Source organism: Pseudomonas sp. GW821-FHT07G10 (assembly GCF_059418545.1).
Genome location: NZ_JBWKQB010000001.1, coordinates 568,295 through 680,695 on the forward strand (window position 1 = coordinate 568,295; position 112,401 = coordinate 680,695).

General features: G+C 58.2%; 104 protein-coding genes, 4 tRNA genes and 6 pseudogenes (2 of these 114 only partly in view). 57 read left to right on the plus strand and 57 right to left on the minus strand.

Going from position 1 to position 112,401, the window contains the following annotated elements; all coding sequences use genetic code 11:
* Nucleotides 1–217: the end of a cytochrome d ubiquinol oxidase subunit II gene (gene cydB / locus AC07O1_RS02585; RefSeq protein WP_494993576.1), read on the plus strand. The gene continues 791 nt to the left of window position 1, outside the view; the window shows 217 of its 1,008 coding nt (coding positions 792–1,008); its start codon lies off the left edge, out of view; its stop codon occupies nt 215–217.
* Between the two features lie 71 nt (nt 218–288).
* Complete coding sequence (locus AC07O1_RS02590) at nt 289–456, plus strand: DUF2474 domain-containing protein (RefSeq protein WP_494993577.1); 168 nt, start codon at nt 289–291, stop codon at nt 454–456.
* Nucleotides 457–546: 90 nt separating this feature from the next.
* Here the strand turns inward: AC07O1_RS02590 and AC07O1_RS02595 are convergent, their stop codons facing one another.
* Entirely contained in the window at nt 547–1,671 is a 1,125-nt protein-coding gene (locus AC07O1_RS02595; protein WP_495087830.1) for a methyltransferase, read from the minus strand.
* A gap of 217 nt (nt 1,672–1,888) precedes the next feature.
* A complete protein-coding gene (locus tag AC07O1_RS02600) occupies nt 1,889–2,599 on the minus strand; it encodes an autoinducer binding domain-containing protein (protein WP_494993579.1) in 711 nt (236 codons plus the stop codon).
* Between the two features lie 403 nt (nt 2,600–3,002).
* Between AC07O1_RS02600 and AC07O1_RS02605 the strand changes: the two genes are divergently transcribed.
* Nucleotides 3,003–3,779, plus strand: coding sequence for a ferredoxin--NADP reductase (locus tag AC07O1_RS02605; protein ID WP_495087831.1), 777 nt, complete (start codon nt 3,003–3,005; stop codon nt 3,777–3,779).
* Nucleotides 3,780–3,825: 46 nt separating this feature from the next.
* Here the strand turns inward: AC07O1_RS02605 and mscL are convergent, their stop codons facing one another.
* A complete protein-coding gene (gene mscL, locus AC07O1_RS02610) occupies nt 3,826–4,239 on the minus strand; it encodes a large-conductance mechanosensitive channel protein MscL (RefSeq protein ID WP_495087832.1) in 414 nt (137 codons plus the stop codon).
* A gap of 889 nt (nt 4,240–5,128) precedes the next feature.
* Between mscL and radA the strand changes: the two genes are divergently transcribed.
* Nucleotides 5,129–6,496, plus strand: a complete 1,368-nt coding sequence (radA, locus tag AC07O1_RS02615; RefSeq protein WP_495087833.1) for a DNA repair protein RadA — start codon at nt 5,129–5,131, stop codon at nt 6,494–6,496.
* 77 nt (nt 6,497–6,573) lie between these two features.
* Here the strand turns inward: radA and AC07O1_RS02620 are convergent, their stop codons facing one another.
* A complete protein-coding gene (locus AC07O1_RS02620; RefSeq protein WP_494993583.1) occupies nt 6,574–6,942 on the minus strand; it encodes a PilZ domain-containing protein in 369 nt (122 codons plus the stop codon).
* A 190-nt stretch (nt 6,943–7,132) separates the two neighbouring features.
* On the opposite strand from AC07O1_RS02620, the gene AC07O1_RS02625 reads away from it, so the two are divergent.
* The 3 genes from AC07O1_RS02625 to yjiA all read left to right on the plus strand — a co-directional run bounded on the left by AC07O1_RS02625 (nt 7,133) and on the right by yjiA (nt 10,507).
* Nucleotides 7,133–9,199: a carbon starvation CstA family protein gene (locus AC07O1_RS02625; RefSeq protein WP_494993584.1), complete on the plus strand. Its 2,067-nt coding sequence runs from the start codon at nt 7,133–7,135 to the stop codon at nt 9,197–9,199.
* A gap of 15 nt (nt 9,200–9,214) precedes the next feature.
* On the plus strand, nt 9,215–9,412 hold the full coding sequence (locus AC07O1_RS02630) for a YbdD/YjiX family protein (protein WP_010448516.1): 198 nt from the start codon (nt 9,215–9,217) through the stop codon (nt 9,410–9,412).
* Nucleotides 9,413–9,535: 123 nt separating this feature from the next.
* Nucleotides 9,536–10,507, plus strand: a complete 972-nt coding sequence (yjiA, locus tag AC07O1_RS02635) for a GTPase (protein WP_495087834.1) — start codon at nt 9,536–9,538, stop codon at nt 10,505–10,507.
* 149 nt (nt 10,508–10,656) lie between these two features.
* Here yjiA and AC07O1_RS02640 read toward each other — a convergent pair whose 3' ends face one another.
* From AC07O1_RS02640 to AC07O1_RS02660, 5 genes are all read right to left on the minus strand, one after another.
* A complete protein-coding gene (locus AC07O1_RS02640) occupies nt 10,657–11,367 on the minus strand; it encodes a GntR family transcriptional regulator (protein ID WP_494993586.1) in 711 nt (236 codons plus the stop codon).
* A 48-nt stretch (nt 11,368–11,415) separates the two neighbouring features.
* Nucleotides 11,416–12,117, minus strand: coding sequence for a FadR/GntR family transcriptional regulator (locus tag AC07O1_RS02645; protein ID WP_495087835.1), 702 nt, complete (start codon nt 12,115–12,117; stop codon nt 11,416–11,418).
* Nucleotides 12,118–12,184: 67 nt separating this feature from the next.
* Nucleotides 12,185–13,498, minus strand: coding sequence for a C4-dicarboxylate transporter DctA (locus AC07O1_RS02650; RefSeq protein WP_495087836.1), 1,314 nt, complete (start codon nt 13,496–13,498; stop codon nt 12,185–12,187).
* Nucleotides 13,499–13,757: 259 nt separating this feature from the next.
* Nucleotides 13,758–15,011 (minus strand): serine hydroxymethyltransferase, encoded by a 1,254-nt coding sequence (gene glyA, locus AC07O1_RS02655; protein WP_494993589.1) that lies wholly within the window; start codon nt 15,009–15,011, stop codon nt 13,758–13,760.
* Nucleotides 15,012–15,249: 238 nt separating this feature from the next.
* Nucleotides 15,250–19,101, minus strand: a complete 3,852-nt coding sequence (locus AC07O1_RS02660) for a sensor domain-containing protein (protein WP_495087837.1) — start codon at nt 19,099–19,101, stop codon at nt 15,250–15,252.
* 284 nt (nt 19,102–19,385) lie between these two features.
* On the opposite strand from AC07O1_RS02660, the gene ettA reads away from it, so the two are divergent.
* Nucleotides 19,386–21,050 carry an energy-dependent translational throttle protein EttA gene (gene ettA / locus AC07O1_RS02665; protein WP_494993591.1) on the plus strand — a complete coding sequence of 555 codons (1,665 nt, stop codon included), beginning with the start codon at nt 19,386–19,388 and terminating at the stop codon, nt 21,048–21,050.
* A gap of 275 nt (nt 21,051–21,325) precedes the next feature.
* Here the strand turns inward: ettA and AC07O1_RS02670 are convergent, their stop codons facing one another.
* The 3 genes from AC07O1_RS02670 to AC07O1_RS02680 form a co-directional block, all read right to left on the minus strand.
* Nucleotides 21,326–21,820, minus strand: coding sequence for a GreA/GreB family elongation factor (locus AC07O1_RS02670; protein WP_495087838.1), 495 nt, complete (start codon nt 21,818–21,820; stop codon nt 21,326–21,328).
* A 223-nt stretch (nt 21,821–22,043) separates the two neighbouring features.
* Nucleotides 22,044–23,897, minus strand: coding sequence for an Lnb N-terminal periplasmic domain-containing protein (locus tag AC07O1_RS02675; protein ID WP_495087839.1), 1,854 nt, complete (start codon nt 23,895–23,897; stop codon nt 22,044–22,046).
* Nucleotides 23,898–23,989: 92 nt separating this feature from the next.
* Nucleotides 23,990–24,478 (minus strand): DUF3015 domain-containing protein, encoded by a 489-nt coding sequence (locus AC07O1_RS02680; RefSeq protein WP_494993594.1) that lies wholly within the window; start codon nt 24,476–24,478, stop codon nt 23,990–23,992.
* 263 nt (nt 24,479–24,741) lie between these two features.
* Between AC07O1_RS02680 and AC07O1_RS02685 the strand changes: the two genes are divergently transcribed.
* Nucleotides 24,742–27,192: a Lon protease family protein gene (locus AC07O1_RS02685; RefSeq protein ID WP_495011313.1), complete on the plus strand. Its 2,451-nt coding sequence runs from the start codon at nt 24,742–24,744 to the stop codon at nt 27,190–27,192.
* Between the two features lie 206 nt (nt 27,193–27,398).
* Nucleotides 27,399–27,722: a PA4575 family protein gene (locus AC07O1_RS02690; RefSeq protein WP_494993596.1), complete on the plus strand. Its 324-nt coding sequence runs from the start codon at nt 27,399–27,401 to the stop codon at nt 27,720–27,722.
* Nucleotides 27,723–27,745: 23 nt separating this feature from the next.
* Here AC07O1_RS02690 and AC07O1_RS02695 read toward each other — a convergent pair whose 3' ends face one another.
* Nucleotides 27,746–29,578: a hypothetical protein gene (locus AC07O1_RS02695; RefSeq protein WP_495087840.1), complete on the minus strand. Its 1,833-nt coding sequence runs from the start codon at nt 29,576–29,578 to the stop codon at nt 27,746–27,748.
* Between the two features lie 161 nt (nt 29,579–29,739).
* Between AC07O1_RS02695 and AC07O1_RS02700 the strand changes: the two genes are divergently transcribed.
* From AC07O1_RS02700 to bamJ, 3 genes are all read left to right on the plus strand, one after another.
* Nucleotides 29,740–30,228, plus strand: a complete 489-nt coding sequence (locus AC07O1_RS02700) for a TIGR00645 family protein (protein ID WP_494993598.1) — start codon at nt 29,740–29,742, stop codon at nt 30,226–30,228.
* A 137-nt stretch (nt 30,229–30,365) separates the two neighbouring features.
* Nucleotides 30,366–30,668 (plus strand): DUF6482 family protein, encoded by a 303-nt coding sequence (locus tag AC07O1_RS02705; protein ID WP_495087841.1) that lies wholly within the window; start codon nt 30,366–30,368, stop codon nt 30,666–30,668.
* Between the two features lie 131 nt (nt 30,669–30,799).
* Nucleotides 30,800–31,417 (plus strand): BamJ family beta-barrel-assembly machinery protein, encoded by a 618-nt coding sequence (gene bamJ / locus AC07O1_RS02710; RefSeq protein ID WP_494993600.1) that lies wholly within the window; start codon nt 30,800–30,802, stop codon nt 31,415–31,417.
* A gap of 110 nt (nt 31,418–31,527) precedes the next feature.
* On the opposite strand, the gene AC07O1_RS02715 is transcribed toward bamJ, so the two are convergent.
* The 3 genes from AC07O1_RS02715 to AC07O1_RS02725 form a co-directional block, all read right to left on the minus strand.
* Nucleotides 31,528–31,785, minus strand: a complete 258-nt coding sequence (locus AC07O1_RS02715) for a PA4570 family protein (RefSeq protein ID WP_494993601.1) — start codon at nt 31,783–31,785, stop codon at nt 31,528–31,530.
* 200 nt (nt 31,786–31,985) lie between these two features.
* Nucleotides 31,986–32,327, minus strand: a complete 342-nt coding sequence (locus AC07O1_RS02720) for a zinc ribbon domain-containing protein YjdM (protein WP_494993602.1) — start codon at nt 32,325–32,327, stop codon at nt 31,986–31,988.
* A 136-nt stretch (nt 32,328–32,463) separates the two neighbouring features.
* Nucleotides 32,464–33,432 (minus strand): polyprenyl synthetase family protein, encoded by a 969-nt coding sequence (locus tag AC07O1_RS02725; RefSeq protein ID WP_494993603.1) that lies wholly within the window; start codon nt 33,430–33,432, stop codon nt 32,464–32,466.
* Between the two features lie 241 nt (nt 33,433–33,673).
* On the opposite strand from AC07O1_RS02725, the gene rplU reads away from it, so the two are divergent.
* The 5 genes from rplU to AC07O1_RS02750 all read left to right on the plus strand — a co-directional run bounded on the left by rplU (nt 33,674) and on the right by AC07O1_RS02750 (nt 37,517).
* Nucleotides 33,674–33,988: a 50S ribosomal protein L21 gene (gene rplU, locus AC07O1_RS02730; protein ID WP_003443915.1), complete on the plus strand. Its 315-nt coding sequence runs from the start codon at nt 33,674–33,676 to the stop codon at nt 33,986–33,988.
* Between the two features lie 35 nt (nt 33,989–34,023).
* Nucleotides 34,024–34,299, plus strand: coding sequence for a 50S ribosomal protein L27 (rpmA, locus tag AC07O1_RS02735; RefSeq protein ID WP_150641122.1), 276 nt, complete (start codon nt 34,024–34,026; stop codon nt 34,297–34,299).
* Between the two features lie 195 nt (nt 34,300–34,494).
* Complete coding sequence (gene cgtA, locus AC07O1_RS02740) at nt 34,495–35,718, plus strand: Obg family GTPase CgtA (protein ID WP_494993604.1); 1,224 nt, start codon at nt 34,495–34,497, stop codon at nt 35,716–35,718.
* A 207-nt stretch (nt 35,719–35,925) separates the two neighbouring features.
* Entirely contained in the window at nt 35,926–37,044 is a 1,119-nt protein-coding gene (proB, locus tag AC07O1_RS02745) for a glutamate 5-kinase (protein WP_494993632.1), read from the plus strand.
* An 11-nt stretch (nt 37,045–37,055) separates the two neighbouring features.
* Nucleotides 37,056–37,517: a CreA family protein gene (locus tag AC07O1_RS02750; protein ID WP_494993605.1), complete on the plus strand. Its 462-nt coding sequence runs from the start codon at nt 37,056–37,058 to the stop codon at nt 37,515–37,517.
* A 172-nt stretch (nt 37,518–37,689) separates the two neighbouring features.
* On the opposite strand, the gene rpsT is transcribed toward AC07O1_RS02750, so the two are convergent.
* A complete protein-coding gene (gene rpsT, locus AC07O1_RS02755; protein ID WP_003215870.1) occupies nt 37,690–37,968 on the minus strand; it encodes a 30S ribosomal protein S20 in 279 nt (92 codons plus the stop codon).
* A 252-nt stretch (nt 37,969–38,220) separates the two neighbouring features.
* On the opposite strand from rpsT, the gene murJ reads away from it, so the two are divergent.
* From murJ to ispH, 6 genes are all read left to right on the plus strand, one after another.
* Nucleotides 38,221–39,759, plus strand: a complete 1,539-nt coding sequence (gene murJ, locus AC07O1_RS02760; protein ID WP_495087842.1) for a murein biosynthesis integral membrane protein MurJ — start codon at nt 38,221–38,223, stop codon at nt 39,757–39,759.
* A 129-nt stretch (nt 39,760–39,888) separates the two neighbouring features.
* The gene (ribF, locus tag AC07O1_RS02765; protein ID WP_495011315.1) at nt 39,889–40,827 is read left to right on the plus strand and encodes a bifunctional riboflavin kinase/FAD synthetase; all 939 of its coding nucleotides are present in this window, start codon (nt 39,889–39,891) and stop codon (nt 40,825–40,827) included.
* Between the two features lie 13 nt (nt 40,828–40,840).
* A complete protein-coding gene (gene ileS / locus AC07O1_RS02770; RefSeq protein ID WP_494993608.1) occupies nt 40,841–43,672 on the plus strand; it encodes an isoleucine--tRNA ligase in 2,832 nt (943 codons plus the stop codon).
* A complete protein-coding gene (lspA, locus tag AC07O1_RS02775) occupies nt 43,665–44,177 on the plus strand; it encodes a signal peptidase II (protein ID WP_494993609.1) in 513 nt (170 codons plus the stop codon). Before ileS ends, lspA begins: the two co-directional genes overlap by 8 nt.
* Nucleotides 44,178–44,184: 7 nt before the next feature.
* The gene (fkpB, locus tag AC07O1_RS02780; protein ID WP_495087889.1) at nt 44,185–44,622 is read left to right on the plus strand and encodes an FKBP-type peptidyl-prolyl cis-trans isomerase; all 438 of its coding nucleotides are present in this window, start codon (nt 44,185–44,187) and stop codon (nt 44,620–44,622) included.
* Nucleotides 44,623–44,692: 70 nt separating this feature from the next.
* Nucleotides 44,693–45,640, plus strand: a complete 948-nt coding sequence (gene ispH, locus AC07O1_RS02785) for a 4-hydroxy-3-methylbut-2-enyl diphosphate reductase (protein ID WP_494993610.1) — start codon at nt 44,693–44,695, stop codon at nt 45,638–45,640.
* Here ispH and AC07O1_RS02790 read toward each other — a convergent pair.
* A complete protein-coding gene (locus AC07O1_RS02790) occupies nt 45,617–46,168 on the minus strand; it encodes a GspH/FimT family pseudopilin (RefSeq protein WP_495087843.1) in 552 nt (183 codons plus the stop codon). The genes ispH and AC07O1_RS02790 overlap by 24 nt on opposite strands.
* Nucleotides 46,169–46,277: 109 nt before the next feature.
* On the opposite strand from AC07O1_RS02790, the pseudogene AC07O1_RS02795 reads away from it, so the two are divergent.
* The 7 genes and pseudogenes from AC07O1_RS02795 to thiO form a co-directional block, all read left to right on the plus strand.
* A pseudogene (locus AC07O1_RS02795) lies at nt 46,278–46,541 on the plus strand (hypothetical protein); the annotation flags it as partial.
* Nucleotides 46,495–46,962 carry a type IV pilus modification protein PilV gene (pilV, locus tag AC07O1_RS02800; protein WP_495087844.1) on the plus strand — a complete coding sequence of 156 codons (468 nt, stop codon included), beginning with the start codon at nt 46,495–46,497 and terminating at the stop codon, nt 46,960–46,962. The pseudogene AC07O1_RS02795 and the gene pilV, both read left to right, overlap by 47 nt.
* Nucleotides 46,959–47,666 (plus strand): PilW family protein, encoded by a 708-nt coding sequence (locus AC07O1_RS02805; protein WP_495087845.1) that lies wholly within the window; start codon nt 46,959–46,961, stop codon nt 47,664–47,666. Before pilV ends, AC07O1_RS02805 begins: the two co-directional genes overlap by 4 nt.
* Before the next feature lie 12 nt (nt 47,667–47,678).
* A complete protein-coding gene (locus tag AC07O1_RS02810) occupies nt 47,679–48,155 on the plus strand; it encodes a pilus assembly PilX family protein (RefSeq protein WP_495087846.1) in 477 nt (158 codons plus the stop codon).
* 124 nt (nt 48,156–48,279) lie between these two features.
* Nucleotides 48,280–48,618, plus strand: a pseudogene (locus tag AC07O1_RS02815) (pilus assembly protein); the annotation flags it as partial.
* Nucleotides 48,619–48,631: 13 nt separating this feature from the next.
* Nucleotides 48,632–49,033, plus strand: a complete 402-nt coding sequence (locus tag AC07O1_RS02820) for a type IV pilin protein (RefSeq protein WP_495022798.1) — start codon at nt 48,632–48,634, stop codon at nt 49,031–49,033.
* A 55-nt stretch (nt 49,034–49,088) separates the two neighbouring features.
* Nucleotides 49,089–50,189: a glycine oxidase ThiO gene (thiO, locus tag AC07O1_RS02825; protein WP_495087847.1), complete on the plus strand. Its 1,101-nt coding sequence runs from the start codon at nt 49,089–49,091 to the stop codon at nt 50,187–50,189.
* A 92-nt stretch (nt 50,190–50,281) separates the two neighbouring features.
* Here thiO and AC07O1_RS02830 read toward each other — a convergent pair whose 3' ends face one another.
* The 4 genes and pseudogenes from AC07O1_RS02830 to AC07O1_RS02845 all read right to left on the minus strand — a co-directional run bounded on the left by AC07O1_RS02830 (nt 50,282) and on the right by AC07O1_RS02845 (nt 53,445).
* Complete coding sequence (locus AC07O1_RS02830; RefSeq protein WP_494993617.1) at nt 50,282–51,622, minus strand: sigma-54-dependent transcriptional regulator; 1,341 nt, start codon at nt 51,620–51,622, stop codon at nt 50,282–50,284.
* Between the two features lie 2 nt (nt 51,623–51,624).
* Nucleotides 51,625–52,020: pseudogene (locus tag AC07O1_RS02835) on the minus strand (ATP-binding protein); the annotation flags it as partial.
* Between the two features lie 56 nt (nt 52,021–52,076).
* Entirely contained in the window at nt 52,077–52,310 is a 234-nt protein-coding gene (locus AC07O1_RS02840) for a PP0621 family protein (RefSeq protein WP_495087848.1), read from the minus strand.
* A gap of 112 nt (nt 52,311–52,422) precedes the next feature.
* Entirely contained in the window at nt 52,423–53,445 is a 1,023-nt protein-coding gene (locus AC07O1_RS02845; RefSeq protein ID WP_495011321.1) for an outer membrane protein assembly factor BamD, read from the minus strand.
* 150 nt (nt 53,446–53,595) lie between these two features.
* On the opposite strand from AC07O1_RS02845, the gene rluD reads away from it, so the two are divergent.
* The 9 genes and pseudogenes from rluD (at nt 53,596) to AC07O1_RS02890 (ending at nt 60,477) form a co-directional block, all read left to right on the plus strand.
* Entirely contained in the window at nt 53,596–54,558 is a 963-nt protein-coding gene (gene rluD / locus AC07O1_RS02850; protein ID WP_489070717.1) for a 23S rRNA pseudouridine(1911/1915/1917) synthase RluD, read from the plus strand.
* Nucleotides 54,555–55,280: a peptidoglycan editing factor PgeF gene (gene pgeF / locus AC07O1_RS02855; protein ID WP_495022796.1), complete on the plus strand. Its 726-nt coding sequence runs from the start codon at nt 54,555–54,557 to the stop codon at nt 55,278–55,280. Before rluD ends, pgeF begins: the two co-directional genes overlap by 4 nt.
* Nucleotides 55,281–55,412: 132 nt before the next feature.
* Nucleotides 55,413–57,977 carry an ATP-dependent chaperone ClpB gene (clpB, locus tag AC07O1_RS02860; protein ID WP_495087849.1) on the plus strand — a complete coding sequence of 855 codons (2,565 nt, stop codon included), beginning with the start codon at nt 55,413–55,415 and terminating at the stop codon, nt 57,975–57,977.
* Nucleotides 57,978–58,276: 299 nt separating this feature from the next.
* A tRNA-Asn gene (locus AC07O1_RS02865) sits at nt 58,277–58,352 on the plus strand.
* 9 nt (nt 58,353–58,361) lie between these two features.
* A tRNA-Pro gene (locus AC07O1_RS02870) sits at nt 58,362–58,438 on the plus strand.
* A 5-nt stretch (nt 58,439–58,443) separates the two neighbouring features.
* Nucleotides 58,444–58,519, plus strand: a tRNA-Lys gene (locus AC07O1_RS02875).
* 94 nt (nt 58,520–58,613) lie between these two features.
* Nucleotides 58,614–58,690: transfer RNA gene (locus AC07O1_RS02880), tRNA-Pro, on the plus strand.
* A 161-nt stretch (nt 58,691–58,851) separates the two neighbouring features.
* Nucleotides 58,852–59,622: pseudogene (locus AC07O1_RS02885) on the plus strand (MCP four helix bundle domain-containing protein); the annotation flags it as partial.
* A complete protein-coding gene (locus AC07O1_RS02890) occupies nt 59,614–60,477 on the plus strand; it encodes a methyl-accepting chemotaxis protein (RefSeq protein WP_495087890.1) in 864 nt (287 codons plus the stop codon). The pseudogene AC07O1_RS02885 and the gene AC07O1_RS02890, both read left to right, overlap by 9 nt.
* 120 nt (nt 60,478–60,597) lie before the next feature.
* Here AC07O1_RS02890 and AC07O1_RS02895 read toward each other — a convergent pair whose 3' ends face one another.
* From AC07O1_RS02895 to AC07O1_RS02910, 4 genes and pseudogenes are all read right to left on the minus strand, one after another.
* A complete protein-coding gene (locus tag AC07O1_RS02895; protein WP_494995643.1) occupies nt 60,598–61,896 on the minus strand; it encodes an NAD(P)/FAD-dependent oxidoreductase in 1,299 nt (432 codons plus the stop codon).
* A 60-nt stretch (nt 61,897–61,956) separates the two neighbouring features.
* On the minus strand, nt 61,957–62,130 hold the full coding sequence (locus AC07O1_RS02900) for a DUF3094 family protein (RefSeq protein ID WP_494995644.1): 174 nt from the start codon (nt 62,128–62,130) through the stop codon (nt 61,957–61,959).
* A 66-nt stretch (nt 62,131–62,196) separates the two neighbouring features.
* Nucleotides 62,197–62,319, minus strand: a pseudogene (locus tag AC07O1_RS02905) (MOSC domain-containing protein); the annotation flags it as partial.
* Between the two features lie 20 nt (nt 62,320–62,339).
* Nucleotides 62,340–62,966 (minus strand): DUF1780 domain-containing protein, encoded by a 627-nt coding sequence (locus AC07O1_RS02910; RefSeq protein ID WP_494995645.1) that lies wholly within the window; start codon nt 62,964–62,966, stop codon nt 62,340–62,342.
* Between the two features lie 228 nt (nt 62,967–63,194).
* Between AC07O1_RS02910 and AC07O1_RS02915 the strand changes: the two genes are divergently transcribed.
* Nucleotides 63,195–63,875 carry a class I SAM-dependent methyltransferase gene (locus AC07O1_RS02915; RefSeq protein ID WP_495087850.1) on the plus strand — a complete coding sequence of 227 codons (681 nt, stop codon included), beginning with the start codon at nt 63,195–63,197 and terminating at the stop codon, nt 63,873–63,875.
* Between the two features lie 184 nt (nt 63,876–64,059).
* On the opposite strand, the gene AC07O1_RS02920 is transcribed toward AC07O1_RS02915, so the two are convergent.
* Nucleotides 64,060–65,427 carry a sensor histidine kinase gene (locus tag AC07O1_RS02920; protein WP_495011324.1) on the minus strand — a complete coding sequence of 456 codons (1,368 nt, stop codon included), beginning with the start codon at nt 65,425–65,427 and terminating at the stop codon, nt 64,060–64,062.
* Nucleotides 65,405–66,097: a response regulator transcription factor gene (locus tag AC07O1_RS02925; RefSeq protein ID WP_494995693.1), complete on the minus strand. Its 693-nt coding sequence runs from the start codon at nt 66,095–66,097 to the stop codon at nt 65,405–65,407. Before AC07O1_RS02925 ends, AC07O1_RS02920 begins: the two co-directional genes overlap by 23 nt.
* Nucleotides 66,098–66,245: 148 nt before the next feature.
* Between AC07O1_RS02925 and AC07O1_RS02930 the strand changes: the two genes are divergently transcribed.
* Nucleotides 66,246–66,953, plus strand: coding sequence for a response regulator transcription factor (locus AC07O1_RS02930; protein WP_494995648.1), 708 nt, complete (start codon nt 66,246–66,248; stop codon nt 66,951–66,953).
* A 54-nt stretch (nt 66,954–67,007) separates the two neighbouring features.
* Here the strand turns inward: AC07O1_RS02930 and dmeF are convergent, their stop codons facing one another.
* Both dmeF and AC07O1_RS02940 read right to left on the minus strand, forming a co-directional pair.
* Nucleotides 67,008–67,928, minus strand: a complete 921-nt coding sequence (dmeF, locus tag AC07O1_RS02935; protein WP_494995649.1) for a CDF family Co(II)/Ni(II) efflux transporter DmeF — start codon at nt 67,926–67,928, stop codon at nt 67,008–67,010.
* Between the two features lie 11 nt (nt 67,929–67,939).
* The gene (locus AC07O1_RS02940; RefSeq protein WP_494995650.1) at nt 67,940–68,215 is read right to left on the minus strand and encodes a metal/formaldehyde-sensitive transcriptional repressor; all 276 of its coding nucleotides are present in this window, start codon (nt 68,213–68,215) and stop codon (nt 67,940–67,942) included.
* A 258-nt stretch (nt 68,216–68,473) separates the two neighbouring features.
* On the opposite strand from AC07O1_RS02940, the gene AC07O1_RS02945 reads away from it, so the two are divergent.
* Nucleotides 68,474–69,676 (plus strand): MFS transporter, encoded by a 1,203-nt coding sequence (locus tag AC07O1_RS02945; protein ID WP_495087851.1) that lies wholly within the window; start codon nt 68,474–68,476, stop codon nt 69,674–69,676.
* Between the two features lie 247 nt (nt 69,677–69,923).
* Here AC07O1_RS02945 and AC07O1_RS02950 read toward each other — a convergent pair whose 3' ends face one another.
* Nucleotides 69,924–70,127, minus strand: a complete 204-nt coding sequence (locus AC07O1_RS02950) for a co-regulatory protein PtrA N-terminal domain-containing protein (RefSeq protein WP_494995652.1) — start codon at nt 70,125–70,127, stop codon at nt 69,924–69,926.
* Nucleotides 70,128–70,484: 357 nt separating this feature from the next.
* On the opposite strand from AC07O1_RS02950, the gene AC07O1_RS02955 reads away from it, so the two are divergent.
* A complete protein-coding gene (locus AC07O1_RS02955) occupies nt 70,485–71,174 on the plus strand; it encodes an energy-coupling factor ABC transporter permease (protein ID WP_495087852.1) in 690 nt (229 codons plus the stop codon).
* Between the two features lie 72 nt (nt 71,175–71,246).
* Nucleotides 71,247–71,462: a hypothetical protein gene (locus tag AC07O1_RS02960; RefSeq protein WP_494995654.1), complete on the plus strand. Its 216-nt coding sequence runs from the start codon at nt 71,247–71,249 to the stop codon at nt 71,460–71,462.
* A gap of 8 nt (nt 71,463–71,470) precedes the next feature.
* On the opposite strand, the gene yacG is transcribed toward AC07O1_RS02960, so the two are convergent.
* The 4 genes from yacG to AC07O1_RS02980 are packed head-to-tail and all read right to left on the minus strand — an operon-like array spanning nt 71,471 to nt 74,383.
* The gene (gene yacG, locus AC07O1_RS02965; RefSeq protein ID WP_495087853.1) at nt 71,471–71,674 is read right to left on the minus strand and encodes a DNA gyrase inhibitor YacG; all 204 of its coding nucleotides are present in this window, start codon (nt 71,672–71,674) and stop codon (nt 71,471–71,473) included.
* A complete protein-coding gene (gene coaE, locus AC07O1_RS02970) occupies nt 71,671–72,294 on the minus strand; it encodes a dephospho-CoA kinase (protein ID WP_494995656.1) in 624 nt (207 codons plus the stop codon). Before coaE ends, yacG begins: the two co-directional genes overlap by 4 nt.
* Nucleotides 72,291–73,163: a prepilin peptidase gene (locus tag AC07O1_RS02975; protein ID WP_495087854.1), complete on the minus strand. Its 873-nt coding sequence runs from the start codon at nt 73,161–73,163 to the stop codon at nt 72,291–72,293. Before AC07O1_RS02975 ends, coaE begins: the two co-directional genes overlap by 4 nt.
* A 2-nt stretch (nt 73,164–73,165) precedes the next feature.
* Nucleotides 73,166–74,383, minus strand: coding sequence for a type II secretion system F family protein (locus tag AC07O1_RS02980; protein ID WP_495087855.1), 1,218 nt, complete (start codon nt 74,381–74,383; stop codon nt 73,166–73,168).
* A 277-nt stretch (nt 74,384–74,660) separates the two neighbouring features.
* On the opposite strand from AC07O1_RS02980, the gene AC07O1_RS02985 reads away from it, so the two are divergent.
* Together AC07O1_RS02985 and AC07O1_RS02990 are read left to right on the plus strand one after the other, a co-directional pair.
* A complete protein-coding gene (locus AC07O1_RS02985; protein ID WP_495011327.1) occupies nt 74,661–75,077 on the plus strand; it encodes a pilin in 417 nt (138 codons plus the stop codon).
* 371 nt (nt 75,078–75,448) lie between these two features.
* Entirely contained in the window at nt 75,449–75,805 is a 357-nt protein-coding gene (locus tag AC07O1_RS02990; protein WP_495087856.1) for a BON domain-containing protein, read from the plus strand.
* 222 nt (nt 75,806–76,027) lie between these two features.
* On the opposite strand, the gene AC07O1_RS02995 is transcribed toward AC07O1_RS02990, so the two are convergent.
* The 17 genes from AC07O1_RS02995 to dksA form a co-directional block, all read right to left on the minus strand.
* Nucleotides 76,028–78,964: a DUF748 domain-containing protein gene (locus AC07O1_RS02995; protein ID WP_495087857.1), complete on the minus strand. Its 2,937-nt coding sequence runs from the start codon at nt 78,962–78,964 to the stop codon at nt 76,028–76,030.
* Nucleotides 78,965–79,070: 106 nt separating this feature from the next.
* On the minus strand, nt 79,071–80,084 hold the full coding sequence (locus AC07O1_RS03000; RefSeq protein WP_494995662.1) for a class I SAM-dependent rRNA methyltransferase: 1,014 nt from the start codon (nt 80,082–80,084) through the stop codon (nt 79,071–79,073).
* 98 nt (nt 80,085–80,182) lie between these two features.
* Nucleotides 80,183–81,361, minus strand: coding sequence for an acetyl-CoA C-acetyltransferase (locus AC07O1_RS03005; RefSeq protein ID WP_495087858.1), 1,179 nt, complete (start codon nt 81,359–81,361; stop codon nt 80,183–80,185).
* 169 nt (nt 81,362–81,530) lie between these two features.
* A complete protein-coding gene (locus AC07O1_RS03010) occupies nt 81,531–82,397 on the minus strand; it encodes an oxygenase MpaB family protein (RefSeq protein ID WP_495087859.1) in 867 nt (288 codons plus the stop codon).
* Nucleotides 82,398–82,449: 52 nt separating this feature from the next.
* Complete coding sequence (gene acs / locus AC07O1_RS03015) at nt 82,450–84,387, minus strand: acetate--CoA ligase (protein WP_495087860.1); 1,938 nt, start codon at nt 84,385–84,387, stop codon at nt 82,450–82,452.
* Between the two features lie 188 nt (nt 84,388–84,575).
* Nucleotides 84,576–86,240, minus strand: a complete 1,665-nt coding sequence (gene pgi / locus AC07O1_RS03020) for a glucose-6-phosphate isomerase (RefSeq protein WP_494995666.1) — start codon at nt 86,238–86,240, stop codon at nt 84,576–84,578.
* Nucleotides 86,241–86,485: 245 nt separating this feature from the next.
* The gene (panD, locus tag AC07O1_RS03025) at nt 86,486–86,866 is read right to left on the minus strand and encodes an aspartate 1-decarboxylase (RefSeq protein ID WP_003228271.1); all 381 of its coding nucleotides are present in this window, start codon (nt 86,864–86,866) and stop codon (nt 86,486–86,488) included.
* 84 nt (nt 86,867–86,950) lie between these two features.
* Complete coding sequence (gene panC, locus AC07O1_RS03030; RefSeq protein WP_495011331.1) at nt 86,951–87,805, minus strand: pantoate--beta-alanine ligase; 855 nt, start codon at nt 87,803–87,805, stop codon at nt 86,951–86,953.
* The gene (gene panB / locus AC07O1_RS03035; RefSeq protein WP_495087861.1) at nt 87,802–88,602 is read right to left on the minus strand and encodes a 3-methyl-2-oxobutanoate hydroxymethyltransferase; all 801 of its coding nucleotides are present in this window, start codon (nt 88,600–88,602) and stop codon (nt 87,802–87,804) included. The genes panC and panB overlap by 4 nt, the downstream gene beginning before the upstream one ends.
* Before the next feature lie 253 nt (nt 88,603–88,855).
* Nucleotides 88,856–89,341 (minus strand): 2-amino-4-hydroxy-6-hydroxymethyldihydropteridine diphosphokinase, encoded by a 486-nt coding sequence (gene folK / locus AC07O1_RS03040; protein WP_495087862.1) that lies wholly within the window; start codon nt 89,339–89,341, stop codon nt 88,856–88,858.
* A gap of 4 nt (nt 89,342–89,345) precedes the next feature.
* Nucleotides 89,346–90,755, minus strand: a complete 1,410-nt coding sequence (locus AC07O1_RS03045; RefSeq protein WP_494995670.1) for a polynucleotide adenylyltransferase PcnB — start codon at nt 90,753–90,755, stop codon at nt 89,346–89,348.
* Between the two features lie 155 nt (nt 90,756–90,910).
* Entirely contained in the window at nt 90,911–91,300 is a 390-nt protein-coding gene (locus AC07O1_RS03050; protein WP_494995671.1) for a hypothetical protein, read from the minus strand.
* A 185-nt stretch (nt 91,301–91,485) separates the two neighbouring features.
* The gene (locus AC07O1_RS03055) at nt 91,486–92,922 is read right to left on the minus strand and encodes a sigma-54-dependent transcriptional regulator (protein ID WP_494995672.1); all 1,437 of its coding nucleotides are present in this window, start codon (nt 92,920–92,922) and stop codon (nt 91,486–91,488) included.
* A 22-nt stretch (nt 92,923–92,944) separates the two neighbouring features.
* A complete protein-coding gene (locus AC07O1_RS03060) occupies nt 92,945–95,899 on the minus strand; it encodes a sensor histidine kinase (protein WP_495087863.1) in 2,955 nt (984 codons plus the stop codon).
* A complete protein-coding gene (locus AC07O1_RS03065; RefSeq protein ID WP_003176118.1) occupies nt 95,883–96,059 on the minus strand; it encodes a hypothetical protein in 177 nt (58 codons plus the stop codon). Before AC07O1_RS03065 ends, AC07O1_RS03060 begins: the two co-directional genes overlap by 17 nt.
* A gap of 77 nt (nt 96,060–96,136) precedes the next feature.
* Nucleotides 96,137–97,033, minus strand: a complete 897-nt coding sequence (gene gluQRS / locus AC07O1_RS03070; RefSeq protein ID WP_495087864.1) for a tRNA glutamyl-Q(34) synthetase GluQRS — start codon at nt 97,031–97,033, stop codon at nt 96,137–96,139.
* A 185-nt stretch (nt 97,034–97,218) separates the two neighbouring features.
* Nucleotides 97,219–97,662 (minus strand): RNA polymerase-binding protein DksA, encoded by a 444-nt coding sequence (dksA, locus tag AC07O1_RS03075; protein WP_495087865.1) that lies wholly within the window; start codon nt 97,660–97,662, stop codon nt 97,219–97,221.
* A gap of 332 nt (nt 97,663–97,994) precedes the next feature.
* Here dksA and AC07O1_RS03080 point away from each other — a divergent pair, with 332 nt between their 5' ends.
* Both AC07O1_RS03080 and sfsA read left to right on the plus strand, forming a co-directional pair.
* Nucleotides 97,995–99,167: a pyridoxal phosphate-dependent aminotransferase gene (locus tag AC07O1_RS03080; protein WP_495087866.1), complete on the plus strand. Its 1,173-nt coding sequence runs from the start codon at nt 97,995–97,997 to the stop codon at nt 99,165–99,167.
* Nucleotides 99,167–99,880, plus strand: a complete 714-nt coding sequence (sfsA, locus tag AC07O1_RS03085; protein ID WP_495011333.1) for a DNA/RNA nuclease SfsA — start codon at nt 99,167–99,169, stop codon at nt 99,878–99,880. The genes AC07O1_RS03080 and sfsA overlap by 1 nt, the downstream gene beginning before the upstream one ends.
* On the opposite strand, the gene AC07O1_RS03090 is transcribed toward sfsA, so the two are convergent.
* Entirely contained in the window at nt 99,877–100,194 is a 318-nt protein-coding gene (locus tag AC07O1_RS03090; RefSeq protein WP_495087867.1) for a Rieske (2Fe-2S) protein, read from the minus strand. The genes sfsA and AC07O1_RS03090 overlap by 4 nt on opposite strands.
* Before the next feature lie 209 nt (nt 100,195–100,403).
* Between AC07O1_RS03090 and AC07O1_RS03095 the strand changes: the two genes are divergently transcribed.
* From AC07O1_RS03095 to AC07O1_RS03110, 4 genes are read left to right on the plus strand one after another with little or no spacing between them, the layout of a single operon-like run.
* Nucleotides 100,404–101,291, plus strand: a complete 888-nt coding sequence (locus tag AC07O1_RS03095) for a heme/hemin ABC transporter substrate-binding protein (protein ID WP_495087868.1) — start codon at nt 100,404–100,406, stop codon at nt 101,289–101,291.
* Nucleotides 101,288–102,325 (plus strand): FecCD family ABC transporter permease, encoded by a 1,038-nt coding sequence (locus tag AC07O1_RS03100; RefSeq protein ID WP_495087869.1) that lies wholly within the window; start codon nt 101,288–101,290, stop codon nt 102,323–102,325. Before AC07O1_RS03095 ends, AC07O1_RS03100 begins: the two co-directional genes overlap by 4 nt.
* Nucleotides 102,325–103,092 carry a heme ABC transporter ATP-binding protein gene (locus tag AC07O1_RS03105; protein ID WP_495087870.1) on the plus strand — a complete coding sequence of 256 codons (768 nt, stop codon included), beginning with the start codon at nt 102,325–102,327 and terminating at the stop codon, nt 103,090–103,092. Before AC07O1_RS03100 ends, AC07O1_RS03105 begins: the two co-directional genes overlap by 1 nt.
* 21 nt (nt 103,093–103,113) lie before the next feature.
* Nucleotides 103,114–103,992 (plus strand): ChaN family lipoprotein, encoded by an 879-nt coding sequence (locus tag AC07O1_RS03110; RefSeq protein ID WP_495087871.1) that lies wholly within the window; start codon nt 103,114–103,116, stop codon nt 103,990–103,992.
* A 565-nt stretch (nt 103,993–104,557) separates the two neighbouring features.
* Here AC07O1_RS03110 and AC07O1_RS03115 read toward each other — a convergent pair.
* The 3 genes from AC07O1_RS03115 to AC07O1_RS03125 form a co-directional block, all read right to left on the minus strand.
* Nucleotides 104,558–104,830 carry a TfoX/Sxy family protein gene (locus tag AC07O1_RS03115; protein ID WP_007902045.1) on the minus strand — a complete coding sequence of 91 codons (273 nt, stop codon included), beginning with the start codon at nt 104,828–104,830 and terminating at the stop codon, nt 104,558–104,560.
* Nucleotides 104,831–105,075: 245 nt separating this feature from the next.
* Nucleotides 105,076–105,420, minus strand: coding sequence for a pentapeptide repeat-containing protein (locus tag AC07O1_RS03120; RefSeq protein ID WP_495087872.1), 345 nt, complete (start codon nt 105,418–105,420; stop codon nt 105,076–105,078).
* Nucleotides 105,421–105,511: 91 nt separating this feature from the next.
* Entirely contained in the window at nt 105,512–107,068 is a 1,557-nt protein-coding gene (locus AC07O1_RS03125) for a bifunctional aminoglycoside phosphotransferase/ATP-binding protein (RefSeq protein ID WP_495087873.1), read from the minus strand.
* A 117-nt stretch (nt 107,069–107,185) separates the two neighbouring features.
* Between AC07O1_RS03125 and mrcB the strand changes: the two genes are divergently transcribed.
* The 3 genes from mrcB to AC07O1_RS03140 are packed head-to-tail and all read left to right on the plus strand — an operon-like array spanning nt 107,186 to nt 110,593.
* A complete protein-coding gene (gene mrcB / locus AC07O1_RS03130; RefSeq protein WP_495087874.1) occupies nt 107,186–109,510 on the plus strand; it encodes a penicillin-binding protein 1B in 2,325 nt (774 codons plus the stop codon).
* A 16-nt stretch (nt 109,511–109,526) separates the two neighbouring features.
* Entirely contained in the window at nt 109,527–110,258 is a 732-nt protein-coding gene (locus tag AC07O1_RS03135; protein WP_495087875.1) for a tetratricopeptide repeat protein, read from the plus strand.
* Nucleotides 110,258–110,593 (plus strand): YqcC family protein, encoded by a 336-nt coding sequence (locus AC07O1_RS03140; protein WP_494995687.1) that lies wholly within the window; start codon nt 110,258–110,260, stop codon nt 110,591–110,593. Before AC07O1_RS03135 ends, AC07O1_RS03140 begins: the two co-directional genes overlap by 1 nt.
* Before the next feature lie 21 nt (nt 110,594–110,614).
* Here AC07O1_RS03140 and AC07O1_RS03145 read toward each other — a convergent pair.
* Nucleotides 110,615–110,719 (minus strand): annotated as a pseudogene (locus AC07O1_RS03145) (DUF4124 domain-containing protein); the annotation flags it as partial.
* Between the two features lie 381 nt (nt 110,720–111,100).
* Between AC07O1_RS03145 and AC07O1_RS03150 the strand changes: the two are divergent.
* Nucleotides 111,101–112,401: the 5' portion of an acetolactate synthase 3 large subunit gene (locus tag AC07O1_RS03150; protein WP_494995688.1), read on the plus strand. The gene runs 424 nt beyond the window's last position; 1,301 of the gene's 1,725 nt are visible here — the first part of the coding sequence; its start codon is at nt 111,101–111,103; the stop codon falls past the right edge of the window.

Here is a 112,401-nt window from a genome sequence, read left to right on the forward strand (position 1 = left end):
GGTGCTGATCTTTCTCGGCTACAGCGGTCTGGGCATCAGCCTGTGGCCGAACATCGTGCCGCCGTCGATATCGATCTGGGACGCCGCGGCGCCGCCGCAAAGCCAGGGATTCATGCTGGTCGGCACGTTATTCATCATCCCGTTCATCCTGGGTTACACCTTCTGGAGCTATTACGTGTTCCGCGGCAAGGTCACCCATGAAGACGGTTATCACTAGGTGTAGGAGCGAGCTTGCTCGCGATGGCGTGTTCTTGGGCACCATCAAACCCCCAGAGAGGATTTCAGGTAATGACCGGCAAACACTCCTTGCAGGAAATCGAACAGGCGGAAAAGAAACCGCTCTGGCACAGGCTTGGCTGGCTGGCGGTGATCTGGACCGGCAGCGTGCTGACCCTGGCGATCGTCGCCAGCCTGATGCGCATGTTCATGAACGCCGCCGGCCTGACCACACACTGAAATTCGCGACACCCATTCCCATCCCGTTGCCTTGCGGCACGGATTTATAACCCTCCTGACGGAGGGTTTTTTTTGCGTGGGATTCGAGCGTTATTTACGCGCTTTGAGAATCACGAACTTGGGCGTGGCCGCTACTTGTTCGACGCCACGGAACAATCGGGCGAGTTTGCTGTGATAGCCCAGATGACGATTGCCGACGATATACAACGCGCCGCCGACCACCAGCGCCTCACGAGCTTGTTGGAACATCCGCCAGGCAAGGAAATCACCGACCACCTGTTGCTGGTGAAACGGCGGGTTGCATAACACGACGTCAAGCGATTGCGGCTCTTGCCCGGCCAGGCCGTCGCCAGCGCGGACAATCACTGCGCGCTCACCGAGTGCCGCGCGCCAGTTTTCGGCCGCCGATTGCACCGCCATGAATGATTCATCCACCAGCGTGTACTGAGCCTGAGGGTTTTGCAGCGCGCTGGTGATGGCCAGCACCCCGTTACCGCATCCCAGGTCGGCGACCCGCGCACTGCCAAGGTTTTTCGGCAAGTGTGGGAGAAACGCCCGCGTGCCGATATCCAGACCTTCGCGGCAGAACACATTGGCATGGTTCAACAATTCGATCGCAGGCTCCTCGAGGGTGTAGCGAGTCGGGTAAGGCGATACGGCTGGTTTTTTGCTCTCGGGTGTGGCGATCAGCAGGCGGGCTTTTTTCACCGCCAGCGAAGCTTGTACCGGGCCAATATAGCGTTCCAGAAGATCGCCGGCGGCGCGTGGCAGGTGTTTGACCATGGCGGCCGCAATCACCTGCGCACCGGGGGCCAGTTGGTCTTGCAGGCGAATCAGCTGTTCTTCCAGCAAGGCCAGGGTTTTCGGCACCCGGATCAACACCCGGTCGAACGGTCCGGTCAGGTTTTCGCTGGCGGGCACGATCGGCACGGCATCGAAGGCCTGGCCGTTACGCACCAGGTTCTTCTCCAGTGCCAGGGTGGCGAGAAACGAGTCGCTGCTGCTAGTGACCTGTACTTGCCCGACCAGGCTGGCTGCCAGAGCGCCAAAGCTGTCGTTGAGCACCAATACCCGGATATCCGCTGCCGGCCGTTGCTCGGCCAGATGGTTGAGCAGGAATTCATCAGCCGCGTCGAAGGCCTGTAACGGCTCGTTCTGTTGTTCAGGCTGGCGGATCAGGTCGAGCTGGGCGAAGGGGCTGTCGAGCAGGGGCATGGTGCGGGGACTCTGGGTAATCAACGGGTGTCCCGCAGGGCCTGGGCGGCTTCGATGCTTGCAGGATCGTCTGAGTGGACTGCGTCGCGGTGCTGGGCAACTCGCGTCATCACTCAGATGCGGCCGCAAATGGTACGTTTTTTTCTAATGAATTACTCGCAGGTTTTATCGGCGCGAACAGTGGATAGTTCGGTCTTTGTCTACCGTACGGCAAGGCTCAGAGCCATCCTTTCAGGCTGGCCTGCACCACTGCCGAGATTTTATTGTTGACGCCCATCTTCTTTATTGCGCTGCTCACATGGAAATTCACGGTCCGCTCCGAGAGATTGAGGATGGTTGCGATGTCGGAGGCGGTCTTGCCGTCCGCAGACCATTTCAGGACTTCGGTTTCCCGGGTCGATAAACTGGTCCCGTCACGAAAGTCAGCGTCGGATAGCATCTTCTGCGCGACGATTGAGTGCAGCGTGTGGCTTAGCCAGATAAGTTGGCCTGCCTTCCCGTAGAGCTCCCTGGCAGTGATCGGTTGGTGGCTTCGTGAGAGGCTCAGTACGCTGAAGAATCCACGAAGATCATGCACCGATTGCGACCAGCCATGACGCATCCCATGGGCTTGCGTATCTTCCCAAAAGGCAGGGGTGCCAGAGAACGCGTTGTCATCCCAGAGGATAGGCAAAACCGACTGACTGCAATATTTTACGATCGGATCTATTGCGACATAGTTATGCGCTTCGTATTTTTTGTTCCATTCGTCCGGGTAGTTGTTGATCTTTACAGTGTGTGTCTGAGTACTTTGCGAGTGAGGGCTCACCGCAAATGCGCAGTACTCAAATCCCATCTCGTAAATAAGGCTAAGAGCGACTTCGAATGTGGACTGAATGTCGCTGCCTTGAGTTAATCGCTGTATCTGGGCGTCGGTCCAAATAGTCATTGATTATTCCCCCTGTCGGGCTGTGTAGGGTGTTGCATTGGATCCAAGGAAAACTCGAAAATCGAGTGTAGGATATTTCTTTCGGAAATGGTGAGGACTTTGTTCGAAATTGAACGATTTTATTCTTAGCAAGCTCACAATGTGACATGGCATAAAAATACCCTGCTTCCTCTAATGGTCGGGAAGAGTGAGGGGGGGTTAATAGTGTTGCGATTGTTTAAACCAAACCTGGTTAGTGCAATATATAGTCAGAATCTATCACTACGCTGTCAGTCTAATTCGTTTAAAGATTATGTTGAACGTGTGCCACCCTCATACACACAGCCCGATAACATTACAAATCGCCGGTGTTCCTGGGCTCGGCTTTGCGGGAAACTGGGGTACCTGTTCAATGGAGCGCCCCATGACCGTCAGCGCCGAAAAATTTACCCGCCAAACGTTGCTCGACGTACAACCGCTGACTCCTGGTCTGTTTACGTTGCGCACCACCCGGGATCCGGGCTTCCGTTTCCAGGCCGGGCAATTCGCTCGCCTGGGGGTTACCAAAGCGGATGGCAGTACGGTGTGGCGGGCCTATTCCATGGTGTCTTCACCTCATGACGAGTTTCTTGAATTTTTTTCCATTGTCGTTCCGGGTGGTGAGTTCACCAGTGAGCTGAGTCGTTTGGGGGAGGGCGATACATTATTGGTCGAGCGCCAAGCGTTCGGTTTTCTGACCCTTGACCGCTTTGCCAGTGGCCGTGATCTTTGGTTGTTATCCACAGGTACGGGCGTTGCGCCGTTTTTGTCGATCCTGCAGGACTTTGATGTGTGGGAAAAATTCGAGCGAATCATCCTGGTTTATAGCGTGCGCGAAGCACGAGAGCTGGCCTACCAGGACCTGATAGCCGGACTGGCACAGCGTGAGTACCTGGCTGAGTACGGCCATAAATTGCAGTTCATCGCGACGGTCACCCGCGAGCAGTCTCCGGGAGCCTTGAACGGGCGGATCACCCGGTTGATCGAGAGTGGCGAACTGGAGCGAGCCGCAGGCGTGGAGCTTACGGCCGAGCATTCGCGGGTGATGCTCTGTGGTAACCCGCAGATGATCGATGACACGCGTAGCATGCTTAAAAAGCGTGATATGCAACTGAGCCTGAGTCGCAGGCCCGGACAGGTTGCTGTAGAGAGTTACTGGTAAAAAAACGGCGCCTTGATGGCGCCGTTCTTTATCGCGACAGGAGCGTTCAGGGTCTGTTGTTCTGCGCTTTGAGCAGGTCGCGAATTTCGCCAAGCAGCTCTTCTTCCTTGGTCGGAACCGGCGGCAGGGTTGGCGCAACTGCCTCTTCGCGTTTCAGGCGATTGATTGCCTTCACACCCATGAAAATCGCGAACGCGATAATCAGGAAGTCGATGATGCTCTGGATGAATTTGCCATAGGCCATGACCACTGCCGGAGTGCCGCCCTGAGCCGCTTTGAGCGTGACCGCCAGGTCAGCGAAATCCACCCCACCGATCAGCAGGCCAATGGGCGGCATCACCACGTCACCTACAAATGACGAAACGATTTTGCCGAAAGCCGCGCCGATGATGATACCGACGGCCATGTCGACCACATTACCTTTGACCGCGAAGGCCTTGAACTCACTTAGCACGCCCATAGGTTATTTCCCTGTTACAGATGAGGTTGGTGAGCGCAGTGTAATTCAGCAAAACGCATCTTGCTCGACGCAACTGCTTATAGCGCTCGCAGGCATCGACCTGCCCGGCAGCAAATGGTTTACAACGTGCCCTCAATCGCGCGCGAAGTCCGTGGGGATTCCATTATCGTGATCGTGGCCGAAAAGCTGAAGGGCTGCCCAAGGCCAAAGTCCTCACCTCGAACCAGCCCGGCCGATGCTCACGCATTGCTGCGGGAGGGGGCGCAAGCTTGTCGCAACGCTCTGGATCGCGGGTGGTAATATCGATGACTTATGTCTGGTTGGTTTGTTTTTATGCTCCAAAACAGTAGGCATAAACAGACGGTGTTGTAGTTCAATGGCGGTACGTCAGCAGTTGTCGGAGGAAAGCAGTAGCGCAAGTGCACCTCTAAAAATTGACCGACGCCAAGAATCAAGCTTATGGCAAAAAAGGCTCGTCGCAAAAGAGTTGCTCTAAAGTGCTCATCAAGTTTTCCGGGTAAGTTTGAAGTGGCAGGGCTAAGGTGATGGGCGTTGCGTTAAAGGTGCTTTTCAGTGTGTTGCTTGTACATTGCGCTTTTTAAGTAGCAAGGTTTGTACAAGCTTTAGTTTGGTTTGATGGGCCGGATCGAAGTCTGGACTGATGCGTCAAAACGAAAGTTGTACAACTAGTGCTCAATCGTAATTTGGCTGACCCATTACAGGAAATAGAACACGTTACTAAAACGTCTGGCGAAATGGGTTGATTGAACCTGCCTTGAAGCGACTCAACGTTGGTGTAAACGCAACGGCAAGATTGAAATCCATACGGCGTGCGCCGCGCTGATTGCTGCCAGCTGAGCTATCATCGCGGTTTTTCGTTGGAGTTCTGATGGCCAAGGCAAAGCGCATGTACGGCTGCACGGAGTGCGGCGCAACCTTCCCCAAGTGGGCCGGCCAATGCGGCGAATGCGGCGCCTGGAATACGCTGGTCGAAACCGTGCTGGAAAGCGGTGCGGCCGCGGCTCCCGGCGGACGTACTGGCTGGACCGGGCAGCAGGCTCAGATCAAGACGCTGGCCGAAGTCAGCGTTGAAGAAGTTCCGCGTTTTTCCACGGCATCCGGCGAGCTGGACCGGGTGCTCGGCGGCGGTCTGGTAGACGGTTCGGTGGTGTTGATTGGTGGTGATCCGGGCATCGGCAAGTCGACCATCCTGTTACAAACCTTATGCAGTCTTGCCGCGCGCATGCCGGCGTTGTACGTCACAGGCGAAGAGTCCCAGCAGCAAGTCGCGATGCGCGCCCGTCGCCTGGGACTGCCTCAGGACAAGCTGCGGGTGATGACCGAAACCTGCATCGAAACCATCATTGCTACGGCTCGGGTAGAAAAGCCGAAAGTCATGGTGATCGACTCCATTCAGACCATCTTCACCGAGCAACTGCAATCGGCGCCGGGTGGCGTGTCCCAGGTGCGCGAAAGTGCGGCGTTGCTGGTGCGTTACGCGAAACAGAGCGGTACCGCGATTTTCCTGGTCGGCCACGTCACTAAAGAGGGGGCACTGGCCGGGCCGCGGGTGCTGGAGCACATGGTTGATACCGTGCTGTATTTCGAAGGTGAGTCGGATGGCCGTCTGCGTCTGTTGCGGGCGGTGAAAAACCGCTTCGGCGCAGTCAATGAATTAGGTGTGTTCGGCATGACCGACAAAGGTCTGAAAGAAGTCTCTAACCCGTCGGCGATTTTCCTTACTCGCGCTCAGGAAGAAGTGCCGGGCAGTGTGGTGATGGCCACCTGGGAAGGCACCCGGCCGATGCTGGTGGAAGTCCAGGCACTGGTGGACGACACTCACCTGGCCAACCCGCGTCGGGTAACCCTGGGCCTGGATCAGAATCGACTGGCCATGCTGTTGGCGGTCCTGCATCGACATGGCGGCATTCCGACCCATGATCAGGATGTATTCCTCAACGTGGTCGGCGGGGTCAAGGTATTGGAAACCGCTTCCGACCTGGCGTTGATGGCGGCGGTGATGTCCAGTTTGCGCAACCGGCCTTTGCCCCATGATCTGCTGGTGTTTGGCGAAGTGGGATTGTCCGGTGAAGTGCGACCGGTACCCAGCGGTCAGGAGCGCCTGAAAGAGGCCGCCAAACACGGCTTCAAGCGGGCCATCGTACCCAAGGGCAACGCACCGAAAGAGGCGCCGCCAGGGTTGCAGATTATTGCCGTGACACGCCTTGAGCAGGCATTGGACGCGTTGTTCGAATAAAGACGACTCGGGATACGATCTTTAATGTATCCCGCCTCCAGGCGACTTGCGGCCGGCTCCTGGTTGATCCGTCATGATCAAATCTTGATCAGCGCTCCCAGCTCCCGTTCAAGTACGGCCTGATCGCCCAGATTGAGCTCGATCAAGCGCCGCAGGCGGCTGACAGATTCCAGGTTGATGTACCGGCAGACGAAGCCAAGCTGGCCGTGATCTTCATGGGTAAGCTGTACGTCCATGGCGATCTCGACCTCCTTGCTCAAGTGAATGTCGACGGAAAAAATCTGTTCCTTGTTCCCCTGCCAAGGCTCGGGACGTTCGATCAGCAAGCCCTTGAGTGACAGATCAATCAACTGCACTGGCCAACGATTCCCGCCCTGGCTGAGTTCAGTCGTGGCGTCGAAGGCTATACGTTTGAAGCGGCGGCGATCTGCAGGGTGGTCGCTCATGGCGCAGTCCTCTTGATGTTTGCTGACTATAGACCCGCATCTGTAGAAGCCGCCACCGTCTGTGCTCACTCAGGAGGGGGAAGGGAGCCTTGAAACAAGGCTCCAGACCAATGTCGGGTATGGTCTTTAATGCAAACAGGTCTAAACTCGAGGTGGGTTTCTCTCAAGTCCATCTGGCTGGAAGAAAAAGATGAAAAACAATAATAGCCTGCTACGCCACTTACCCTGGCTGCTGCTGGCAATCGTAGGTGCGTGTGCCTTAGGGGTAGTGGCCTTGCGCCGCGGCGAGGCGATCAACGCCTTGTGGATTGTGGTTGCGGCAGTGGCCATTTATCTGGTTGCTTATCGTTACTACAGTCTGTTTATCGCTAACAATGTGATGCAGCTCGATCCACTGCGGGCCACTCCCGCAGTGCTCAACAACGACGGTCTGGACTATGTGCCGACCAACAAACATGTTCTTTTCGGTCACCACTTCGCAGCCATTGCCGGTGCGGGGCCGTTGGTCGGCCCGGTTCTGGCAGCGCAGATGGGCTACCTGCCCGGCACGCTCTGGCTGATTGCCGGTGTGGTGCTGGCTGGCGCCGTGCAGGACTTCATGGTCCTGTTCATGTCGACCCGCCGCAACGGCCGTTCTTTGGGCGATATGGTCCGTGAAGAAATGGGCCGCATTCCTGGCACCATCGCGCTGTTTGGCTGCTTCCTGATCATGATCATCATCCTCGCGGTGCTGGCGCTGATCGTGGTCAAGGCCTTGGCCGAAAGCCCGTGGGGTATTTTCACGGTGATGGCGACCATCCCGATCGCGATGTTCATGGGCATCTACATGCGCTACATCCGCCCGGGTCGCATCGGTGAAATCTCGCTTGTCGGGGTGTTGCTGTTGCTGGGCTCGATCTGGCTGGGCGGGCAGATTGCCGCCGATCCCGTGTGGGCCAAAGCGTTCAGCTTTACCGGCATCCAGATCACCTGGATGCTGATTGGCTACGGTTTCGTCGCGGCGGTACTGCCGGTCTGGCTGATTCTGGCGCCGCGCGACTACCTCTCAACCTTCCTCAAGATCGGCACCATCATCGCCCTGGCGATCGGCATTCTGATCACCATGCCCGAGCTGAAAATGCCGGCACTGACCCAGTTCACCGACGGTACCGGGCCGGTATGGAAGGGCGGGCTGTTCCCGTTCCTGTTTATCACCATTGCTTGCGGTGCGGTGTCTGGTTTCCACGCGCTGATTGCCTCCGGGACCACGCCGAAACTGCTGGATAACGAAAGCAACGCCCGTTACATCGGTTACGGCGGCATGCTGATGGAATCCTTCGTGGCCATCATGGCCATGGTGGCTGCTTCGGTGATCGAGCCGGGCGTGTACTTCGCGATGAACAGCCCGGCGGCCATTGTCGGCGCTGATGCTGTCTCGGTTGCTCAAGCGGTCAGCAGTTGGGGTTTTGCAATTACCCCGGAAGCGCTGCAAGCGGTGGCCAGGGACATCGGTGAAACCACGGTTCTGGCCCGCGCTGGCGGCGCTCCAACCCTGGCGGTCGGTATCGCACAGATCCTGCACCACGTACTGCCGGGTGAAAACACCATGGCGTTCTGGTACCACTTCGCGATCCTGTTCGAAGCGCTATTCATCCTGACCGCCGTCGACGCCGGTACCCGTGCCGGTCGTTTCATGCTGCAGGACTTGCTCGGCTCTTTCGTTCCGGCTCTTCGGCGCACTGAATCCTGGACCGCCAACCTGATCGCGACCGCCGGGTGCGTGGCGATGTGGGGTTATCTGCTGTACCAAGGCGTGATCGATCCACTGGGCGGCATCAACACCTTGTGGCCGCTGTTCGGTATCTCCAACCAGATGCTGGCCGGTATCGCGCTGATGCTAGCGACTGTCGTACTGATCAAGATGAAACGCCAGCGCTACATCTGGGTGACCTTGCTGCCGGCCGTCTGGCTGCTGATCTGCACCACCACCGCAGGCTTCATCAAGCTGTTCGACGCCAACCCGGCGATCGGTTTCCTGTCCCTGGCCAGGAAATACAGCGATGCGCTGGCCAGCGGTCAGATCCTCGCCCCGGCCAAGGACATCACCCAGATGCAGCATGTGATCTACAACGCGTACACCAATGCGACACTGACGGCGCTGTTCCTGTTTGTGGTATTCAGCATCCTGTTCTATGCCCTCAAGGTCGGTGTTTCGTCCTGGGGCAGCAAAGAGCGCACGGACAAAGAAACGCCATTCCAGGCCCAGCCGGAAGCGTAATAGAGGGTTGCAGCCATGTTCAATGACCTGAGTCGCCTCGGTAAGTACCTCGGTCAGGCCGCGCGCCTGATGGTCGGCATGCCCGACTACGACACCTACGTCGAGCATATGCAAACCAAACACCCGGACAAGCCGGTGATGAGCTACGAGGCGTTCTTTCGCGAACGCCAGGAGGCTCGCTACGGAGGCAAGGGCGGTCCGAAATGCTGTTGAAATACGGCGTTTAAGCAACACACCACTGTAGGAGCACGGCTTGCCGGCGATTGCGATCCTCTGGACGTCATCGCCGGCAAGCCGTGCTCCTACAGTTTTTTCTGCATATGGGAGATCTTCGTTTTGCTACCCACCATCCCCGTCACGGTCCTTAGCGGCTTTCTCGGCGCCGGCAAAACCACGCTGTTGCGCCATTTGCTCAAGGCCGAACACGGCTTGAAAATCGCTGTGATTGAAAACGAATTCAGCGACGCCAACATAGACGCCGAGCTGCTGGGCGATGAGCCAGTGCAAGTCATGACCCTGTCCAACGGTTGCGTCTGCTGCACCATTCACACCGATCTGACCAAGGCGCTGTACTTGTTATTGGAGCGTCTGGACAGCGGAGAAATCGCCTTCGACCGGCTGGTGATCGAATGCACTGGTCTGGCGGATCCGGCGCCGGTGGCGCAAACCTTCTTCATTGATGAGGAACTGCGCGAACGCTATATCCTCGACGGCATCATCACACTGGTTGATGCGGCGCACGCTGAACATCACCTGACCCAGACGATTGCCCAGGCACAGATCGGTTTTGCCGATCGCTTGCTGGTGAGCAAAACCGATCTGGTGGACGAGGCGACGTTTGAGGCACTGAGCGAACGTCTGACCCGGATCAATCGTCGCGCGCCGATCCGCGTGGTCGAACACGGCAAGATCGATCTGGCCGAGTTGCTCGATGTGCGTGGCTTCAATCTCAACGCCGACCTCGGCGGCGGTGTAAGCCTGCGCCCGGTGAGCAAGGCGCCTTCCATCGACCGCATCTCCAGCCTGGTGCTACGCACCGACAAGCCGCTGGATATCGACAAACTCAGCGAGTTCATGAACGAGCTGCTGGAAGACCATGGTAAGCAACTGTTGCGTTACAAAGGCGTGTTGAACATTGCCGGCGAACCGCGGCGCATGGTGTTTCAGGGCGTGCTGAAGTTGTATGGCTTCGATTGGGACGCCGAGTGGGCCGAGGATGAAGCGCGCGAGAGCGTGATCGTGTTTATCGCCGATGAATTGCCGGAAGAGAAAATCCGCGCAGGGTTTGCGCGAGTGGCGGCTGAGTAAGGTCGAATATTTCCAGCGTGTTTGAGACCGCTATCGCGAGCAGGCTCGCTCCCACACTAGATCACCTGTGAACACAATATTTGTGAACACCACCAATCCAATGTGGGAGCGGGCTTGCTCGCGAAGGCGATCTAACCGGCAACACGATTTCAACTAGACGCTAGCCCTGAGTTCAGCAGTTTCTCCTCAAGATGATCCAGATGCAGGGTCATCAACCCCTCGGCAGCCTTGGCATCCCCGCGCTCCACTGCCTCGACAATCGCCGCATGCTCCTGCCACGCACAATGACTGCACGACTGTTCTTCGTAGCAGGCGATAGCCAGTGAAGTCAGCGGCACCAGGCTTCCGAGAAATTGGGCCAGCGGTGCATTGCCGGCGACTTGCGCGAGTTGCAGATGGAACTCACCCGACAGGCGAATCGCCGACCCGCGTTGGTTTTGTTCGATGCAGCGGCGTTCGCGGTCGATCAATTCGCGTAACTGCGGTAGGTGCCGGGAAGTTGGTTGTTGGCAGGCCAGTCGCACCAGGGTGGTTTCTGTCAGCCTTCGGGCGTGGAGTATCTGGCGAGTTTGTTCGGCATCGGGGGCCGCGACTTGCGGGCGATGATTGGGCCGCAGAATGATCACCTGCTGATGAGACAATCGCGCCAGTACCTGGCGGATGATACTGCGGCTGACACCGAATGCCTGGCCAAGGCTTTCTTCGGTGAATCGGCTGGCCGGGGCAATGCGTTGTTCGAGAATGGCGTCGAAAATCTGCGGATAGATGTCGTCGACGCAACGCTTTTTTTCGCTCTGGCGGCGCAGGGGCAGGGCGGCAGAAATCGAGAAAACGGGATTCTTCAAGGCGTAGGAACTCATGGCCTGTCTCCAGTCCGGTTGCCGATAGGGTTTTTTCTACTACAGCTATTAGCCCAGATTGTCGTCCGGGATGTTCAGTTCAATGCCCATGCGTTTCCCTTCCTGAAGGATGTGCCGGCGCATTTCGGCGCTGGCCAGGGCGCTGTTTTTGCTGCGGATCGCACGCACCACGGTTTCGTTTTCTTCCAGGCGCTCGGCCAAATGCTCCGGCGAATTGCGCAGCATCTCGGCGCTCTGTTTGAGCGCGTTGCTGGTTTGCTGCACGACGTTCTGGAAGATCGGGTTCGATGTCAGGGTGAACAGCTCTTCGTGGAAGTCGATGTAGGCGTTCATCCCGGCTTCGCTGTCATTGGCTTCGAGGGCTTCGCGCATGTCCATCAGCGTCAGGCGCAGTTGGCCGATTTCCTTGCTGCTGATGGACTGGGCAACCAAGCCAACGATGAAGGGTTCAAGGGTGTAGCGCAGTTGCAGAACATCCTCGAGGCTGGCACCGGCCACACCGCTATGGGTGGCTTGAGCGTCATTGCGCGTGGCCTCAAGCACGACGACGCCTTTGCCGGGCATGGAGCGCACCAGCCCGAGGGTTTCCAGAACGATCACCGCTTCGCGCAGGCTTGGTCGGCTGATACCCAGTTGTTCGGCCAGTTCGCGTTGCCCCGGCAACATCTCACCGCAGCTCCACTGCCCACGCGCCAACGCGGCGCGAAGCTTTTCAACCACTGAATTTACAACTGTCGACGAGGTGATCACTGTTCGCTCCATGAGAGACGGTAAAGCGTTGATTGTTGTGCCTGCCAGTGACAGGCACAAGGTTCGGTCAAAATTCTTGCTGATGAGCTGGGGGCGTGGTTCTACGTGGCTGGAAGGTGTAACCCTGCTCACCTGCCAGTACCTTGTTGGCGCGCTGGATATCGATATCTTTTTCCCAGCGAGCGATGGCCACCGTGGCGACGCAGTTACCGATCAGGTTGGTCAGTGCCCGACCGATGCCCATGAACCAGTCCACCGCCAAGACCAGCACCAAGCCCACCACCGGAATCGCCGGGATCGCGGTCAGGGTCGCCGCCAGAATCACCAGTGCCGAGCCGGGAATGCCGTGGGCACCTTTTGAAGTGATCAGCGAGACCAGCAGGATCGTCAGCAAATCGGTCATGGCTAGCGGCGTACCGGTGGCATTGGCGATGAACACGATGGCCAGGGTCAGGTAGATCGAAAAACCATCGAGGTTGAACGAGTATCCAGTGGGAATCACCAGACCCACCGTCGAACTGCCGATGCCCAGATGCTCAAGTTTGCGCATGATTTGCGGCAGCACGGCGTCGGAGGAGGCGGTACCCAGAACGATCAGCAACTCTTCGCGCAGGTACTTGAGAAACGGCAGCATCCGTAGGCCGGAAAGACGCATCACCAGACCCAGGATCAATGACACGAACACAGTACACGTCAGGTAGAACAGACCGATCAGACTGCCCAGGTGTTGCAGTGAGTCCACGCCATATTTGCTGGTGGTGAAGGCAATCGCACCAAACACACCAATCGGTGCCAGACGTACGATCATGCCCATGATGCGGAAGATCACATGGCTAAGCTCGTTGATCAGTCGCGAGATTCCCGAAGCCGCCTCACCCACCAGGTTCAGCGCGCTGCCGAACAACACCGAAAACAGCAGCACTTGCAGGATGTTGTTGTCGGCGAATGCACCAATCACCGAGGTCGGAATCAGATCCATCAGGAACTGGGTGGTGCTGTGCATGTGCTGGCCACGCTGGGCGATGTCACCCATGTCGGCAGCGGAAAGCTGATCCAGATGAATGTTCGCACCGCTGCCGATGCCGGTGCTGAAAGCGAACACCAGACCGATCACCAAGGCGATGGTGGTCAACACTTCGAAGTAAATCACCGACTTGAGGCCGATGCGCCCGACCTTTTTCAGGTCGCCGGCGCCGGAAATGCCGCTGACTACCACGCAGAAAACGATCAGGCCGATGAGCATTTTGATCAGTTTGATAAAGCCGTCGCCGAGAGGTTTTAACTGGGCGGAGTATTCGGGAAGGGTCAGTCCGCAGACGATGCCAAGCACCAGGCCAAGGACAACTTGAAGGAAGATTGAACGCGAGCACCATCTGAGCATGGGAGGAATCCTGGTGAGTGTCCTGGTTGCTGTGCGCAAGGTGCATCAGATTCAGGACTTAATTATTGTGGTCTTACCGGTATGTCCAGTGCAGGCGCAGTTTAGGCGCTGTTTTTAGGTGATCGCAAGCAGAAAATGATGAATTGGCTTTACCGGTCTTACCAGTTGGGTGGCGATGCCCGGGCTTGAGCTGTTTTACAGGCGAAAAAAAACCGGCCATCACTGACCGGTTTCTTTGTGTTGCGGTTAAGCGGGCTGATTAAGCGCCGTATACCGGCAGCTTTTTGCAGATGGCCTTGACCTTCTCGCGAACGGCGTCGATGACGGCGTCGTTGTTCAGGTCTGCCAGGATGTCGCAGATCCAGCCGGCCAGCTCTTTGCACTCAGCCTCTTTGAAGCCACGAGTAGTGACTGCAGGTGTACCGAAACGCAGGCCGGAGGTGACGAACGGGGAACGTGGATCGTTCGGGACCGAGTTCTTGTTCACGGTGATGAAAGCCTTGCCCAGAGCGGCGTCGGCATCTTTACCGGAGATTTCCTGTTTGATCAGGGACAGCAGGAACAGATGGTTTTCAGTACCGCCAGACACCACGTCGAAACCGCGCTCGATGAACACACCGGCCATGGCCTGGGCGTTCTTGACCACTTGTTGCTGATAGATCTTGAACTCAGGCTGCAGCGCTTCTTTGAAGCAGATCGCCTTGGCGGCGATCACGTGTTCCAGCGGGCCACCCTGGGCGCCCGGGAATACGGCGGAGTTCAGCTTCTTCTCGATGTCGGCGTTGGCGCGAGCCAGGATCAGGCCGCCACGTGGACCGCGCAGGGTCTTGTGAGTGGTGGTGGTCACGACGTCAGCAAATGGAACCGGGTTCGGGTAGACGCCAGCAGCGACCAGACCGGCTACGTGAGCCATGTCGACGAACAGGTAGGCGCCGACCTTGTCAGCGATTTCACGGAAGCGCGGGAAGTCCAGAATCTGCGAGTAGGCAGAGAAACCGGCCACGATCATTTTTGGCTTGTGTTCTACCGCCAGGCGCTCGACTTCGTCGTAGTCGATCAGGCCGTTGCTGTCGATGCCGTACTGCACGGCGTTGTACAGCTTGCCGGAGGAGGAGACGCTGGCACCGTGGGTCAGGTGACCGCCGTGGGCCAGGCTCATGCCCAGGATGGTGTCACCGGCTTGCAGCAGGGCCAGGTAAACCGCGCTGTTGGCTTGGGAGCCGGCGTGCGGTTGAACGTTGGCGTAATCGGCGCCGAACAGTTCTTTGGCGCGGTCGATGGCCAGTTGCTCAACCACGTCAACGTACTCGCAACCGCCGTAGTAGCGCTTGCCTGGGTAGCCTTCGGCGTATTTGTTGGTCAGTACCGAGCCTTGAGCTTCCATCACCGCTGGGCTGGTGTAGTTTTCCGAAGCGATCAGCTCGATGTGTTCTTCCTGGCGCTGAGCTTCTTGCTCCATGGCGGCAAAAAGGTCGGCGTCGTACTTGGCAATAGTCAAATCACGGCTGAACATGGCGGTCCTCAAGGATCGGGGGGGCAGAAAAGGAAGGCATTCTAACCCAATGGGTTTTGTCTGGCATATGAAAGGACATCATGTCGCAGACAAGTGGCTTTCATGAGGGGATTGGCGGCGATCGTGCGGGCCTCATCGCGAGCAGGCTCGCTCCCACTGGGGAACGCATACCAAATGTGGGAAGGGCCGGGCGACGTTCGCTTGCTCGCGATGGGGCCGCCCGCATCACCACAAAATCTCAATCGAACATGAAGAGCGCATCATTGCTGAACTGCGCTTCGAAGCGGTTGGCCGGCATCGGGCGGCCGAACAGGTAACCCTGCACTTCGTCACAACCGTGTTCACGGAGGAAGTCCAGTTGCTCATGGGTTTCCACGCCCTCGGCGATCACCGCCAGGTTCAGGCTGTGGGCCATGGCGATGATTGCCCGGGCGATCTGCGCGTCCTGTTCGCCAGACGGCAGGCCATCAACGAAGGTGCGGTCGATTTTCAGCACATCGATGGGGAACTGCTTCAAGTAGTTCAGTGACGAGTAGCCGGTACCGAAGTCGTCGACCGCGATGCTCAGACCGAGGTTTTTCAGGCCGGCGAGGATCTGCATCGCCTCGCTGACTTCGCGCATCAGAATGCTTTCGGTCAGTTCCAGCTCAAGGCAGGCCGGTGGCAAGCCGATGTCCTTGAGGATGGTGGCGATCCGCGTGCCGAGCTGACCGTCGGAGAACTGCCGGGCCGAGATGTTCACCGAGACTTTCGGTACCCGGACCTTGGCTTGGTGCCAGGTTTTGAGCTGACGGCAGGCCTCGCTGATAACCCAGTCGCCAACATCCACCACCAACCCGAGCTCTTCGAGCACCGGGATAAAGTCTCCCGGCGGCACCAGCCCGCGCCGTGGATGACGCCAGCGCAGCAGGGCTTCGGCGCCGGTCAGGCGTTTGCCGTCGCCGCTGAATTGCGGCTGGTAGTAGAGAACGAATTCATTTTGCTCGAGGGCATGGCGCAAATCGCTTTCCAGTTCCAGGCGTTCCAGGGCGCTGGCATTCATGTCCGCCTGATAGAACTGGAAGTTGTTCTTGCCGCGCTCCTTGGCGTGGTACATCGCAGTGTCGGCGTTCTTCATCAATTGGCTCAGCTCGTTGCCGTCCTGCGGACTCAAGGCAATACCGATACTGGCGGTGACAAAGAATTCCCGGCCTTCGAGCACGAACGGCTTGACCAGGCTGGCGAGGATTTGTTCAGCGACGTGAATGGCTCGATTCAGTGCTATTTCACGGTTGGCCCGCGGTTGCAGGAGCAAGGTGAACTCGTCGCCGCCCATGCGCGCCACAGTGTCGTCATCATCGACGCAGCCGAGCAGGCGTATGGCCATTTCCTTGAGCATGCGATCGCCGGCGGCATGGCCGAGGGAGTCGTTGATCGGTTTGAAGCGGTCAAGGTCGAGGAACATCAGCACGACCCAGGACTTCTGCCGCTCGGCCGATTGCAATGCGCTGTGCAGGCGATCCTGGAACAGTGTGCGGTTGGGCAGGTGGGTCAGGGCGTCGTAATACGCCAGACGGTGGATGCGCTGCTCACTGGCCTTGCGCTCGCTGATGTCGCTGAAGAAGCAGACGTAGCTGGCGAGGTCGCCTTCGTCGTCCAGCACCGCAGTGATTCCGACCCAAGCCGGGTAATGTTCACCGTTGCGTCGCTTGAGCCAGACTTCGCCTTCCCAAGTGCTGTGCTGATGAAGTTGCTTGAGGACATAATGCAGATGAGCTTCTTGCTGATCATCGACGGTCAGCATGTTTGGCAACTGATCGAGGACTTGTGCCACCGCATAACCACTGACGCGGCTGAAGGCCTCGTTGGCCTGGACGATATAGCCGGCCGGGTCGGTGATCAGAATCGCCGAGGTCGAATGCTCGAATACCGTGGCCGCCATGCGCAGATCTTTTTCCGCACGGCGTTGCTGGCTGATGTCACGGCCGACGCCGAGCACACCTTCGAAGGCACCGTGTTCGTCCCACACCAGTACCAGCCGCAATTCGATTGGAATCTTGCGTCCGTCGGCCCGCAGGCAGTCAAAGAGGAATAACTGGGTCTGCACCTGGCTGCGCAATTGAGCAAGCTGTACGGGCTTGTCCAGGGCTTTGCTGACCCGTTCCATCAGCGTGTAGATGCCGGTCAATTGTTGTGGGTTGGCGATGATCGATTGCCAGCCGTTCTGGAAGATCCAGTCGGCGTCATAACCGAGTACGGCCTGTACCGAAGGACTGACGTAATTGAGCGCCAGCGTGCTGTCAGTGGAGAAAATCACGTCGCTGATGCTTTCAGCGAGCATGCGGTAGCGCTGCTCGCTGTCGCGCAGGGATTCGCTGGCTTCGATCTGGTCGGTGATGTCCTTGGCCACGCCGATGATGCGCGTGACCTGATCGTGCTTGTCGCGGGCGAGCGCCTGTTCGCGGATATCGAAACGGCGCCATTGATTGTTGCGGTGGCGGAAGCGCAGTTGGCATTGCATTAATTGCGCGTAACCGGCTTGCCGCTGATCCTGACGCAAACGGTGATAGTGATCGGCGTCTTCGGGGTGTAACAGGATTTCCCAGAAATACTCGCCCATCTGATGCAGCTCGGTCTTGTTGTAGCCCAGCGTCTGGCCCAGATGGTGGTTGCTGTAGATCATGCGTTGGCTGATCACATCCTGCACATACAAATGATCAGGCACGGTGCGCACGACGTCGGACCAGAAGCCCTCACGCTCCAGCAGGGACAATTCGACGAGCTTGCGGCTGGTGATGTCGCTGATACTGAGAATCACCGCCCGGTAGTCGTGCTGCTCTTGCGGCAGGCGCAGTACCAGCCACAGATGCTGGTCATGACCCTGGGCATCCTTGAGCTTGATTTCCTGCTCCAGCTGCTTCTGCTGGTTGAGTACAGCCTCGAGCAACAGGTTACCGATGGCCTTGTTGTCCAGCGGGCTGCCGTCGATCAAGAATTTCCAGGCTTGCTCGCAGGACTCGACCTTGAGCAGTTGCAAGGCAACCTGGTTGACTTCGGTGATGCGCAATTCTTGCAGCAGTTTCTGGCGTTGCTCGGGATTGTTTTCCAGCCAGAGGTACAGCTGTTCGCTGGTCTGCAGTTGAATTTTGTCGAAAAACGCCTGGAGACCGGAAAGGTCGAGCACACACAGGGCAACACCAGTGCCGTCAAAAATGTCCTGATAACGGCGACGCCCTTCATTCGATTGTCGCTGTCGGCGACGCATGTTCAGCAGTGCGATCACCGGCAGAAGGGAGAAGGCCAGCCCCAGCAGGCATTTGCCGATGAAGGCAGGCAACAGTTCATTGAGCACTGCTTGCTTATCGAACAGACCGCGCAGTTGCCAGTCGCTTTTGCTCAAGGGCGCGACCAGGACGCTGTTGGTCAGATCATCCGGGGTCAATACATCTGTTTTGGCGGTCGAAAGGCTAGCCTCGCGACTGATGATTTGATGACTGAGCTGGTTTTGCACCACCCACATCGGCGGCGCCGGTTGATCGGCCGGCTTTGTCAGGGACTGGAAAAATGTCGGCGCCAGTCGCAACACCCAATAACCGTTTGTCGCACCACTGGATGAGGGCAGCAATAGTTGCACTACCGAACCATCGGCTGCGTTGCTATAGAAGTAGCGCTGGGAACGGCTGCGTTTGACCAGCTCGGCGAGCCAGGCATAGTCGTGGCTGTCCGTCGCGCTGTCACTGAGCACTTCGCCGGTCGGCCCCAGCAATGCCACGCTGCGCAGATCCGGGAGTGATAGCTGCAGTTTTTTCAGCAGCGCCTGCTGTTGGTCGATGTGCTGCGGTTGTTCGACGAGCGGTAGCAGGTTAAGAGCAATTTGCGCATTCAACGCCATGTTCAGGCTGACATGATCAGCCAGATCAGCGGTGTAATCGATGGTGTATTGAAGCTGGTGCTTTTGGGTTTGCTTGAGCTGATCGAGCAACTGCCAGAACAGCAGGGCGAGCAGCAGCAATACCAGCGTCGCCAACGCGCCTTTGAGCGTGCCGCGCAGGGTCGAGCCGGGCGCAGAGTTTGATGCGCGCACGGAAGATGGCAGAGTGACGTTGGACAAACTGTGATCCTGCGGATTGGCTGGACTGGCGCGACGTGCACTATAAGCCGGACGCCCGGAGGGCGGCTAGCATGCCTTGAGTTGTGGCAAAGTGCCAGCCTTCGCTGGCTGGACTGAAATCCTTCATTAAGGTAGCTTTGCCGGTTACGCGGGGGCGTTCCAGCTCCTACACTCAGGCTTTTTCCGCGCGCAGGTATTGATTGCGATCAATTGCTGGCACCGCGCATGGCCTGGCTCGAGCTTCGCTCGCGCTTTATTCATCAGTCACTGACGCTAGGTTCTCCATGGCTCAATATGTCTTCACCATGCATCGGCTGAGCAAAGTTGTTCCGCCGAAGCGGGAAATTCTGAAAAACATTTCTCTGTCGTTTTTCCCCGGCGCCAAGATCGGCGTGCTCGGCCTCAACGGTTCGGGCAAGTCCACCCTGTTGAAAATCATGGCGGGCGTCGACACCGAATTCGACGGCGAAGCCCGGCCAATGCCTGAGCTGAACGTTGGTTACTTGCCGCAAGAACCGCAGCTGGATCCGACCAAGACTGTGCGTGAAGTGGTTGAGGAAGCTGTCAGCGTGATCAAGGACGCTCAGGCGCGTCTGGATCAGGTCTATGCCGAATACGCGGATCCGGATGCCGATTTCGACAAGCTGGCCGCCGAACAAGCCAAGCTCGAAGCCATCCTGCAAGCGGGCGATGGTCATAACCTTGATCGCCAACTGGAAGTCGCCGCCGATGCGCTGCGTCTGCCGGCCTGGGATGCGAAGATCGAATATCTGTCCGGTGGTGAAAAGCGTCGTGTGGCCCTGTGCCGACTGCTGCTGTCCGCTCCGGATATGCTGCTGCTCGACGAACCAACCAACCACCTGGACGCAGATTCTGTGGCCTGGCTGGAGCATTTCCTCCACGACTTCCCGGGCACCGTGGTTGCGATCACGCACGACCGGTACTTCCTGGACAACGTCGCTGGCTGGATTCTCGAGCTCGACCGCGGCGCCGGTATTCCTTACGAGGGCAACTATTCGGGCTGGCTGGAAGCCAAGTCCAATCGTCTGGCCCAGGAATCCAAGCAACAGTCGGCCCACGAAAAGGCCATGAAAGACGAGCTGGAGTGGGTACGCCAGGGCGCCAAGGCCCGTCAGTCGAAATCCAAGGCTCGCCTGCAACGCTTCGAAGAAATGCAATCGCAGGAATTCCAGAAGCGCAGCGAAACCAACGAGATCTATATCCCGGCCGGTCCGCGCCTGGGCGACAAGGTCATCGAATTCAAGAACGTTTCCAAGGGCTACGGCGATCGGGTGCTGATCGACAACCTGTCGTTCTCCATGCCTAAAGGCGCGATCGTCGGTGTGATCGGTGGTAACGGTGCCGGTAAATCGACCCTGTTCCGCATGCTGATGGGCAAGGAAACACCGGACTCCGGCACTATTGAAGTCGGTGAGACCGTGCAACTGGCTTGCGTGGATCAGAGCCGCGAGGACCTGGACGGCAGCAAATCGGTATTCCAGGCGATTTCCGATGGCTCCGATCAGATTCGTATCGGCAGCTACGAAATCCCGTCGCGCACCTACGTTGGCCGTTTCAACTTCAAGGGCGGCGATCAGCAGAAGTTCGTCAAGGACCTGTCTGGTGGTGAGCGCGGTCGCTTGCACCTGGCGCTGACCCTGAAAGAGGGGGCGAACGTCCTGTTGCTCGACGAACCGTCCAACGACCTCGACGTTGAAACCTTGCGCTCCCTGGAAGAAGCCTTGCTCGACTTCCCGGGCGCTGCCATTGTGATCTCTCACGATCGGTGGTTCCTTGACCGCGTGGCCACTCACATCCTGGCGTACGAAGACGACTCGCAAGCGGTGTTCTTCGAAGGTAACTACACCGAGTACGAAGCCGATCGTAAAAAGCGCCTCGGCGAAGCGGCCGCCCAGCCACACCGGGTACGCCACAAGAAACTGGCCTGATAAGGTCGGTGGACAAAGAACGGAGCCTTCGGGCTCCGTTTTTTTCGAGCTGAGCACATCAACCTGTGGCAGGCTCGCTTGCCACAGAGAAAACTTCATCCAGGCGTCTAGTGGCCTGTGTGGTTGGTTCTGTTAGTCAACTTCGGCGCCACAAGCCCCTATCCTGCGTTGCTGTTCCTCGCCATAGCGGGCTATGACTCGTCACAGCGCCTTGGCCAGGGACTTCCGGCATCCGAATTTGAACTAACGAACTAACGAACTAACCGTACAGGCCACTAGTCCGGTTCGATGCGGATGATCTCAATCAACTGATCGCCGGCCGGTCGCTTCCACTGCACTTCATCACCGGGCCTGGCGCCAAGCAGCGCACGACCCAGCGGTGAGCCCCAATTGATCAGGCCATGGGCGGCATCGGCCTGGTCTTCACCGACCAATTGCACGCGTTGTTCCACGTTGTGTTCGTCGGCAAAGGTCACCCAACTGCCAATCTGCACTTTCTCGGTTGAAACTGCCGGTGCGACCACCTGAGCGCTTTGCAGGCGTTGATTGAAGTAACGCAGGTCGCGCTCTATATCGGCCTGGCGCTGCTTGTCAGCTCCCTCACCTAGCACCGATTGCTCATTGCGCTGCGCCTGCAGTGCTGCGACTTTGGCCTGGAGCTGAGCCAGGCCTGCGGGGGTGACGTAATTGGGCTGCGCGCTGACCTGCCGTTCTACCGGTTGGTCGGCTTGCGCGGCGGCACGATCTTCATTGACGAAGGCGCGGCTCATGGCATTTCTCCCTTGATGGAGTTTGGGTCATGATCGCAGTCTTTTAGTGTCGTCGATTGTCCGAAAGCGACCTGCTGCAAGCGGTACCGTTATAAAACCGTTGGTACCTCTATCTCCTGTAGGAGCACAGCTTGCTGGCGATGCGAACACCCAGGATTTAGCTGAATGACCGCGGCGATACCATCGCGAGCAAGCTCAGCTCCTACAGGGGGCATGGGATGGGTCAGTAGTGATACCACTTCACTTCAAGCATCACCTCGTTCTCGGGGGATGCCAAGTGGCTGAACTCGCGCTGCGCGCTGAGCCGCAAGCCGAGGTTGCGCGACAGCTCCCACTGTTGATTCAGGCTCAGGCTGCGGCGTACTTCGTCATTGGTGAAGTAATCGCCTTTGGCTTCCAGGCTGAGATTACCCAGCGGGTTTCGCCAGAGCAGGCCGGTGTTGAAACCGGCTGCCGGGGCGATGAAGCCGGCGAAGTCGGTGTTGTGCTCGATGCGCACGGTGCCGAGGGCAAAGCCGAGCATCTTGTCGCTGAGCCGCCAGGTGCCGCCGGCGCCACCATTGACGTGGCTGACCAGTGTTTCATCGTCATGCTTGCCCGGCACGCGCTCCAGACCGCCCATGACTTGCCAGGACAAGGGTTGCAGCAACTCGTTACGCGGGGTTAGCGAGCGGATGGTCGCCAGGTCCAGTTGCTGCAACTGCCATTTATTGCCTTCGTACTGGCGCAGCTTCATCTGGAGGATTTCGATCTGTGCACCAAGGGGGAAGCTTTCGGCATTGTCGTTGAGGTCGTGATAGGCCATGCGCAGGCCATATTCGCCAAAGACTCTGTCGCCCCGGGTGCCGATACCGGCTTGCCAGGTGCGCGATTGGTGACCGTTCTCGGGTAGGCCAGGGCGTTCGATCGAAAGCTGCGGCGCGGGATTCTGACTGATCGCCCGCAATAGCTCGAAACTGCGTTGCGAGCGCTGTGGATCGCGCTCCAGGCCGTTGGCGCGGTAGCGTTCAAGACGGTAGGCGGCGTCGATGATCAGAGCCTGACGGGGCCGTGGTTGAGCCTTGAAAACCGGATCCTGCAAATGCTGCTGGTCGGCACTGACTTTCAGCACCCAAGCCTGTTCTTCGCCGGTCAATGGCTCGGCGCGGTTCAGCAACTCGCGTTCGCGGGACGGTCGAAAGTCGATCTTCTCCACCAGTGCGGCTTCCTTCACGGCTTTCACGGTGTCGGTGGGGATGGCGGTCAGCGGGAATTGTTCGGTCAGCTTCAGGCTCGGTCGCGCCACTTGCAGCAGTTCCAGCAAGCGGTAGGAGCAGTTTTCGTCGAAGAAGAAGTAGTCGAACCGGATCTGCTTGAGTTCCCAGATATGCTCGACCATGCGCTCGGTTTCTTCCTGGGTCAGGTTCAGCTGGTATTCCCACAGGTCGCGGTTTTCCAGGCTGCGGTATTCCGAGAGTTTTTCCTGGTAGGGCACCAGTGCGAACAGGCCGGGATAGCCGCCCATCAGGCCTTTCCAGGCGTAAAGGATGCTGTTGTCCGAGCCTTCGATATAGGCGCCGAAGTTGATCGCGTAGCTGAGCAGGGCAGTGTGATCGCGTTGTACGTCGGCCTGGTCGATTCGCAGTAAGGTATGACCGAACATCGACGAGGGGCTGTTCAAATAAGCCGCCGGGAAAATCATCACCGCGCTGTGTGGCGCGACGTCCTTGAACCACTGCTTGAATTCGGTGCAGTCCACGGCCGGTAAATCAGTCAGGTTCAGCTGCGCTTTCAACCATCGGGTTCGCGCCGGGTAAACGCATTGCGCGTGTTTTTCGCCGGCGCTGGCCGGCGCGTACAACGCTTGCAGGGTCGCGTTCAGCTCGGCGTCGGGATGATGGGCGCCATCGGTGGCGAGGAAAAACTTCGCATCGCTGACATAGCTGCGCCAGCCGCCGAGCTTGGCGGTTTCATAGTGACCCAGGGCAATCCAGAAGGGGGTCTTGGCCAATTGCTGCAAACGTTGATTGTCGATATGAGGCGCGGCGGACAGCGGGACGCAGACACAGAGCGCCAAGCAGGCAAGGCGTTTGAGCATGGTGGGCAACTTAGAATTCGATAAGAAAGACCCAAGGCGGGACAGGTCCAAAAAACAAATCCCGCCCCTTCAAAGGAGCGGGAGGGTCGAGCTTAAGCCGGGGTAGCATATTTGGCCAGACGAGCATCGCCTTTCAGTACGGCCAGGGTATTGGTGTGCACATCCTCGGCGGTCACATCGGCCTTGTTGAAGATTTGCTGGAAGTGCTCATGGGTGACAGCAGCGAAATGCGCGCGGTCTTCAGGCGCCACACCGAGCACCACCGCGTAGGTCGTCAGCGCTTCGCCCTGACCCTTGGCCATGTCTTCGGACAGCTCGTTCATCATGCCATTCATGGCAATCCAGGACTTGCCACCGTAGGTCAGCTCAGCGTTGGTCGCGCAGCCGTTGGTGCCGGAAGTCATTCCGAAAGTTGCGTTGCCAGAAGTGCCGTTGGTGGTAGATGCCAGGAAGTGGGCCGGGGTGCCACGCTGACCTTTGAACAGCATATTGCCCCAGCCGCAGTCCGGACCGCCTGGCGCCTGGGCCATTGCATTGAGAGATACAACGGTGAAGAGAGTACCGAGAAGAATCCGTTTCATAGCTATGTTCTCTTTTGGACAAGGGGGTCTGGCCCGTGCCGGTGCCAGTTGGGCCGGTTATTAGTCCAGCCGCGCAGTCTGGAGTTTAGGCACGAACCAGGGGTTCCGTGATTTTTTGCAAAACATTCCTCAAAAGAGCCATTTACCCCGGCCCGCCTTGGGTTTGTTACTTGTCTATGCTTTCGTCTACAGCGTGCCTTGCCAGCCGGGTACACCCGGCGCCAGAATGCCGTTATCTGCCCCGCCTGATGTAAGGAAGCCCGATGCCTGATCCTGTTGCTGCCAGCTTGCGTCTAGCGCCCGAAGCGCTGACACGTCCGTTTTCCGCTGAACAGTTCAGCTTCTCTACAACCAATGATCTGGAGCCTTTTCGCGGTGTGCTAGGCCAGGAGCGTGCGGTCGAAGCGTTGCAGTTCGGCGTGGCCATGCCGCGCCCCGGTTACAACGTGTTTGTCATGGGAGAGCCCGGCACTGGCCGGTTTTCATTCGTCAAACGCTACCTCAAAGCCGAAGGCAAACGTCTGCAAACCCCGGCGGACTGGGTCTACGTCAACAATTTCGATGAGCCGCGCGAGCCACGTGCGCTGGAGCTGCCCTCGGGCGCGGCCGGTGCTTTCATTACCGATATCAATGGTCTGATCGATAACCTGCTGGCGACCTTCCCGGCAGTGTTCGAGCACCCTTCCTACCAGCAAAAGAAAAGCGCCATCGACCGCGCGTTCAACCAGCGCTACGACCGCGCACTGGATGTGATCGAGCGCCTGGCCCTGGAAAAGGAAGTCGCCCTTTATCGCGACAGCACCAACATCGCCTTCACCCCGATGAGCGAAGGCAAGGCGCTGGACGAGGCCGAGTTCGCGCAACTGCCGGAAGCCGAGCGCGAGCGTTTCCACACCGATATCGCCGTACTGGAAGAACGCCTCAACGAAGAGCTGGCGAGTCTGCCGCAATGGAAGCGTGAATCCAGCAACCAGATGCGCCACCTCAACGAAGAAACCATCACCCTGGCCTTGCAGCCGCTGTTGGCGCCTCTTTCGGAAAAATATGCGGAAAACGCCGCGGTGTGCGGTTATCTGCAAGCCATGCAGGTTTACCTGCTGAAAACCGTGGTCGAGCAATTGGTCGACGACAGCAAGACCGACGCGGTGGCCCGCAAGCTTCTGGAAGAACAGTACGGCCCCAGCCTTGTTGTCGGGCACCACGCCAGCGGCGGTGCGCCAGTGGTATTCGAGCCGCACCCGACCTACGACAACCTGTTCGGCCGTATCGAATACGGCACCGATCAGGGCGCGCTCTACACCACCTATCGACAATTGCGCCCGGGGGCTTTGCATCGGGCCAACGGTGGTTTCCTGATCCTCGAAGCCGAGAAAATGCTCAGCGAGCCGTTCGTTTGGGATGCGCTGAAGCGCGCGTTGCAGTCGCGCAAACTGAAAATGGAATCACCGCTGGGCGAGCTGGGGCGGCTGGCAACGGTAACGCTGGCACCTCAGGTTATTCCGTTGCAGGTCAAGGTCGTCATCATTGGTGCGAGGCAGCTTTACTACGCGCTGCAAGACCTGGATTCGGATTTCCAGGAAATGTTCCGGGTGCTGGTGGACTTCGACGAAGACATCCCGATGGTCGATGAAAGCCTTGAGCAGTTCGCTCAGTTGCTGAAAACCCGTACCTCGGAAGAAGGCATGGCGCCGCTGACCGCTGATGCCGTGGCGCGCCTGGCGACCTACAGCGCACGCCTGGCCGAGCATCAGGGGCGGTTGTCAGCACGTATCGGTGATCTGTTCCAGCTGGTCAGCGAAGCGGATTTCATCCGTCATCTGGCCGGCGACAAGATGACCGATGCCGGGCACATCGAACGTGCCTTGAAAGCCAAGGCGACCCGCACTGGACGCGTTTCTGCGCGGATTCTCGACGACATGCTGGCGGGGATCATCCTGATCGACACCGCGGGCGCGGCGGTGGGCAAGTGCAACGGTCTGACGGTGCTCGAAGTCGGTGACTCGGCGTTCGGTATACCGGCGCGGATTTCCGCCACGGTCTACCCGGGCGGCAGTGGTATTGTCGACATCGAGCGTGAGGTCAACCTTGGGCAGCCGATCCACTCCAAGGGCGTGATGATCCTTACCGGGTATCTGGGTAGCCGCTACGCCCAGGAGTTCCCGTTGGCGATCTCCGCGAGTATCGCCCTGGAGCAATCCTACGGCTATGTCGACGGTGACAGCGCCTCTTTGGGCGAAGCCTGCACCTTGATTTCGGCGCTGTCGAAAACGCCGCTCAAGCAGTGCTTTGCAATCACCGGGTCGATCAACCAGTTCGGTGAGGTTCAAGCGGTCGGAGGGGTCAACGAGAAGATTGAAGGTTTCTTCCGTCTCTGCGAAGCCCGCGGTTTGACGGGTGAGCAGGGCGCGATCATCCCGCAGGCCAACGTCGCGACCTTGATGCTCGATGAGCGCGTGCTTTCGGCGGTGCGGGCCGGGCAGTTCCACGTCTACGCGGTGCGCCAGGCTGATGAAGCACTGAGTCTGCTGGTCGGTGAACCTGCCGGCGAGCCGGATGCAGAGGGGCAATTCCCTGAGGGTAGCGTCAACGCGCGGGTGGTTGAGCGTCTGCGAGTGATCGCCGAAATGGTCAGCGATGAAGACCTCAAAGAAGCAGAAAAAGAAGCGGAAAAAGAGGCAATTCAAGAGGCGCTGGCAGCGGCCAAACCTCTCTGAGGCTGACCTGTGGCGAGGGGGAGAGCCTCTTCGCCACAAAACTGACGTCAATGTTCGAAAAATGACCATTTGGTGCCGCTGGTCTTCGCAGACCATGCAGTCCAGACTTTTCCTCTATTCTCAGGGCAAGGATATCGACAGTAATCACTGGATCGAGACAGCCTTCCTGTGGAGGCTGAATACCGGATCTACCGAGGGTCGCCGCTATGTCGCGCAACCTCAGCCTTACCCGCCAATGCCTTGGCCTGGTTACCCGTATCGAATGCAGCATTCGCCCGCTTGCAGGGGATACAGGTATGTGGACCTTACTCTTCGCCGCCGGAATGGCCGGAGAACAACCTTCCGCCATCAAGGCTCAAGGCCCGTTTCATGGGCCTTTTGTGGCCGAATCGATCCTTGAAACCATCGTTGAAAGCCTGACGTTACATGGCTACGAACTGGCCGATGATCCGCAAATCTGGTGCCTGCACCTACAGGCGCAGTTGCGGGAAATCAACGGCGGGCGCTGTCGCCCCTCGGGCGACTTTTGAATGCATCCTGGACACTGAAACGCTTACTCGACAGGGTTTTCTGTTTCCGCTTTGTCGAGTTTGACCTCGAAGCCATATTCGACAGTGTTCAGTTCGGTGCGCTGGTAGGTCTCCAGATGGGTCGGCTGGCCGTAGAAGTAATGCACATCCGATAACGCCGGCCCGTCGGCGGTCGCGCTATGACTGACCGCAAGAATTTCCTTCAAGTAATTACCGCTGTCGTCCTTGGCGTAAAAGCGCCAGTCCTGCGACGGGAACAACTTCTGGTCGACAATCAAGGCATTGCCCTTGAGCTCGAGACCTTTAGGCAGCTGGCCTGCTGCGAGGGTGTTTTTTTTGATGCTGGCGAGAAAAAATGGCACAGAACCGATGGCGTAGGTCGGTGTTTCCGGAAACAGATTCAGGTCGTAGGTGATCGTGGCGCGTAGCGGATCGACCTGGAAGGCTTCAGGTGGCAGCTCTATGGGGCCGGCGCGTTTGCCGTTCTCGTCTTGAGTGAAGAAGGTCACGGGTGTGTCGCCGGCACTGAAAGAGGAGCCCAGTAGCTCATCATTGAAGGTTTTCGGATGATCGAATTCGATGCGCGCAGCACTGGGGTCTTCGACGGATTGGCTGATGGTGATGCTTTTCTTCAGTTTGTCCTCGTCGAGGGTCGCGTCCTTCAGCCAGGTCGCTGCCTGGTCGTCATACACCACCACGGGCAGTGAGAGGCTCTGGATGGTTCTCTCGGTGGTGTTCCTGTCGAACCGACGCACCGGTAACTGCAGATCCTTGCGTGTGACCGTGGCGCCCGAGAAGTCGAGCACGCTGACTTCCAGGTTCTCGATCGCGCCGTTGAAGTAGACCTTGGTGTAATGGCTGGTCTGCTGGTATTCGAATGTGCGCTGTTCATCCTCAAGCTGTTTCTCGAAGGTCTCGCTCCAGGCCTTCTGCTTCTGCATTTCGGCCAATTGTTTTTCATAGAACGCGACTTGTCTGGCGTTCTCGTTGATCGAGCCCGAGCGCGCGAGGAATTGCCCGGTCGTGTCTTTGGCCTGAACAATCAGCGGGTTGAGCGGAGTTGCACTGACCTCAGGTGCCAGCGATGCGCTGTTACTCAGTTCGATTTCCGCGTAGTTCTTTCCCAGGGTCAACAGCGTGACGGTGATGTTTTCATCGGTGCGCTTTTTACCCACGTCCTTTTTTGTCAGGTCAAAGGTGAATACCTTGCGCGGCGCGATGACTTCCACCTTGCCCTGTAGTGTCACCGGTTGAGGCTGATTTTTGTTTTCGACTTCCAGGCCTTCGATGTAGGGGTAGGTTACCGTCAGATCATCGGGGTTGGTCAGGTTGGAGCTCGAAGGACTGAACTGAATGCCGGGATCGGTTTCCGACCATTCGGGCTGGAAGGGAACGACTTTTTTGTTGCTTAACGTTACCGACTGCCATTCCAGATCGTGAGGAAACGGGAACTCTGCTGCCATGCTGAAGTTGAAGGGGAACACCGGCTGCAGGTCGGTCAGGTAGTCGGAGTCGGACGATTTACGCAGTACGAACAGACCGTTGATGTAGGTGTCGACGAAGGCTTGCGGGCTTGGATAGTGTTTAAGCAAGGCCATGGCATCTTCACCGTACTCGGTTTCGATGGGCTTGCTCTTGAGTTTGAGTTGGGCGCGCTCAAGCAACAGTAAAGAGCCGCCGAGATTGGCCACGGCGTCCTTGAGTTTCGGATCCTCGATAGCGTCCAGAGACTTCTCGAACTGCGCGGTCTTGTCTTCGAGACTGGTCTGCGACTTCCCATCGCTGGGTGAGCAGCCGCCGCAGATCAGTAGTGCGATGAACAGGCCAACACTCGCTAAAGGGAATCGCAAATCCATTGTTCAGTCTTCCTGTCCGACGTCAGTGAGCTGCGTGAATGTCTTCGACACTAGCAGAAAAAAACCTTGGCAGACGCGCAGGTCATGGATTTCTCTGCGGTTTATGGGTTTTTGACCGGCTGATATACTTGCCGCCATTTTCAGACCTGATGTGAGATTTAATGGAACGCTTTATCGAGAATACAATGTACGCCTCGCGCTGGTTGCTGGCGCCTATCTACTTCGGTCTGTCCCTTGGCTTGCTGGCCCTGGCCCTGAAATTCTTCCAGGAAGTCTCGCACGTTATCCCCGACGTGTTCTCAATGGCCGAGTCGGATCTGATTCTGGTGTTGTTGTCGTTAATCGACATGGCGCTGGTGGGTGGCTTGCTGGTGATGGTGATGATTTCCGGTTACGAAAACTTCGTCTCCCAGCTCGACATCGATGAAGAAAAGGAAAAGCTCAACTGGCTTGGCACGATGGACTCCTCTTCATTGAAAATGAAGGTGGCCGCCTCGATCGTGGCGATTTCCTCGATTCACTTGCTGCGCATATTCATGGATGCGAAGAATGTCGATCCTGAGCATCTGAAGTGGTACGTGATCATTCACATGACCTTCGTGATCTCAGCCTTCGCCATGGGTTACCTGGACAAGTTGACCAAGCACTGATTGCTCTGAGCGAAGTTGTGAGCCGCCCGGCCGTTGCAAAACGGACGGGCGGTGGCGTTTCTGGCTTGTGCTTTTGTGCGGCGAGGCATATGCCTGTAACTGTCCTGGGCCAAGTTTAAGTTGCGCGAGGTGCGGTCATGAACCTGCAAGAGTTGAATGCTTATGCGATCGCCGGGAAGGTTGACGAGCTGAACCTGATCTCGCTCGAAGGCGGGATTTATTTGATAGAAGCGCGCATACATGGCGCGGCCTATCCGTTGAGCGACACTCATGGCCAGATGCTTCATCTGCGTTCGGTGGAACACGCGCGCGAAGTCCTCCATGCCTTTCCGAAGCTGCCGTTCAATCTGATTCACACCTCGGTTCACGATGAAATGTGTGGGATGTCGGGCAGCGCCGAGGAAAGCTTGCGGGTGCCGATCGCTTTCCATTCTGCCTGACGGCTCGGATGCGCGTTCATCACGGGGCCGACTTGTGTGCTAGTCTGCTCGCCCTTTTGGTTCCGGGCGCCCCGGAATGCGCTGTGCACGCACGGCAATTTCCAGAGCCGTCCGCACAGCGGAGCAGCGTTATGTCCGAAGTAAATCTGTCCACCGACGAAACCCGCGTCAGCTACGGTATTGGCCGTCAGCTGGGCGACCAACTGCGTGACAACCCGCCACCGGGCGTTAGCCTGGACGCGATCCTGGCAGGTCTGACCGACGCCTTCGCCGGCAAGGACAGCCGTGTTGGCCAGGAAGAAATGTCCGCCAGCTTCAAGGTTATCCGTGAAATCATGCAAGCCGAAGCGGCAGCCAAGGCTGAAGCGGCTGCTGGTGCTGGTCTGGAATTCCTGGCTGAAAACGCCAAGCGTGACGGCATCACCACTCTGGCTTCCGGCCTGCAATTCGAAGTACTGACTGCCGGTGCTGGCGCCAAGCCATCCCGTGAAGACAGCGTGCGTACTCACTACCACGGCACTCTGATCGACGGCACTGTATTTGACAGCTCCTACGATCGTGGTCAGCCTGCAGAATTCCCGGTCGGCGGCGTGATCGCTGGCTGGACCGAAGCCCTGCAACTGATGAACGCCGGTAGCAAATGGCGTCTGTACGTGCCGAGCGAGCTGGCTTACGGCGCGCAAGGCGTTGGCAGCATTCCGCCGCACAGCGTACTGGTATTCGACGTCGAGCTGCTCGACGTACTGTAAGACCTGAATGTAGGAGCCGAGCTTGCTTTCGATGGCATCGACACGGTTTCATGATTAAACCGGGTTATGCGCATCGCGAGCAAGCTCGGCTCCTACAGGTTTTGCGTCAGTCATATCTGGAACTTTGTGTTCAGATCATTCACAGGGCGCAGTGCCCGCGCGTAGCAGAACAGAAACAGGTTGCGCACCAACTCCTTGAGCACCACGGGTTCGCTGGAACTCAGGCCGTTGACGTCCAGGTCGCCTTGATCCTGCAGCTCATTCAATGCTTCTTCTTCCAATACCGCACAGACTTCCCCGGTTTCCCGATGCAGGATCCTGAGGTAAGGGTGTGGGCGGTCCAGCCAGGCATCGATCAAGTAAGTCATGGTTCTCATCTCCTTTAATGGGATCCGATGAGAATAGTTCTTATTCAATTAATGGCAAGTACCTATTGGCGGTTTCTGTTTTTTCTGTGCGGGCATTGTTGTCAGTCAAAAGGACTGGCCTTTTGCTATTGATGCGGGGGTGTTTGCAGGGGGAGGGTGAAGCGCCATCCCGCACAAGGCGCGGGATGGAAGCCGCAGGCTCAGACCTTTCTGACGAACTCGGACTTGAGCTTCATCGGGCCGATGCCGTCGATCTTGCAGTCGATGTCGTGGTCGCCATCGCACAGGCGGATGTTCTTGACCTTGGTGCCGACCTTGACCACCAGTGACGTGCCTTTGACCTTGAGGTCCTTGATCACGGTGATGGTGTCGCCATCTTGCAGGACATTGCCGACCGAGTCCTTTTTAACGGATTCGTCGGACGTAGCCTCGGCTTCGCCGCTAGCGGACCACTCGTGGGCACATTCCGGGCAGATCAGATGGGCGCCGTCTTCATAGGTGTATTCGGAATTGCATTTCGGGCAGGGTGGCAACGTGCTCACTAAGGCTCCTTGGATTCAGGATGGCTAAAAAGCGCACATTATATAGGGTTTTGGTGGGACGGGTGGAGGGCGGTGTTACGCGCTGCTGTAGCAGCGGCTGCGTCGGGTCGCGAAGCGACCCTTGGCGGTCTTGGTCTTAGTGCGTGCGGGCGACTGCGAACTCGCTCAGCTCGACCAGTGCATCACGGTATTCGCTGGCTGGCAGCGCTTCGAGGCAGGTGATGGCGCGCGCCACGTAATCGCGGGCCAGTTGTGCGGTGTAGTCCAGAGAGCCGGAGGCTTCCACGGCGGCGCGGATGCTTTCGAGGTCTTCGATACCACCTTTCTGGATCGCCTGGCGTACCAGTGCAGCTTGCTCGGCAGTGCCTTCGCGCATGGTGTAGATCAGCGGCAGGGTTGGTTTGCCTTCGGCCAGATCGTCACCGACGTTCTTGCCCAGGGTTTCGGCATCGCCGCGGTAATCCAGCAGGTCATCAACCAGTTGGAAGGCCACGCCAAGGTGATCGCCAAAGGTGCGCAGCGCTTCAGCCTGTTCAGGCGTGGCGTCGGCCAGGACTGCGGCACTGTGGGTCGAGGCCTCGAAGAGCATTGCGGTCTTGCCGCGGATGACTTCCATGTAGGTTTCTTCGGTGGTGCTGGCGTCACGAACCTTCGACAACTGCAACACTTCGCCTTCAGCGATGATTCGCGTGGCTTGCGAAAGGATCTTCATCACTGGCATCGAGCCCAGTTCGACCATCATCTCGAAGGAGCGCGAGTACAGGAAGTCGCCAACCAGCACGCTCGGGGCATTGCCCCACATGGCATTGGCGGTCGAGCGGCCACGGCGCATGCCTGACATGTCGACCACGTCGTCGTGAAGCAGGGTGGCGGTGTGCAGGAACTCGATGGTCGCGGCGAGCAGGCGCATGTCATCGCCTTCGCGACCCAGGGCCTTGCCACACAGCAATACCAATAAAGGGCGCAGGCGTTTACCGCCGGCCGAGGTAATGTAATCGCCGATTTTTGATACCAGCGGCACTCGGGAAGTCAGCTGCTTCTTGATGATGCCGTCGACGGCGCTAAAATCGTCCGCCACCGCGCGGTAGAAAGCTTGGGGTTGCATCAGCGACAGGTGCTCCAGAAGGGTTGCGCGGCATGCTAGGACTCAGGTCCGCAGGTGTCAAGGCGCTATACTCAGCCACTTGCATCGCCTTCCCCGCTTGCGTACAATCGCGCACCCTGAACTTCCTGGGCAGCACCTGCCTTACGCAATTGCATCTGGGCCGTTCCAGCCTCATGCAGCCATGCCAGCCAATACCTCTTCTTATAAAGAGCTGGGTGAGCAGGATTATCGGAGAAATACCATGTCTTATGCAGTAATCGTTACTGGTGGCAAGCAATACAAGGTCGCCCCAGGTGAATACCTGAAGATCGAAAAACTGGAAATCGCTACCGGCGAATCCGTTACTTTTGATCGCGTTCTGTTGGTTGCCAATGGCGACGACGTGAATATCGGTGCTCCAGTTGTTCCTGGCGCTACCGTTGTGGCTGAAGTGATCTCCCAAGGTCGTCACGATAAAATCCGCATCATCAAGTTCCGTCGCCGTAAGCACCACATGAAGCGTATGGGCCACCGCCAGTGGTACACCGAGATCAAAATCACCGGTATTCAGGCTTAATTTCAGCCTAATTCCTCACTAGGAGAATTGAACTCATGGCACACAAAAAAGCTGGTGGTAGTACCCGTAACGGTCGCGACTCAGAAGCCAAACGCCTTGGCGTGAAGATGTATGGCGGCCAGGTTATCATTCCGGGCAACATCATCGTGCGTCAGCGCGGCACCCAATTCCACGCCGGTTACGGTGTTGGCATGGGTAAGGATCACACTCTCTTCGCTAAAATCGAAGGCGTGATCAAGTTCCAGGTTAAGGGCGCCTTCGGTCGCCGTTACGTGAGCATCGTCCCGAAGACTGAAGTCGTCGCGGCGTAATTGCGTAGTTGCTGGAAAAGCCCTGTCTTGCGACGGGGCTTTTTCGTTTGTGGGGTGAGTCTCTTGCAAAACTGTTTGTATGGGCTGCTGGCGCTGGATTGTGCGGTCGTTGATTGAGGTCGCTGCGCTCATTTTTGCAAGAGTCTTATGTCTTAGTGTTTTTCGGCTCGTCCGTATGGCGAGAGGCGTTTTGTTATGAAGTTTGTTGATGAAGTTTCGATTCGAGTAAAAGCTGGCGACGGCGGCAATGGTTGCATGAGTTTCCGTCGGGAAAAATTCATCGAAAACGGTGGTCCGAACGGTGGTGATGGTGGTGATGGCGGCTCGGTCTTCATGATCGCCGACGAAAACCTCAACACCCTGGTGGACTATCGTTACACCCGGCACTTCGATGCCGAGCGTGGCGCCAACGGCGGCAGCACTGACTGCACCGGTAAAAAAGGCGAAGAGCTGGTGCTTCGGGTTCCGGTCGGTACCACCGTCATCGACTCTGCTACGCAAGAAGTCATTGGCGACCTGACCAAGGCCGGCCAGCGTCTGCTTGTGGCTCATGGCGGCTGGCACGGTCTGGGCAACACCCGTTTCAAATCCAGTACCAACCGCGCGCCGCGCCAGACTACGCCGGGCAAGCCGGGCGAGCAGCGTGATCTCAAGCTGGAAATGAAGGTGTTGGCTGACGTCGGCCTGCTGGGTTTGCCGAACGCCGGCAAAAGTACCTTTATCCGTTCGGTCTCGGCGGCCAAGCCGAAAGTTGCCGATTATCCGTTTACCACGCTGGTGCCAAACCTGGGTGTGGTCAGCGTCGATCGCTGGAAGAGCTTCGTCATTGCCGACATTCCGGGGCTGATCGAAGGGGCTTCCGACGGTGCGGGCCTGGGGATTCGCTTCCTCAAGCACTTGTCGCGTACCCGTCTGTTGTTGCACCTCGTCGACATGGCGCCGCTGGATGAAACCAGTGCTCCAGACGCTGCTGAAGTCATCGTTAGCGAGTTGACCAAGTTCAGCCCGTCCCTGGCTGAGCGTGATCGCTGGTTGGTGCTGAACAAGTGCGACCAGATTCTTGAGGAAGAGCATGAGGCTCGGGTCAAGGAGATCGTTGATCGTCTGGAGTGGACTGGTCCGGTCTACGTAATCTCGGCCATCGCCAAAGAAGGTACCGAGCGCCTGACGCGCGACATCATGCGTTATCTGGAGGATCGTGCCGATCGTCTGGCTAACGACCCGGTCTACAGGGAAGAGCTGGCCGAGCTTGATCAGAGCATCGAAGATGAAGCCCGTGCCCAGTTGCAGGCCCTGGATGACCAGCGCGCCCTGCGACGCAGCGGTGTGAAGTCGGTCCACGACATCGGCGATGATGACTGGGATGAAGAAGATGTGGATGATGAAGATGGTCCGGAAATCATTTACGTTCGTGACTGATTCATTTGTGGCGGCCTCGCCCTTGCAGGAGTGAGGCCTGTCGGCAATGACGGTTTATCTGGTGGGGGGCGGTGTTATCATCGCTCGCAAGCCAGTTTCCAAGGCGCCGCTCTTTAGAGCGGCGTTTTGGTGTCTGTAAAACGCAAATACGAATAATCGCATGGGTGGCGCTGGGTCGCGCCGCTCGCCGGCAAAGGTTGGAAGATGATGCGGAGCAAGGTGACAGGTGCGCAGCGTTGGGTCGTGAAGATTGGCAGCGCTTTGCTGACGGCTGACGGCAAAGGGCTGGATCGCGCGGCAATGGGTGTCTGGGTTGAGCAGATGGTCGCGTTGCATGAGGCGGGTGTCGAGCTGGTGCTGGTGTCCTCAGGGGCGGTGGCGGCGGGTATGAGTCGCCTTGGCTGGACTGCACGACCCAGTGCGATGCATGAGTTGCAGGCCGCTGCCGCCATTGGTCAGATGGGGCTGGTGCAGGCCTGGGAGTCGAGCTTTGCCAAGCATGGCCGGCACACAGCGCAAATTCTCCTGACTCACGATGACTTGTCCGACCGCAAGCGTTACCTCAATGCTCGCAGTACCTTGCGCGCGCTGGTTGAGCTCAAGGTCATTCCGGTGATCAACGAGAACGACACGGTGGTCACCGACGAAATCCGTTTCGGAGACAACGATACCCTGGCAGCGCTTGTGGCCAACCTGGTCGAGGCTGATCTGCTGGTGATTCTCACGGATCGTGACGGCATGTTCGATGCTGATCCGCGTAACAATCCCGATGCCAAGCTGATTTACGAGGCGCGTGCCGATGATCCGGCGCTGGATGCGGTCGCGGGCGGCACCGGCGGTGCGCTGGGTCGTGGTGGCATGCAGACAAAATTGCGCGCGGCACGTCTGGCGGCGCGTTCGGGGGCTCACACGATCATCGTGGGTGGGCGTCTGGAGCGGGTGCTGGACCGTTTGAAGGCGGGCGAGCGCATCGGCACCTTGCTGTCACCTGAGCGTGGCATGCTGGCGGCACGCAAGCAATGGCTGGCTGGGCATTTGCAGACTCGCGGCACGCTGGTGCTGGACGAAGGGGCGGTATCGGCGTTGTCTCAAGGCAACAAAAGCTTGCTGCCGGTCGGCGTGAAGCTGGTTCAGGGCAGCTTCCGTCGCGGTGAGATGGTGGTGTGCGTGGCGCCGGATGGTCGTGAGATCGCTCGTGGTCTGGCCAACTACAGTGCGCTTGAGGCGCAAAAAATCATCGGTCAATCGTCTGAGGCGATTGTCGGTTTGTTGGGTTACATGGCGGAGCCGGAGCTGGTTCACCGCGATAACCTGATTCTGGTTTAAGGAAAACGCGTATGCGCATGGCAAAAGGGTTGTTGGGGCTGCTGTTGGCGATGCCGCTGCTGGCTTCGGCGGAAGAAATCGGACAGGTATCGACCGTGTTCAAATTCGTCGGGCCGAATGATCGTATCGTCGTCGAGGCTTTCGATGATCCGAAGGTCGATGGCGTGACTTGCTACCTGTCGCGCGCCAAGACGGGTGGTGTGAAGGGTGGGTTGGGATTGGCTGAGGATCGGTCGGAGGCGTCCATCGCTTGTCGTCAGGTCGGGCCGATCAGCTTCAAGGGTGAGCTCAAGGATGGTGAAGAGGTGTTCAAGGAGCGCACGTCCCTGGTGTTCAAGACCATGCAAGTGGTGCGTTTTCTCGACAAGAAGCGCAATACCCTGGTTTATCTGGTCTACAGCGACCGTCTGATCGAGGGCAGTCCGCAGAATGCGGTGACCGCGATTCCGATTCTGCCTTGGGCGCATCAGTGATCTGAGGATCGCTATCGCGGGCAAGCCTCGCTCCTGCAAGGTGTGCGATCCGTAGGGGGTGAGGCTTGCCTGCGAAGGCGATGTCTCGGGCGCTGCATTTCTCGGCTTTCAGGCTCAAATCGCAGGCAATAAAAAACCGACCCTGGGGTCGGTTTTTTAACAAGCGTGTCGCTTAGGCTGCAGCAGCAAGGTTCAGAGCCTTGATGTGGCCATTCAGGCGACCTTTATGGCGAGCAGCTTTGTTCTTGTGGATGATGCCTTTATCGGCCATACGGTCGATAACTGGCACGGCCAGAACGTAAGCAGCTTGCGCTTTTTCAGCGTCTTTTGCGTCGATGGCTTTAACTACATTCTTGATGTAGGTACGAACCATGGAACGCAGGCTGGCGTTGTGGCTGCGACGCTTCTCAGCCTGTTTTGCACGTTTTTTGGCGGAAGGTGTGTTGGCCACCGTCGAGCTCCTCGAAAGACTTTTTAGGAAATAGCAAACAAAATAGGCCGCGAATCATGCCGATGAGTTGAAGTCTTGTCAAGGGCGGGTGATGCGTTCCGCTGAGTGGTAGATGCGGAGCGCCGGGATATTTCTTTCCGGCGTGCGACCTGTAAACTCGCGAGCTTTGGCTCTGTGCTGTTGCGGCGCGGAGTATCGCATATGTGGGCGCTTTGTTCGCCTGCTCTTTATCTACAGGCAAAAACTCTTTCAATGAATCTGCTCAAGTCGTTGGCCGCCGTCAGCTCTATCACGATGCTTTCCCGGGTTCTGGGGTTTGTGCGTGACACCATCATCGCGCGCGCATTTGGCGCAGGGATGGCCACGGATGCGTTCTTTATTGCGTTTAAACTGCCCAATCTGCTGCGGCGAATCTTCGCCGAGGGGGCGTTTTCCCAGGCATTCGTACCGATTCTGGCTGAATACAAAAGCCAGCAGGGTGAAGAGGCGACGCGCACCTTTATTGCCTACGTCTCGGGCTTGCTGACGCTGGTGTTGGCGCTGGTCACGGCGCTGGGGATGATTGCTGCGCCCTGGGTGATCTGGGCGACCGCGCCGGGTTTCGCCAATACACCGGAAAAGTTCGCGCTGACGTCCGATCTGCTGCGGGTGACCTTTCCTTATATATTACTGATCTCCCTGTCTTCGCTGGCCGGGGCGATTCTCAATACCTGGAACCGTTTCTCTGTGCCGGCCTTTGTGCCGACCCTGCTCAACGTCAGCATGATCATCTTTGCGGTGTTCCTGACACCGTACTTCGATCCACCGGTCATGGCATTGGGCTGGGCAGTCCTGGCTGGCGGTCTGGCGCAGTTGCTGTACCAGCTGCCGCACCTCAAGAAGATCGGCATGCTCGTGTTGCCGCGCCTGAACCTGCGTGATACTGGCGTCTGGCGGGTGATGAAGCAGATGCTGCCGGCGATCCTCGGGGTTTCGGTGAGCCAGATATCGTTGATCATCAACACCATCTTTGCCTCGTTCCTGGTGGCGGGCTCGGTGTCTTGGATGTATTACGCTGACCGCTTGATGGAGCTGCCGTCCGGGGTGCTGGGTGTGGCGCTGGGGACAATTCTGTTGCCGACGCTGGCCAAGACCTATGCCAACAAGGATCGCCACGAATACTCGCGGATTCTCGATTGGGGTTTGCGCCTGTGTTTCATGCTGGTGCTGCCGTGCTCTCTGGCGCTGGGGATTCTGGCCGAGCCGCTGACCGTTTCGCTGTTCCAGTATGGCCATTTCAGTGCGTTTGACGCGTTGATGACCCAGCGAGCCTTGATCGCCTATTCGGTGGGGTTGCTCGGGATCATAGTGATCAAAGTGCTGGCTCCCGGTTTTTATGCGCAGCAAAACATCCGTACGCCGGTCAAAATCGCCATCTTCACGCTGATCGTCACGCAGTTGCTCAACCTTGCCTTTATCGGGCCGCTGAAGCATGCGGGCCTGGCGTTGGCCATCAGCGTCGGCGCTTGCATCAATGCCGGTCTGCTGTTTTATCAACTGCGCAAGAAGAAAATGTTTCAGCCGCAACCGGGCTGGGGGAAGTTTGGTCTGAAGCTGGTGGTCGCGGTGGCGGTAATGTCCGCGGTATTGCTGGGTTCGATGCGGTTCATGCCGGCCTGGGATCAGGGGCAAATGCTTGAGCGTTTCCTGCGTCTGGGGGCGTTGGTCGTGGCGGGCGTGGTGGCGTACTTCGGCATGCTGGCGCTGATGGGCTTCCGCCTTCGGGATTTCAATCGCAAGGCGTTGAACTAACGATTTTTCGCGGATAAGTACGGGTCAAACGTCGATTTTATCGGTTCGACCACTTTGGGTTGCGGTGTTGCCTGTCGTCGGCCGCCGGGTGTGGTTATAATCGACCACTTTATGAGCAAGAAGCGTGTTATGCAGCTGGTTCGAGGCCTCCACAATTTGCGCCCCCAGCATCGGGGCTGTGTCGCCACTATTGGCAACTTTGACGGTGTTCACCGTGGTCACCAGGCTATCCTGGCCAGGCTGCGTGAGCGTGCGCTTGAGTTGGGCGTACCCAGCTGTGTGGTGATTTTCGAGCCGCAGCCGCGTGAGTTTTTCGCGCCAGACACGGCTCCAGCCCGCTTGGCGCGATTGCGCGACAAGCTGCAGCTGCTGGCCTGCGAGGGTGTCGACCGGGTCTTGTGCCTGGCCTTCAATCAACGCTTGAGCAAGCTCAGCGCCGCCGAGTTCGTCGATACTATTCTGGTCGATGGCCTCGGAGTGCAGCATCTGGAGGTCGGTGACGACTTCCGTTTCGGCTGCGATCGGGCAGGGGATTTCGATTTTCTGCAACAGGCCGGGATCGTTCAGGGTTTTACCGTCGAAGCGGCGCAGACCGTTGAACTGGACGGTATACGTGTCAGTAGCACCCAGGTACGCAATGCCTTGGCCGCTGCTGATTTTGCTTTGGCCGAGCGTCTGCTCGGTCGTCCGTTCCAGATTGCCGGGCGGATACTGCATGGGCAGAAGCTGGCGCGCCAATTGGGCACGCCAACGGCCAACGTGCAACTCAAACGCCGTCGCGTGCCACTGACTGGGGTTTATCTGGTAAGTGTCGAAATCGACGGTCAACCCTGGCCCGGTGTCGCCAATATAGGCGTTCGGCCAACGGTTGCAGGTGATGGCAAAGCCCACCTGGAAGTCCATCTTTTAGATTTTGCCGGCGATCTGTATGACCGGCGTTTGACGGTGGTTTTCCACCACAAGCTGCGCGAAGAGCAGCGTTTTGCCTCTCTGGAGGCGCTTAAGACGGCGATCAATGCGGATGTCGCCGCCGCCCGTGCCTATGCCGCACCTAGCGCCAATCGCTAATGAAGAGCCTTAAATGACCGACTATAAAGCCACGTTAAACCTTCCGGACACCGCCTTCCCGATGAAGGCCGGCCTGCCTCAGCGCGAACCGCAGATTCTGCAGCGCTGGGACAGCATTGGCCTGTACCAGAAGTTGCGTGAGATTGGTAAGGATCGTCCGAAGTTCGTTCTGCACGACGGTCCTCCGTACGCCAACGGCACTATTCACATCGGTCATGCGCTGAACAAAATTCTCAAGGACATGATCATCCGCTCGAAAACCCTTTCAGGTTTCGACGCGCCTTATGTTCCGGGCTGGGACTGCCATGGCCTGCCGATCGAACACAAAATCGAAGTGACTCACGGCAAGAACCTGTCCGCGGACGAAACCCGCGAGCTGTGCCGTGCCTACGCCACCGAGCAGATCGAAGGGCAGAAGTCCGAGTTCATCCGCCTCGGCGTGCTCGGCGACTTCGCCAACCCCTACAAAACCATGGATTTTGCCAACGAGGCTGGAGAAATCCGTGCTCTGGCGGAAATGGTCAAGGGCGGTTTCGTGTTCAAGGGGCTCAAGCCCGTGAACTGGTGTTTTGACTGCGGCTCGGCGTTGGCTGAAGCGGAAGTCGAGTATCAGGACAAAAAGTCCTCGACCATCGACGTAGCCTTCCCGATCGTTGACGAAGCCCAACTGGCGACCGCTTTCGGCGTTGCTGCCCTGAGCAAGCCAACCTCGATCGTGATCTGGACCACTACCCCGTGGACCATCCCGGCCAACCAGGCGCTGAACGTTCACCCGGAGTTCGAGTACGCCCTGGTCGATGTCGGCGACAAGCTGCTGGTGCTGGCTGAAGAGCTGGTCGAATCCTGCCTGGCTCGCTACAACCTGCAAGGTTCGGTGATCTCCACCGTTCCAGGCGCGGCACTGGAGCTGATCAATTTCCGTCACCCGTTCTACGATCGTCTGTCGCCGGTTTACCTGGCCGACTACGTCGAACTGGGCGCGGGCACCGGCGTGGTTCACTCCGCGCCAGCCTACGGTGAAGACGACTTCGTGACCTGCAAGCGTTACGGCATGGTCAACGACGACATCCTCACGCCAGTGCAGAGTAACGGCGTGTATGCCCCTTCGCTGGAGTTCTTTGGCGGCCAGTTCATCTGGAAAGCCAACCCGGCCATCGTCGACAAACTCGCTGAAGTCGGTGCATTGCTGAACACCGAAACCATCAGCCACAGCTACATGCACTGCTGGCGCCACAAGACACCGCTGATCTACCGCGCTACCGCGCAGTGGTTCGTCGGCATGGACAAACAGCCGGCTACCGGCGAGACCCTGCGCAAGCGTGCGATCAAGGCCATTGAAGACACCACGTTCGTTCCGGCCTGGGGCCAGGCGCGTCTGCACTCGATGATTGCCAACCGTCCGGACTGGTGCATCTCCCGTCAGCGTAACTGGGGCGTGCCGATTCCGTTCTTCCTGAACAAGGAAAGCGGTGAATTGCACCCACGTACCGTCGAACTGATGGAAGAAGTTGCCAAACGCGTCGAAGTGGAAGGTATCGAAGCCTGGTTCAAGATGGACGCTGCCGAGCTGCTCGGTGACGAAGCAGCGCTTTACGACAAGATCAGCGATACCCTCGACGTCTGGTTCGACTCGGGCACCACTCACTGGCACGTGCTGCGTGGTTCGCACTCGATAGGCCACGAGAGCGGTCCGCGTGCCGATCTGTACCTGGAAGGCTCCGACCAGCACCGCGGCTGGTTCCACTCGTCGTTGTTGACCGGTTGTGCCATCGACAATCACGCGCCGTACCGCGAGTTGCTGACCCACGGTTTCACTGTCGATGAGAGCGGCCGCAAAATGTCCAAGTCCTTGGGCAACGTGATCGCGCCGCAGAAGGTCAACGACACCCTGGGCGCCGACATCATGCGTCTGTGGGTAGCATCCACTGACTATTCGGGCGAGATCGCGGTTTCCGAGCAAATCCTGCAACGCAGTGCGGACGCCTACCGGCGGATCCGTAACACCGCGCGTTTCCTGCTCTCGAACCTGACCGGTTTCAACCCGGCCACCGACATCCTGCCGGCTGAAGAAATGCTTGCGCTGGACCGTTGGGCGGTGGATCGCACATTGTTGCTGCAACGCGAGTTGCAAGAGCATTACGGCGAGTACCGTTTCTGGAACGTTTACTCGAAAGTGCACAACTTCTGCGTGCAGGAGCTGGGCGGTTTCTACCTGGATATCATCAAGGACCGTCAGTACACCACTGGCACCGACAGCAAGGCCCGGCGCTCCTGCCAGACCGCGTTGTTCCACATCAGCGAAGCGCTGGTGCGCTGGATCGCACCGATTCTGGCCTTCACCGCCGACGAGCTGTGGCAGTACCTGCCGGGCGAGCGTAACGAATCGGTCATGCTCAACACCTGGTACGAAGGCCTCAGTGAGTTGCCGGAAGGCTTCGAGCTGGACCGCGCCTACTGGGAGCGGATCATGGCGGTCAAGGTCGCGGTCAACAAAGAACTGGAAAACCAGCGTGCGGCCAAGGCCGTTGGCGGCAACCTGCAGGCTGAAGTGACGCTGTTCGCCGAGGAGTCGCTGTCGGCCGACCTGGCCAGGCTGAGCAACGAACTGCGCTTCGTCCTGATCACCTCGACCGCCAGCGTTGCACCATTGGTGCAAGCGCCGGCCGATGCAGTGGAAACCGAAGTGGCTGGCCTCAAGCTGAAAGTGGTCAAGTCCTCTTTCGCCAAGTGCGCCCGTTGCTGGCATTGCCGCGAGGACGTCGGGATCAATCCCGAGCATCCGGAAATCTGCGGCCGCTGCGTCGACAACATCAGCGGTGCTGGCGAGGTTCGTCACTATGCCTAACGCTGCTAGCCGTTTCGGACGGCTGAGCTGGCTCTGGTTGAGCGTGCTGGTACTGGTCATTGACCAGGCCAGCAAGTTCTACTTCGCAGGCTCGCTGACGATGTACCAGCAAATTGTGGTGATCCCGGATTACTTCAGCTGGACGCTGGCCTACAACACCGGTGCAGCGTTCAGTTTCCTGGCTGACAGCTCCGGCTGGCAACGCTGGCTGTTCGCTTTGATCGCGATCGTGGTCAGTGCGGTGCTGGTGATCTGGCTCAAGCGTCTGGGGCGCAACGAAACCTGGCTGGCGATTGCGCTGGCGCTGGTTCTTGGCGGTGCTCTGGGCAACCTGTACGACCGCATTGCCTTGGGCCATGTGATCGATTTCATTTTGGTGCATTGGCAGAATCGCTGGTATTTCCCGGCATTCAACTTTGCCGACAGCGCCATCAGTGTTGGTGCGGTAATGCTGGCGCTGGATATGTTCAAAAGTAAAAAGACTGGAGAAACCGTTCATGACTGAACAGTTATTGGCTGAGCAACGCATCGGCCAGAACACGGAAGTCACCTTGCATTTCGCATTGCGCCTGGAGAACGGCGACACCGTCGACAGCACCTTCGACAAGGCCCCGGCGACCTTCAAGGTCGGTGACGGCAACCTGCTGCCGGGTTTCGAAGTGGCGTTGTTCGGCTTCAAGGCTGGCGACAAGCGCAACCTGCAGATCCAGCCGGAAAACGCTTTCGGTCAGCCAAACCCGCAAAATGTGCAGATCATCCCGCGTTCGCAGTTCCAGGATATGGAGCTGTCCGAAGGCTTGCTGGTGATTTTCAATGATGCGGCGAATACCGAGCTGCCCGGTGTGGTCAAAGCGTTCGATGATGCCCAGGTGACCATCGACTTCAACCACCCGCTGGCTGGCAAGACGTTGACCTTTGACGTCGAGATTATTGAAGTCAAAGCGCTTTAAAGGCAGCGCGAACAACCGCGAAGCGGTTGCAATGAACTAACTTCTTGCGCACACAGCCACGAGGCACAGTATGCAAATCAAACTCGCCAACCCCCGTGGCTTCTGCGCCGGTGTAGACCGGGCGATCGAAATCGTCAATCGCGCCCTGGAAGTCTTCGGACCGCCAATCTATGTACGTCACGAAGTGGTCCACAACAAATTTGTCGTCGAAGACCTGCGCGCTCGCGGAGCGATCTTCGTCGAAGAACTGGATCAGGTGCCGGACGACGTCATAGTGATCTTCAGCGCCCACGGTGTTTCCCAGGCAGTGCGTACCGAAGCGGCAGGCCGTGGCCTGAAAGTCTTCGATGCGACCTGTCCGTTGGTGACCAAGGTTCACATTGAAGTCGCGCGTTACAGCCGCGACGGTCGCGAGTGCATCCTTATCGGCCACGCCGGTCACCCGGAAGTCGAAGGCACCATGGGCCAGTACGACAGCAGCAGTGGCGGGGCGATCTACCTGGTAGAAGATGAAAAAGACGTCGCCGCGTTGCAAGTGCGCAATCCAGAGAACCTGGCGTTCGTGACCCAGACCACCTTGTCCATGGATGACACCAGTCGCGTCATCGACGCACTGCGCAGTCGTTTCCCGGCCATTGGCGGTCCACGCAAGGACGACATCTGCTACGCCACGCAAAACCGTCAGGACGCAGTCAAGCAATTGGCAGACGAGTGCGATGTGGTGTTGGTGGTCGGCAGTCCGAACAGCTCCAACTCCAACCGCCTGCGCGAACTGGCGGAGCGCATGGCCACCCCGGCCTACCTGATCGACGGTGCTGAAGACCTGCAGCTCAGCTGGTTCGATGGCGTCGAGCGGATTGGCATCACCGCCGGCGCTTCAGCACCGGAAGTGCTGGTGCGCGGCGTGATTCAGCAATTGCAGGCCTGGGGCGCAACCGGTGCCGATGAGCTGGCCGGTCGCGAGGAGAACATCACCTTCTCCATGCCTAAAGAACTACGTGTTCGCTCGCTGCTGTGAGGTGTCACCCTCGCACAGCTTCTGCTCGGTTTTTTCGCTGCGCAGACTGATGCGGCCAGTCTTGGCCAGCACCACTTGATGGTGACTGATACCTTGGTCCGTGGCACAAACATACATGGTCCCGGCGCGAAAGGCGCCGCCTGACCCTGACAGCAACGCTTCGCCCAAGCCGGTGAAACGAACATAGTTCTTCACCGGCCCATTTCCGACAATCGTCACCCGCCCGCTTTCCTGGCGCTCAAGCAGCACCGGGTTATCGCTGTCCTTATGACCCTTGCCACTGATATCCAGAATGATTCGCCAACCCTGGCTCCAGTCATCGTCCACTGCATGGATGATGATGGACTGGTTGCGCAGGATGGCTTCTGTACGGGCATTGCGCAGGCCACTGGCGAGCGTTTGAGCAGCATTCTCTCGGTGCATCGACTCGATCAGTCCCTTGAACGGCGGGCTGGCAAGTTGCAGGAGGAGGGCGGTAATGGCCAGTCCTGCTAGCAGTTCAATCAGACTAAAACCTTTCTGAGGCATAGCGTCTCCCTCCATGGAGATGGTGTGAGCATGCGCGATCCGTGCGCGGGTCCTGGCAAATCAACCTACATCCCGTCGATGAATGATCCTGGTTGTAGGGTTAGTTATAGCCGATGACAGTGTCTGGACTGCGCAGCTTTCGGTTTACGACGGTACCGGCAACCCGGCGAATGTATTGCCGGTTGTGCCAGCCATGAGCAGCGACGCGACGTTGACGCTAACCTTCGGGGTATCCAGCATCGATTTCAACAATCTGCGCAGGTTGTCGATGCCAGCCACAGTTGTGGTCATCAATTATGTGTCGCAAGCGCAAACAAGGACGATGAATGACGGTATCGGGAACGCGTGCACAGGACGGCATGACATTGATTGAAGTATTGGTTGCGGTATTGATTCTCGGCGTAGGGTTGTTGGGCGCGGCGGCAATTCAGTTGAATGCGCTGAAATACACTGACAGTTCGCTGATGACCAGCCAGGCCAGTTTTATCGCCTATGACATGCTGGACCGCATTCGGGCCAACTCCGGCGCCGATTACAGCGTCACGCCTCCCGGCTCGAGCAACCTGAATGTCGCCCGGGATCAGGACCTCTACGACTTCACCACCAACATCATCAATTTTGGCGGGCCGACGGCGACCGGGAGCGTTACGGTGAACCAGCGAGTGTTCACAATCACCATCAACTGGGACGATTCACGCGCTGGCACTGCGACCAACCCCGCTCAGAGCAGCCCCCCTCAGCGCAGTTTTGTCCTGACCAGCCGCGTCGCCGCCGACCCCGCGGTGACGCCGTGAACAGGTTGCTCAGAGGTTTCGGCCTGATCGAGATGATGGTGGCGTTGGCGTTGAGTCTGATCGTGCTGCTGGGTGTTGCGCAGATATTCATTTCGGCGAAAAACACCTACGTCAGCCAGAACGCCTCAGCCAACATGCAGGAAGATGCGCGTTTCGTCCTGAGCAAAATGCTCCAGGAAATACGTATGGTCGGCATGTTCGGTTGCCTTGGGGCGATCACCGATTCGAGCTCGGCCTCGGACTTCGCTGCCAGTTCGGTAACGCCCATCAGCTGGGACAATGCCAATCTCAAGTTGACACTGGTGACCGCCGACGTCGGCAACAACGGCGGTGCGCCGATCTGGACTGTAATCTCCGACTGTCGAAACAGCGCAACGGCCTATTCCGGCGCTCATGCGGCCCCGACCGGGCAGTTGGCGTTCCCGATCCGCCGATTGACCTACACCTTCAGCAACAATCAATTGTGGGTGGCCACTGGCCCCCAGCCCAGCCAGGTGCTGGTGAACAACGTCAGCGCTTTCGGCGTGACCTTCGGGGTCGCCAGTACAGCCACTGATATCGCCGCTTCCAGCTACACCAGCAACCCCTCCGATCCGGCGCGTATACGCAGTGTGCGCTTGACCTTGACCCTGACGGACCCGAACAACCGCGTACGCAACCAGACCTATAACGTGGTTGCCGCTTTGCGCAACCGGTTGCTGTAAGGCGCGGTGCCAATGAGTATTCCTCGAATGACGGCACGGTCCGAGCGCGGCATGGCACTGCTGGTCAGCCTGGTATTTCTCTTGCTGTTGACGCTAATCGGCATTTCATCGATGCAGAACGCGACCTTGCAAGAAAAAATGGCCGGCAGCGTAATTCTGCGCAATCAGTCGTTTCAACTGGCCGAAGCCGCATTGCGGATCGGTGAAAGCGCCGTGCAGCAGAACGCCTACTCACTATCGGTTTGCACGGGAACTCGGTGCGCGCCGCCTGCCGAATCGTCGGTGGTGGCTGCCGCCGGCCTCAATTCCTCCTCAGGGGTGAACTGGATCGCCGCCGGTGACGGCTTTTATGGGGTGCAGAACATCGGCACGACAATGACCGCCGTCAATGTCCCAGGCAACACCTGCGCTACGCTGTATCGGGTCACGGCGGTCGGGCGGGTGGGTAACTCGCGCAGCGTGCTGGAGAGTATTTATGCGAAGTATTGAGGCCCGCGCAGGCCGGCGACGTTGGTTGCTGCAGTTGTTCTGCGCCACTGTGTCGAGTCTGTACCTGGCGGCGCCGACTTACGCCGTCGAGCCCTCGGACTCACCGCTTTTGCTCGACAGCATCCAGGTCAACCCAGTGTTGGGGCACATAGTATTGACCAGTACGGGCGTGGATACGGCGGACCTCTGTTCCAGCGTCGGCGCCGGTAAACTGGTCGAACTGGATGCGTTCAGCGGTAAGATGCTCAACTGTGCAGTACTCGATACCAACGGTGATGAGGGGATCGACAGCACGGATACACTGTCCAGTGGCGTGATCTTTAGTGGCGGTATTCCAGTACCGATCGCGATCATCGACGACGCGACCGGCAAGATAGTGAACGATTCCAGAGGTGGTATTTCCACGCTGGTAGAAAAACCGGGCGGTGCAAGCCGACGGATCATGTGGCGACAAATACAGTAAGTGAGATGTAGGCATGCGTAGATTCAACCAAGGTTTCACCCTGATCGAAATAATGATCGTAATCGCGATCATCGGGATTGTGGTGACCATCGGCTACCCGGCAATTACCGAATACGTGAAGAAAACCCACCGCACCGAAATCGCCGGGCTGCTCTCCGAGCAGGCACAGAACCTGGAGCGGTTCTATTCAAAGAGCAATGTGTACACCAACGCCACCGGCCTCAGCGTGGGCAACGACTACTACACCATCACCCCGACGCTGACCGATCAGGCCTTCTCGCTGACAGCGGCACGTAAAAGCGGATCAATGATGGAGAGTGACAAGTGTGGGGATTTCACCATCACCAACACCGGCGTCAGAACCATTACCAATGCGGCTAGCGGCCTGACCACCAAAGATTGCTGGGGTCGTTGAGTCCATTTTTCAGGCGCCCTTTGCGCCCTTTGTCTTTTTATTGTTGGATCAGAAGATGGCCAAGCAACAGCAAGTGGTGATTGTCGGCGGTGGGGTTATTGGCCTGCTGACGGCGTTTAATCTGGCTTCTGAAGTGCAGAGTGTGGTCCTGCTGGATCGCTCGAATGTGGGGCAGGAGTCGTCCTGGGCTGGCGGCGGGATTGTTTCGCCGCTGTACCCGTGGCGCTACAGTCCGGCGGTCACTGCGCTGGCCCATTGGTCGCAGGATTTTTATCCACAGCTCGCCGAGCGCCTGTTTGTAGCGACCGGTATTGATCCGCAGGTACACAAGACCGGTCTGTACTGGCTTGATCTGGATGATGAGGCCGAGGCGCTGGCCTGGGCTGTGAGGGAAAACCGCCCGCTGAGCAAGGTGGATATCTCGGCTGCGCACGATGCAGTGCCCGTATTGGGCGCCGGGTTCTCGCGGGCGCTCTACATGGCGGATGTGGCCAATGTGCGTAATCCGCGATTGGTAAAGTCGCTCAAGGCCGCGTTGCTGGCATTGCCGAATGTCACGATTCATGAGCAATGCGAAGTCAGCGGTTTTGTTCGCCAGGGCGAGAGGGTCGTCGGCGTACAAACGTCAGCGGGCGAGATTCATGCGGATCAGGTGGTGCTATCGGCGGGGGCCTGGAGCGGTGAGTTGTTGCAAAGCCTTGGGCTGGAATTACCGGTCGAGCCGGTAAAGGGTCAGATGATCCTCTACAAATGCGCGTCTGACTTCCTCTCCAGCATGGTCCTGGCCAAAGGACGGTATGCGATTCCACGCCGTGACGGCCACGTGTTGATCGGCAGTACGCTGGAGCATGAAGGTTTTGACAAAACTCCCACTCAGTCCGCTCTGGAAAGCCTGAAGGCCTCGGCCATCGAATTGATTCCAGCATTGGTGGATGCCGAAGTGGTGGGGCATTGGGCGGGGCTGCGGCCGGGTTCGCCAGAGGGCATTCCCTATATTGGTAAGGTTCCAGGGTTTGAAGGGTTGTGGCTCAACTGTGGGCATTACCGAAATGGCCTGGTGCTGGCGCCGGCCTCCTGCCAGTTGTTCGCCGACTTGATGCTTGGCCGCGAGCCGGTCATTGATCCCGCGCCGTATGCCCCGGCAGGGCGCATTTAGCGGGGATTGGGTTCGGTTATTCATTGTGGCGAGGGAGCAAGCTCCTTCACCACAATGAATCGCCTGAGGGAGGCTCTCGCAAGAGTCCCTGCTCAATCCAGCCCTAGTTTCTTCAAGCGATAGCGCATCGAACGAAACGACAGATTCAGACGCCGAGCTGCTGCCGTGCGGTTCCAGCGGTTCTCTTTGAGGGCCTGGAGAATCAATTTGCGTTCGACGTTTTCCAGGTAGTTTTCCAGGTTGTCGATGTGCGCCAGATCCGGTTCACCGGGTTCGGCTGTGCAACTGCCTTCTGCCAGACGCAGGTCACCCGCTTCGATCTGTTTGTTTTCGCAGAGGGTATGCGCACGTTCAAGCACGTTCTCCAGTTCGCGCACATTGCCCGGGAAGCGATAGCTTTTGAGCGCGTCCAGGGCTTGCGGGTGCAGCTGCGCCGCCGGCAAGCCGCTGTCCGCAGCCAGTCGCTTGAGGACGTTGCTGGCCAACGGCTCAATATCGTCGCGTCGCTCGCGCAGTGGCGGCACCCGCAGTTCGATCACATTCAACCGATAATAAAGATCCTGACGAAAGCGTTCAGCGGCGACTTCGGCGTCCAGATCCTTATGCGTGGCACACAAAATGCGCACCTGGACCACGACTTCCTGTTGCCCTCCGACGCTGCGAATGGCTTTCTCCTGAATCGCCCGCAACAGTTTGACCTGCATCGCCAAAGGCAGGTCGGCCACTTCGTCAAGGAACAGCGTGCCACCGTTGGCTGCCTGAAACAGCCCGGGTTTGTCTTCGATTGCGCCGCTGAAGCTGCCTTTGCGATGGCCGAAGAATTCGCTCTCCATCAGTTCTGACGGAATCGCGCCACAGTTGACTGGCACGAATGGTCGGCTGGCACGCGGGCCTTGCTCATGAATCAGCCTGGCCACCAGCTCCTTGCCACTACCAGATTCTCCGCTGATGTACACCGGTGCCTTGCTGCGAGCCAGTTTATCAATGTGTTTGCGCAGGCTGCGCATTGGCAAAGAGTCGCCGAGCAGACGGCTGTCGATGGACGGAGACTGGCTACCCGCAGCAGGCAGGCGAAGGGCGCTTGCCACCAGCTCCCGCAGGCGGCTCAGGTCCACCGGTTTGGTCAAAAAGTCGAAGGCGCCGGCTTTCAGGGCGTTGATCGCCGTTTCCAGGCTGCCATAGGCGGTGATCATCGCCACCGGAGTCTGCGGGTAACGCTGCTGGATGTGCTGCACCAGTTCCAGCCCGGTGCCGTCGGGCAAACGCATGTCGGTCAGGCATAGATCGAAAGGTTCCTGAGCCAGCCAGCGACGAGCTTCGCTGGCATTGCGGGCACTTTGGGTGTCGAGCTTCATCCGGCCTAAAGTGATTTCCAGGAGTTCGCGAATATCCTGCTCGTCATCGACGATCAGGACTTTTTGCCGTGGGCCCATATTCAACTCTGTTTTCGTCCGTGAGCAAAGGTGATGCAAAAGCAATCGTCGCCTTGGCGTGATTCGAAGTCTAGGCTGGCCTGGTTGCTTTCGCACAGCTCGCGGGACAGATAGAGACCCAGGCCAGTGCCTTGGATATCGGTGGTGAAGAGGGGTTCGAACAAATGCACCCGATGTTCATCGTCCACACCGGGGCCGTTATCCAGTATTTACAGGGTCGGCAGCTCGTTTTCGGGTTCTATGAACAACTTCAGCCGGACCTCGGCGTGTTCGTGAGCCTTGGCGTTGTGGCGAAATGCATTTTGTCGCAAGTTGTTTAGTTCTTGGGGCCGTTGATTCGGGTCCATCAAAGTGTCGAAAGAACCCGTACCGATCTGCAGATGAATCTGTTTGATGTCAGTCAATGTGAGGCTGAAGACGTCAACGGGCCTGTTTGCCGCCGGGACTTAAGGTTTCAGCGGTCACGTGAATCCGGGCCTTGCTCCAGGTGCGCCTGGCTGCAATACCACTGTTGTTGAAGACGTAACGCACGGTCGCGGGGCAAATGCACACCGCAGTGGGCACAGCGGACCATAGGCGGCGCGCTTTGCTCACTGGGCGTATGGGTCGCAGAAGTTGAGCGCTTGATCTTGCGCCAGAACCATACCGCAGCAGCAATCAGAGCGATCCAGAACAGTAAACGAACCATGGTGACCAGCTTTTCGACGAATGATCCGGCAGTTTAGCCAAGGACAAGACAAGCGCACAGCGCAATAAAAAAGGGAGACTCGAAAGTCTCCCTTTTTGGCACCACGCTGGCGTCAGTCGAACACGCCGAAGGTCATACGGCTGAACCACGAACGGTCGCCCTTGTTACCTTCCGCTTCGTGTTGTTCTTCTTTGACGGCGTCACCGTTTGCATCTTTAGGCTTGAGATCGGCCGGGATCGCGTCTTTGGCATCCTGGAACTGCCTCATCACGTCCTGGTTGGCGCGGGTTTCGCCCGGCGGCAGCGGCGGACGGGATTCGATCAGGCCCAGGGTTACTTTGCTCAGCCACGAACGGTTGTCCGCTTCGGCAACCCGCGGTACGAACTGACCGCCCACCAGCGTCGGGTGGTTCGGGTAGTTGAGCTTCAGGGTTTCCAGGCTGGTATTGGCCAGTTCGTCCAGGTGCAGACGCTGGTAGGACTCGACCATCACCGCCAGGCCGTCACCGACCGAAGGGGTTTCCTGGAAGTTTTCCACCACATAACGACCGCGGTTGGCCGCGGCTACATAGGCCTGACGGGTCAGGTAGTAGTCGGCCACATGGATCTCATAGGCCGCCAGCAGGTTGCGCAGGTAAATCATGCGCTGCTTGGCATCCGGCGCGTAGCGGCTGTTCGGGTAACGGCTGGTGAGTTGCGCGAACTCGTTGTAAGAGTCTCGAGCGGCACCCGGGTCACGCTTGGTCATGTCCAGAGGCAGAAAACGCGCCAGCAGTCCGACATCCTGGTCAAAGGAGGTCAAACCCTTCAGGTAGTACGCATAATCCACGTTCGGATGTTGCGGGTGCAGTCGGATGAAACGCTCGGCGGCGGACTTGGCAGCTTCGGGCTCGGCGTTCTTGTAGTTAGCGTAGATAAGCTCGAGTTGAGCCTGATCAGCGTAGCGACCGAATGGATAGCGTGACTCCAGAGCCTTCAGCTTGGCTGTGGCGCTGGTGTAGCTGTGGTTGTCCAGGTCGGCCTGCGCCTGCTGGTACAGCTCGACCTCGCTCAGGTTTTCGTCGACGACTTCCTTCGATGAGCAAGCAGCGGTCAATGCGAGGATGGCGATCAGCAGCAGGTGTTTCACTTGCATGGCGGCTTGCGTCCCTATGACGGCCGCTGTCTTGGGCGTGGCCGTCCTGTTATGATGAACGCCCCGTTGTAAGCCACGGGGCAAAAGACGCCGTATTTAACCACAAGCGCGCAGCCGAAACCAAAGGCTGTGCCGACGCCTAGTCTGAGCATGTCCGATAAAATTGAACTTCGCGCAGAGGTGCCGTCCGAATTGGGCGGCCAACGCCTCGATCAAGTCGCCGCACAATTATTCGCTGAGCACTCGCGCTCGCGCCTTTCCGCCTGGATCAAAGACGGCCGCCTGACTGTGGATGGAGCGGTTATCCGCCCGCGAGACATAGTCCATGGTGGCGCCATTCTTGAGCTGACTGCCGAGCAGGAAGCCCAAGGAGAATGGATCGCTCAAGACATCAAGCTCGATATCGTCTATGAAGACGACGACATCCTGGTAATCAACAAGCCTGCGGGCCTGGTGGTGCACCCGGCTGCCGGTCATGCTGATGGCACTCTGCTCAACGCCTTGCTGCACCACGTGCCGGACATCATCAATGTGCCGCGCGCCGGTATCGTGCACCGTCTCGACAAGGACACCACCGGTCTGATGGTGGTGGCCAAGACGATTCAGGCGCAGACCCAGCTGGTCACCCAGTTGCAGAGCCGCAGCGTCAGCCGGATCTACGAGTGCATCGTGATCGGTGTGGTCACCGCCGGCGGCAAGATCAACGCGCCGATCGGTCGTCACGGCCAGCAGCGTCAGCGCATGGCGGTGATGGAAGGCGGCAAGCAGGCGGTCAGTCATTACCGCGTACTCGAGCGTTTCCGCTCCCACACTCACGTGCGGGTCAAGCTGGAAACCGGTCGTACGCACCAGATTCGCGTGCACATGGCCCACATCAACTTCCCGTTGGTCGGAGATCCTGCCTACGGCGGACGTTTCCGCATCCCGCCGGCCGCTAGCTTGACCATGGTCGAATCGCTGAAAACGTTCCCGCGTCAGGCACTGCACGCGCGTTTCCTTGAGTTGGACCATCCGACCACCGGTAAACGCATGAGCTGGGAATCACCACTGCCGGACGACTTCGTCTGGTTGCTGTCGCTGCTCAAACAGGACCGCGAGGCGTTCATCGGATGACGAATTGGTTGATTCCTGACTGGCCTGCGCCGGCCGGGGTGAAAGCCTGCGTCACCACTCGAGCGGGCGGCGTCAGTCTGGCGCCGTTCGACAGCCTCAACCTGGGCGACCATGTCGAGGATAGCCCTGCGGCTGTTGCCGAGAATCGCCGTCGTCTGACTGAACACTTCTCTATTGAGCCGGTCTGGCTGCAGCAAGTTCATGGCGTTGCCGTAGCTCATGCAGATCCCGGTCTGGTCGCAACCGCTGACGCCAGTTGGTCCGCGACACCGGGCATAGCCTGTACGGTGATGACAGCGGACTGCCTGCCTGCGTTGTTCTGTGACCGCGCCGGCACTCGCGTCGCAGCGGCCCATGCCGGGTGGCGCGGGCTGGCGGCTGGCGTGCTTGAAGCCACGCTGGACAGTCTTGCCGTGCCACCTTCCGAGGTGCTGGTCTGGTTGGGGCCGGCCATCGGCCCGCAAGCGTTTGAAGTCGGTCCGGAAGTTCGCGAGGCCTTTGTCCAGCAACTTCCCGAAGCGGATCAGGCCTTTGTCCCGAGTCACAACACCGGCAAGTTCATGGCCGACATCTATCTGCTGGCGCGCCTGCGTCTGGCAGCTTGCGGCGTTACGGCCGTGTACGGCGGCGGTTTCTGTACCGTGACCGATCCACGCTTCTATTCTTACCGCCGCAGTCCTCGCACCGGTCGGTTTGCCTCCCTTGTCTGGCTCGAACGCTAGACTCTCCTGACCTGCGTCAACCCTGCGTCGCTTGAATCTTCCAGAATCGACCGCATCTTGTGGGGTATCTGGCAGGTTTTCTTCATTAAGGTGTGTCCATCGCTCCGGCCTGCCCAACTAGGAAGGTGACTCATGCGTATAGACCGTTTAACCAGCAAATTACAGTTAGCCTTATCCGATGCCCAATCTCTGGCAGTCGGCCTCGATCATCCGGGCATTGAACCTGCGCACCTGATGCACGCGCTGCTTGAACAGCAGGGTGGCTCGATCAAGCCGTTGCTGATGCAAGTGGGCTTTGACGTCAACAGTCTGCGCAAAGAGTTGAGCAAAGAGCTCGACCATCTACCAAAAATCCAGAACCCTACCGGCGACGTCAACATGTCGCAGGATCTGGCGCGCCTGCTCAATCAGGCGGATCGCCTGGCGCAGCAAAAAGGCGACCAATTCATTTCCAGCGAGCTGGTGTTGCTCGCGGCAATGGACGAGAACAGCAAGCTCGGCAAGTTGCTGCTCGGCCAAGGCGTCAGCAAGAAAGCACTGGAGAATGCGATCAACAATCTGCGTGGCGGCGAAGCGGTCAATGACGCCAACGTTGAGGAATCGCGCCAGGCCCTGGACAAATACACAATCGACCTGACCAAGCGCGCCGAAGAAGGCAAGCTTGACCCGGTGATCGGCCGTGACGACGAAATTCGCCGGACCATTCAGGTGCTGCAACGGCGTACCAAGAACAACCCGGTCTTGATTGGTGAGCCAGGCGTGGGTAAAACCGCCATCGCCGAGGGCCTGGCCCAGCGGATCATCAACGGCGAAGTGCCTGATGGCCTAAAAGGCAAGCGCCTGCTGTCGTTGGATATGGGTTCGCTGATCGCGGGTGCCAAGTACCGTGGTGAGTTCGAAGAGCGCCTGAAGTCGTTGCTCAACGAGCTGTCGAAGCAGGAAGGGCAGATCATCCTGTTCATCGACGAGCTGCACACCATGGTGGGCGCTGGTAAGGGCGAAGGCTCGATGGATGCAGGCAATATGCTCAAGCCGGCGCTGGCGCGAGGCGAGTTGCATTGCGTTGGCGCGACTACTCTCAATGAATACCGTCAATACATAGAGAAGGACGCTGCGCTCGAGCGGCGCTTCCAGAAAGTATTGGTAGACGAACCGAGCGAAGAAGACACCATTGCAATCCTGCGCGGTTTGAAGGAGCGTTACGAAGTCCACCACAAGGTGGCGATCACCGACGGCGCAATCATCGCCGCGGCCAAGCTGAGTCATCGTTACATCACCGATCGCCAGCTGCCGGACAAGGCCATCGACCTGATCGACGAAGCGGCCAGCCGTATACGTATGGAGATCGACTCCAAGCCAGAAGTGCTCGATCGCCTGGAGCGCCGTTTGATTCAGCTTAAGGTTGAATCCCAGGCGCTGAAGAAGGAAGACGACGAAGCCGCGATCAAACGCCTGGAGAAGTTGCAGGGGGAAATTGTCCGGCTGGAGCGTGAGTATTCGGATCTGGAAGAAATCTGGACCTCGGAAAAAGCCGAGGTGCACGGCTCGGCGCAGATTCAGCAGAAAATCGAGCAATCCCGTCAGGAGCTGGAAGCTGCCCGTCGCAAAGGTGATCTCAACCGTATGGCCGAGCTGCAATACGGGGTGATCCCGGACCTGGAGCGCAGCCTGCAGATGGTCGATCAGCACGGCAAAAGCGAAAATCAGTTGCTGCGCAACAAAGTGACCGAAGAAGAGATCGCTGAAGTCGTTTCGAAGTGGACCGGTATTCCGGTATCGAAAATGCTCGAAGGTGAGCGCGACAAGCTATTGAAGATGGAAAGCTTGTTGCACCAGCGCGTTATCGGTCAGGACGAGGCCGTGGTGGCGGTAGCCAACGCGGTGCGGCGTTCTCGTGCCGGGTTGTCCGATCCGAACCGTCCAAGTGGCTCGTTTATGTTCCTGGGCCCTACCGGTGTGGGTAAAACCGAGCTGTGCAAGGCACTGGCCGAATTCCTTTTCGATACCGAAGAGGCGATGGTGCGCATCGATATGTCCGAGTTCATGGAGAAACACTCTGTGGCGCGGCTGATTGGTGCCCCTCCGGGCTACGTAGGCTATGAGGAGGGCGGTTACCTGACTGAGGCGGTGCGTCGCAAACCCTATTCGGTGATCCTCCTGGACGAGGTCGAGAAGGCCCACCCGGACGTGTTCAACGTGCTGCTGCAAGTACTGGAAGATGGCCGGTTGACTGACAGCCACGGGCGGACCGTGGATTTTCGCAATACGGTGATCGTGATGACCTCCAACCTGGGCTCGGTGCAGATTCAGGAGCTGGTGGGTGATCGTGAAGCGCAGCGGGCTGCGGTGATGGATGCGGTGTCTACCCACTTCCGTCCGGAGTTCATCAACCGGATCGATGAAGTCGTGATCTTCGAGCCTTTGGCCCGGGATCAGATTGCTGGCATCACCGAAATCCAGCTGGGCCGTCTGCGTAGCCGTCTGGCTGAGCGTGAGCTGAAACTGGAGCTCAACAGCGAGGCGCTGGATAAGCTGATCGCGGTGGGTTACGACCCGGTATACGGCGCACGACCGCTCAAACGAGCGATTCAGCGCTGGATCGAGAACCCGTTGGCGCAGTTGATCCTTTCGGGGCGGTTTATGCCTGGGGCCAGCATAAAGGGGACTGTGGAGAACGACGAGATCGTTTTCGTCTGATCATCCGCTACGCTGCTATAGAAGAGGCCTCGCACTGCGAGGCCTTTTTTTTCGATAGGGCGTTGAACTGTAAGGCAAAGGCTTGTAAAGTGCGCCCCGCAGTATGTCAGCCCAGTGGTTTCTTCTCCCCAAGGAGAAATCTGAAAAAAGTCGCAAATCATTGTCTTAAAAGCATTTTAAAGGGTTGACAGGGGTTTTTAAGATTGTAGAATAGCGCGCCTCAGACACACGAACGCAGCGATGCGAACATGTAGAAGAGAGTGAAGTAAGCAGCAAATGTTGTAATTGAAATATGTAGTTCCGTGATAGCTCAGTCGGTAGAGCAAATGACTGTTAATCATTGGGTCCCAGGTTCGAGTCCTGGTCACGGAGCCAATTTCAAGCCGGGGTATAGCGCAGTCCGGTAGCGCGCCTGCTTTGGGAGCAGGATGTCAGGAGTTCGAATCCCCTTACCCCGACCATTTTTGGGTCGTTAGCTCAGTTGGTAGAGCAGTTGGCTTTTAACCAATTGGTCGTAGGTTCGAATCCCACACGACCCACCATTTTTGAAACCAGCTAATGCTGGAATCGAATCTTAAGATCAGAGGCCAAAAGCGCTGATCGAGGAAGGCACCTTTCAAAGGTGCCTTTTTTTACCGGGGTATAGCGCAGTCCGGTAGCGCGCCTGCTTTGGGAGCAGGATGTCAGGAGTTCGAATCCCCTTACCCCGACCATATTAAAAATCCTCGTATCGAAAGATACGGGGATTTTTTTTGGCTGTTGAAAAATCTCCGTCGCCTTCAGTCATCGTACAACTTGCCGATAACGAGTTGACGGGGGACTGCCGCAGTAACGCCCCTTTACTCAAGCCACGACAAGAAAAAGGGCGCTCGTTATGTTGCTTCGTCAGTTGAATATCGCTCCTCGCGCAGCGTTGGGATTTGCCCTTATTGCAGGGCTGGTCGCCTTGCTCGGTGTGTTCGCACTGGGACAGATGTCGAGTATTCGCGACAGTGAGGTCGCGGTAGAGAACCAATGGCTGCCGAGCATTCGTGGCGGCGACGAGATCCGCGAGATCATGTTGCGCATCCGTACCATTTCCCTGCGCATGGCCCTGGATCCGGATCTGAAGAACATTGCGCAGTACCGCAGCCAGATGGACACCCGCGACAAGGAGCTGAGCGACAAGATCGCCGCCTACGATAAGCTGGTCACCACCGCCGAAGGCAAAGGGTTGTATGAGCAGTTCAAAAAAAACTTCCTGGCCTATCGTTCGGGCATCGCCCAGTCCTTCGTCCTGGCCGAGCAAGGTCGGCGTGACGAGCTGACCAAGCTGCTGCTGGTCGACATGAAAACCGTGGTCGACGGTTCCGGCAAGCAACTCAATGACCTGGCAGAACTGTTCGCCAAACAGGTCGCCACTGAAAGCCAGAACTCCGCAGCGCATTACGAAACCTCGCGCCTGATTGTCAGCTTGTTCATCGGTCTGGCCGCTCTGGCCACCGTCGGACTCGCCATGTTGCTGACCCGCAGCATCGTGCGCCCTCTGACCGAAGCCCTGAATGCAGCCGAAAACGTGGCGAGGGGCGACCTGACCCGGCCCATCGAAACCCATGGCAACGACGAAGTCAGCCGTTTGCTCAAGGCGCTGGCGACCATGCAGCAGAACCTGCGGGAAACCCTGCAAGGCATCAGCAGGTCGGCCACGCAATTGACCACGGCGGCGGATGAGTTGAACGCGGTGACCCTCGACAGCACTCAGGGACTGCAACAGCAGAACAACGAGATCGAACAGGCGGCGACCGCAGTCAACGAAATGACCACCGCCGTGGAAGAAGTCGCGCGCAATGCGGTGTCGACTTCCGATGCGACTCGCCAGTCCAGTGAGTCGGCGCATCTGGGCCAGGAGCGGGTCAGCGAAACCGCCAGTGCCATCAGCGCCTTGGCCAGCGATGTGCAGCACACCGGTGAACTGGTGCAGTCGCTGGTCAACCAATCACAGGACATTGGCAAGGTGCTGGATGTGATTCGCGCCATTGCCGAGCAAACCAACCTGTTGGCGCTAAATGCCGCGATCGAAGCCGCACGTGCGGGGGAGAGCGGGCGAGGTTTTGCGGTGGTGGCCGATGAAGTGCGCGCGCTGGCGCATCGCACACAGCAATCGACTCAGGAAATCGAGCAGATGGTGCAGGGCATGCGCAACGGGTCGAGCCTGGCACTCGAGTCCATGCAGGCCAGTGCCTCCCGTGCCGCCAGTACGCGGGTACTGGCCGAGCGGGCAGGCGAAGCCCTGCAAACCATCACAGCGTCGGTGCATGAAATTCACGAGCGCAATCTGGTGATCGCCAGTGCCGCCGAAGAACAGGCGCAAGTGGCGCGGGAAGTGGATCGCAATCTGGTGAACATCCGTGATTTGTCGATGCGTTCTGCGGCGGGTGCGGATCAGACCAGTGCTTCCAGCCATGAACTGTCGCAGCTGGCCAACGCGTTGCAGGGCATGGTACGGCGCTTTCAGGTGTAAATTTGAGCGATAAAAAAATGTGGGAGCGAGCTTGCTCGCGATAGCGGACTGCCAGTTAACACAAGTGTTGACTGACCTACCGCCATCGCGAGCAAGCTCGCTCCCACCTTATTGGCTTTATCAGTGCAGCTTCAGACGCGGTTCAGTGCCGCGACCAATCTTGCTGCCCAGCATCAGCATTGCCGTGCGGAACGGACCGTACAGCGCCACCTGGTGCATGCGGTATAGCGACACGTAGAACATCCGTGCCAGCCAGCCTTCGAGCATGACGGTGCCGGTCAGGTTGCCCATCAGGTTACCCACAGCCGAAAAGCGCGACAGCGAGATCAGCGAGCCGTAGTCGGTGTACTTGTACTCCGGTAGCGGCTTGCCTTCGATCCGCAGCTTCAGCGACTTGGCCAGCAACGACGCTTGCTGGTGCGCAGCCTGCGCCCGTGGCGGAACGTTGCGGTCTGTGCCCGGTTGCGGGCAGGCCGCACAGTCGCCGAAGGCGAAGATGTTTTCGTCGCGGGTGGTTTGCAGGGTCGGCAGTACTTGCAGCTGGTTGATCCGGTTGGTTTCCAGGCCGTCGATATCCTTGAGGAAACCCGGCGCGCGAATCCCGGCGGCCCAGACTTTCAGGCTGGCCTTGATCTCCTGGCCACTGCTGGTGATCAACGTATCGGCAGTCACCTCGCTGACCGCCGCGTTGGTCAGTACGGTGACGCCGAGTTTCTCCAGGGTTTTATGCACCGGGCCGCCAATCCGTTCCGGCAGCGCTGGCAGCACTCGAGGGCCGGCTTCGATCAGGGTGATGTACATGTTTTCCGGAAGAATGCGGTCCAGACCGTAGGCCGCCAGTTCATGGGCCGCGTTGTGCAGTTCGGCCGCCAACTCGACACCGGTAGCACCGGCACCGACGATGGCCACGCTGATTTGCTGGACTGTATCGGATTGACCGGCATGGGCGCGCAGGTAGTGGTTGAGCAATTGTTGATGGAAGCGTTCGGCCTGTTTTCGGGTGTCCAGGAACAGGCAATGTTGCGCTGCGCCTTGAGTACCGAAATCGTTGGTGGTGCTGCCGACGGAGATCACCAGCGAGTCGTAACCCACCTCGCGGGCCGGCACCAGTTCCAGGCCGTTTTCGTCGTAGGTAGCGGCCAGCTGGATTTTCTTCTGTGCCCGATCGAGCCCGCTCATGCGCCCTAGCTGGAACTCGAAGTGGTTCCATTTTGCCTGGGCGACATAGTTGAGTTCGTCTTCGGAAGAGTTCAGGGAGCCGGCGGCCACTTCGTGCAGCAGCGGTTTCCAGATGTGGGTCAGGTTCGCGTCGACCAGCATTACACTGGCCGTACCACGCTTGCCCAGAGTCTTACCCAGACGGGTAGCCAACTCCAGACCGCCGGCGCCGCCGCCAACGATGACAATACGATGAGTCATGGGGATATCTCGCAAGGCTAAAAGAAATCGGTGCAGTTACCCGAGCGAGCGCGAGGCAGCTCATAGCGTCAGGTAACTCACAAGTCGGCTCAACAGGCCCAGGCCAATAGTCACTGCCAGTACCACCACCAGGAGCATCCACGGCCGGAATGGCCGGCGCTCGACTCGGTTCTGGGGCAGTTGCAGGTACTCTTCGACGTGCTGCTGGTCGTCGGGTTTCAGGCGGCTGGTCATATCGGGCCTCGTCAGGTAGACGTTGCTAAATGTGTTGAAGCTACAACGCGGAGCCATGTTGCCAAGCTATCCGGCATTGAAGGGAGCATAGCCGCTCGCAGTCAGGGGGTCGACGCGCACGCTGTCGTCCAGGCGAATGATTGCGCTTTGTAACACTGGCGCAGTGATTGCGCCATGCCCTCGCTCGGCGATCAGCTCCTGCTGCGGGCTCACAGGCTGATACCGACATCGAAAACGATGCTGCGTCCCAGGTTGTTGCGCAGGAAGTCGGGGGCGTCGGGGTGGGCAAACAGCACGCGGGCAAAGGTCGGACCGACCAGCGACAGTGAACGCCAGCCCTGGCGCAGGTATTCGGTCGGCGGCGGGAAGTGGCTGTTGAGGTCGAGCACTTCACGTTTGAGGCTGGCGAAGGCGATGATGTCCAGCTCGCCCAGCTCCATGCCGCGTTCTTTGTAGTTATGGGCTTTTTTACGCAGGGTCGGCGCCAGTCGCAGCAGGAACTCGTTGGCAGGAATGCGCCGGGGTTTGGCTTCGCGGCGCACCAGCTGGCTCAGGGAAAACGCACTGCGTCGGCGTTGCAGTTCGTCGCGCCATTCATCGTTCAGTCGTCGTCCTTCATCGAGCACGAAGAACACCTCGAAACTGGCGTCACGAAACAGCACGTCCGGCGGCTCTCCGGCGGGAGCGAATTCGTCGGCACGATAGGGGATATTCAAGCCTTGCAGCAGGCGCTGGCAGACCCAACGCTCACGCTCCCATTTGCGGGCATTGGACAGAAACGCGTTGGCTTGTTCGGCCGCGATGGTGAGCAGGCGCAAATAATCTGAGTCATCCATATGCCAAGCTTAGCGTCCAAATGTGGTCCGAAGGAATAAAGTCTGTCGGGCACTTGCTGCCTGGCTTCGCCGCGTTTTTGAAAAGCCGGGTACCTGGCACGACCCGCTCGAGCAGTGTCGTGAAGGAGGTGCCTGAAAACAGAGGGTGAACAAGTTTTTCACAATGTATGGACCTCCTGGAGACCTTTAAATGCTTAGCCTTCGGTTCATGAGTGGCCGGAGGGCATTATGAGCAGCCCAATCAAGCTTAAGCTTTTTGAAAAAAACGTCCTGGAACATGCGCAACATTACTTGTTGGCGTATCAGGCCGGGCTTGCTCGCAGGTTGTCGCACTGGCGGGATGAACAACTGGCTCGCAAGGCATTGGCGCTGGCTGGCGAACCCGGGCTCGTTCTTGATCTTCCTTGTGGCACCGGAAGATTTTGGTCATTGCTTGCGCAGAAACAGAACAGGATCATCATTGGAGCGGACAACTCGGGTGAAATGATTCAGGCCGCTTACGCCTCTCAACCTGCACACATTGCAAAGCGCGTGCGGACGTTACAAGCATCCGCAGTTGATATCGATTTGCCCGACAATTCGGTCGATTGTATTTTCAGCATGCGTTTATTACACCACGTCGGCGAACCGCAACATCGATTGGGCATGCTTACCGAGTTTTATCGAGTTACCCGGGATGCGGTAATTATTTCCTTGTGGGTAGACGGTAACTTCAAATCCTGGCGGCGCAAGCACCATGAGCAGCGGCGGCGCGCCAGAGGAGATGGACTGGAACATCAGAACCGACTCGTTATTCCTAAGGCGGTAGCGGAGGCTGAGTTCATAAAGGCGGGGTTTCGAATTCAGGAACGACTGGATTTCATCCCGCTGTACTCCATGTGGCGAGTCTATGTCTTGCGCAAGATCTAAGGCTTCTACAGCGGGTGTTAAAGTGATCGGTGGTCAAGTGCAGGGCGGCACTGAACATAGCCAGGCATGTGCGCCGTGTAGGGTGGCGATCTGGAGGGATACCCAATAACGCACGATGAGCATGGCTAATCGTGCTAATGGTTTAGCCAGTACATATAACGCCGTTTCTATCGATGTCGATCGCTCAAGCTGACAGTGCTTTTCCTATCAGATCAATCCGGCAACCCGGTTGTGCATCATGAACTTTGAGCGACATGTCATGTAATCGCGCAATTGCCGAAACCATACTTAAACCCAGTCCATTTCCTACCGTGTGGCGGCTGGACTCTGAGCGATAAAGGCGTCGGAACACGGCCTCTCGCTCGGCTTCTGGTATGCCTGGACCATTGTCGCTAACGCTTAGCCCGCTACGGGTCTCATCGGCAATAATATTGACGCGAACATGACCGTCAGGCGCAGAGAACTTGATGGCGTTATCGAGTAAGTTGCAGGCCGCATCGAATAATAGCTGAGGGTCACCCGACAGGTTGGCGGGCACTGAGCTGGGAATGAATTCCAGGGTCATGCCACGCTCTTCAGCCAGAGGCTCGAAAAGCTCGGTGGCATCGGCGCCAATCCTGTTGAGATCGACCTGGGTAAAGTTGCTACGACGGGCACTGCCTTCGATTTCCGATATACGCAGCAGGGCGCGGAAGGTTTGCATCAAGCCCTTCGCTTCCGCAATGGCGGAATCGATGGCGCTGGCATATTCCTCTTGGCTCAGGTTGCGTCGCTGTGCACGCTCCAGTCCAGCGATCAGGCGGGTAAGCGGTGTGCGTAAATCATGGGCTATATCATCGCAGACACCTTTTACTTCACTCATCAATCGTTCAAGCGCATCAAGCATGCCGTTCACCACACTGGCGATACGATCGATGTCGTCGCGGTTGCCACGCGTGGGAAGACGCCGGCTTAGATCGCCTTCGACAATTTTCTTTATGGACCGACTGAGCGCATCCAGGCGTCGCCGGGCGGAATAACCCAGCGCAATGGCACCGAGCAGGCCTACTACCAATAACAGTGCTCCCCCGGAGATCAGGGCCTTGATCAATAGTTCGTCGAACTCACGGATGTCGTGGATGTCCTGGCCTATCAGCAAGGTTGTGCCATCTTCCAGGTGATGGGCAATAAAGCGCACAGGCCGGTCGTGGCCTTTGACTTTATCCCAGACAAATTCAGTGGGTTTGTCATAGTCGCGCAATCGAGGTAAGGACTGTAACGCTCCAGCGATGGGCTTGCCTTGGGTATTGAACAATGTGTAAGGGAGTCGCCCGTCCGGATCCTGCTCGGTATGTTTGAGGATTTCCTGCTGGCGCAAGACGGGCGTCTGCTGGCTGCGGTTATCCATCTCGTGATACAGGGCGGTGTCCACTTCGGATATGAGATACCCAGTGGTTTGCCAGTAAATATAACCAAACAAGGCCAAAAACGAGCACCCGAACAGCGCCAGAAACATCAGTGCGGTGCGGAAGCTGATGGTGCGTGGAATTTCACTCAGGTGAACGGAGAACATAGCCGGCCCCGCGAATGGTTTGGAGCATGGGTGCTTCGCCATCGCTATCAATCTTGCGGCGCAGGCGACCAATATGGACTTCGATGACGTTGGTACGTTCGTCGTAGCTGTAGTTCCACACCGCCTCGAACAACATCGTGCGGGTCACAACTTGTCCTGCGTGCTGCGCCAGGTATTCAAGCAAGGCGTATTCACGGGGCAGCAAATCAATTTGCCGTTCTCCACGCCGTACTGAGCGGCGCAGCAGGTCAAGGTCAAGATTGCCAACGCGCAGACGGTTCTCGCGGTCCTGACCCGGTTGCAGGACGCGTCGTCGGCTCAGTGCATCCAGACGGGCGGTCAACTCGATGAACTCGAAGGGTTTGGTCAGATAGTCGTCACCCCCTGCGCGAAGGCCTTTGACCCGATCATCCAGTGCGCTTAAGGCGCTCAGAATCAGTACTGGCGTGGAAATGCCCGAGGCGCGTAAAGCGGTGAGCATGCCCAAGCCATCCAGAGCGCCAGGTAGCATGCGGTCCAGGATGATAATGTCGAATGTATCGCTGATTGCTTGCAGCAAACCGTCTCGGCCATTGTCGACCAGTGTCACGTCGAAGCCGTGATCCTGGAGGGCTGCTTCTATCTCGCGAGAGGTGACGGGGTCATCCTCAACAACCAATACATGGGTCATAAGCGTTAAGCGCAACTCCGTAGTTGATGTTTGCAGGTCGTGGCACTGGCTCTCGACCGGGTTGATGGCATAGTGTGCCAAATCGACATAGACGCAAAGGTCGCGGCAACATGAAAGAAAGTTTAGCTGCGCAGGCGCGGAGGTCTGCATGCGCATCCTGGTGATTGAAGACGATGCTCGTGCGGCAAGCTATCTGGTACGCGGATTGAGTGAGAGCGGGCATATCGTTGATGCGGCCGAAGATGGCCCAACCGGTTTGGCCTTGGCGCTGGAAGGTATCTACGATGCATTGATTATCGATAGACGTCTGCCGGGTATGGACGGCTTGGCGGTGGTCCGGGAGTTGCGCCGCCAACACATTGCCATGCCGGTGCTGATGCTCAGTGCGCTGGCCTCGACTCAACAGCGAGTCGAAGGCTTGCAGGCTGGCTGCGACGATTATCTCGCTAAACCTTATGCTTTTGTCGAAGTCCTGGCTCGGCTGGATGCCTTGCTACGTACTCGCGATCAGCAACCAGGGCCTGCGCGCAGTCTAAGGGTCGGTGACCTGTACCTCGACTGTGCTGTGCGCCAGGCAACGCGTCAGGGACGAACCATTGCTCTGGCCTATCGTGAAACCTTGATCCTGGAAAAACTCATGCGTCACAGCGGTGAAGTCGTGTCCCGCATGATGTTGCTTGAGAGCGCCTGGGACTATGAGTTTGATCCCAATGACAACGTCATCGATAAACATATCTATCGCTTGCGTCGCAAGCTGGACGAAGGGTTTGATCACTCTCTGATCATTACAATTGCAGGCGTGGGTTACCGGCTCGACGCAGGTGACGATGCATCCGGCAACGAAGCGGTTGATTAACACGCGGGTTATTCAGGATTGGAATGCCACTGGGTAGCCCGGTGGCATGATGCTCTAGAAGCTACGGTATTCCACGGTCAGGTGAGTCACCTCATGAACCGCTGCCAGTCGCTCTCGAATAATGTCTGCGTTGATAGCCGGGCTCGCCAGGACGCTTACAATCGCGGCCCGAGCCTGCGGGCCCACACGCCATACATGCAGATCGGTAATTTTGGCATCATCAGAGCCATCAAGGATGTCGCGAATTTCCTGAGCGACGTGATCATCTGTTTTATCGAGCAGGACCCCTGCGGTATCGCGCATCAGCGTCCAGGCCCAACGCGCAATCACCAGCGCACCGACAATGCCCATTGCTGGATCAAGCCAGACCCAGCCCAGGTATCGACCGGCCAACAAGGCCGCGATGGCAAGGATAGACGTCAGCGCATCAGCAAGAACATGGACGTAGGCAGACCGCAGGTTGTTGTCCTGGCCATGGGCGCCGTGGCTATGGTCGTGTGCATGATCATGGTGGTGGTCATGGCTACCGGACAGGAGAAGAGCGCTGACGATATTGACGATGAGACCGACAATGGCAATAAGCGTCGCCGTACCGAATTGGACGTTGGCAGGTTCGAATAAACGCAGCACTGATTCGACACCAATCCCGACGGATACCAGGCCTAGTACAAGCGCTGAGGCAAATCCCCCCAAGTCACCTACTTTTCCCGTACCGAAGCTATAGGTAGAACTTGAAGCATGCCGCTTGGCATAACCATAAGCCGCCGCTGCAATACCCAGAGCACCGGCATGCGTGGCCATATGAAAGCCGTCCGCAAGCAACGCCATCGACCCGGTCAGATAGCCCGCGGTAATTTCCCCAATCATCATGACGACCGTCAGCGCGACGACCCAGAGGGTGCGCTTGGCGTTCTCATCATGTGACGCACCGAGAAATACATGGTCATGGGTGTAACTCATCTGTGGATCAACCATCTCAACACCCCCTATTTTGAATACCGGCGTATGGCTTCAAGTAATTCCTCGACGCCTTTTGCCCTTTCTTCATCGCTTAACTGCGGGTTTGCAACGTGCTCATGGGCATGAGCCTCAATGATTTCGTCCATCAGCCCATTGATGGCACCCCGTGTTGCAGCCACCAGATGCAGGGTTTTCGCGCAGTCATCGTCAGAGTCCAGTGCGCGTTCGACTGCCTGGATCTGCCCGGCGATTCGCTTGACGCGCTTGAGAAGCTCGTCTTTGCCGGCCATTACATGAGACATACCATACCCCCCCTACCTATATATGGCGGCGATGGTCACAGAAAGGCGGGGGCAGCACAACTCCTTTCGTCCTCTCAAAAACGTTGCGGTAGTGGCGCGATAGCTGGGGAGCAGGCCTACTGTTAGTCAGTGTTCAACGGATCGTCTTGCCGCCGACATTGAGCCACGTCGAAACGTTTAAGCTGTGGTATGGGTAAATGTCGTGCAGGATTTCAGTGATAGTGAAAGGAATCGGGCTAATCACCTGGGGGAAAAGAGATGGGCGAACTTGCAAGTAGCTCGACCCGAGCCATTCCGCGCACGATCTGGGCGTTGGGATTCGTCAGCCTGTTCATGGATCTGTCGTCGGAGCTGGTGCATAGCCTCTTACCCGTATTTTTGGTGGGTACGCTGGGCATCAGTGTGATGGCTATTGGACTCATCGAAGGGGTGGCGGAGGCTACAGCACTGGTCGTTAAAGTCTTTTCTGGAGCAATCAGCGACTTCATTGGCCGCAGGAAAGAATTGTTGCTCTTGGGTTACGGTCTTGCGGCGCTTACAAAACCGCTGTTTCCGCTGGCCGCCTCTGCGGAACTGGTCTTCACCGCCCGAATCCTCGACCGGATTGGTAAAGGCATCCGCGGTGCGCCGCGTGATGCGTTAGTCGCAGATGTGGCCCCACCTGCCATTCGAGGTGCGTGCTTTGGGTTACGTCAGTCGATGGATACCGTGGGCGCCTTTTTAGGCCCCATTCTGGCCATTTTTCTGATGGCCTGGTTTGCCGACGATATTTCCCTGGTGCTGTGGTTTGCAGTGATTCCCGCAGTACTGGCAGTCATGCTGCTTTTTTTCGGGATTGATGAGCCGGAGCATGAAGCCGTACCGCGGCATTTCCGCTCGCCCATACAAATGAGGTCATTGAGGCAGTTCTCAAAAAACTATTGGTGGGTTGTGGGCATAGGTGCGGCATTCACCCTTGCGCGTTTCAGTGAAGCTTTCCTGATCTTGCGTGCCCAGCAATTAGGGTTCTCTGCTACCTGGGTTCCTCTGGTCATGGTGGTGATGGCGGGGTTTTATATGCTGTCGGCCTATCCGGTTGGAAAATGGTCAGACAGTATCAGCCGCACGGCGTTACTCAGCGTCGGTCTGGTGCTGCTGATTCTTGCAGATGTGGTGTTGGCTTATGCCGGGTCCGTCAGCATGGTTCTACTCGGTGTCGCCTTATGGGGGCTGCACATGGGCTTCAGTCAAGGCATTCTGGCGACACTGGTAGCGGACACGACACCTCCCAATCTTAAAGGCACAGCCTTTGGACTGTTCAATCTGGTCAGCGGGATTGCTTTGCTGTTGGCCAGCGTCATCGCCGGCGGACTCTGGCAGGTATACGGCGCCGCGGTAGCTTTCTACGCGGGGGCGGCATTTTCAGCAGCAGCGCTGATTCTACTGCTTATCCAACAACGCAGTGACGGGGCCAGGAGTTAAAGATAGCCAGCCTGGTTTTCGGTGGCTAGCTGGTGTTTGCGGTAATCGCCAGGACTCTCGGAGTACCCCGCAGTCCCGGCCTGAGGCGATATTTCATCGCCTCTTCCTCGCCGAATCCCACTGCCACAAGGCGAGTCAGCGATTCGGTTAAAGCATCGTTTGCGCAGTTGCCCGTCTGTATCCCATGACACCCCAGGCGTATGGCGATTAACGCGGCTGCCCAGTCGACTTGACCGGTAAAGCACTGTCAGTTTGAGCGTTCGACATCGCTGGAAGCGGCTTTCTGAGTGCTCGCTACAGCCTTGGCATGTTCAGACGTCTGGTAGTGCGCCATCGAGGCATCTCGCGCAGCATCCATCCGGGCCATTACCCGGTCGCTGCCACCTGCGGCCATCGCAGCCACAGACGCGCCCATCAGGGTAACGATCAACAACGCTTTAAGGGTTTTCATGGGGGATCTCCAATACTCGGGTTCTGCCAGCAAGAATGTTTGTTGGCTTAAGCTTTAGGCTTGAGCTCATCCTAGTGGCGCCCGTATTTCAGCCCGTTCCCCGCCACATGAATTTTTTGACAGGTTCGCCATATCTGACTTTTTCAGCTGTTCCCCACGTCAAAAGAGCAAACGGCGGTTGAAGCCGCAGGCCGCGTCGTACGTATAGGTGCACTCAAGTATGGAGTGATCGTAAAGTGGGGTGTCTGTCAGATCCTCATGACTCATCAAGGAGTATCGGGTGCGGTTTTTGTCAGTTCAGCAGGGCAGCTACGCCGGCGCCGCGCTATTGCGTGATGCTTTGCCGCGAGCCCGGCCATGATCAGCGCCGGGCTACTTTCGCCGCAAACCCTTACTGTCGGCTGGTTGTTGTACGTGCCGGTGCTGGTCTGGGCGATTCTGCGCTCGCCGTGGGTCGAGCTGTTCACTGACAGCCGCCGTCAGCATTTGCTGTTTGGTACGGTGTTTGCGCTGTTCATGTTGTGGCTGGTGCGACGGGACTTCGATACTGGCGTGTCTTATCACGTTATCGGCATGACCGCAGTGACCTTGTTGCTGGACTGGCCATTGGCAATCGTCGGTGGCCTGATCGCGCAACTCGGGCTGGTCGCGTTGGGCCGTCAGGATCTGGCGGCGGTTGGGGTCAATGGCACTTTGTTGATCCTGCTGCCGGTGCTGGTCACCGAATGCTGTGCAATCCTGGTGGAGCGAGAGCAGCCGCGTAGTCCCTTTGTGTATATCTTTTGTTCCGGCTTTTTTGCGGCGGCACTCTCGGCGTTGTTGTGTCTGTTGCTGGCGCTCGGCTTGCTGTGGTTCGACGAGCGCTTCGCCATGCCCGAATGGCTGGAGGATTTTGTCGGCTATCTGTGGCTGATCATTTTCCCCGAGGCCTTTATCAACGGCATGGTGGTGAGTGCCCTGGTGGTGTTCTGCCCTGAGTGGCTGGAGACTTTCAATCGCACGCGCTACCTGTCGGCACCGTGGAAAGACGACGGGCCACGGGAGTAAGAACCTTGATCCGGATCAAGGACTCAAATCACGGCTCCCGGCATGCTCTGGAAAATCTTCAGGAGCACGGTCATGAGTGTCTACGAATGGGCAAGGCAGGAACTGCGCAGGAGTCTGGATACGGCGCAAGAAGTGGGCTTTGATCCGGGGTTGAGTCTGCGCGCCTTGCTCAGTGCGGTGGTGCAGCAGAGCAAGGGCATACGCAGTGTCGAGGATCTGGCGGATGAGTTGCAGTTTCTGGCCGAGAACCTCGACGAGGGGCAGGATTACGGTTTTATGCGGCCGTGATTTTCTAATTAGTGCGTACGAGGATCGAAGTCCTCGGAGAACATCTCGTCTTCGGCATCCGGGCTGACCGGGATCTTGTGTTCTTCGGCGGCCCAGGCACCCAGGTCGATCAGTTTGCAGCGGTCCGAGCAGAACGGCCGGTTGGGATTGGTTGCGTTCCATTCCACAGGGGCACCGCAGGTTGGGCATTCGACGGTCAGGGTTTGGCTCATGACTGGCCTCCACGCAAAGTAAGATAAAAGTGATGCAGGCGTTCGACCTCGCTGTGCAGCCAGTTTAGATCGCGGTCATTGACCAGTACATCGTCGGCATGGCGCAAGCGTTCTTCACGGCTGGCCTGGACTTTGAGAATCGCCTGGACCTGTTGCTCGCTGGTCTGGTCGCGCAGTAGGGTTCGCTCGATTTGCAGTTGCTCTGGCGCATCGATCACCAGGACACGTTGAGCCAGCGCGTACTGTCCGGATTCGACCAATAGCGGCGACACCAGAATCGCGTAAGGCGACTGGGCCTTGGCCAAATGACTGGCGATCTCCTGACCGATCAGTGGGTGCAACAGGGATTCGAGCCAGCGCCGCTCTTCAGGAACTTCGAAAATCAGCCTGCGCAACGCCGCACGATCCAGTTGACCATCCGCTTGCAGCACGCCCGCACCGAAGTGCTCGGCGATTTTCGCCAGTGCCGGACGCCCCGGCTCGACAACCCAACGGGCGGCATGATCGGCATCGACCAGATGCACACCGAGGTCAATGAAGTGCTGGGCCGCGGCACTTTTGCCGCTGCCGATCCCGCCGGTCAGGCCAAGAATCCAGGGTTTGATAACAGAGGTAGTCATTTGAAACCGACAGACTGCAAGTAGGAGTCGGTTATTTGACCACCCCAGAGCAACGTAATCCAGCCGGCAATTGCCAGATAAGGGCCGAAAGGAATTGGCGTCGAAGTTTGCGCGTTACGCACGCGCAGCAAAATCAGGCCCAGAACGGCGCCGACCAAGGATGACAGCAGAATCGTCAGCGGCAGAATTTGCCAGCCGCCCCAGGCACCGAGCATCGCCAGGAGCTTGAAGTCACCAAAGCCCATACCGTCCTTGCCAGTGAGCAGCTTGAACAGCCAATACACCGACCACAGGCTCATGTAGCCGGCCACCGCGCCCCACAAGGCGTCGTGCAAGGACACGAACAGGCCGAAGCTGTTGACGATCAATCCCAGCCAAAGTATCGGTAGAACCAAGGTATCTGGCAGCAGTTGATGGTCGGCATCGATCAAGCTCATCGCCAGCAAGCCCCAGCTCAAGATCAATACCAGCCCCGCCTGCCAGCCAAAACCGAAATGCCAGGCGACGAAGGCAGAAAGCAGTCCGCAGGCCAGTTCGGTGACCGGGTAGCGTTTGCTGATAGGGACCTTGCACTTCGCACAGCGGCCTCTCAATAGCAGATAGCTGAGGACGGGGATGTTTTCCCAGACCCGAATCGGGTGAGCGCAGTGCGGGCATTGAGAGTGGGGTAGCAGCAGGTTGTAGGTCGGGCCTGGCGCCTCTGGCGGTAAGCCCAACACATCATGGGCTTGCTCCCTCCATTCGCGTTCGAGCATTTTTGGCAGGCGCCAGACCAGCACGTTGAGGAAGCTGCCGATAATCAGTCCCAGGACCAGCACCGATACAACAAAGGCCAGCGGATAGTTGGCCAAAAAATCGTTCAAGGGCATATTCAGATCGCTGAGCCGAGTTGGAAGATGGGCAGGTACATGGCTACCACCAGACCGCCGACGATAACGCCAAGAGTCACCATGATGAACGGCTCCATCAGACTGGTCAGGTTATCGACCATATTGTCGACCTCACCCTCATAGTAAGTTGCGACCTTTTCCAGCATGTCGTCCAGTGCACCCGATTCTTCGCCAATGGCGGTCATCTGGATCGCCATGTTCGGGAAGACGCCGCAAGTGCGCATGGAGAAATTCAGCTGTATGCCGTTCGAGACATCCTGCCTGATGCGATTGACCGCATTCGTGAACACGATATTGCCTGTGACGCCAGCCACCGAATCCAGAGCTTGCACCAGTGGTACGCCGGCAGCAAAGGTGGTGGAGAGTGTGCGGGCATAACGAGCCACGGCTGATTTGTACATCAGCGTGCCCACCAGCGGCAGTTTCAGCAGGCTGACGTCCAGCCAGTCACGCAAGCGTTGTGAACGTTTGCGCGTATGCCGGAAACCAAATACCACAGCGACAATCCCGACCAGCACCAGTAGCCACCACTGCTGCATGAACTCCGAGAGGGCGATGACCATCAGGGTGAAGGCCGGGAGTTGCGCACCTAAACCTGAAAATACCGTCTGGAATTGCGGGACCACCTTGACCAGCAGAATGCCAGTCACAATGCTCGCGACGAAGATCACGGCCAGGGGGTAGGTCATGGCTTTCTTGATCCTGGCTTTGAGGGTTTCACTCTTTTCCTTGTAGGTTGCCACCCGCTCCAACAAGGTTTCCAGAGCTCCGGCCTGCTCACCGGCGTCCACCAGGTTGCAGTACAGGTCATCGAAATACTGCGGTTTTTTGCGCAGCGCCGCGGCAAAACTGTTGCCGGCCGCGACTTCCTGTTTCACCTCGCTCACCAATTTGCGCATGTTGGGGTTATCGAAACCTTCACCGATGATGTCGAAGGACTGCAGCAACGGTACTCCGGCTTTCATCATGGTCGCCATCTGACGGGTGAACAGAGCGATATCCACGGGTTTGATGCGTTTGCCGGCGTTAAAGATCGAGCCGTTTTTTTTTCGTACTTTACCCGGGCTAATGCCTTGCTTGCGTAACTGCGCCTTGATCAGCAGCGGATTATGGCCGCTCAGTTCGCCGGTCATTTTGGTGCCTTTTCTATCGGTACCTTCCCAAGCGTAAACACTGACTCTTACTGCTTTGACTGCCATCGTTCAGTCTCACCACTTTATCGATCCCGGCTCGCCCCACCGTGTTGGCAGGGTGTTGACCCGCAAGTCGATGGATTTGATTTATAGCGTAGTCGGTCAGATCAGCAAGCCAGCGGCAGGCGAGTGACAAAAAGTGTCATTTTGTGCAGTTTCCGGGGATAAGGGCGATGCGCCAGCAGCCTCGCGCACCTGCAGACAAAGGCCCAACGTGTTTGGCATGCACTGTGCGTTGACCTGTATAGGTCATCAGACTTCACTTAATGCCTGGAGCTCGTCTATGAATAGTCAAAAAGGGTTTACCTTGATCGAGCTGTTGATCGTGGTCGCGATCATCGGCATTTTGGCAACCTTTGCGTTGCCGCTTTATACGAAATATCAGGCGCGGGCCAAGAGTACGGCCGGTCTGGCAGAGATATCCGCGCTGAAAGTTTCATTTGAAGACATCATCAATCAGGGCACCGATCCGACATTAGCCTTGGTGGGCGGCACCGCTACTACGTCTAACTGCACAATGACCGCATCAGGTACCGCCTCGACGGGTGCAGGCACAATTGCTTGCACGATTCTGAATGCTCCGGGCCCTGTGCTGAGCAAAACCATCACTCTCACCCGCACACACGACGAGGGCTGGACCTGCTCTACCACTGTGGAGCCTGAGTACTCTCCAAAAGGTTGTGCTGCCAGCGGTACGTAGCGTTCTCGCAAGCCGGTAATACCAGTAAGAAGTGCCCCGGCTAGTGAAGTCAGGGCACTTCTTATGGGGAAAATCGAAGATGAACCGAGGGTGATCAGCGGCGTCGTTTCAGTCTATTCATAGCAGGTCAGATCAAACTGTAAATGGCCAGAAACTCAGGGTGTCAGGAACTTTTGTGATACTCGCAACTTGCATGCAGATTACATACAGGTCATGCAATCTGCACGATTCAGGAACTTTGCTTATATCCCAATACATTGATTTTAAAGTATTTATTTTCATCCTGGAGTTGGCACAACGCCTGCTATATCTCTGCTAGCCCTGTCGCCAAAGCACGGCGCAGGCTTTCTGGAAAAACAGGAGTTACTCGTATGAAGAGGTTCGCTATCGCTGCCGCTACGGCAACCGCTCTGACCCTGACCATGGCCAATGCTGCTTTTGCCCAGACCACTCAAACCGCCCAGTCGCCAATGCTTGTGGCTGCTGGTGAAATGGCCAAGGTCAAGGAAGTCACTTCTGACACCTGGATCACGACTAAAGTGAAAAGCGATCTGGTAACCGAGAAAGGTATTCCTGGCACTGACATCAAAGTTGAAACCAACAAAGGCGTGGTTTCTTTGTCCTCGACTGTTCTTGTAACCGACGCACAGAAAAAAATGGCAGTGGATATCACAAGGAAAATCAAAGGCGTGAAAGCCGTATCGGCTGACGGTCTGAAAGCCGAGTAGGGTTCAAGCTTCTCGCCTGGGCTGGGAGAAGGGGACGACAGGCGCTCCAGCAGTACGCCTGTCATTCCTCCAAGGTTCATGCCAAAAGCCATGCAGACGTGGTCATTACAGACTCCGGCACTGAGTGTCGGAGCTTGTTTTATTTGAAGCGCAGCGTATCGGCCTGAGCCTGGCTGGCGGCAGAGGCCAATGCCAGGCAGAGCAAGAAGCGTGTTTGCATGTTTACTCGCTGTCCAGATGCAGCGGCGTGATCACCCGACCATCACTTTGAGCTTGCCCAAGATTAGCGTCGATGAAGTAAACCCGATCGTCAGCCAACTGCCCTTTGTCCACCAGGAAGTCCTTGATGCTGCTGGCCCGATCTTGTCCCAGTTGACGTAGGAGAACGTCGCTTTCGCTCCAGAATTTAATCAAACCCTCACGCAGCTTTGCCGTGCGTTCGTCGCGGCTCAGTTGCGTCCATTCGGCCGGTGGCTGTGTTTTCAGGCGGGTGCGATAGATGCCTTCGAGCAACGGCGCCTTTTCGCTGTCCGGGACCTCTAACAGAGAGGCTTGCGCAGGGACCTTCTCACCGCGGCGCTGAAGCATTTTGTAGTAGTTGTATTGATATTCACGCTCTAGCCGCTGTTCGGCGATCGGTGGGCCGTCACTGCTCTGGGCGCTGGTGCCTTCAATCTCCAGTTTCAGGGCCGGGCGCTCTTTGAGGGCGTTGGCCAGTTTGGTCAACGTCGATTCGGAGTCCTTACTCAGGTCACTGGAGCCTGGAGCGAACAACACGCTGCCGAGATCTTCCGAGCCGCCACCGCTGACCAGACCGCCAATAAACTTGAACGGAGCTTCAACTGCTCGCAGCACCAGATTGCGCAGGGTCTGCCAGATGACCGGCATCACGCTGAACTGGGGATTGTTCAAGTCACCGCTTATCGGGAGCTCGATGGAAATTTTTCCGTCCGAGTCTTTGAGCAGTGCGATTGCCAGGCGAATCGGCAGGTCTACGGCATCCGGGCTGTCGACTTTTTCACCCAGTTGCAGTTGCTCGACCACCATTTTGTTTTCGGCTTTCAACTGACCTTTGGTGATCAGGTAATGCAAGTCGAGATTGAGTCGGCCCTTGCGAATGCGGAAACCGGCGAACTTGCCGGAGTAGGGCGTCAGGGTGGTCAGCTCGACACGTTTGAAGCTGGCGGCGATATTCAGCGCCGCCATTGGGTCGAAGGGGTTCACGCTGCCTTTGATGGTGACCGGGGCGTAACGGTCGACCTTGCCTTTGATATCGACGCTCGCCGGCTTTGCCTGGCGGCTGTCGATGGTGCCGATCTGACCATTGAGCTGTTGAATGGCGGTGGCGAAGTTTGGTGTCAGGCTCAAGTCGGCGAAGTTGGCCGAGCCGTCGTTGATGGCGATTTCACCAATATGGATACCCAGCGGTTTTTCGTTGCTGGTGGCGGCCGGTTTAACGGCGCTTTTGCTGCCGTTGTCAGCTGGCTGCGGGATCAACAGATCATCGATATTGGTGGTGCGGTCATCGTTGATCATGAAGCGCACGTATGGCTGTAACAGGTTGACCTTGGTGATCGACAGGCTGTCGCCGTGTTGGTAATTCAACCCTTCGAGCACCAATTGCTGCCACTTGAGGAAGTCGCGGGTCTTCAAGGTATCAAGGGTGTGCAACTGATCGACCTGAGCCCGACCGGTGACGTTGAACGCCAACGGCTCGGTGCTTTTGAGATTGACTTCCAGATCACTGCCAAGCATGCCGCTGCGCAGCTCCAGACGAATGAATGGGCTGATATAGGACTGGGCGATGCGCAGGTCGATGTCTTTGGTCTGCACCTGCAGCCTGGCACTGACCGGGCTCAGATTGACTTCGCCGCTTGCCTGGATCTTGCCCTGCTTGCCCAGCCCGGTATCGAGCTTGAGGGTGAAAGGCGACTGATTGAGGCTGTCGAAGTTTTGCAGGTCCAGATTCAGCGGGCCGAGTTCCAGCTCCACCGCTGGTTGTGCCTGGCGATCCGCCAAATGGACCTGGTAGTTACGTAGTTGCACGTCCTTCAACAGGACCTGCCAGGGTTTGTTTGGGGCGCTCGGTGCCGGCTTGGGCGAGTCGGCTGCTGCCGGTGCACTGGCAGGCTCCGGTTTCGTAGCGGGCTTGGCCGGTTGGCTGGCAAAGAGTTTCTGCCAATCGAGTTGACCATCGGCTTCGCGGGCAGCCCAGGATTCCAGTTTCTGGCTGCGGATCTTGCCGACGATTACTTGCTGCTTGAGCAGATCGACCGAGGTCTCGCTGACATCCAGCCTTTCCAGGCGTGCCAGTGGCCGGCCGTCGGGCGCCTTGATCGCAAATGGCGCCACGCTTAGCGAGGTGTCGCTGAGCAGCAATTCGGTTTCTTTGGCCAGGTTGAGTTTGTAATGAGTGCTGAGGTTCAGGATTCCGTCTTCGAGCACCAGCGGCACGGCATCGCGCACGTACGGCCACCAGACTTTCATTTTGCCGTCGGTGACTTTCAGTGTGCCTTCGGAGGCGATCGGCACCAGGCTGAAATTGCCGGTCCAGTCGAGATGCCCACCTTCGGGACCTGCCGCGACCAGGGTCATGTCGGCATTGTCATTGGGCAAGGTGCTGAGGTTTTTCAGTTCGAGGTCGAGCGTGTTGTAAAGAAATTCGATGGGCTCGCTTGGGCGCGCATCCTGGAAATGCACATAGCCACCTGCCAGCTTGATGCGCTCAATGCGCAGCGGGAACGGTTTGGCTTGAGGATCGACAGGTGTCGGCTCGCTGGCGGGCAGTTTGAACAGTCCCAGCAGATTGAGCTTGCCGTCTTTGCCGAACAGGATTTCGGTCTTGGGCTTGTCCAACTCGACATCGGCCAAGTGCAGTGCACGGGTCCAGAGGCTGTCGATCTGCAGATTGGCGTACAACCGTTCGAAGCCGATTTGCTCCTTTCCCGGCTCACCGATATTCAGACCCCACAAGGTCAGCTCCAGACTGAAGGGGTTGAGCTCGATCCGATTGATGTGTGCCGGGACTGTTGCGTAGTTGGTCAATTGTTGATTGGCGACTCGCAAGGCGATGCCCGGCAATATCAGAAACCCCAGCAAGCTATAAAGGGCGAGAGCGGTCAGCAAGGCGCCAATAGCGCGAATCAATCCTTTGGGCATCTGGGGTGTCATCTATCTGAATCGGAAGTGCGTTGGAGTATGGCACGCGTTCCCGGTTCCAAAGCAATCGCCGTTATCAGGATTTTTTCTGATTTTGACAGGCAACTCAAAGTTGCAGAATCAGCGTTTTCAAGGGTGGTTGCTGATCCATGGAAGGGAAGTCGCTGCCCGGGATCAGTACCTGCCAGTCGCGCACCGGACGCCCGGCCTTTTCAGCACAGCGCAGAACCTGTTCTCGCCAGTCGTCCATGCTGACCTTTGCCAGATTGTTGCAGCAGATCAGTACGCCATTTTCTGCGGTGCTCAGCAGGGCCGGTTTGAGCAGGCTTTGATAGTCGCGCAACAGGTCAACGGTGCCAAAAGCACTTTTGGCCCAGGCGGGTGGGTCGAGCAGGACCAGGTCGTATTGGCGCTGTTCCAGGCGTGGATAGCTCGGCAATTTGTGACGGCGCTGAATGATTGGCAAACCGGCCAGTTGACGGATCGCTGCAAAATAGTCGGACTGAATGAACTGCATTTTCGGCAATTGTGGATTGAGCTGGCCGTTCTCACGGCCGACCGCCAGATTGCCCTCGGCAAAGTCCAGATTGCACACCTCGCTGGCGCCGCCAGCGGCTGCGCTCAAGCCGACGCCGCAGGTGTAGGCGAACAGGTTCAGTACGCTTTTACCGGCGCTGTGGTCTTTGACCCAGCCACGAGCATTACGCAGATCAAGAAACAACAAAGGGTCCTGTCCGGCATGACGGCCGCGGACGCGGTAATTCAAACCCCATTCGTGGCCGATCATATCTTCCAGGGCGGCGTCTTCGGCACGGTAGACCGAGTCTTCCCGATCGATGCGCGAATTGCCCCGGGAGCGGTCGTTGTAGACCAGCAGGGTGTTCAGGTCCAGATGCTGATTGATGGTTTCATGTAGTTGCAGCAGTGCGTCGCGTTCCAACGGTTGGTGAAAGCTTTGCACCAGCAGTTGCGGGCCGTAACGGTCAATGGTCAGGCCGCCGGCACCTTCCTGGCTGCCATGGAACAACCGATAGCAGTCGGTGCCTTGCTGATGCAGTTCAGCGAGCAGGTCTTTGCGATGATCGAGGGCGGCGCGCAGCGCCTGATTCAAGGAAGACATGCCGGGCGCCTTGCAAGGTGATTGGGCGCGGCAGTCTATCAGTTTCACCGCAGCCCCTGTAGGAGCAGCCGGTCGACGCTCCTGCAGGGCGGGGAGAACTAGCGCTCGATCGCCAATGCCACACCCTGACCGCCACCGATGCACAAGGTTGCGAGGCCTTTTTTCGCATCGCGTTTGATCATCTCGTGGAGCAGGGTCACCAGCACACGGCAGCCTGAGGCACCGATCGGGTGGCCGAGGGCAATGGCGCCGCCATTGACGTTGACCTTGCTGGTATCCCAACCCAGTTCCTTGCCGACCGCCAATGCTTGTGCGGCAAAGGCTTCGTTGGCTTCGATCAGGTCCAGTTGATCCAGCGTCCAGCCGGCCTTGTCCAGGCAGCGACGTGTGGCGCTGACGGGGCCGATGCCCATGATTGCCGGGTCAACGCCTGCGTTGGCATAAGCGCGGACTTTCGCCAGCACTGGCAGTCCGAGAGCGCGGGCTTTGGCGGCGCTCATCAGAATCACTGCGGCGGCACCATCGTTCAGTGACGAGGCGTTGCCGGCGGTGACCGAGCCGTCTTTCTTGAAGGCGGGTTTGAGCTTGCTCAGGGATTGCGCCGTGGTATGGGCCCGTGGCTGCTCATCGGTGGTGAAGGCGAGCGGGTCACCTTTGCGCTGGGGGATCAGGATCGGAGTGATTTCATCGACGAAACGCCCGGCTTCGATGGCCGCCACAGCTTTCTGTTGCGAGGCTGCGGCGAACGCATCCTGTGCTTCACGGCTGATGTCGTACTTGACCACCAGGTTTTCTGCGGTGATCCCCATGTGGTAACCGTTGAAGGCGTCCCACAAGCCGTCGCTGATCATGGTGTCGACGATCTGGCCGTGGCCCATGCGCAAACCGGTGCGTGCGCCGGGCATGACATAGTTGGACAGGCTCATGTTCTCCTGACCGCCGGCGATGATCACTTCGGCATCGCCGCAGCGAATGGCCTGGGTCGCCAGATGCAGCGCCTTGAGGCCCGAGCCGCAGACCTTGTTCAGGGTCATGGCGGGAACGGCGTGCGGCAGGCCGGCCTTGATCGCGGCCTGACGGGCAGGGTTTTGCCCGGCGCCAGCGGTGAGGACCTGGCCCATGATCACTTCGTCGACCTGCGCACCGTCCAGACCGGTTTGCGCCAGCAACTGAACGATCACCGCAGCGCCCAGATCAACGGCAGAAATATTCGCCAACGAACCCTGGAAACTACCCACAGCGGTCCGGGTGGCGGCAACGATTACGACATCTTGCATGGCACAGGTCCTCTCTATTGTTGGATGTCACCTCGGTTCGCGGCCGGCCTTGTGAGGCGGGGAGCTCACGTCTGAGGCGTTGACGATCAAGACCGCATGGTTGCACACAAAACCTGAGCGGTTCCAATCGCGAACCGGCCGGTCGCGTTATGTTCATGCCGTCTCAGCTCTACAAACCCATACGGCGCCGGGCACGATGCACCGAGCCGTTGCGCACCGCCCAGCGCAGCAACGGCGCACTGCGGTTGACGCTGGCGCGGATCAGTTGGCGTTGCAGCGAGCCTTGGCTGACACCCAGCATGTCGCTCGCCCAGTCTGGTAACAAATCGATACCGGCCTGCATCATCAGCGCACCGAAGGGCTTGGCCAAACGGCTCGGTGCCGGGGCGTCCAGCAGTAGGCGCAGCACTTCGTGGCTGCGCTCATCACACACCAACTGTGGGCGGATTCGTACAAGGTAGTCGGCAATTTCCTGGCGTGAACGCGGTACATCCTGGGCACCAAGGCGCTCGGCGACCACGGCGATTTCCGCGTAGTAACGATCCTGATCGGCCGGCGACAGATTCGGGTTGCGGTAGCGCAGGTGAGCGGCGAGGAAGTTGCTCACCTCAGCCACGTGCACCCAGGTCAGCAGCTGCGGGTCGCTGGCCGCATAAGGCTGGCCATCGGGCGCGGTGCCGACCACTTGCAGGTGGATGGTGCGAACCTTGTCGATCAGCCACTCGGCGTCCTGTCGAGAGCCGAAGGTAGTGCCGGAAATAAACTGCCCGGTACGGCGCAGTCGGCCGAGCATGTCCTCACGGAAGTTCGAGTGATCCCAGACCCCGGCCAGCGCCAGTGGATGCAGGGCTTGCAGCATCAAGGCGCTGATGCCGCCGATCAACATGCTGCTGAAGTCACCATGCACTTGCCAACTGACCGAATCCGGGCCGAACAGACCGGGATCGCCCTTGGGGTTCTCCAGATCAAGCTTGCCGAGGGACAGGCCGCTCAGGCTCATGATCTGGGTTTCGATACGACTACGAATGAATTCCATGACTGCTCGGTTGTTACAGCGCTAAGCAAGGCGCGGCGTTGGCCGCGCAGGTTTATTGGTTCAGGCGTTTGTCGATCAGACCCTCGACCACGCTCGGGTCGGCCAGGGTCGAAGTATCGCCCAGGCTGTCCAGTTCATTGCAGGCAATCTTGCGCAGAATCCGTCGCATGATCTTGCCCGAACGGGTTTTCGGCAAGGCCGGTGCCCACTGGATCAAATCCGGTTTGGCAAAGCTGCCGATTTCTTTGCTGACATGCGCCAGTAGTTCTTTCTTCAGTGTGTCGCTGGGTTCGATGCCATTCATCGGTGTGACAAAGGCGTAGATCCCCTGGCCTTTGACGTCATGGGGGTAACCGACGACTGCGGCCTCGGCGATGCTGTCGTGCAGAACCAGCGCGCTTTCTACTTCAGCGGTGCCGATGCGGTGCCCGGACACGTTGATCACGTCATCGATACGCCCGGTGATCCAGTAATCGCCGTCGTCGTCGCGACGGGCGCCGTCGCCAGTGAAGTAATAGCCCGGGTAGGGTTTGAAGTAGGTTTCAAGCATGCGTTTCGGGTCGCCGTAGACGCTGCGGATCTGCGCCGGCCAGCTGGCCTTGATCGCCAGTATGCCGCTACCGGCGCCGCTGATTTCCTTGCCTTGTTCGTCCAGCAACACCGGTTGTACGCCAAACATTGGCTGGGTGGCGCAGCCGGGTTTGATTCGGCGGGTGCTGACCAGCGGGCTGAGCATGATGCCGCCGGTTTCGGTCTGCCACCAGGTATCGACGATCGGACACCGTTGCTCGCCGACAGCATTGAAATACCATTCCCAGGCTTCCGGGTTGATGGGTTCACCGACAGTGCCCAACAACCGCAGGCTGCTGCGCGATGTCTCTTGCAACGGCTCTGTGCCTTCACGCATCAGTGCGCGCAATGCGGTGGGCGCAGTGTAGAAGATGTTGACGTAATGTTTGTCGATCACCTGCCAGAACCGCGAGCTGGTCGGGTAGTTCGGCACGCCCTCGAAGATCAGTGTGGTCGCGCCATTGGCCAACGGCCCGTAGACGATGTAGCTGTGGCCGGTGACCCAGCCGACATCGGCGGTGCACCAGAAGACTTCGCCGTCACGGTAGTCGAACACGTACTTGAAGGTCATCGCCGCTTGCAGCAGGTAGCCGCCAGTGGTGTGCAGTACACCTTTGGGTTTGCCGGTGCTGCCAGAGGTGTAAAGGATGAACAGTGGGTCTTCAGCGCCCATTGGTTCGGGGGGGCAGTCGTCACTCATGCTGCGCAGGGCCTGGTGATACCAGAGGTCACGGCCTTCGACCCAGTTGATCTCACTTTGGGTGCGCTCGACCACCAGCACCGTGCTGACGTCCGGACAGCTGAGCAGGGCTTTGTCGACGTTCTTTTTCAGTGGGACAAGCTTACTGCCGCGCACACCTTCATCGGCGGTGATCACGGTGCGACAGTCGGCGTCGAGAATCCGGTCACGCAAGGCGTCCGGGGAAAAACCACCGAAGACCACCGAGTGCACCGCGCCAATGCGTGTGCAGGCGAGCATGGCGTAGGCGGCTTCGGGAATCATCGGCATGTAGATACAGACCCGGTCGCCTTTTTTAACGCCACGACTTTTCAGTACGTTGGCCAGGCGGCAGACGTTGTGATGAAGTTTTTTATAGGTGATCTGCGCCGATTCGGCGGGGTCGTCGCCTTCCCAGATGATCGCGATATGGTCGCCGCGCTGTTCAAGATGGCGATCGATGCAGTTGTAACTGACGTTCAGTTGGCCGCCCGCAAACCAGCTCGCCGCGCCGGTTTTCAGATCCGCGTGGTGAACGCTTTGCCACGGTGTTGACCAGTCGAGGAAACGCTTGGCCTGATCAGCCCAGAAGATGTCGGGTTGCTCGATGGATTGGCGGTACAGGCGCTGGTAGTCGTCCTGACTCAGTTGCGCAGCCCGGCGGACGGCATCGGCTTTGGGGAAAGTGCTGATATCGAACATGACGGTTCCTTATTCTTGTTTTGCGACAAGTGATAAAGATGCGCCGAGTAGCAGGTGGGTTCAAGAGGGGGAAGAAGCGACTCTGTAGGAGCCGAGCTTGCTCGCGATGAACGATAACGCGGTGTACCTGATACACCGCGGCGTCTGCATCGCGAGCAAGCTCGGCTCCTACGGGAGCAAGTTTCAGATCACCCGCGGTGACGACCGCGGAAGTAGTTGATCAGGCCCTGGGTGGATGCGTCTTCGGCCAGGGTTTCTTCGCTGCCGACCAGACGGTTGTAGACGCCTTTGCCCAGCTCTTTACCCAGCTCCACACCCCATTGGTCGAAGGCGTTGATGCCCCAGATCACGCTTTGCACGAAGACTTTGTGTTCGTACATTGCCACCAGTGCGCCAAGGCGACGCGGGCTGATGCGTTCGACGACCAGCGTGTTGCTTGGACGGTTGCCCGGGATCACCTTGTGCGGCGCAAGCTTCTGCACCTCGTCCTCGCTCATGCCCTTGTCACGCAGTTCGGCTTCGGCCTCGGCGCGAGTCTTGCCGAGCATCAGCGCCTGGCTTTGCGACAGGCAGTTGGCGTACAGCCATTGGTGATGGTCGGCCACCGGGTTGAAGCTGACGATCGGCACGATGAAGTCGGCCGGAATCAACTGGGTGCCCTGGTGCAGCAACTGATGGTAGGCATGCTGACCGTTGCAACCTACGCCACCCCAGATGACCGGGCCGGTGTCGGTGGACACCGGTGTTCCGTCCTGGCGCACGCTCTTGCCGTTGGATTCCATGTCCAGTTGCTGCAAGTGCTTGGTGATGTTGCGCAGGTAGTGGTCGTACGGCAGGATCGCGTGGCTTTGCGCGCCCCAGAAATTGCCGTACCAGACGCCGAGCAACGCCAGCAGCACCGGCATGTTCTTTTCGAATGGCGCGCTCTGGAAGTGCTGGTCCATGGTGTAGGCGCCGGACAGCAACTCCTTGAAGTTGGACATGCCGATGGCCAGGGCGATCGGCAAGCCGATGGCCGACCACAGCGAGTAACGCCCGCCAACCCAGTCCCACATCGGGAAGATGTTCTCTTCGCGAATACCGAACGCCACGGCGGCGGCATTGTTGCTGGAGACTGCGATGAAGTGACGATACAGTTCGGCTTCAGAGCCACCCTGGGCCAGGTACCAGGCACGAGCGGCCTGAGCGTTTTTCAGGGTTTCCAGGGTGTTGAAGGATTTCGAGGAAACGATGAACAGCGTGGTCTCTGCGCGAATCTTCGCCGACAGCTCGTGGAACTCGCTGCCGTCGATGTTCGCCAGGTAATGGCAGCGCACGCCTTTCTGGGCGTAGGACAGTAGCGCTTCGGAGACCAGCTCCGGACCGAGGAACGAGCCACCGATACCAATGTTCACCACGTCGGTGATCGGCTTCTCGGTGTAACCGCGCCACAGACCGTCGTGGATCCGGCCGACCAACTCAGTGATCTGGTTCAGAACCTTGTGCACTTCCGGCATCACGTTGACGCCGTTCACCGACAGCTTGTCGCCTACCGGGCGGCGCAGTGCGGTGTGCAGGGCCGGGCGGCCTTCAGAAGAGTTGACCAGCTCGCCAGCGAACAGCGCCTTGATCGCGTCCTGCAGACCGGCTTCGTTACCCAGGCCCACCAGCAGGTCGCGGGTTTCTTTGTTGATCAGGTTTTTCGAGTAATCGAGAAAAAGCCCACAGCCGCTCAAGGTGAATTCATTGAAGCGCTGGGGGTCGGCATTGAACGCTTCGCGCATGCTGAAATCCTGCATGGCTTCGCGGTGTTGATTCAACGCTTGCCAGGCGGGCAGAGCGGTAACGTCGTGAGGAGTGCGGTAGTACGCCATCGCAGCGGGTTTCCTTTTACTTGAACTGCCTTTTGGACACTAAAAAGCCCGGAATGTCCTGCTCAGTCACAAGACAATGTCCAGTCAACCTGCGTTAACACGATTGAAAAACGCAGGGCGAATACAGTAAACCTCGCGTCTTGATCTGTCTTGGCTTTGTCTGACCGGTGAACGGTACTTTTTTATAACATCGCGACCGGCGGACATGACCGCCAGGCTTTCAGTGTGGAGAAATGCGCGGTTGGTCAGGCGACCTGAACCGGGATGGCATTGCTGGTGTGGCTCAGTTCATTGCCCGGCGCCATGTAGAGCATGCGCGGCTTGAAGTTGAGCAGTTCAGCTTCGCTGTAGTGGGCATAGGCGCAGATGATTACCCGATCACCGACCTTGGCTTTGTGTGCTGCGGCGCCGTTGACCGAAATCATGCGTGAGCCTTCTTCGCCACGGATCGCATAAGTGGTGAAGCGCTCGCCGTTGTCGACGTTGTAGATCTGGATCTGTTCGTACTCGCGGATTCCGGACAAGTCCAGCCATTCGCCATCGATGGCGCAAGAGCCTTCGTAGTCGAGCACAGCATGGGTGACTTCGGCGCGATGCAACTTGGCTTTGAGCATGATGGCGTGCATGAATGTTTCCTTGGTCAGATCCGAACGGCGGGGAGTTTGCCCGAAGCCTTTGAGGCGGGCAATATGTGGCGCAGCCGCTTTCTTTTACGCGTCGAGGTTCAAATGCAGGTTGTCGATCAGCCGGGTGGCGCCCAGATAGGCTGCGGCGAGGATCACCAGGTCGCGGTCATCCGCGGTGGCCGGACGCAGGCTCAGTGCCTGGCGGATTTCCAGGTAGTCGGGGCGAAAGCCGGCCGCTTCGAGCTTTTGGTTATGCATTGACAGGAGCTTGGGGTAATTGCGCTCGCCTTGTTCGATGGCTTCGGCAATCTGGCTCAGGCTGCGGTACAAGGCCGGTGCGATGGCGCGTTGTTCCTCCGTGAGGTAGCCGTTGCGCGAGGATAGCGCCAGACCATCAGCGGCGCGGACGGTCGGCTCGCCAATAATCTGGATCGGCAGGTTCAGGTCGTGGACCAGGGCGCGAATGACCGCCAGTTGCTGGAAGTCTTTCTGGCCGAAGATCGCCAGATCTGGCTGGACCATATTGAACAACTTGCAGACCACCGTCGCCACGCCCTCGAAATGACCGGGACGGCTGGCGCCGCACAGACCTTCGGACAGTTGCGGGACGCTGACCCGAGTCTGGCCGGCCATGCCGTCCGGGTACATTTCTTCAACGCCTGGGGCAAATAGCAGATGGCAGCCGGCCTGGAGCAGTTTCTCCTGATCGGCGGCCAGGGTCCGCGGGTACTTGTCGAGGTCTTCACCCGCGCCGAATTGCAGCGGGTTGACGAAAATGCTCGCCACCACGAAATCCACTCGCTGGGCCGCCTTGGTCACCAGCGCCACATGGCCGCTGTGCAGGTTGCCCATGGTCGGCACGAAGCCGATACGCTTGCCTTCGCTGCGGGCTCGGGCTACAGCGGCGCGCAACTCGCGCACGGTCTTGACAGTGTTCATGCAGAGAATCCGTGTTCAGCGCCAGGGAAAGTTACGGCTTTGACTTCAGTGACGTATGCGCTCAAGGCCGCCTGAATGTTATCTTGACCCGCCATGAAGTTCTTCACGAACTTCGGTGCGCGGCCAGTGAGGGACAGGCCGAGCATGTCGTGCAGAACCAGCACCTGGCCGTCGGTGGCGCTACCGGCGCCGATCCCGATTACCGGAATCCTCACTGCCTGGGTGATCTCTTGTGCCAGTTCGCTCGGTACACACTCAAGCAGCAACATGGCGGCACCCGCCTGCTCCAGGGCAATGGCGTCGGCGCGCATCTGCCGGGCCTGGTTCTCATTGCGGCCCTGGACTTTATAGCCACCGAGGATGTTCACCGACTGCGGCGTCAACCCCATGTGGGCACATACCGGTACGCCGCGTTCAGCCAGCAGGCGGATCGACTCCGCCAGCCAGACCGCACCTTCGACCTTGACCATATGGGCCCCGGCCTGCATCAGCTGTGCGCTGTTGGTCAGGGCCTGTTCGGTGGTCGCGTAGGCCATGAACGGCAGGTCCGCGAGGATCAGTGCTCCGGTGTTACCGCGTTTGACGGCTGCAACGTGGTATGCCATCTCAGCAGTGGTCACTGGCAGTGTGCTGTCATGCCCTTGCAACACCATGCCGAGGGAATCGCCCACCAGCAGTACTTCGACGCCAGCCTGGCAGCAGGCGTGGGCGAAGGTTGCGTCATAGCAAGTCAGCATGGTGATTTTTTCACCTTTTTGCTTGAGGCTTTGCAGGGTGGTCAGGGTGATGTCTGGCATGAAAAAAGTCCTCATTCAGGCGCTGTGGAAACTACTGCGAGTAACGCGCGTGATTCATCATTTATACAGGCGCACCCTCTTTCGTGGTGCTTATATGGCCTGGATTGCGCCCTTTAGCGCCGGGTTGGCGGCAGCGGGACGCCTATAGTCGTGAGGAGAACTCTGGAAGTCAATTGTGTGTGTTACCGCATTGTTACGGCGGTGGTGTTACCGACGTTACTGATGCGATTCAGCACCTCGCGCCTGCAAAAAATCAAACCTGCGCCAGACGTTCGAGTCCGATAAATGGACAGTTGGCGAGCAATTCGCTGAGAAGTCTGCCATCAGCCAGTTGCAGGTCCGAGGGGGCCAGTTCGGCCAAGGGGTAGAGCACGAAGGCTCGGGCCTGCATGTGGTAGTGGGGGACTTTAAGGCGCGGTTCGTCGATCAGTCGGTTACCGAACAGCAGGATGTCCAGGTCCAGCGTGCGTGGTCCCCAGCGTTCATTGCGCTCGCGGCCCTGATCGTTTTCGATGGCTTGCAGCGCATCGAGCAGCTCAAGTGGCGCGAGTCTGCAGTCCAGCGCGGCCACGGCGTTGGTGTAACGCGGTTGACCGGGGAGCAGAGAGTCGCTCTGGAAGAAGGCTGACACGCCGACCAGTTCGGACTGTGGCAACTGCGCCAACGCATCGACGGCGTTACGCAATTGTTCCACCGGGGCTGCCAGGTTGCTGCCCATACCTATGTAGATGCGTTCCATGAACTTACTCGCCCGACGCGCTCGGTGTACCGGCAGTGGCACTGCGCTTGCGCTTGCTGGCACCGCTGCGGCGCCGTTTGCGCGGGGCACCGCTGGCGCTATCGTCCTTGCTGCTGAGGTCGCGGATCATGTCGCGGCGCTCGCTGTCGTTGCCGTCCTGATAATCGGTCCACCAATCGCCCAGGCCATGGGTCTGTTCGCCGGCACTTTCGCGCAGCAGCAAGAAGTCGTAACCGGCACGGAAGCGCGGGTTGTCCAGCAGTAGATCGGCCCGTTTGCCGCTGCGCCGAGGCAGGCGTTCCTGCATGTCCCAGATCTCGCGGATCGGCATGGTGAAGCGTTTCGGAATCGCGATGCGCTGGCACTGCTCGCTGATCAGCTCGTGAGCGGCTTCCTGCATCGCCGGAATCGGCGGCATGCCACGGTCCTGCAGACGCAGCACGCGGGCCGGCAGGGCAGGCCAGAGCAGGGCGGCGAACAGGAATGCTGGGGTGACCGGCTTGTTCTGCTTGATGCGCAGGTCGGTGTTGATCAAGGCTTCGCTGATCAGGGTGTGGGTGTACGTCGGGTTGTGTTCCAGTGCTTCGGCGCTGGCCGGGAACAATGGATCGAACAGCTGAAGGTCCACCAGCATTTCGAAGGTGTCGGCGGCATGCCCGGAGAGGAACAGCTTGAGCACTTCTTCGAACAGTCGGGCCGACGGGATTTCCCGCAGCATCGGCGCCAGCTCACGAATAGGCGCGGCGCTGTGCTTCTCGATGCCAAAGTCCAGTTTGGCGGCGAACCGCACGGCCCGCAGCATCCGCACCGGATCTTCCTGGTAACGTTGTCGTGGATCGCCGATCAGACGGATCAGGTGGTTGCGGATGTCGTGTACGCCGTTGGCGTAGTCGAGAATGCGTTCGCTGACCGGATCGTAATACAGGGCATTGATGGTGAAGTCGCGACGTTGAGCGTCTTCTTCCAGTGTGCCATAGACGTTGTCCCGCAGAATGCGCCCGCTTTCGTTACGAGAGGACTGGTTGCTGTCTTCCTCGTCGTCGTTTTGCGGGTGATTGGCGCGGAAGGTCGCGACTTCAATGATTTCGCGGCCAAAGTGGATGTGCACCAGTTTGAAGCGACGGCCGATGATCCGCGCATTGCGAAATTCGGCGCGAACCTGTTCCGGTGTGGCGCTGGTGGCAACGTCGAAGTCTTTGGGGGTGATGTTGAGCAGCATGTCGCGCACACAGCCGCCGACCAGATAAGCCTGGTAGCCGGCGTTCTGCAGGCGTTCGACGATGTTTACCGCATAACGGCTGAACTGGGCGCGCTGCAGCGAATGCTGGCTGCTGTTGAGCACTTCAGGCGTGCTGCGAATGTGTTGCGTACGACGCAAGGGAGAACGGAATGACTGGAACAACTTCTTCAGCATGGGATGCACTGTTTGAAGGAATGTTCGGCCATAACGAAGAATGACCGCATGATGGGCGGGGATTCTAGCATTTAGTCGGGGGATGGTGTAGGAAGCTGCGCCACGCTGGCACGGATAACTCTTAAGAGCTGAGGCGGCGGGTTTTGATCGCGGTGTCAGGAATCGCAGAAACTACAAGGGGAGCCGAAGCTCCCCAAGAAGTAGTTGCATGCTCTATTTTTATTATTGGTGTTGGGCTTTTTGTTTTTGTTGATCGCCCTTGCCACGAGGTTTTGCCTTCGTGACCCTCCCAATCGGGAGCCAAGAGCAAACGGATTGCTTTGGTCGCTGTGTTGCATGATCCAGTGATCCAACCAGTTCAGGCTCTGTCTTAGGACAGTTTTTTGTTGTTCTCGGCCTGGTTGCGGGGCAAGCCCCAAATACAACGCCTCTCCAAAAGAATCAGTTAGCTGCGCCTCCGCCGTGTTGTTTTTATTGTGCGTGAGCCGATTCGTCTTATTTTTATTGTCTTTTACGTTGCTTGTTATTGTTTTTGTACTAAGCATATAGCAGGTGTCGTGCCAACTTTTGAGAGGCTCAGTAAAACAAGGGGTTAGCCGGTAGGTGGAGGTTTTTCAGGGCATAAAAAAGCCGGGGCTTCGTTACCGTAAGCCCCGGCTTTTGTTACGTGAAAAAGCTTAGGTAACAGTTTTTTTACGTATGAGGGTGTTACCCGTGTGGCTGAGCGGACTCAGCTCTCGCTGGCAACCCCGGTCTTGCGCCGCGGAATACCCAGGCGCTGGCGCCGTTCCCACAAGCATTTGCGGCTGACCCCGAGCTTGCGGGCCAGTTCGGTCTCGGTCATGTGATCCTGATGCTCAAGGACGAAATGCTGGAAGTAGTCCTCCAGTGACAAGTCTTCCGTGGGCTCGTGGCTGGTGTTGTTGGCGCTGCCCTGTTGCGGCGCCAAACCGATGAAATCGTCATCTTCCAGGTCGCTAAGCTCGATATCGATCCCCAGTAGCTCGGCGGAAATCTGTGGGCTCTCGCACAGAATCACCGCACGTTCGACCGCATTTTCCAGTTCACGAACGTTACCCGGCCAGGAGTAATGACGAATCGCTTGCTCGGCATCCGGGGCGAACTTCAGGTCAGTGCGGTTGACCCGGGCGCTTTGCCGGGCGAGGAAGGCGTTGGCGATTTCGTTGACGTCGGCTCCACGCTCACGCAGGGCTGGCAACTTCAGGGCAATTACGTGAAGACGGTAATACAAGTCCTCACGGAACTGGCCTATTTTGGCCAGACTCTTGAGATCACGGTGAGTCGCGGCGATCAGGCGTACGTCGACCTTCTGCGATTGCACCGAGCCGACCCGGCGGATTTCGCCTTCCTGCAACACGCGCAGCAAACGGGCCTGAGCTTCCAGCGGCAACTCGCCGATTTCATCGAGGAACAAAGTGCCGCCGTCAGCGGCTTCGACCAAGCCCGCACGGCCAGCGCTGGCGCCGGTAAAGGCGCCTTTCTCGTGGCCGAACAGTTCGGACTCGATCAGGCTTTCCGGAATGGCCGCACAGTTCACCGAAATCATCGGCGCTTTGGCGCGTCTGGACAGGTTGTGCAGGGCGCGAGCGACCAGCTCTTTACCTGTACCGGACTCACCCTGGATCAGCACATTGGAATCGGTAGGCGAGACTTTGCGGATCTTGCTGTAAAGATCCTGCATGGGCGGACAGGAACCGATGATGCCGATTTCGCCGTTGCTGTTATCAACACCGGCTTTCTCTGCGCCATTGGCCGCTTTGCCGGCAGGACGTTCACCCGCAGCGCTCTGTGCCGATTGCCGGTCACGCAGAATGCGTGCGACGGCCTGAAGCATTTCGTCGTGATCGAAAGGCTTGGCGATGTAGTCCACCGCGCCCATCTTCATCGAGTCGACTGCCGAGCGCAGGCTGGCGTAGCTGGTCATGATCAGTACTGGAGTGCCCTGGCCGAGCTTGATCAGCTCGGTGCCAGGTGCGCCCGGCAGACGCAGGTCACTGACGATCAGGTCAAACGTGGGAATGCTGAAACGCTCTTGTGCTTCCTGCACGGAACCGGCTTCACTGACCTGGTACTGGTTACGTTCCAGCAGGCGGCGCAAGGCGGAGCGGATAATTGTTTCGTCTTCGACGATCAAAATGTGCGGCATTGATTCGATTCTCTCGACGGTCTCAGTTCACAGCGGACGTCGCTTCGACATGACGCGGTAAGGTCACCCTGATACGGGTGCCGCGTTGGCTTTCGGAGTCAGCCGGGCTGTCGATGGTGATTTGTCCATAATGCTCTTCAACGATGGAATAGACCAGTGCAAGGCCCAGACCGGTGCCTTCACCAGGATCCTTGGTGGTGAAGAAGGGTTCGAACAATCGGTCCATGATGTTCTTCGGGATACCACTGCCTTCGTCTTCGACGATCAAATCGACCGTGTGTTCGCCGGCTTCGCTTTTGACCCGTACTGCACTGCCGGCCGGTGAGGCGTCGCGGGCATTGGACAGCAGGTTGATCAGTACCTGGGCGAGCCGCTGTGGGTCGCCGTCGACCCAGTGCTCGGGGTCGCACAGGTTGAAAAATTGCACTTCGAAGTTGCGTCGGTTCAGTGCCAGCAAGCCAATGGCGTCCTGCGCAACTTCGGCCAGGCACACGGGCTCGTCGCTGTGCTGATGGCTACCAGCGTGGGCGAAGCTCATCAGCGACTGGACGATGCGTGAGACGCGCTTGGTCTGTTCAAGGATCTGGCCGCTGATTTCGGTCAGTTCGCTGTCATCTTCGCGCTCTTCGCGCAGATTTTGCGCCAGGCAGGCGATACCGGTGATCGGGTTGCCGATTTCATGTGCCACGCCGGCAGCCAGTCGGCCGATGCTGGCCAGCCGCTCGGAATGCACCAGTTTGTCCTCAAGCATCTGGGTTTCGGTCAGGTCTTCGACCAGCAGCACCAGGCCGCTGTTGCCGGGCGCCAGCGGCTCGTCGATGGCGGCTTTGTGCAGGTTCAACCAGCGGGTCTGGCCGTCGAGGGCCAGGTGATGCTTGTGCAAATGCTCGTCCGGCAGGTTGATGAAGCCTTGCAGCAATTCTTTCCACGGATCGTTAATAGTGCTCAGGCGCGAACCCACCACACGCTGGGCGGCGATGCCGGTCAGCTCTTCCATGGCTTTGTTCCACATGAGGATTTCCTGGTCCTTGGCCAGCGAGCAGACGCCCATCGGCAGTTCCTGCAAGGTTTGTCTGTGATATCGACGCAAGGCGTCGAGCTCGGCCGCCAGGCCGGTCAGGCGCGAGTGGTAGTCCTCGAGGCGGCTTTCGATGAAGTGGATATCTTCAGTGACATAGTTCTCACCGCCGGCCTTGTATGGCAGGAAAGTCTCGACCATATCCTGGGCCACGCTCGGCCCCATCAAGCCGGAGAGGTTGGCCTCGATACGATCGCGCAACCGGCGCAAGGCGTAAGGACGACGCTCATCGAAGGGCAGATAAAGGTCGCGCAACGCCTGTTCGACTTCTTTCTGTGCGGCTTTGGCCCCCAGCGGTTTGGCCAGTTGCGTGGCGAACTCCTGTGGCGAGGCCGCGTGAAGTTCTCGGCGTTGCGGGCGACGGACGTTATCCACTGCACAGGCTTCAGCGGCACTGGCTTCTTCGGTGCTGGCATTGGTGAACAGCGAGATCAGGGTGAACATCAGCACGTTGGCGGCCAGCGAGGCGATGGCCGCCATGTGCCAACTGGTGTCATCCAGCACGTAGATCATGTTCAGCAGCGGAATATAGAAGCCCTGCAGATTGCCGATCAACGGCAACAGCATCGTCACCAGCCACACCAGCGTCCCCGCCAGCAACCCGGCAATGAAGCCGCGGCGGTTGGCCGTAGGCCAATACAGCACCGACAGCACGCCGGGCAAGAATTGCAACGTCGCGACGAAGGCGACGATGCCGAGGTTGGCCAGATCCTGCTCGGCTCCCAGCAATAGATAGAATGCGTAGCCGGCCATGATGATCGCGACGATCAGCGCCCGGCGGGTCCACTTCAACCAGCGATAGATGTTGCCTTCGGCGGGCGGCTGATAGAGCGGCAGCACCAGGTGATTCAAGGCCATCCCGGACAGCGCCAGGGTGGTGACGATGATCAGCCCGCTGGCGGCCGACAGCCCGCCGACATAAGCCAATAGCGCCAGTGCCTTGCTATTGGCGGCAATGCCGACACCCAGGGTGAAGTATTCCGGATGGGTGGTGGCACCCAGTTTCAGGCCGGCCCAGAGAATCAGTGGCACCGCCAGGCTCATCAGCAGCAGGAAAAGCGGAAGGCCCCAGCTTGCGCTCACTAAAGCGCGCGGGTTGAGGTTTTCGGTGAAGGTCATGTGGTACATGTGCGGCATGACGATTGCCGAGGCGAAGAAAACCAGCAACAGCGTGCGCCATGGGCCTTCTTGCAGAGGTGTGTGCAAGGCGGCGAGGGCGGTCTGGTTCTGCAGCAGCCATAGCTCAAGCTGTTGCGGACCGTCGAACACACCGTACAGGGCATACAGACCGACGCCGCCGATGGCGATCAGCTTGATCACCGACTCAAAAGCGATCGCGAACACCAGCCCTTCGTGCTTTTCCCGGGTAGCGATATGCCGGGAGCCGAAGAAGATCGTGAACAGGGTGATCAGCGCACAGAAACTCAGGGCCACGCGATGCTGTACCGGCTCGCGGGTGAGGATGCTGATGGAGTCGGCGACTGCCTGAATCTGCAGCGCCAGCAATGGCAAGACGCCGATCAGCATGAAAATCGTCGTCAACGCGCCGGCCCAGGTGCTGCGGAAACGGAATGCGAACAGGTCGGCCAGGGACGATAGCTGGTAGGTGCGGGTGATTTTCAGAATCGGATACAGCAACACTGGCGCCAGCAGGAAGGCCCCGGAAACCCCGAGGTAACTGGACAAAAAGCCATAGCCGTACTGATAGGCCAGGCCGACCGTGCCGTAAAACGCCCAGGCGCTGGCGTACACACCCAGCGACAAGGTATAGGTCAGTGGGTGGCGAATGATCGAGCGCGGGATCATCCCGCGCTCACTGATCCAGGCCACTGCAAACAGCACCGCCAGGTAGGCGGCGCTGATCAGGATCATCTGGGTCAGGCTAAAGCTCATCGGCATCTTTTTGACTCTGCAGGATGAAGGTCACGACGATCAGAATCAGCCAGAGCAGATAAGGGCGATACCAGGCGCCAGTGGCGTCGATCCACCAATCCATGATGGCCGGGGAGAACAGATAGATCCCGACTACCAGGAGCAGGACCAAACGATAGATGTACATCCTGGCCTCTCTTTAGTGTGCGCGTGCCCGAAAACGTGCGGCGATGGTAACGGATGGGCGCCAAGCTGCAAGCGCCGTCAGCGTATTTGCGCTTCGGGCAAGGTCAGTGTGCGCGGGATCTGCAAAGCATCCCAGTGCTTAATGCCCCAGCTCAGCACTTCCCGGGGGCTGGCGTAGTCGAGTTCGCTAGCGGGTTTCTGGCCCAGGGCACGCAGTGCTCGGAGTAACAGTGGCGTGGCTTGATCGTCGGGCAGCGGTGCTGAACGGTAGGATTTTCCCAGCTTGTGGCCGTCCGGTTGAGTTATCAGCGGCACGTGCAGGTAGCGCGGTTGCGGCAGTCCCAGCAATTCTTGCAGGTACAGCTGACGCGGTGTGGAGTCCAGCAGGTCGGCGCCGCGGACAATATCCGTCACACCTTGCCAGGCGTCATCGAGCACTACCGCCAGTTGATAGGCGTAAAGCCCGTCGCGGCGGCGAATGACGAAGTCACCGACGTCGCGCCCCAGATGTTGACGAAACTCGCCCTGCACCCGATCTTTAAAATGGTATTCAAGCTCGGGCACCCGCAAGCGGATTGCGGCGTTGTCACTGGCGTGGCCAGCATTGCGACACAGGCCGGGATAGACGCCGTGATAGGGCTCAAGCTGTTTGCGTGAGCAGGTGCAAGCGTAGGCCAAACCATGGTTGAACAGGCGATTGAGCACTTCGGCGTAAGCATCGTGACGGTCACTCTGTCGGACCATTTCGCCATCCCATTCGAAGCCGTAGTGCTCCAGAGCAGCAAGGATCGCAACTTGGGCGCCGGGTTCTTCCCGTGGTGGGTCAAGATCCTCCATGCGTACCAACCAGTGTCCGCCTACCGAGCGGGCATCGAGGTACGAGGCCAGGGCAGCGACCAGCGAGCCGAAGTGCAGGTAACCACTGGGAGTGGGGGCGAAGCGCCCGATATACGCGGGGGATTTAATGGTAGTCATGGGTGCGATGTTACGTTGTCTGTTCCGGTAGGCGCACGGCTTGCCGGCGATGGTATCCTTGAAATCGACATCGTCGGAACGCCGCCCGGACCAATCGAGCGTCGACCGGCTGCTCCTGCGGGCGTTCAGGCGCCAGAAACAAAAACGGAGCGTTTGCACGCTCCGTTCTTCGTTCAAGTCGACGGTTACTTGCCGACCTGCTTTTCCTTGATTTCCGCCAGCGTTTTGCAATCGACACACATGTCGGCGGTAGGGCGGGCTTCCAGTCGCTTGACGCCGATTTCGACGCCGCAGGACTCGCACCAGCCGTACTCTTCGTCTTCGATCAGCTGCAGGGTCTTGTCGATTTTCTTGATCAACTTGCGCTCGCGATCGCGGGCACGCAGTTCAAGGCTGAATTCTTCTTCCTGACTGGCACGGTCGGCCGGGTCAGGGAAGTTGGCCGCTTCGTCTTTCATGTGATCAACAGTGCGGTCGACTTCCCGCATCAAGTCCTGTTTCCACTTGTTCAGGATCTTGGTGAAGTGCTTGCGCATGGGCTCGCCCATGTACTCCTCACCCTTCACTTCTTTGTAGGGTTCGAAGCCGCTGATCGACTGGCTCTGATTTTGCTTTGCTTGGGTGGGCATGAATGGACCGCCTCTACTCTTGTAATCCATTGCGCAGGAATGTTCCATACCGACACCTGCCGGCCCTGCGGCTGCAAGCGGGCGAACTTACCAGATCAAATCGGGCCGCGCTACTCCCGGTTGTCGAGCCTGCGGTCCGTGATGTTGGCAAAAGGTTGAAAAGTCTGGCCTGGTAGGTCTGGAGCCTGCTCAATTAATGATTTTAGTCAAACTTGAGCCAGACGTTCGAGTTGTTTGATCTTGCGATCTGATGGTTCAAACTGCTTTAAGCTCTCCCTCGATCCAGTCGTTGGGTAGAATCAGTTTTTTGCTCCCCATTGAAGGAATGGCTAATGGCTCAGCCCTACAGTGCGCGCAGCCGCGCTATCGAACCTTTCCACGTCATGGCGTTGCTGGCACGCGCCAACGAGTTGCAGGCGGCCGGCCACGATGTCATTCACCTGGAAATCGGTGAGCCGGACTTCACCACGGCTGAGCCGATTATCAAGGCTGGCCAGGCTGCGCTGACAGCGGGGAAAACCCGTTACACCGCCGCCCGTGGAATCCCGGAGTTGCGAGCTGCCATCTCTGGTTTTTACCGGCAGCGATACGGCCTGGACATCGATCCCGAGCGGATTCTGATCACCCCCGGTGGCTCGGGTGCGCTGCTGCTGGCCAGCAGTTTACTGGTCGATCCGGGTAAACACTGGCTGCTGGCGGACCCGGGTTACCCGTGCAACCGGCACTTTCTGCGATTGGTGGAAGGTGCGGCGCAGCTGGTGCCGGTGGGTCCGCACACGCGTTATCAACTCACCCCGCAGCTGGTCGAGCATCATTGGGATCAGGATAGCGTCGGTGCGCTGGTGGCTTCACCGGCCAATCCGACCGGGACCATTTTGAGTCGTAACGAATTGGCCGGGCTGTCTGCTGCGATCAAGGCGCGTAACGGTCATCTGGTGGTGGACGAGATCTATCACGGTCTGACCTATGGCACCGACGCGGCCAGCGTGCTGGAAGTCGATGACAGCGCGTTTGTCCTCAATAGTTTCTCGAAATATTTCGGCATGACGGGCTGGCGCCTGGGTTGGTTGGTGGCGCCGCAAGCGGCCATCGGTGAACTGGAAAAACTTGCGCAGAATCTCTATATCAGTGCACCAAGCATGGCTCAGCACGCCGCATTAGCCTGCTTCGAGCCCGACACGCTGAGCATTCTTGAAGAGCGGCGCGCCGAGTTTGGCCGTCGTCGTGACTTCCTGTTGCCAGCCCTGCGGGAGCTGGGGTTCGGTATTGCCGTGGAACCGGAAGGTGCGTTTTACCTATACGCGGATATCAGCGCGTTTGGTGGTGATGCCTTTGCTTTCTGCCGGCATTTCCTTGAAACCGAGCACGTCGCCTTTACGCCGGGGCTGGACTTCGGCCGTCATCAGGCCGGCCATCACGTGCGCTTTGCCTATACCCAGAATCTGGATCGTTTGCAGGAAGCAGTCGAGCGAATTGCTCGCGGTTTGCGGAGCTGGCAAGGCTGATGCGCTTTCATCCTCCACTCGAAGAAGGTCGTTTGCTACGTCGCTATAAACGGTTTTTGGCGGATATCGAAACCATTGGCGGCGAGTTGCTGACCATTCACTGCCCCAATACCGGCTCGATGTTGAACTGCATGGTGGAAGGCGGGCAGGTCTGGTTCAGTCGTTCCAATGACCCTAAACGTAAACTGCCCGGTACCTGGGAAATCAGCGAAACCCCACAGGGGCGGCTGGCGTGCGTCAATACGGCGCGGGCCAATGGCTTGATCGAGGAGGCTTTGCGCGCCGGTTTGATCGCTGAGCTCAATGGCTTCACCGGGCTGAAGCGCGAAGTGGCTTACGGTCAGGAAAACAGCCGAATCGATTTCCGCCTGGATTACCCAAGTGGCCCGGCGTTTGTCGAGGTCAAAAGTGTCACGCTAGGCTTCAATGGTTCACCGATCGCCGCGTTTCCCGACGCCGTGACCGTACGCGGCGCCAAGCATCTGCGGGAGTTGGCCTGTCTGGCGCGGGACGGTATTCGTGCGGTGCAGTTGTATTGCGTCAACCTGACCGGCATCGAGGCAGTGCGTCCGGCCGAGGAGATCGATCCGGGTTATGCCGCGGCGCTGCGTGAGGCGATTGCGTCCGGGGTCGAGGTGTTGGCTTACGGCGTGCGGCTGAGCGCAGAAGAGGTCTGCATCGACCGGCGTCTGGAGGTCATCCTGAACGGCTAGAGTTGCACCCAGATCCCATGGCTATCTTCCTTGCAGGGGATGGGGGTCAAGGATTGCCCGGCACAAGGGCCGGCGATGCATTCACCGCTTTCGATCAGGAACAGTGCGCCGTGGGTGGCGCACTGGATCAGGCTGGCGCTCTGGTCGAGAAACTGATCGGGCTGCCATTCCAGCGCAACGCCCCGGTGCGGACAGCGGTTTACATAGACGTAGACCTGGCCGTCACGGCGTACGGCGAACAGCTTCTGGCCGTCGATATCAAAACCGCGGCTGCTGGCATCGCCCAGTTCGGCGTGGGTGCAAAGAAACTTCATGTCTATCCTCAAATGCCGAAGGCTCTATGCTCGGGCTGCCATGGTGTGATGTGACGAAACATGACTGTGCTTGACGCTCAAATGCAAGCAATTATCAAATGCGCGCTTCGCTCGTTGTGCAGGCACTCGCTGATTACGATGCCGAGGGTCCTCGGCATGTCACATTGACGCGTAATCCGGTGGGGCAGCCCCTCAAAGGAAAACCTCTTATGCGCCTGAGTTCCAGCGCTATTGTGTTCTGTGTCGGACTTTTGCTTGCCCATGGCGCCGTAGCGGCTCAATTGCCGCAACGTTGGGTCAGTGCCGGTGGAGCGTTGTCGGAGTGGGTCAGCGCATTGGGGGGCGAGTCGAAGCTGGTTGGTGTGGATACTACAAGCCAGCACCCGGAATCACTCAAGGCACTGCCCAGTATCGGTTATCAGCGGCAGTTGTCAGCTGAGGGCATTTTGAGTTTGCGCCCGCAGATTCTCGTCGGCACCGAAGAAATGGGCCCACCGCCGACGCTGTCGCAGATTCGTAGCGCAGGCGTGCAGGTCGAGCTGTTCTCGGCGCAACCTGATTTGCCGACCTTGCAGGGTAACTTGCAGCATCTGGGCAAGCTGTTGGGCAACGAAGACAAGGCCGCGCGATTGTTTCGCAACTATCAGCAGCAACTGGAACAGCAGAGGGTCTGGGTCAGCCAGCTGCAGACCCGGCAAAAAGCACCGGGTGTGCTGTTGCTAGTGGGACATGCGGGTGGCAAACCCTTGATTGCCGGCAAGGACACGGCGGCTGACTGGTTGCTGCAGGAGGCCGGCGGCCAGAATCTGGCGACTCATAGCGGCTACAAACCCTTTTCAGTCGAGTCCCTGGCCGGCCTGAATCCCGAAGTACTGGTCTTCGCTGACCGCAGCTTGACCGGCGACGCTGCGCGCGCCGCACTGTTCAAGGAGAACCCGATCCTTGCCTCAACCCGTGCAGCCAAGGGCGGGCAAGTGTTTGAGCTCGATCCGAGCTTGTTGGTAGGCGGTCTCGGTCCACGGTTGCCGGAAAGTCTGGTGAAATTGTCGGCCAGCTTCTATTCCATTGAATCAGCCAAGGCTAAAACTGCCCCATGAGCACTCTGGTAAAGCCGCGAGCCTTGTTTATCAGCTTGAGCCTGTTGTGTGTATTGGCGATTTGGCTGTCATTGGCGCTGGGGCCGGTCAGTTTGCCGTTGTTGGATACGTTGCGCGCAGCATTGCGCTTGAGCGGGTTGCCAATTCCGGCAGAGGGGCTGGAGCAGGCCGAACTGATCCTCGGCCAGATTCGTCTACCGCGGACGTTGCTCGGCCTGGCAGTGGGCGGGGTACTGGCGTTGTCCGGCGTGGCGATGCAGGGTTTATTCCGCAATCCGTTGGCCGACCCGGGGCTGGTCGGCGTATCCAGTGGTGCCGCGTTGGGCGCTGCGATCGCGATTGTTGGTGGCGCGGCGCTTGGCGGGCTGCCTGAGGCGTTAGGTCCTTACCTGCTTTCGCTGTGTGCCTTTCTCGGCGGGCTGGGGGTGACGGCGCTGGTCTATCGCCTCGGCCGTCGTAATGGTCAAACCAGCGTGGCGACCATGCTGTTGGCGGGGATCGCTCTGACCGCGCTGGCCGGCTCGGCAGTCGGCTTGTTCACTTATCTGGCGGATGACGCCACGTTGCGTACGCTGGCTTTCTGGAATCTGGGCAGCCTTAACGGCGCCAGTTATTCGCGACTGTGGCCGTTACTGCTGGTGAGCGCGGCGGTGGCGCTGTGGCTTCCGCGTCGGGCCAAGGCGCTGAATGCACTGTTGCTGGGCGAATCGGAGGCCAGCCATTTGGGCATCGACGTTGAAAGGCTCAAGCGTGAATTGGTGTTCTGCACGGCGCTCGGAGTCGGCGCGGCGGTTGCGGCGGCCGGGATGATCGGCTTTGTCGGGTTGGTGGTGCCGCATCTGGTGCGGTTATTGGCCGGGCCGGATCACCGGGTTTTGTTGCCTGCCTCGGTGTTGGCGGGGGCGAGTCTGCTGCTGTTTGCCGATCTGGTGGCGCGTTTGGCCTTGGCGCCCGCCGAGCTACCGATCGGGATAGTCACGGCGTTTATCGGTGCACCGTTCTTTCTGTACTTGTTGCTACGAGGGCGCGCCTGATGCTGCGAGCGGAAAACCTGCAGATCCACCGCGGCAAGCAGACGGTGTTGGCGGATATCAACCTGGAGCTCAAACCGGGCGAAGTGCTCGGCGTGCTCGGGCCGAACGGTGCGGGCAAGAGCACGTTGCTCGGTGCATTGTGCGGTGAGTTGCGTCCCGCTCATGGAAAGGTCTGGCTAGATGAGCGTGAGTTGGGACACTGGGATGGTGCGCAAAGGGCGCAACGCCTGGCGGTATTGCCACAGACCTCGACGTTGGATTTTGCCTTTCGGGTCGAAGAGGTGGTCGGTATGGGGCGCTTGCCCCACCAAAGCGGTCGAGTCCGCGACGACGAAATTATTGCCGCCGCCTTGCATGCAGCCGACGCCGGACATCTGAGCGGGCGCAGCTACCTGGCGTTGTCCGGTGGCGAACGGCAACGGGTGCACCTGGCGCGAGTGCTGGCGCAGCTTTGGCCGGGGCAGGCCGGGCAAACCCTGCTGCTCGACGAGCCGACGTCGATGCTCGATCCGCTGCATCAACACACCACGTTGCAGGCGATTCGCGAGTTTGCCGACCACGGCGCGGCAGTGTTGGTGATCCTGCATGATCTGAACCTGGCAGCGCGCTATTGTGATCGTCTATTGTTGCTTGAGGGCGGACGCCCTCATGTGCTGGACAGCCCGGCGCGGGTGCTGCGACCGGAACCCCTGAAAGCCGTTTTTGGGCTGGATGTGCTGGTGCAGCAGCATCCGGAGCGCGGGCACCCGTTGATCATCGCCCGTTAAGAGCACCCTCGGAGTGAGAGCATGCGCGTAATTCTGATACTGGCTCTGATGCTCCTCGGTGCATGTCATAACGCGGCGATATTGCCGGACACACCGGTTTCAAACAGTTCGAAAGAGCCGGCTGCCGGTGTGATCCGTGATCTCAATAATGGACAGGCGCTGACGGTGGATGAACTGGTCGGTCACTTGGCCAAGGCTTCGCGAGTCGTCGTCGGTGAGCAGCACGACAATCCCGATCACCATGCACTGCAATTGCAGTTGTTAAAGGCGTTGGCTGATCGTCGTGCTCAAGGCAGTCTTCTTCTGGAGATGCTGATGCCGGATCAGCAGCCACGCGTCGACAAGGTCCGCATGGGGTTGAAGGCGTCTGGCTGGCCCGGCGATTTACCTGGGGCGTTGGCGTGGCAATCCGGTTGGGACTGGACGCTGTACGGTCCTGTCGTGCGCTTTGCCCTGGCTCAGCCTTATCCGTTGCTGGCGGCCAATCTGGACAGAAGTGAAGTGCGACGAATTTATACTCAGGCGCCTGCGTTGAGTGGTGTTCGTTCTAACTCGGCTTCGGTAAAGGACGAACTGCTGGCGCAAGTACGCGAATCCCATTGTGGTCTGCTACCGGAAGCGCAAATGCCCGCGATGCTGGCTGTCCAGCAGCAACGTGATCGGCGGATGGCTGAGCGCCTGCTGGCGGCCCCCGTACCCTCTCTGCTATTTGCCGGTGCTTACCACGCGCGCAAGGATGTTGGAGTACCGGTCCATCTGCTTGACCTTGGGGCGGCGAGCGGGACGGTCGTATTGATGCTGGCACAGGAAGGTGTCGAGGTTACTCCGGAAACGGCGGACTATGTCTGGTATACCGCCGCCATGCCGGAACGGGATTATTGCGCTCAGCTGCGTCAGTAAAATCCTGACTGGCCATAGAACTCACCCAAATGCTTCGCCGGGGCTTTTGGTGTGCCCACGGATGGGCCAGGAATCTTTCCTTGATCCAGTAGCGCGAGTTGAAAAGCCGTTCAGCACGATTTTGGCCACTTTTCGACAGGTAAAAAAAGACCCGGCAAAAGCCGGGTCAAATAACCGTGATTAGCCTGATGAGGAGATAAGCTGAGAGTCCGAACCACTGGTCTTCCAGGTTATCGACTGATCTCGCGACCAGTTGTGGTAATCATAACGATTCTCATTTCTGTGTCAATAGCTGTTTTTCCATTTCTGTGAATTGAGCCAAGCGCTCTTTCTGATCCCTATAAGCAGGGGCTTCAAGCTCTTCTCTTTGGGCGAATAGAAGCGGATGACTTCTTTGATTGCCCGGAAATGACGTCGAGAGGCCTTCGGTCGATTCAAACCGGAGCACCTCACCGCATGGCATAAGGTCCTTCAGCAACGGATTTCGAATCCGTTGTAGTCGAACGATCAGTACGTCGGCGCAGGCCGGTTGCTCCCCGAGTAAATACATGAAAATCCTGCCCGCTCAAATCTTATGGCGTGACGATATGGCATCCAGCTGTTTGTTCAATGCCTCTTTGCGCTCTGCCGGGATGTCGTTCCAGTGCACGTCCATCAGCGCGCCTTCGATTGCATAGAGCAACACCTTCGATGCACGAAACCCCCGGGTTCGCACGGCCCGATATGCATCCACCGCCCCCAGGCGGCGTAAGTCAGAAGCGCTGTGGATGCCCACGGCGTGTAACCATTGCGCCGACGTCTTGCCAAGGTTTTTCAGGTGCTGCAGTTCATCATTCATCAAGCCTCCTTGCGACGGCCGAGCGGTGCGTGGGCGAGCTTCAAAGGAGTGTAGCGGTCAGTAGGAAAAGCGTGATTGTTTGGTAGGTTTCGATGAAAAGCTTCTAAGCCGGGAGGTCAGAGAGCTATAGAAAGGGCTGCAAACGCAGTGGGAAGGAGGTTGAGAGCGGGCACGCTGGTTGACAGCGGAAATCACGATGCACAGTCCAGCGCATAGTAAGGGGCGCCGGACTTCAGGTGAGTGAATTACCTGGTGCGGTAGCGCAAGCGCGTGCCGAAATTCACCGACATGAGAATCTCATCGGCTGTCAGCTCTGGTGGGAAGTAAGCGCCAGAGATTTGTGCATGTGCCAGGCTCGCGCCTTCCATGGAGGAACTGCGCAAATCCAGGCCGCGCAAATCAGCTGAGCGGAAATAGGCGTCAGTGAAATCGATACCTTCGGCGTTCAGATCACGTAGGTCGATCCCGCGGAAATCACCGCCACGCATGTCGATAGGTCCGCCGTTAGGCCTTTCTCTATTGAAACCTTCGATGTCGTCTTTGTGCAGCAACGTGTAAAGCGGCGTGTCTAGAAATTTCGGCTGGCTCATGGGGCGTCACCTGTTGGATTTATGGCGCCATTATAGTGCCACTATTTTGCAGCCGTGAAGCCGATACCGGTTTCACGGCTGAAATAGTTGCTTACAGGCCCGGCAAGCGTTGGCGAATGTGTGCGACCAAGCTGTCGAGTGTGCCACTTTCATTGGTCTCGACACGTTTGCTGCACAGAATTTCTGCAGCGGTCAGGGGCTCACGAGTAGCTTGCTGAGCTTCGATAACTGCCATGGTTGCGTCGGACGGATCATTTTTTTCCGCCTGACGCTGTGCGAGCCAGCTCTCGATGACCGCTTGCGGAGCATTGCAGTCAAGGATCAGGAACGGCGCGCCGGTGGCTTCGGCGATTTTCGAAGCGGCATCGCGTTGCTCGCGCTTGAGGTATGTGGCGTCAATCACTACGGGGAAACCGGCACGCAGAATTACATCGGCAATCTGATGCAGGCGGGCGTAGGTGGCAACACTGGATTCGGCGCTATAAATGCCCGCCTCAACGTTGTTTTGCACCTGTTGCTCGCCAAACAACCGCTTGCGTTCGACATCGGAGCGTAGGCGGATCGCGCCCAATGCTTCCACCAGGCGCATGGCTACATGACTTTTGCCGACAGCCGAAACGCCGCAGGTGATCGCCATGAAACGTGAAGGAATGGTGCTGTAGCTTTCTGCCAGATTGGCGTAGTTGCGGTATTGCTTCAGCGTGGCCGCTCGCTGTACCGGGTCGGCTTCGGCCGGCATGCTGAACAGGCTGACTTTGGCGCGAACCAGCGCGCGATAGGCCTTGTAGAAGTTCAGCAGCTCAAGTCCCTGGTAATCGCCGGTCAGCTCCAGGTACTGGCTGATGAAGCGCCGCGCCAGGCTTTTAAGGCCGCGATCTTCCAGGTCCATCGCGAGGAACGCGGTGTCGGCGTATACGTCGGTGAAGCGGAACGGTTCGTTGAACTCGATGCAGTCAAAGATCACTACGTTGCCGTCAATGACGGTGGCGTTGCCCAAGTGGATGTCACCGTGACACTCACGGATAAACCCCTCGACCTTGCGCTGGGCGAGCAGTGCCTTGAGACGCTCGAAGCTGCTTTCTGCCCAGGCTTGCAGGGCGTCGAGTTGCAGCAGGTCAGCCTTGTCGCTGAGGAATGGGCGAATTTGTTCGAAGTTCTGCCGAACCGGTGCCATGACGCTTTCGGGAGTGCCGGCCTCGTGGGTTGCCGGAACCACTGGTGCAGTGAGGTGGAACTGAGCGATCTGTTTGGCCATCGCATCGATGTGCGCAGTCGTCAGCTCGCCATTGGCTTGCAGGGTGCTAAGCAATTGGCTTTGCGGGAACTGACGCATTTTCAGCGCGTAGTCGATCACCGGACCACTGCCAGCCAATTGCGGAGCTTCGGCGCTGCCGGTAATCGGCAACACTTCCAGGTACAAATCGTGGGTCAGGCGCTGGTTCAGGCGTAGCTCTTCGCCGCAGAAGTGTTCGCGAGCCTCCAGGCCAGTGAAGTCCAGGAAGCCGAAGTTGACTGGCTTCTTCACTTTATAGGCGTAGGGGCCGGTGAGCAGCACCCAGGAGATATGCGTCTCGATGACCTGAAACCCTTCTACGGGATGAGGATAGAGGGCCGGATTTTGCAGGGCGGCGATCAGGGACTGGCTCACAGGCGATCCTTTGGAGTCGGGAAAAATTCAAGGGCGTCATTATGGCTGCAAGCGGCGGGAGTGCAAACCTGGGGGGGCTCCTGTTGAGTCTCAATAAAGTGCGTATAATCCGCCGCCATGACTCGTACTCGATCCCCTCGTTCCGCTAAAAAACATCCCTCTGGTGGCCTGCGCCCCTGGTTAGGCTGGGCTCTGAAGCTCAGCCTGGTCGGCCTGGTGGTGCTCGCCGGCTTTGCGGTTTATCTCGATGCAGTGGTTCAGGAGAAGTTCTCCGGCAAGCGCTGGACCATCCCGGCCAAGGTTTATGCCCGGCCGCTGGAGCTGTTCGTCGGACAAAAGCTCAGCAAGGAAGATTTCCTGACTGAACTCGATGCTCTGGGTTACCGGCGCGAAAGCGTCGCCAATGGTCCCGGCGCAGCATCGGTCAATGGCAACACGGTCGATTTGAATACTCGCGGTTTCCAGTTCTATGAAGGTCTGGAGCAGGCCCAGCCGGTGCGGGTACGTTTCTCCGGAGACTATGTGGCCGAGCTTTCGGCGATCAATGGCTCGAAAGTCTCGGTTGTGCGTCTGGAACCGCTATTGATCGGCGGTCTTTACCCGAAAAACCTCGAAGATCGCATCCTGATCAAGATCGATCAGGTGCCACCGTACCTGCTTGATACGTTGGTAGCTGTGGAAGACCGGGACTTCTATCACCACTTCGGGGTTTCTCCGAAGTCGATTGCCCGGGCCGTTTGGGTCAACACCTCGTCGGGGCAAATGCGTCAGGGCGGCAGTACGTTGACTCAGCAACTGGTCAAAAACTTCTTCCTGACCAACGAGCGCAGCCTGTCGCGTAAGTTGACCGAAGCGATGATGGCCCTGCTGCTTGAGATGCATTACGACAAGCGCGAAATCCTTGAGGCTTACCTCAACGAAGTTTTCATCGGTCAGGACGGTCAGCGGGCGGTGCACGGTTTTGGGCTGGCCAGTCAGTTCTTCTTCAGCCAGCCGCTGTCCGAACTCAAACTGCATCAGGTCGCGTTGCTGGTGGGTATGGTCAAGGGGCCGTCCTTTTATAACCCGCGTCGTTACCCTGAACATGCGCTTGAGCGTCGTAACCTGGTACTCGATCTGCTGGAGCAGCAAGGTGTTGCGACTGCCGAGCAAGTGGCAGCAGCCAAGAAGATGCCGTTGGGCGTAACCACGCGCGGCAGTCTGGCTGACAGCTCGTTCCCGGGTTTCCTTGATCTGGTCAAACGTCAGTTGCGCGAAGACTACCGCGACGAAGACTTGACCGAAGAAGGGCTGCGGATTTTCACCAGTTTCGATCCGATTCTGCAGATGAAGGCAGAGGCCTCGGTCAACGATACCTTCAAGCGTCTTGCCGGCCGCAAGGGGTCGGATGAGGTCGAAGCCGCGATGGTGGTGACCAACCCGGAAACGGGGGAGGTCCAGGCCATGATCGGCAGCCGTCAGGCAAGCTTTGCCGGTTTCAACCGGGCACTGGATGCCGTGCGGCCAATCGGCTCGTTGGTCAAGCCTGCGGTTTACCTGACTGCACTTGAGAAACCCAGCCAATACACATTGACCAGCTGGCTCTCCGATGATGTTTTCTCGGTGAAGGGTGCTGACGGTCAGATCTGGAAGCCGCAGAATTATGATCGCCGTTCCCACGGCACGGTCTTCCTGTACCAGGGGTTGGCGCATTCCTACAACCTGTCGACCGCACGTCTGGGCCTGGCAGTCGGTGTGCCAAATGTCCTCAAGACACTGGCGCGCCTGGGTATTACCCGCGAGTTTCCAGCCTTCCCGTCGATGTTGCTGGGGGCTGGTGGCTTGAGTCCGATGGAAGTGGCGACTATGTATCAGACCCTGGCCAACGGCGGTTTCAATACGCCGATGCGTGGGATTCGTAGCGTGTTGACCGCCGAAGGCCAGCCGCTCAAGCGTTATCCGTTCCAGATTCAGCAGCGTTTCGATCCGGGTTCGATCTACTTGATCCAGAGCGCCATGCAGCGGGTGATGCGCGAAGGTACCGGCAGTTCGGTCTACAACGTCCTGCCGAAAACCCTGGCGCTGGCGGGCAAGACCGGCACCAGTAACGATTCACGAGACAGTTGGTTCGCCGGTTTTAGCCAGGATTTGCTGGCAGTGGTCTGGCTCGGTCGCGATGACAACGGTAAAACACCCTTCACCGGTGCCACTGGCGCCCTGCAGGTCTGGACCAGTTTCATGCGCAAGGCTGACCCGTTGCCGCTGGATATGCCGCAGCCGGAAAACGTTGTTCAGGCTTGGGTCGACTCCCGTACCGGGCAGGGTTCCGAAGCGAGCTGCCCGGGCGCGGTGCAGATGCCGTATATTCGCGGCAGTGAACCGCCTCCCGGTGCCGCTTGCGGTGGCGCAAGCCCGGCTTCCGTTGAGTCGGTTATGGATTGGGTCAAAGGCTGGATGAATTAAGCGAAGAGGGATTTAAGTGAACAAGTGGTGGATTCCAGCTATTACAGCTCTGGCTTTGCTCAACGGTTGCTCCAGCGTGCAGCGCGGCGCGATTCCGGTGGTGGATTCCGGCAGCGCCGTTTCCAACAGCGAGAGGATTTCGGCCAATGGCGGCTTCCGTCAGACGACTGTCAAGCGCCCGACGCAAGCTCAGACTCAGGCCGTCCCGCAAGACTCGGGCGTGGTGGTGATGATTCCGGGCGGTGGCGCGACCACTTCGGTGCCGATCAGCAGTGCGCCGATTACCCCGGGTCCGATCACTCCAGGACCGATCGATGCATCGCCTGTTCAGTCGGCACCGATCAATCAGGGCAATTACAGTATGCCGTCGACGCCGAGCGGGATTCCTTCCGCCAGCACCGGTGGTTTGTCCGCTGACGAGCAGTTGGATGGTCCTGTGCTGGCCTTGCTGACCACCGCCCAGCAGCAACAGGCGAGCGGTGACCTGAACGGTGCCTCCTCCAGTCTGGAGCGCGCCCAGCGTGTCGCCCCGCGCGAACCGCAAGTGCTCTACCGTTTGGCGCAGGTGCGCATGGCTCAGGGTGATGCGGCGCAAGCCGAGCAGTTCGCTCGTCGGGGTCTGACCTTCGCCAATGGTCGTCCGGCTCTTCAGGCGAACCTGTGGGAGCTGATCGCTCAGGCGCGTGAGAAACAGGGTGACCCCGCAGGCGCGGCACTGGCTCGTCAGAAGGCCAAGGTTTCTCTCTGATGGATGCACGCTTTCCGAAAATTGCCGAACAACTCCTGTTGATCGAGCGTGAGCTGCGGGTTCAGGGGTGGTGGGGTGAAGTCTCGCCATCGGCAGACGCTCTGCTCAGTGTCGAACCGTTCTCGATCGATACCCTGGACTTCGAGCAATGGTTGCAATGGATCTTCCTGCCGCGGATGAAAACGATTTTGGAAAGCGATCTACCGCTGCCCAATGTCTCGGGTATTCAGGAGATGGCCGAAATGGTCTTCGCTGCCCGAAATGTCCAGGGCAAGGATCGGCAACTGCAGGTCTTGCTCAAAGAATTCGATCTGCTGATCACCGCCTCTCGCTGAATTGGAGACTGCCAGTACCTGCTGGCAGATATCTGCAATCTGTTTCTGTGCTTCGGTGATGCGTTCCTGTCGTTGTCGGTCGGTCAGGCGGCGCATCTCACCGTCGACCCATTTCCTGGTCATGGGTGCGCAATTGAAGCTAACACAGCTGCTGTTTAAAGGTTTTTTCTTGCTTTCTCATGTACTTGGTTTGAATAAAGCACATTGACGGCTTGACTTGGAGAGGGCGAATCAGAACAATCCAAAGTCCGCTGTAGAGGGACTGCCAGAAGCAGACCCGCTCAGTAGATCATGAGGCGCACATCCGCGCCGACCTGTTACACCCGCAACGCGTTACCTCGCGCTGGGTGGGAAAACCCCGCAACACTTGGGGAGCTCCCAATACTTGCTCAGTCAGTGCTGACGTAGTCGGCGACCACCGTCGCTCATGCTCTGCTAAGCAGTAAACCTATTAAGACCCGTTCCCTTTTTAGTGGACGGTATTCTGGCGTTTTAGAGGTGAACAACGTGGAGCTTTTATCTGGCGGTGAGATGCTCGTCCGCTTTTTGCGTGACGAAGGCGTCAAATATATTTACGGGTACCCGGGTGGTGCTCTCCTTCATGTTTACGATGCCCTGTTCAAAGAACCGGAAGTGACCCACATTCTGGTTCGTCATGAACAGGCCGCGACCCATATGGCTGACGGCTACGCTCGTGCCACCGGTAAAGCCGGTGTGGTACTGGTGACCTCCGGCCCGGGCGCAACCAATGCCATCACCGGTATTGCCACGGCCTACATGGACTCCATTCCGATGGTGATCATTTCTGGTCAGGTGCCTAGCACCATGGTTGGCACCGATGCGTTCCAGGAAACCGACATGATCGGTATTTCCCGGCCGATCGTGAAGCACAGCTTCATGATCAAGCATGCGTCGGAAATTCCGGAAGTCATGAAGAAGGCGTTCTACCTGGCGCAATCCGGTCGTCCTGGTCCGGTCGTGGTCGATATCCCGAAAGACATGACCAACCCGGCCGAGAAGTTTGAATACATCTTCCCGAAGAAAGCCAAGCTGCGTTCCTATAGCCCGGCTGTTCGTGGTCACTCCGGCCAAATCCGCAAAGCGGCAGAAATGCTGCTGGCGGCCAAGCGTCCAGTTCTTTATGCGGGCGGCGGCGTGATCCTCGGTGGCGGCTCCGCACCGCTGACTGAACTGGCGCAAATGCTCAACCTGCCGGTGACCAATACATTGATGGGCCTGGGTTCATACCCTGGCACTGATCGTCAGTTCATCGGCATGCTCGGCATGCACGGTAGCTACACCGCCAACCTGGCGATGCACCACGCCGACGTGATCCTCGCAGTCGGTGCGCGTTTCGACGATCGCGTGATCAACGGCCCGGCCAAGTTTTGCCCGAATGCCAAGATCATTCACATCGACATCGACCCGGCTTCGATTTCCAAGACCATCAAGGCAGACGTGCCTATCGTTGGTCCGGTCGAGAGCGTCCTGACCGAAATGGTTGCGACCCTCAAGGAAATCGGCGAGACCCCGAACAAGGACTCCGTTGCCAGTTGGTGGAAGCAAGTCGAGGAGTGGCGCGGTGATCGCGGCCTGTTCCCTTATGACAAGGGCGACGGCAGCATCATCAAGCCGCAGACCGTGATCGAAACCCTCTGCGAAGTGACCAAGGGCGATGCCTATGTGACCTCCGACGTGGGCCAGCACCAGATGTTCGCGGCGCAGTACTACCGGTTCAACAAGCCTAACCGCTGGATCAACTCCGGTGGCCTGGGGACAATGGGCTTCGGTTTCCCTGCTGCCATGGG

Bases quoted from the DNA above. Each gene is read 5' to 3' on its own strand.
- AC07O1_RS02790 (WP_495087843.1), bottom strand. From the start codon at position 46,168: ATGCCTCAGAAAGGTTTTAGTCTGATTGAACTGCTAGCAGGACTGGCC.
- AC07O1_RS02680 (WP_494993594.1), bottom strand. From the start codon at position 24,478: ATGAAACGGATTCTTCTCGGTACTCTCTTCACCGTTGTATCTCTCAAT.
- AC07O1_RS02820 (WP_495022798.1), top strand. From the start codon at position 48,632: ATGCGTAGATTCAACCAAGGTTTCACCCTGATCGAAATAATGATCGTA.
- AC07O1_RS02845 (WP_495011321.1), bottom strand. From the start codon at position 53,445: ATGCAAGTGAAACACCTGCTGCTGATCGCCATCCTCGCATTGACCGCT.
- AC07O1_RS03090 (WP_495087867.1), bottom strand. From the start codon at position 100,194: ATGAAGTTTCTTTGCACCCACGCCGAACTGGGCGATGCCAGCAGCCGC.
- AC07O1_RS03100 (WP_495087869.1), top strand. From the start codon at position 101,288: ATGAGCACTCTGGTAAAGCCGCGAGCCTTGTTTATCAGCTTGAGCCTG.
- AC07O1_RS02985 (WP_495011327.1), top strand. From the start codon at position 74,661: ATGAATAGTCAAAAAGGGTTTACCTTGATCGAGCTGTTGATCGTGGTC.
- AC07O1_RS02750 (WP_494993605.1), top strand. From the start codon at position 37,056: ATGCGCATGGCAAAAGGGTTGTTGGGGCTGCTGTTGGCGATGCCGCTG.
- cgtA (WP_494993604.1), top strand. From the start codon at position 34,495: ATGAAGTTTGTTGATGAAGTTTCGATTCGAGTAAAAGCTGGCGACGGC.
- AC07O1_RS02700 (WP_494993598.1), top strand. From the start codon at position 29,740: ATGGAACGCTTTATCGAGAATACAATGTACGCCTCGCGCTGGTTGCTG.
- AC07O1_RS02810 (WP_495087846.1), top strand. From the start codon at position 47,679: ATGAGTATTCCTCGAATGACGGCACGGTCCGAGCGCGGCATGGCACTG.
- AC07O1_RS02980 (WP_495087855.1), bottom strand. From the start codon at position 74,383: ATGGCAGTCAAAGCAGTAAGAGTCAGTGTTTACGCTTGGGAAGGTACC.
- AC07O1_RS02940 (WP_494995650.1), bottom strand. From the start codon at position 68,215: ATGTCTCATGTAATGGCCGGCAAAGACGAGCTTCTCAAGCGCGTCAAG.
- pgeF (WP_495022796.1), top strand. From the start codon at position 54,555: ATGACGAATTGGTTGATTCCTGACTGGCCTGCGCCGGCCGGGGTGAAA.
- AC07O1_RS03105 (WP_495087870.1), top strand. From the start codon at position 102,325: ATGCTGCGAGCGGAAAACCTGCAGATCCACCGCGGCAAGCAGACGGTG.
- AC07O1_RS02705 (WP_495087841.1), top strand. From the start codon at position 30,366: ATGAACCTGCAAGAGTTGAATGCTTATGCGATCGCCGGGAAGGTTGAC.
- AC07O1_RS02995 (WP_495087857.1), bottom strand. From the start codon at position 78,964: ATGCCCAAAGGATTGATTCGCGCTATTGGCGCCTTGCTGACCGCTCTC.
- AC07O1_RS03115 (WP_007902045.1), bottom strand. From the start codon at position 104,830: ATGAATGATGAACTGCAGCACCTGAAAAACCTTGGCAAGACGTCGGCG.
- AC07O1_RS02640 (WP_494993586.1), bottom strand. From the start codon at position 11,367: ATGAGTTCCTACGCCTTGAAGAATCCCGTTTTCTCGATTTCTGCCGCC.
- AC07O1_RS02910 (WP_494995645.1), bottom strand. From the start codon at position 62,966: ATGGATGACTCAGATTATTTGCGCCTGCTCACCATCGCGGCCGAACAA.
- AC07O1_RS02840 (WP_495087848.1), bottom strand. From the start codon at position 52,310: ATGGTTCGTTTACTGTTCTGGATCGCTCTGATTGCTGCTGCGGTATGG.
- dmeF (WP_494995649.1), bottom strand. From the start codon at position 67,928: ATGGTTGATCCACAGATGAGTTACACCCATGACCATGTATTTCTCGGT.
- sfsA (WP_495011333.1), top strand. From the start codon at position 99,167: ATGCGCTTTCATCCTCCACTCGAAGAAGGTCGTTTGCTACGTCGCTAT.
- AC07O1_RS02990 (WP_495087856.1), top strand. From the start codon at position 75,449: ATGAAGAGGTTCGCTATCGCTGCCGCTACGGCAACCGCTCTGACCCTG.
- ribF (WP_495011315.1), top strand. From the start codon at position 39,889: ATGCAGCTGGTTCGAGGCCTCCACAATTTGCGCCCCCAGCATCGGGGC.
- pilV (WP_495087844.1), top strand. From the start codon at position 46,495: ATGACGGTATCGGGAACGCGTGCACAGGACGGCATGACATTGATTGAA.
- AC07O1_RS03045 (WP_494995670.1), bottom strand. From the start codon at position 90,755: ATGCTGAAGAAGTTGTTCCAGTCATTCCGTTCTCCCTTGCGTCGTACG.
- panC (WP_495011331.1), bottom strand. From the start codon at position 87,805: ATGAACACTGTCAAGACCGTGCGCGAGTTGCGCGCCGCTGTAGCCCGA.
- AC07O1_RS03055 (WP_494995672.1), bottom strand. From the start codon at position 92,922: ATGCCGCACATTTTGATCGTCGAAGACGAAACAATTATCCGCTCCGCC.
- radA (WP_495087833.1), top strand. From the start codon at position 5,129: ATGGCCAAGGCAAAGCGCATGTACGGCTGCACGGAGTGCGGCGCAACC.
- panD (WP_003228271.1), bottom strand. From the start codon at position 86,866: ATGCACGCCATCATGCTCAAAGCCAAGTTGCATCGCGCCGAAGTCACC.
- ispH (WP_494993610.1), top strand. From the start codon at position 44,693: ATGCAAATCAAACTCGCCAACCCCCGTGGCTTCTGCGCCGGTGTAGAC.
- AC07O1_RS02950 (WP_494995652.1), bottom strand. From the start codon at position 70,127: ATGAAAACCCTTAAAGCGTTGTTGATCGTTACCCTGATGGGCGCGTCT.
- AC07O1_RS02690 (WP_494993596.1), top strand. From the start codon at position 27,399: ATGTCGCGCAACCTCAGCCTTACCCGCCAATGCCTTGGCCTGGTTACC.
- AC07O1_RS03080 (WP_495087866.1), top strand. From the start codon at position 97,995: ATGGCTCAGCCCTACAGTGCGCGCAGCCGCGCTATCGAACCTTTCCAC.
- ettA (WP_494993591.1), top strand. From the start codon at position 19,386: ATGGCTCAATATGTCTTCACCATGCATCGGCTGAGCAAAGTTGTTCCG.
- rpmA (WP_150641122.1), top strand. From the start codon at position 34,024: ATGGCACACAAAAAAGCTGGTGGTAGTACCCGTAACGGTCGCGACTCA.
- AC07O1_RS02915 (WP_495087850.1), top strand. From the start codon at position 63,195: ATGAGCAGCCCAATCAAGCTTAAGCTTTTTGAAAAAAACGTCCTGGAA.
- AC07O1_RS02605 (WP_495087831.1), top strand. From the start codon at position 3,003: ATGACCGTCAGCGCCGAAAAATTTACCCGCCAAACGTTGCTCGACGTA.
- AC07O1_RS02625 (WP_494993584.1), top strand. From the start codon at position 7,133: ATGAAAAACAATAATAGCCTGCTACGCCACTTACCCTGGCTGCTGCTG.
- AC07O1_RS02890 (WP_495087890.1), top strand. From the start codon at position 59,614: ATGCAGCAGAACCTGCGGGAAACCCTGCAAGGCATCAGCAGGTCGGCC.
- bamJ (WP_494993600.1), top strand. From the start codon at position 30,800: ATGTCCGAAGTAAATCTGTCCACCGACGAAACCCGCGTCAGCTACGGT.
- glyA (WP_494993589.1), bottom strand. From the start codon at position 15,011: ATGTTCAGCCGTGATTTGACTATTGCCAAGTACGACGCCGACCTTTTT.
- ileS (WP_494993608.1), top strand. From the start codon at position 40,841: ATGACCGACTATAAAGCCACGTTAAACCTTCCGGACACCGCCTTCCCG.
- AC07O1_RS02630 (WP_010448516.1), top strand. From the start codon at position 9,215: ATGTTCAATGACCTGAGTCGCCTCGGTAAGTACCTCGGTCAGGCCGCG.
- clpB (WP_495087849.1), top strand. From the start codon at position 55,413: ATGCGTATAGACCGTTTAACCAGCAAATTACAGTTAGCCTTATCCGAT.
- mscL (WP_495087832.1), bottom strand. From the start codon at position 4,239: ATGGGCGTGCTAAGTGAGTTCAAGGCCTTCGCGGTCAAAGGTAATGTG.
- AC07O1_RS02600 (WP_494993579.1), bottom strand. From the start codon at position 2,599: ATGACTATTTGGACCGACGCCCAGATACAGCGATTAACTCAAGGCAGC.
- AC07O1_RS03120 (WP_495087872.1), bottom strand. From the start codon at position 105,420: ATGAGCCAGCCGAAATTTCTAGACACGCCGCTTTACACGTTGCTGCAC.
- rluD (WP_489070717.1), top strand. From the start codon at position 53,596: ATGTCCGATAAAATTGAACTTCGCGCAGAGGTGCCGTCCGAATTGGGC.
- AC07O1_RS02930 (WP_494995648.1), top strand. From the start codon at position 66,246: ATGCGCATCCTGGTGATTGAAGACGATGCTCGTGCGGCAAGCTATCTG.
- AC07O1_RS03005 (WP_495087858.1), bottom strand. From the start codon at position 81,361: ATGCAAGATGTCGTAATCGTTGCCGCCACCCGGACCGCTGTGGGTAGT.
- AC07O1_RS02895 (WP_494995643.1), bottom strand. From the start codon at position 61,896: ATGACTCATCGTATTGTCATCGTTGGCGGCGGCGCCGGCGGTCTGGAG.
- AC07O1_RS03050 (WP_494995671.1), bottom strand. From the start codon at position 91,300: ATGCTTAGTACAAAAACAATAACAAGCAACGTAAAAGACAATAAAAAT.
- AC07O1_RS02595 (WP_495087830.1), bottom strand. From the start codon at position 1,671: ATGCCCCTGCTCGACAGCCCCTTCGCCCAGCTCGACCTGATCCGCCAG.
- dksA (WP_495087865.1), bottom strand. From the start codon at position 97,662: ATGCCCACCCAAGCAAAGCAAAATCAGAGCCAGTCGATCAGCGGCTTC.
- mrcB (WP_495087874.1), top strand. From the start codon at position 107,186: ATGACTCGTACTCGATCCCCTCGTTCCGCTAAAAAACATCCCTCTGGT.
- AC07O1_RS02650 (WP_495087836.1), bottom strand. From the start codon at position 13,498: ATGCTCAGATGGTGCTCGCGTTCAATCTTCCTTCAAGTTGTCCTTGGC.
- proB (WP_494993632.1), top strand. From the start codon at position 35,926: ATGCGGAGCAAGGTGACAGGTGCGCAGCGTTGGGTCGTGAAGATTGGC.
- AC07O1_RS02670 (WP_495087838.1), bottom strand. From the start codon at position 21,820: ATGAGCCGCGCCTTCGTCAATGAAGATCGTGCCGCCGCGCAAGCCGAC.
- thiO (WP_495087847.1), top strand. From the start codon at position 49,089: ATGGCCAAGCAACAGCAAGTGGTGATTGTCGGCGGTGGGGTTATTGGC.
- rplU (WP_003443915.1), top strand. From the start codon at position 33,674: ATGTCTTATGCAGTAATCGTTACTGGTGGCAAGCAATACAAGGTCGCC.
- AC07O1_RS03000 (WP_494995662.1), bottom strand. From the start codon at position 80,084: ATGTCTTCCTTGAATCAGGCGCTGCGCGCCGCCCTCGATCATCGCAAA.
- AC07O1_RS02900 (WP_494995644.1), bottom strand. From the start codon at position 62,130: ATGACCAGCCGCCTGAAACCCGACGACCAGCAGCACGTCGAAGAGTAC.
- AC07O1_RS02715 (WP_494993601.1), bottom strand. From the start codon at position 31,785: ATGACTTACTTGATCGATGCCTGGCTGGACCGCCCACACCCTTACCTC.
- AC07O1_RS02695 (WP_495087840.1), bottom strand. From the start codon at position 29,578: ATGGATTTGCGATTCCCTTTAGCGAGTGTTGGCCTGTTCATCGCACTA.
- pgi (WP_494995666.1), bottom strand. From the start codon at position 86,240: ATGGCGTACTACCGCACTCCTCACGACGTTACCGCTCTGCCCGCCTGG.
- AC07O1_RS02590 (WP_494993577.1), top strand. From the start codon at position 289: ATGACCGGCAAACACTCCTTGCAGGAAATCGAACAGGCGGAAAAGAAA.
- AC07O1_RS03140 (WP_494995687.1), top strand. From the start codon at position 110,258: ATGGATGCACGCTTTCCGAAAATTGCCGAACAACTCCTGTTGATCGAG.
- AC07O1_RS02685 (WP_495011313.1), top strand. From the start codon at position 24,742: ATGCCTGATCCTGTTGCTGCCAGCTTGCGTCTAGCGCCCGAAGCGCTG.
- gluQRS (WP_495087864.1), bottom strand. From the start codon at position 97,033: ATGACTACCATTAAATCCCCCGCGTATATCGGGCGCTTCGCCCCCACT.
- AC07O1_RS02830 (WP_494993617.1), bottom strand. From the start codon at position 51,622: ATGGGCCCACGGCAAAAAGTCCTGATCGTCGATGACGAGCAGGATATT.
- AC07O1_RS03010 (WP_495087859.1), bottom strand. From the start codon at position 82,397: ATGGAATTCATTCGTAGTCGTATCGAAACCCAGATCATGAGCCTGAGC.
- folK (WP_495087862.1), bottom strand. From the start codon at position 89,341: ATGGAACGCATCTACATAGGTATGGGCAGCAACCTGGCAGCCCCGGTG.
- AC07O1_RS02945 (WP_495087851.1), top strand. From the start codon at position 68,474: ATGGGCGAACTTGCAAGTAGCTCGACCCGAGCCATTCCGCGCACGATC.
- AC07O1_RS03095 (WP_495087868.1), top strand. From the start codon at position 100,404: ATGCGCCTGAGTTCCAGCGCTATTGTGTTCTGTGTCGGACTTTTGCTT.
- panB (WP_495087861.1), bottom strand. From the start codon at position 88,602: ATGCCAGACATCACCCTGACCACCCTGCAAAGCCTCAAGCAAAAAGGT.
- murJ (WP_495087842.1), top strand. From the start codon at position 38,221: ATGAATCTGCTCAAGTCGTTGGCCGCCGTCAGCTCTATCACGATGCTT.
- AC07O1_RS03065 (WP_003176118.1), bottom strand. From the start codon at position 96,059: ATGTACATCTATCGTTTGGTCCTGCTCCTGGTAGTCGGGATCTATCTG.
- AC07O1_RS02925 (WP_494995693.1), bottom strand. From the start codon at position 66,097: ATGACCCATGTATTGGTTGTTGAGGATGACCCCGTCACCTCTCGCGAG.
- AC07O1_RS02955 (WP_495087852.1), top strand. From the start codon at position 70,485: ATGATCAGCGCCGGGCTACTTTCGCCGCAAACCCTTACTGTCGGCTGG.
- AC07O1_RS03110 (WP_495087871.1), top strand. From the start codon at position 103,114: ATGCGCGTAATTCTGATACTGGCTCTGATGCTCCTCGGTGCATGTCAT.
- AC07O1_RS02725 (WP_494993603.1), bottom strand. From the start codon at position 33,432: ATGCAACCCCAAGCTTTCTACCGCGCGGTGGCGGACGATTTTAGCGCC.
- AC07O1_RS02620 (WP_494993583.1), bottom strand. From the start codon at position 6,942: ATGAGCGACCACCCTGCAGATCGCCGCCGCTTCAAACGTATAGCCTTC.
- acs (WP_495087860.1), bottom strand. From the start codon at position 84,387: ATGTTCGATATCAGCACTTTCCCCAAAGCCGATGCCGTCCGCCGGGCT.
- AC07O1_RS02675 (WP_495087839.1), bottom strand. From the start codon at position 23,897: ATGCTCAAACGCCTTGCCTGCTTGGCGCTCTGTGTCTGCGTCCCGCTG.
- AC07O1_RS02975 (WP_495087854.1), bottom strand. From the start codon at position 73,163: ATGCCCTTGAACGATTTTTTGGCCAACTATCCGCTGGCCTTTGTTGTA.
- AC07O1_RS03060 (WP_495087863.1), bottom strand. From the start codon at position 95,899: ATGCCGATGAGCTTTAGCCTGACCCAGATGATCCTGATCAGCGCCGCC.
- lspA (WP_494993609.1), top strand. From the start codon at position 43,665: ATGCCTAACGCTGCTAGCCGTTTCGGACGGCTGAGCTGGCTCTGGTTG.
- AC07O1_RS02960 (WP_494995654.1), top strand. From the start codon at position 71,247: ATGAGTGTCTACGAATGGGCAAGGCAGGAACTGCGCAGGAGTCTGGAT.
- yacG (WP_495087853.1), bottom strand. From the start codon at position 71,674: ATGAGCCAAACCCTGACCGTCGAATGCCCAACCTGCGGTGCCCCTGTG.
- coaE (WP_494995656.1), bottom strand. From the start codon at position 72,294: ATGACTACCTCTGTTATCAAACCCTGGATTCTTGGCCTGACCGGCGGG.
- AC07O1_RS02920 (WP_495011324.1), bottom strand. From the start codon at position 65,427: ATGTTCTCCGTTCACCTGAGTGAAATTCCACGCACCATCAGCTTCCGC.